The organism is Mycobacterium sp. MUNTM1 (genome assembly GCF_054660795.1).
In genome coordinates this window covers 55809-161075 of record NZ_BAAGDE010000005.1, presented here as the reverse complement: position 1 = coordinate 161075, position 105267 = coordinate 55809, and the positions used below count along the sequence as shown (strand labels likewise).

The 105267-nt window shown below is 65.8% G+C and carries 100 protein-coding genes, 1 tRNA gene and 1 pseudogene (1 of these 102 cut by a window edge); 43 read left to right on the top strand and 59 right to left on the bottom strand.

Annotated elements, in window-relative coordinates; genetic code table 11:
• Positions 1-314, top strand: a 314-nt coding sequence (locus ACYQ8K_RS04925) for an integrase core domain-containing protein (protein ID WP_459967284.1), incomplete at its 5' end; no start/stop codon positions are given.
• Here the strand turns inward: ACYQ8K_RS04925 and ACYQ8K_RS04920 are convergent.
• From ACYQ8K_RS04920 to ctaD, 8 genes are all read right to left on the bottom strand, one after another.
• On the bottom strand, positions 311-994 hold the full coding sequence (locus tag ACYQ8K_RS04920; protein ID WP_459967283.1) for an esterase: 684 nt from the start codon (positions 992-994) through the stop codon (positions 311-313). The two genes, ACYQ8K_RS04925 and ACYQ8K_RS04920, sit on opposite strands and share 4 nt — an antisense overlap.
• A gap of 70 nt (positions 995-1064) precedes the next feature.
• A complete protein-coding gene (locus ACYQ8K_RS04915) occupies positions 1065-2297 on the bottom strand; it encodes a THUMP-like domain-containing protein (RefSeq protein WP_459967304.1) in 1233 nt (410 codons plus the stop codon).
• The gene (locus tag ACYQ8K_RS04910; protein ID WP_459967281.1) at positions 2255-3226 is read right to left on the bottom strand and encodes a class I SAM-dependent methyltransferase; all 972 of its coding nucleotides are present in this window, start codon (positions 3224-3226) and stop codon (positions 2255-2257) included. Before ACYQ8K_RS04910 ends, ACYQ8K_RS04915 begins: the two co-directional genes overlap by 43 nt.
• Before the next feature lie 10 nt (positions 3227-3236).
• Positions 3237-4001, bottom strand: a complete 765-nt coding sequence (locus ACYQ8K_RS04905) for an enoyl-CoA hydratase (RefSeq protein WP_459967303.1) — start codon at positions 3999-4001, stop codon at positions 3237-3239.
• On the bottom strand, positions 3998-4828 hold the full coding sequence (locus ACYQ8K_RS04900) for an NUDIX hydrolase (protein ID WP_459967279.1): 831 nt from the start codon (positions 4826-4828) through the stop codon (positions 3998-4000). Before ACYQ8K_RS04900 ends, ACYQ8K_RS04905 begins: the two co-directional genes overlap by 4 nt.
• Entirely contained in the window at positions 4825-5667 is an 843-nt protein-coding gene (locus ACYQ8K_RS04895) for an ABC transporter ATP-binding protein (RefSeq protein ID WP_459967278.1), read from the bottom strand. The genes ACYQ8K_RS04900 and ACYQ8K_RS04895 overlap by 4 nt, the downstream gene beginning before the upstream one ends.
• Before the next feature lie 60 nt (positions 5668-5727).
• Positions 5728-6966: a phosphoserine phosphatase SerB gene (gene serB, locus ACYQ8K_RS04890; RefSeq protein ID WP_459967277.1), complete on the bottom strand. Its 1239-nt coding sequence runs from the start codon at positions 6964-6966 to the stop codon at positions 5728-5730.
• 24 nt (positions 6967-6990) lie between these two features.
• Positions 6991-8736 (bottom strand): aa3-type cytochrome oxidase subunit I, encoded by a 1746-nt coding sequence (gene ctaD / locus ACYQ8K_RS04885; protein WP_459967275.1) that lies wholly within the window; start codon positions 8734-8736, stop codon positions 6991-6993.
• A 119-nt stretch (positions 8737-8855) separates the two neighbouring features.
• Between ctaD and ACYQ8K_RS04880 the strand changes: the two genes are divergently transcribed.
• The 3 genes from ACYQ8K_RS04880 (at position 8856) to ACYQ8K_RS04870 (ending at position 11294) form a co-directional block, all read left to right on the top strand.
• A complete protein-coding gene (locus ACYQ8K_RS04880; RefSeq protein WP_459967274.1) occupies positions 8856-9017 on the top strand; it encodes a hypothetical protein in 162 nt (53 codons plus the stop codon).
• A gap of 10 nt (positions 9018-9027) precedes the next feature.
• Positions 9028-10134 (top strand): iron-siderophore ABC transporter substrate-binding protein, encoded by a 1107-nt coding sequence (locus ACYQ8K_RS04875; RefSeq protein WP_459967273.1) that lies wholly within the window; start codon positions 9028-9030, stop codon positions 10132-10134.
• 119 nt (positions 10135-10253) lie between these two features.
• The gene (locus tag ACYQ8K_RS04870; RefSeq protein WP_459967272.1) at positions 10254-11294 is read left to right on the top strand and encodes an NAD(P)-dependent alcohol dehydrogenase; all 1041 of its coding nucleotides are present in this window, start codon (positions 10254-10256) and stop codon (positions 11292-11294) included.
• A 12-nt stretch (positions 11295-11306) separates the two neighbouring features.
• Here the strand turns inward: ACYQ8K_RS04870 and ACYQ8K_RS04865 are convergent, their stop codons facing one another.
• The 3 genes from ACYQ8K_RS04865 to nrdF all read right to left on the bottom strand — a co-directional run bounded on the left by ACYQ8K_RS04865 (position 11307) and on the right by nrdF (position 13485).
• On the bottom strand, positions 11307-11732 hold the full coding sequence (locus ACYQ8K_RS04865) for a DUF3349 domain-containing protein (RefSeq protein ID WP_459967270.1): 426 nt from the start codon (positions 11730-11732) through the stop codon (positions 11307-11309).
• Between the two features lie 385 nt (positions 11733-12117).
• Positions 12118-12276, bottom strand: a complete 159-nt coding sequence (locus ACYQ8K_RS04860; RefSeq protein WP_459967268.1) for a hypothetical protein — start codon at positions 12274-12276, stop codon at positions 12118-12120.
• Positions 12277-12510: 234 nt separating this feature from the next.
• Positions 12511-13485 (bottom strand): class 1b ribonucleoside-diphosphate reductase subunit beta, encoded by a 975-nt coding sequence (gene nrdF / locus ACYQ8K_RS04855; protein ID WP_170879956.1) that lies wholly within the window; start codon positions 13483-13485, stop codon positions 12511-12513.
• Positions 13486-13664: 179 nt separating this feature from the next.
• On the opposite strand from nrdF, the gene ACYQ8K_RS04850 reads away from it, so the two are divergent.
• Entirely contained in the window at positions 13665-14111 is a 447-nt protein-coding gene (locus tag ACYQ8K_RS04850) for an SRPBCC family protein (protein ID WP_459967267.1), read from the top strand.
• Positions 14095-14640 (top strand): TetR/AcrR family transcriptional regulator, encoded by a 546-nt coding sequence (locus tag ACYQ8K_RS04845; protein ID WP_459967265.1) that lies wholly within the window; start codon positions 14095-14097, stop codon positions 14638-14640. The genes ACYQ8K_RS04850 and ACYQ8K_RS04845 overlap by 17 nt, the downstream gene beginning before the upstream one ends.
• Here the strand turns inward: ACYQ8K_RS04845 and ACYQ8K_RS04840 are convergent.
• The 7 genes from ACYQ8K_RS04840 to ACYQ8K_RS04810 all read right to left on the bottom strand — a co-directional run bounded on the left by ACYQ8K_RS04840 (position 14612) and on the right by ACYQ8K_RS04810 (position 21239).
• Positions 14612-14761, bottom strand: coding sequence for a hypothetical protein (locus tag ACYQ8K_RS04840; protein ID WP_459967264.1), 150 nt, complete (start codon positions 14759-14761; stop codon positions 14612-14614). The two genes, ACYQ8K_RS04845 and ACYQ8K_RS04840, sit on opposite strands and share 29 nt — an antisense overlap.
• A gap of 21 nt (positions 14762-14782) precedes the next feature.
• Positions 14783-16321, bottom strand: coding sequence for a flavin-containing monooxygenase (locus tag ACYQ8K_RS04835; RefSeq protein ID WP_459967263.1), 1539 nt, complete (start codon positions 16319-16321; stop codon positions 14783-14785).
• Between the two features lie 154 nt (positions 16322-16475).
• A complete protein-coding gene (locus ACYQ8K_RS04830) occupies positions 16476-17204 on the bottom strand; it encodes a TetR/AcrR family transcriptional regulator (RefSeq protein WP_459967261.1) in 729 nt (242 codons plus the stop codon).
• A 70-nt stretch (positions 17205-17274) separates the two neighbouring features.
• Positions 17275-19440, bottom strand: a complete 2166-nt coding sequence (gene nrdE, locus ACYQ8K_RS04825; RefSeq protein ID WP_459967260.1) for a class 1b ribonucleoside-diphosphate reductase subunit alpha — start codon at positions 19438-19440, stop codon at positions 17275-17277.
• Entirely contained in the window at positions 19410-19841 is a 432-nt protein-coding gene (gene nrdI / locus ACYQ8K_RS04820; RefSeq protein ID WP_065030292.1) for a class Ib ribonucleoside-diphosphate reductase assembly flavoprotein NrdI, read from the bottom strand. Before nrdI ends, nrdE begins: the two co-directional genes overlap by 31 nt.
• Positions 19842-19940: 99 nt before the next feature.
• Positions 19941-20180, bottom strand: coding sequence for a redoxin NrdH (locus tag ACYQ8K_RS04815; protein WP_221043926.1), 240 nt, complete (start codon positions 20178-20180; stop codon positions 19941-19943).
• A gap of 504 nt (positions 20181-20684) precedes the next feature.
• Positions 20685-21239 carry an NAD(P)H-dependent oxidoreductase gene (locus ACYQ8K_RS04810; RefSeq protein ID WP_459967258.1) on the bottom strand — a complete coding sequence of 185 codons (555 nt, stop codon included), beginning with the start codon at positions 21237-21239 and terminating at the stop codon, positions 20685-20687.
• A gap of 91 nt (positions 21240-21330) precedes the next feature.
• Between ACYQ8K_RS04810 and ACYQ8K_RS04805 the strand changes: the two genes are divergently transcribed.
• Positions 21331-21939 carry a TetR/AcrR family transcriptional regulator gene (locus ACYQ8K_RS04805; protein ID WP_459967256.1) on the top strand — a complete coding sequence of 203 codons (609 nt, stop codon included), beginning with the start codon at positions 21331-21333 and terminating at the stop codon, positions 21937-21939.
• Positions 21936-22988, top strand: a complete 1053-nt coding sequence (locus ACYQ8K_RS04800; RefSeq protein WP_459967255.1) for a DNA polymerase IV — start codon at positions 21936-21938, stop codon at positions 22986-22988. The genes ACYQ8K_RS04805 and ACYQ8K_RS04800 overlap by 4 nt, the downstream gene beginning before the upstream one ends.
• Here ACYQ8K_RS04800 and ACYQ8K_RS04795 read toward each other — a convergent pair.
• Together ACYQ8K_RS04795 and ACYQ8K_RS04790 are read right to left on the bottom strand one after the other, a co-directional pair.
• A complete protein-coding gene (locus ACYQ8K_RS04795; protein WP_459967254.1) occupies positions 22923-23912 on the bottom strand; it encodes an SDR family oxidoreductase in 990 nt (329 codons plus the stop codon). The genes ACYQ8K_RS04800 and ACYQ8K_RS04795 overlap by 66 nt on opposite strands.
• A 30-nt stretch (positions 23913-23942) precedes the next feature.
• Positions 23943-24578 (bottom strand): TetR/AcrR family transcriptional regulator, encoded by a 636-nt coding sequence (locus ACYQ8K_RS04790; RefSeq protein ID WP_459967253.1) that lies wholly within the window; start codon positions 24576-24578, stop codon positions 23943-23945.
• A 114-nt stretch (positions 24579-24692) separates the two neighbouring features.
• On the opposite strand from ACYQ8K_RS04790, the gene ACYQ8K_RS04785 reads away from it, so the two are divergent.
• Positions 24693-26171: a cytochrome P450 gene (locus ACYQ8K_RS04785; protein ID WP_459967252.1), complete on the top strand. Its 1479-nt coding sequence runs from the start codon at positions 24693-24695 to the stop codon at positions 26169-26171.
• Between the two features lie 87 nt (positions 26172-26258).
• On the opposite strand, the gene ACYQ8K_RS04780 is transcribed toward ACYQ8K_RS04785, so the two are convergent.
• The gene (locus ACYQ8K_RS04780) at positions 26259-26780 is read right to left on the bottom strand and encodes a homocitrate synthase (RefSeq protein WP_459967250.1); all 522 of its coding nucleotides are present in this window, start codon (positions 26778-26780) and stop codon (positions 26259-26261) included.
• Positions 26781-27111: 331 nt separating this feature from the next.
• Here ACYQ8K_RS04780 and ACYQ8K_RS04775 point away from each other — a divergent pair, with 331 nt between their 5' ends.
• Together ACYQ8K_RS04775 and ACYQ8K_RS04770 are read left to right on the top strand one after the other, a co-directional pair.
• Positions 27112-27300, top strand: a complete 189-nt coding sequence (locus ACYQ8K_RS04775) for a hypothetical protein (protein WP_459967249.1) — start codon at positions 27112-27114, stop codon at positions 27298-27300.
• Between the two features lie 414 nt (positions 27301-27714).
• Positions 27715-27936, top strand: coding sequence for a hypothetical protein (locus ACYQ8K_RS04770; protein WP_459967248.1), 222 nt, complete (start codon positions 27715-27717; stop codon positions 27934-27936).
• Between the two features lie 69 nt (positions 27937-28005).
• Here ACYQ8K_RS04770 and ACYQ8K_RS04765 read toward each other — a convergent pair whose 3' ends face one another.
• The 3 genes from ACYQ8K_RS04765 to ACYQ8K_RS04755 all read right to left on the bottom strand — a co-directional run bounded on the left by ACYQ8K_RS04765 (position 28006) and on the right by ACYQ8K_RS04755 (position 31804).
• Complete coding sequence (locus ACYQ8K_RS04765; RefSeq protein WP_459967246.1) at positions 28006-28998, bottom strand: anti-sigma factor RsbA family regulatory protein; 993 nt, start codon at positions 28996-28998, stop codon at positions 28006-28008.
• 141 nt (positions 28999-29139) lie between these two features.
• Positions 29140-30597: a FadR/GntR family transcriptional regulator gene (locus tag ACYQ8K_RS04760; RefSeq protein WP_459967244.1), complete on the bottom strand. Its 1458-nt coding sequence runs from the start codon at positions 30595-30597 to the stop codon at positions 29140-29142.
• Positions 30598-30613: 16 nt separating this feature from the next.
• On the bottom strand, positions 30614-31804 hold the full coding sequence (locus ACYQ8K_RS04755) for a thiolase family protein (protein ID WP_459967243.1): 1191 nt from the start codon (positions 31802-31804) through the stop codon (positions 30614-30616).
• A 64-nt stretch (positions 31805-31868) separates the two neighbouring features.
• Here ACYQ8K_RS04755 and ACYQ8K_RS04750 point away from each other — a divergent pair, with 64 nt between their 5' ends.
• Positions 31869-32204 (top strand): Zn-ribbon domain-containing OB-fold protein, encoded by a 336-nt coding sequence (locus ACYQ8K_RS04750; protein WP_459967302.1) that lies wholly within the window; start codon positions 31869-31871, stop codon positions 32202-32204.
• Between the two features lie 87 nt (positions 32205-32291).
• Here ACYQ8K_RS04750 and ACYQ8K_RS04745 read toward each other — a convergent pair whose 3' ends face one another.
• Both ACYQ8K_RS04745 and ACYQ8K_RS04740 read right to left on the bottom strand, forming a co-directional pair.
• On the bottom strand, positions 32292-34457 hold the full coding sequence (locus ACYQ8K_RS04745; RefSeq protein ID WP_459967242.1) for an acyl-CoA dehydrogenase: 2166 nt from the start codon (positions 34455-34457) through the stop codon (positions 32292-32294).
• A 175-nt stretch (positions 34458-34632) separates the two neighbouring features.
• A complete protein-coding gene (locus tag ACYQ8K_RS04740) occupies positions 34633-35391 on the bottom strand; it encodes an SDR family NAD(P)-dependent oxidoreductase (protein ID WP_459967241.1) in 759 nt (252 codons plus the stop codon).
• Positions 35392-35502: 111 nt separating this feature from the next.
• Here ACYQ8K_RS04740 and ACYQ8K_RS04735 point away from each other — a divergent pair, with 111 nt between their 5' ends.
• The 7 genes from ACYQ8K_RS04735 (at position 35503) to ACYQ8K_RS04705 (ending at position 43933) form a co-directional block, all read left to right on the top strand.
• Positions 35503-37032: an ATP-dependent DNA ligase gene (locus ACYQ8K_RS04735; protein ID WP_459967240.1), complete on the top strand. Its 1530-nt coding sequence runs from the start codon at positions 35503-35505 to the stop codon at positions 37030-37032.
• Between the two features lie 53 nt (positions 37033-37085).
• Entirely contained in the window at positions 37086-39365 is a 2280-nt protein-coding gene (locus ACYQ8K_RS04730; RefSeq protein ID WP_459967239.1) for a carbon starvation CstA family protein, read from the top strand.
• Between the two features lie 138 nt (positions 39366-39503).
• The gene (locus tag ACYQ8K_RS04725) at positions 39504-39797 is read left to right on the top strand and encodes a hypothetical protein (RefSeq protein ID WP_459967238.1); all 294 of its coding nucleotides are present in this window, start codon (positions 39504-39506) and stop codon (positions 39795-39797) included.
• A gap of 182 nt (positions 39798-39979) precedes the next feature.
• Positions 39980-41497 carry an Hsp70 family protein gene (locus tag ACYQ8K_RS04720; protein ID WP_459967237.1) on the top strand — a complete coding sequence of 506 codons (1518 nt, stop codon included), beginning with the start codon at positions 39980-39982 and terminating at the stop codon, positions 41495-41497.
• A gap of 14 nt (positions 41498-41511) precedes the next feature.
• The gene (locus tag ACYQ8K_RS04715; RefSeq protein ID WP_459967236.1) at positions 41512-42177 is read left to right on the top strand and encodes a nitroreductase family protein; all 666 of its coding nucleotides are present in this window, start codon (positions 41512-41514) and stop codon (positions 42175-42177) included.
• A gap of 29 nt (positions 42178-42206) precedes the next feature.
• Complete coding sequence (ppk2, locus tag ACYQ8K_RS04710) at positions 42207-43085, top strand: polyphosphate kinase 2 (RefSeq protein WP_459967235.1); 879 nt, start codon at positions 42207-42209, stop codon at positions 43083-43085.
• 17 nt (positions 43086-43102) lie between these two features.
• Positions 43103-43933: an oxidoreductase gene (locus ACYQ8K_RS04705; RefSeq protein ID WP_459967234.1), complete on the top strand. Its 831-nt coding sequence runs from the start codon at positions 43103-43105 to the stop codon at positions 43931-43933.
• A gap of 3 nt (positions 43934-43936) precedes the next feature.
• On the opposite strand, the gene ACYQ8K_RS04700 is transcribed toward ACYQ8K_RS04705, so the two are convergent.
• Positions 43937-44893: an LLM class F420-dependent oxidoreductase gene (locus ACYQ8K_RS04700; protein WP_459967232.1), complete on the bottom strand. Its 957-nt coding sequence runs from the start codon at positions 44891-44893 to the stop codon at positions 43937-43939.
• Positions 44894-45198: 305 nt separating this feature from the next.
• On the opposite strand from ACYQ8K_RS04700, the gene ACYQ8K_RS04695 reads away from it, so the two are divergent.
• The 4 genes from ACYQ8K_RS04695 to ACYQ8K_RS04680 are packed head-to-tail and all read left to right on the top strand — an operon-like array spanning position 45199 to position 49624.
• On the top strand, positions 45199-46407 hold the full coding sequence (locus tag ACYQ8K_RS04695) for an acetyl-CoA C-acetyltransferase (protein WP_459967301.1): 1209 nt from the start codon (positions 45199-45201) through the stop codon (positions 46405-46407).
• 2 nt (positions 46408-46409) lie between these two features.
• Positions 46410-47186, top strand: coding sequence for an enoyl-CoA hydratase/isomerase family protein (locus tag ACYQ8K_RS04690; protein WP_459967231.1), 777 nt, complete (start codon positions 46410-46412; stop codon positions 47184-47186).
• Positions 47183-48325, top strand: a complete 1143-nt coding sequence (locus ACYQ8K_RS04685) for a CaiB/BaiF CoA transferase family protein (protein WP_459967230.1) — start codon at positions 47183-47185, stop codon at positions 48323-48325. The genes ACYQ8K_RS04690 and ACYQ8K_RS04685 overlap by 4 nt, the downstream gene beginning before the upstream one ends.
• A 3-nt stretch (positions 48326-48328) precedes the next feature.
• Positions 48329-49624 (top strand): acyl-CoA dehydrogenase family protein, encoded by a 1296-nt coding sequence (locus ACYQ8K_RS04680; protein WP_459967229.1) that lies wholly within the window; start codon positions 48329-48331, stop codon positions 49622-49624.
• A 13-nt stretch (positions 49625-49637) separates the two neighbouring features.
• On the opposite strand, the gene ACYQ8K_RS04675 is transcribed toward ACYQ8K_RS04680, so the two are convergent.
• Positions 49638-50336, bottom strand: a complete 699-nt coding sequence (locus ACYQ8K_RS04675) for an MspA family porin (RefSeq protein WP_459967228.1) — start codon at positions 50334-50336, stop codon at positions 49638-49640.
• Positions 50337-50492: 156 nt separating this feature from the next.
• Here ACYQ8K_RS04675 and ACYQ8K_RS04670 point away from each other — a divergent pair, with 156 nt between their 5' ends.
• The gene (locus tag ACYQ8K_RS04670) at positions 50493-50738 is read left to right on the top strand and encodes a hypothetical protein (RefSeq protein ID WP_459967227.1); all 246 of its coding nucleotides are present in this window, start codon (positions 50493-50495) and stop codon (positions 50736-50738) included.
• A gap of 15 nt (positions 50739-50753) precedes the next feature.
• Here ACYQ8K_RS04670 and ACYQ8K_RS04665 read toward each other — a convergent pair whose 3' ends face one another.
• The 4 genes from ACYQ8K_RS04665 to ACYQ8K_RS04650 all read right to left on the bottom strand — a co-directional run bounded on the left by ACYQ8K_RS04665 (position 50754) and on the right by ACYQ8K_RS04650 (position 53943).
• A complete protein-coding gene (locus ACYQ8K_RS04665) occupies positions 50754-51713 on the bottom strand; it encodes a phosphotransferase family protein (RefSeq protein ID WP_459967225.1) in 960 nt (319 codons plus the stop codon).
• A complete protein-coding gene (locus ACYQ8K_RS04660; RefSeq protein ID WP_459967224.1) occupies positions 51714-52511 on the bottom strand; it encodes an SDR family NAD(P)-dependent oxidoreductase in 798 nt (265 codons plus the stop codon).
• An 83-nt stretch (positions 52512-52594) separates the two neighbouring features.
• The gene (locus ACYQ8K_RS04655) at positions 52595-53020 is read right to left on the bottom strand and encodes a DoxX family protein (RefSeq protein WP_459967300.1); all 426 of its coding nucleotides are present in this window, start codon (positions 53018-53020) and stop codon (positions 52595-52597) included.
• Positions 53020-53943, bottom strand: coding sequence for an alpha/beta hydrolase (locus ACYQ8K_RS04650; protein ID WP_459967222.1), 924 nt, complete (start codon positions 53941-53943; stop codon positions 53020-53022). The genes ACYQ8K_RS04655 and ACYQ8K_RS04650 overlap by 1 nt, the downstream gene beginning before the upstream one ends.
• A 94-nt stretch (positions 53944-54037) precedes the next feature.
• Between ACYQ8K_RS04650 and ACYQ8K_RS04645 the strand changes: the two genes are divergently transcribed.
• From ACYQ8K_RS04645 to ACYQ8K_RS04600, 10 genes are all read left to right on the top strand, one after another.
• Positions 54038-54361, top strand: coding sequence for a DMT family transporter (locus tag ACYQ8K_RS04645; RefSeq protein WP_459967221.1), 324 nt, complete (start codon positions 54038-54040; stop codon positions 54359-54361).
• A 71-nt stretch (positions 54362-54432) separates the two neighbouring features.
• Positions 54433-55374, top strand: a complete 942-nt coding sequence (locus ACYQ8K_RS04640; protein ID WP_459967219.1) for an SAM-dependent methyltransferase — start codon at positions 54433-54435, stop codon at positions 55372-55374.
• 280 nt (positions 55375-55654) lie between these two features.
• On the top strand, positions 55655-58090 hold the full coding sequence (locus tag ACYQ8K_RS04635; protein ID WP_459967299.1) for a glycogen/starch/alpha-glucan phosphorylase: 2436 nt from the start codon (positions 55655-55657) through the stop codon (positions 58088-58090).
• Positions 58091-58200: 110 nt separating this feature from the next.
• The gene (locus ACYQ8K_RS04630) at positions 58201-59694 is read left to right on the top strand and encodes a hypothetical protein (RefSeq protein ID WP_459967218.1); all 1494 of its coding nucleotides are present in this window, start codon (positions 58201-58203) and stop codon (positions 59692-59694) included.
• 37 nt (positions 59695-59731) lie between these two features.
• Complete coding sequence (locus ACYQ8K_RS04625) at positions 59732-59917, top strand: hypothetical protein (protein WP_459967217.1); 186 nt, start codon at positions 59732-59734, stop codon at positions 59915-59917.
• 65 nt (positions 59918-59982) lie between these two features.
• Positions 59983-60420, top strand: a complete 438-nt coding sequence (locus tag ACYQ8K_RS04620) for a hypothetical protein (RefSeq protein WP_459967215.1) — start codon at positions 59983-59985, stop codon at positions 60418-60420.
• A 250-nt stretch (positions 60421-60670) separates the two neighbouring features.
• Entirely contained in the window at positions 60671-61069 is a 399-nt protein-coding gene (locus tag ACYQ8K_RS04615; protein WP_459967298.1) for an MmpS family transport accessory protein, read from the top strand.
• Positions 61066-63909 carry an MMPL/RND family transporter gene (locus ACYQ8K_RS04610; protein WP_459967214.1) on the top strand — a complete coding sequence of 948 codons (2844 nt, stop codon included), beginning with the start codon at positions 61066-61068 and terminating at the stop codon, positions 63907-63909. The genes ACYQ8K_RS04615 and ACYQ8K_RS04610 overlap by 4 nt, the downstream gene beginning before the upstream one ends.
• Positions 63906-64733, top strand: coding sequence for a mycofactocin-coupled SDR family oxidoreductase (locus ACYQ8K_RS04605; protein ID WP_459967212.1), 828 nt, complete (start codon positions 63906-63908; stop codon positions 64731-64733). The genes ACYQ8K_RS04610 and ACYQ8K_RS04605 overlap by 4 nt, the downstream gene beginning before the upstream one ends.
• Before the next feature lie 45 nt (positions 64734-64778).
• Positions 64779-67661 carry an ATP-binding cassette domain-containing protein gene (locus ACYQ8K_RS04600; RefSeq protein ID WP_459967211.1) on the top strand — a complete coding sequence of 961 codons (2883 nt, stop codon included), beginning with the start codon at positions 64779-64781 and terminating at the stop codon, positions 67659-67661.
• Between the two features lie 12 nt (positions 67662-67673).
• Here the strand turns inward: ACYQ8K_RS04600 and eno are convergent, their stop codons facing one another.
• The gene (eno, locus tag ACYQ8K_RS04595) at positions 67674-68957 is read right to left on the bottom strand and encodes a phosphopyruvate hydratase (protein ID WP_459967210.1); all 1284 of its coding nucleotides are present in this window, start codon (positions 68955-68957) and stop codon (positions 67674-67676) included.
• Between the two features lie 164 nt (positions 68958-69121).
• On the opposite strand from eno, the gene ACYQ8K_RS04590 reads away from it, so the two are divergent.
• Positions 69122-69313, top strand: a complete 192-nt coding sequence (locus tag ACYQ8K_RS04590; protein WP_064952222.1) for a ferredoxin — start codon at positions 69122-69124, stop codon at positions 69311-69313.
• Between the two features lie 13 nt (positions 69314-69326).
• Here the strand turns inward: ACYQ8K_RS04590 and ACYQ8K_RS04585 are convergent, their stop codons facing one another.
• The 10 genes from ACYQ8K_RS04585 to ACYQ8K_RS04540 form a co-directional block, all read right to left on the bottom strand.
• On the bottom strand, positions 69327-69878 hold the full coding sequence (locus tag ACYQ8K_RS04585; RefSeq protein ID WP_459967208.1) for a carboxymuconolactone decarboxylase family protein: 552 nt from the start codon (positions 69876-69878) through the stop codon (positions 69327-69329).
• The gene (locus tag ACYQ8K_RS04580; RefSeq protein ID WP_459967207.1) at positions 69878-70723 is read right to left on the bottom strand and encodes a TauD/TfdA dioxygenase family protein; all 846 of its coding nucleotides are present in this window, start codon (positions 70721-70723) and stop codon (positions 69878-69880) included. The genes ACYQ8K_RS04585 and ACYQ8K_RS04580 overlap by 1 nt, the downstream gene beginning before the upstream one ends.
• Positions 70724-70737: 14 nt before the next feature.
• Complete coding sequence (locus tag ACYQ8K_RS04575) at positions 70738-71076, bottom strand: hypothetical protein (protein WP_459967206.1); 339 nt, start codon at positions 71074-71076, stop codon at positions 70738-70740.
• The gene (locus ACYQ8K_RS04570; protein ID WP_459967205.1) at positions 71073-72335 is read right to left on the bottom strand and encodes an aromatic ring-hydroxylating oxygenase subunit alpha; all 1263 of its coding nucleotides are present in this window, start codon (positions 72333-72335) and stop codon (positions 71073-71075) included. The genes ACYQ8K_RS04575 and ACYQ8K_RS04570 overlap by 4 nt, the downstream gene beginning before the upstream one ends.
• 13 nt (positions 72336-72348) lie before the next feature.
• On the bottom strand, positions 72349-73092 hold the full coding sequence (locus ACYQ8K_RS04565) for an SDR family NAD(P)-dependent oxidoreductase (RefSeq protein WP_459967204.1): 744 nt from the start codon (positions 73090-73092) through the stop codon (positions 72349-72351).
• 32 nt (positions 73093-73124) lie between these two features.
• Positions 73125-74138, bottom strand: a complete 1014-nt coding sequence (locus tag ACYQ8K_RS04560; RefSeq protein WP_459967297.1) for a 2Fe-2S iron-sulfur cluster-binding protein — start codon at positions 74136-74138, stop codon at positions 73125-73127.
• Positions 74139-74312: 174 nt separating this feature from the next.
• Positions 74313-74765: a MarR family winged helix-turn-helix transcriptional regulator gene (locus tag ACYQ8K_RS04555; RefSeq protein WP_459967202.1), complete on the bottom strand. Its 453-nt coding sequence runs from the start codon at positions 74763-74765 to the stop codon at positions 74313-74315.
• Between the two features lie 11 nt (positions 74766-74776).
• Positions 74777-76024, bottom strand: coding sequence for a metal-dependent hydrolase family protein (locus ACYQ8K_RS04550; RefSeq protein ID WP_459967201.1), 1248 nt, complete (start codon positions 76022-76024; stop codon positions 74777-74779).
• On the bottom strand, positions 76021-76356 hold the full coding sequence (locus ACYQ8K_RS04545) for a hypothetical protein (RefSeq protein WP_459967200.1): 336 nt from the start codon (positions 76354-76356) through the stop codon (positions 76021-76023). The genes ACYQ8K_RS04550 and ACYQ8K_RS04545 overlap by 4 nt, the downstream gene beginning before the upstream one ends.
• Entirely contained in the window at positions 76353-77621 is a 1269-nt protein-coding gene (locus tag ACYQ8K_RS04540) for an aromatic ring-hydroxylating oxygenase subunit alpha (protein WP_459967199.1), read from the bottom strand. The genes ACYQ8K_RS04545 and ACYQ8K_RS04540 overlap by 4 nt, the downstream gene beginning before the upstream one ends.
• 183 nt (positions 77622-77804) lie before the next feature.
• On the opposite strand from ACYQ8K_RS04540, the gene ACYQ8K_RS04535 reads away from it, so the two are divergent.
• Positions 77805-79208, top strand: a complete 1404-nt coding sequence (locus tag ACYQ8K_RS04535; protein WP_459967197.1) for an aldehyde dehydrogenase — start codon at positions 77805-77807, stop codon at positions 79206-79208.
• A gap of 4 nt (positions 79209-79212) precedes the next feature.
• On the opposite strand, the gene ACYQ8K_RS04530 is transcribed toward ACYQ8K_RS04535, so the two are convergent.
• On the bottom strand, positions 79213-79407 hold the full coding sequence (locus ACYQ8K_RS04530; protein ID WP_459967296.1) for a long chain fatty acid-CoA synthetase Faa4p: 195 nt from the start codon (positions 79405-79407) through the stop codon (positions 79213-79215).
• Positions 79408-79921: 514 nt separating this feature from the next.
• Here ACYQ8K_RS04530 and ACYQ8K_RS04525 point away from each other — a divergent pair.
• Positions 79922-80137 (top strand): hypothetical protein, encoded by a 216-nt coding sequence (locus ACYQ8K_RS04525; protein WP_065030662.1) that lies wholly within the window; start codon positions 79922-79924, stop codon positions 80135-80137.
• Positions 80138-80395: 258 nt separating this feature from the next.
• Here ACYQ8K_RS04525 and ACYQ8K_RS04520 read toward each other — a convergent pair whose 3' ends face one another.
• Complete coding sequence (locus ACYQ8K_RS04520; RefSeq protein WP_459967196.1) at positions 80396-80638, bottom strand: hypothetical protein; 243 nt, start codon at positions 80636-80638, stop codon at positions 80396-80398.
• 1036 nt (positions 80639-81674) lie between these two features.
• Between ACYQ8K_RS04520 and ACYQ8K_RS04515 the strand changes: the two genes are divergently transcribed.
• Positions 81675-82778 (top strand): hypothetical protein, encoded by a 1104-nt coding sequence (locus ACYQ8K_RS04515; protein WP_459967195.1) that lies wholly within the window; start codon positions 81675-81677, stop codon positions 82776-82778.
• Between the two features lie 353 nt (positions 82779-83131).
• Here ACYQ8K_RS04515 and ACYQ8K_RS04510 read toward each other — a convergent pair whose 3' ends face one another.
• The 5 genes from ACYQ8K_RS04510 to ACYQ8K_RS04490 form a co-directional block, all read right to left on the bottom strand.
• Positions 83132-83521 carry a hypothetical protein gene (locus tag ACYQ8K_RS04510; RefSeq protein WP_459967194.1) on the bottom strand — a complete coding sequence of 130 codons (390 nt, stop codon included), beginning with the start codon at positions 83519-83521 and terminating at the stop codon, positions 83132-83134.
• Between the two features lie 16 nt (positions 83522-83537).
• Entirely contained in the window at positions 83538-84053 is a 516-nt protein-coding gene (locus ACYQ8K_RS04505; protein WP_459967192.1) for a hypothetical protein, read from the bottom strand.
• Positions 84054-84102: 49 nt separating this feature from the next.
• The gene (locus ACYQ8K_RS04500) at positions 84103-84948 is read right to left on the bottom strand and encodes a DUF4185 domain-containing protein (protein WP_459967191.1); all 846 of its coding nucleotides are present in this window, start codon (positions 84946-84948) and stop codon (positions 84103-84105) included.
• A 35-nt stretch (positions 84949-84983) separates the two neighbouring features.
• The gene (locus tag ACYQ8K_RS04495) at positions 84984-85757 is read right to left on the bottom strand and encodes a hypothetical protein (RefSeq protein WP_459967189.1); all 774 of its coding nucleotides are present in this window, start codon (positions 85755-85757) and stop codon (positions 84984-84986) included.
• A 127-nt stretch (positions 85758-85884) separates the two neighbouring features.
• Entirely contained in the window at positions 85885-86070 is a 186-nt protein-coding gene (locus tag ACYQ8K_RS04490) for a hypothetical protein (protein ID WP_459967188.1), read from the bottom strand.
• A gap of 188 nt (positions 86071-86258) precedes the next feature.
• On the opposite strand from ACYQ8K_RS04490, the gene ACYQ8K_RS04485 reads away from it, so the two are divergent.
• The 3 genes from ACYQ8K_RS04485 to ACYQ8K_RS04475 all read left to right on the top strand — a co-directional run bounded on the left by ACYQ8K_RS04485 (position 86259) and on the right by ACYQ8K_RS04475 (position 89041).
• The gene (locus ACYQ8K_RS04485) at positions 86259-87029 is read left to right on the top strand and encodes a methyltransferase domain-containing protein (RefSeq protein ID WP_459967187.1); all 771 of its coding nucleotides are present in this window, start codon (positions 86259-86261) and stop codon (positions 87027-87029) included.
• Between the two features lie 146 nt (positions 87030-87175).
• Positions 87176-88831 carry a serine/threonine-protein kinase gene (locus ACYQ8K_RS04480; protein ID WP_459967294.1) on the top strand — a complete coding sequence of 552 codons (1656 nt, stop codon included), beginning with the start codon at positions 87176-87178 and terminating at the stop codon, positions 88829-88831.
• A gap of 3 nt (positions 88832-88834) precedes the next feature.
• Complete coding sequence (locus tag ACYQ8K_RS04475) at positions 88835-89041, top strand: YncE family protein (RefSeq protein ID WP_459967293.1); 207 nt, start codon at positions 88835-88837, stop codon at positions 89039-89041.
• Positions 89042-89187: 146 nt separating this feature from the next.
• On the opposite strand, the gene ACYQ8K_RS04470 is transcribed toward ACYQ8K_RS04475, so the two are convergent.
• The 4 genes from ACYQ8K_RS04470 to ACYQ8K_RS04455 form a co-directional block, all read right to left on the bottom strand.
• Positions 89188-89262, bottom strand: a tRNA-Ala gene (locus ACYQ8K_RS04470).
• Positions 89263-89519: 257 nt separating this feature from the next.
• Positions 89520-90896, bottom strand: a complete 1377-nt coding sequence (locus ACYQ8K_RS04465; RefSeq protein WP_459967185.1) for a restriction endonuclease subunit S — start codon at positions 90894-90896, stop codon at positions 89520-89522.
• A complete protein-coding gene (locus ACYQ8K_RS04460) occupies positions 90893-92323 on the bottom strand; it encodes a class I SAM-dependent DNA methyltransferase (protein ID WP_459967184.1) in 1431 nt (476 codons plus the stop codon). The genes ACYQ8K_RS04465 and ACYQ8K_RS04460 overlap by 4 nt, the downstream gene beginning before the upstream one ends.
• On the bottom strand, positions 92320-94929 hold the full coding sequence (locus ACYQ8K_RS04455) for a type I restriction endonuclease subunit R (RefSeq protein WP_459967292.1): 2610 nt from the start codon (positions 94927-94929) through the stop codon (positions 92320-92322). Before ACYQ8K_RS04455 ends, ACYQ8K_RS04460 begins: the two co-directional genes overlap by 4 nt.
• Positions 94930-95598: 669 nt before the next feature.
• Between ACYQ8K_RS04455 and ACYQ8K_RS04450 the strand changes: the two genes are divergently transcribed.
• On the top strand, positions 95599-98226 hold the full coding sequence (locus tag ACYQ8K_RS04450; protein ID WP_459967183.1) for a hypothetical protein: 2628 nt from the start codon (positions 95599-95601) through the stop codon (positions 98224-98226).
• On the top strand, positions 98216-100387 hold the full coding sequence (locus ACYQ8K_RS04445) for a hypothetical protein (protein ID WP_459967182.1): 2172 nt from the start codon (positions 98216-98218) through the stop codon (positions 100385-100387). The genes ACYQ8K_RS04450 and ACYQ8K_RS04445 overlap by 11 nt, the downstream gene beginning before the upstream one ends.
• A gap of 189 nt (positions 100388-100576) precedes the next feature.
• On the opposite strand, the pseudogene ACYQ8K_RS04440 reads toward ACYQ8K_RS04445, so the two are convergent.
• The 5 genes and pseudogenes from ACYQ8K_RS04440 to ACYQ8K_RS04420 form a co-directional block, all read right to left on the bottom strand.
• Positions 100577-102084 (bottom strand): annotated as a pseudogene (locus ACYQ8K_RS04440) (terminase large subunit domain-containing protein).
• Positions 102057-102347 carry a hypothetical protein gene (locus ACYQ8K_RS04435; protein WP_459967181.1) on the bottom strand — a complete coding sequence of 97 codons (291 nt, stop codon included), beginning with the start codon at positions 102345-102347 and terminating at the stop codon, positions 102057-102059. Before ACYQ8K_RS04435 ends, ACYQ8K_RS04440 begins: the two are co-directional and overlap by 28 nt.
• An 8-nt stretch (positions 102348-102355) precedes the next feature.
• Complete coding sequence (locus tag ACYQ8K_RS04430; protein ID WP_459967180.1) at positions 102356-102652, bottom strand: flagellar hook-length control protein; 297 nt, start codon at positions 102650-102652, stop codon at positions 102356-102358.
• Complete coding sequence (locus ACYQ8K_RS04425) at positions 102649-103131, bottom strand: hypothetical protein (RefSeq protein ID WP_459967179.1); 483 nt, start codon at positions 103129-103131, stop codon at positions 102649-102651. The genes ACYQ8K_RS04430 and ACYQ8K_RS04425 overlap by 4 nt, the downstream gene beginning before the upstream one ends.
• A 420-nt stretch (positions 103132-103551) precedes the next feature.
• A protein-coding gene (locus tag ACYQ8K_RS04420) for a DNA primase family protein (protein WP_459967178.1) crosses the window boundary here: on the bottom strand, positions 103552-105267 show its 3' portion. The gene runs 216 nt beyond the window's last position; 1716 of the gene's 1932 nt are visible here — the last part of the coding sequence; its start codon lies off the right edge, out of view; it ends in the stop codon at positions 103552-103554.

Here is a 105267-nt window from a genome sequence, read left to right as displayed (position 1 = left end):
CCGTCAGGCGTGTGTTGACTGACAACGGAAACTGTTATCGGTCAAAGGCTTTCGCCGATTCTCTCAGCGCGAAGATCGCCCACAAACGCACCCGCCCGTACCGTCCTCAGACCAACGGGAAAGTCGAGCGGTTCAACCGCACCCTGGCCAGCGAATGGGCCTACGCGCAGACTTACCTGTCTGATGCCGACCGCGCGGCGACCTATCAGGACTGGCTGCACTATTACAATCACCATCGACCCCACACCGGCATCGGCGGAAAAACACCCATCGACCGCCTACGCGTTCACAACCTGCCAGTGAAGAACAACTAGATCGCCAGCGGCGGGATGGCGTTGCGCGGCACCTGGGCCTGCAACGGCCCGCCGAACGCCGGCAGCATCTCGCCGGGGGCGAAGTAGAAGATCAGCTGGTCGTCGGTGATGGCGAAGTTCTGATAGTGCGTCGGGTCATGCCCCGTCGACGGCAGAATCGCGGCGCCCAAAGGGGTTTGGCGCTCCAGGTCACGCTGCACGATCGGGAAGATGGCGTCCAGCGGCGTAGCGCCCGGGGGGAACACGTTGTCGAACGTGATGGGCTGCTTGGTGCCCAGGTTGTAGTTGAACGCCTTGTACCAGATGGACGAGTGCGCTCCCCCGACGTCCTGGAAGAACTTGAGCACGACGCTGCGGGTGTTGTGCGGTGGCTGCCCGGCGAAGCGCTGCTCGGTGGTGGCCTCGAGCTGGTAGGGCTGGTCTCGTCCCCCGGAACTCTGCGCGACGGCGACGAAGCCGTCCCGGTTCTGGGTGACGTAGTCGATCAGCGCCTGCCCGTCCGGATAGTCGGCGGGAAAGGTCATGTTGAGCGTGTAGTTGGAGCCGGTGGCGTGCAGGCGGCACATCTGGCCGTCCTCGACGCTGCCGCCCAGGCTGGCGCACGACGGCGGGTCGGCCGCGGCCGGGCAGCCCACTAAGACCGCCGCCGCGAACAGCGCAGCGGCTACCAGGTAACGCATCGTGGAATTGTCCTCGCAAACTGACCAGGGCCGGTGACCCGGAGAAGTGACGCCGCCAGCGTACCCGGCGCTATCGGGAGGGTCGGCAAACGAACGCCATCGCCCGGCCGGCGCTGCGCGCACCGATGCGGGCGATCACCACCGACAGCGATCGGCTCCCGCGCAACCGCATCCGTTTGCGCAGCGCGTCCGGGTCCACCCGCACGCCGCGGACCAGGATCTCCAGCGAACCGCAGTCCAGCGCCGACAGGGCCTGGCGAAGCCGGCGTTCGTCGAAGACCAGCTGCTCGAGCACCTCGAACCCGCGGTCCGCCGCGGGCAGCCGATCACCGGACAGGTAGGCGATGTCGGGATCGAGCTGCCACAGCCCGTGCCGCGCGCCGTAGTGGCGCACCAGCCCGGCCCGTACCACCGCACCGTCCGGGTCGACGATCCAGCGCCCGACCGGCCGCACCGGGCAGTCGTCGGGATCGGCGTCGGTGAGCTGCTCACCGCGATCCAGCAGGCTCGCCCGCCGGCCCACGCCGGGCCGCGCCAGTCCGGCCGACCACAGGCAGGCTTCCCGCACTGAGCCGCGATGCGACGTCACCTCGATTTCCCCGTCGAAGCCCAGTCGTCGCACCTCCTCGAAATCGATTCCGGGAGCGCACTTTACGACGAATTCCCGGTCGCTGTAGGCGTCGAGCAGCGAGCCCAGGCCGGGCCGGTAGTCCTCGATGCGCGATCGCCGCCGGCCCTCCACCCGCCGGGCCGGGTCGACGACGAGCACGGCGTCGCGGGTGACCGGGCGCAGCGCGTCGGCGCGACAGATCCAGGCCGACTCCCCCACGTTGTGACGCGCCATCGCCAGCCGCACGGGATCGATATCGCTGCCCAGCGCCGCGATCCCGCAGGCGCTCAGCGCGGCGAGCTCGGTGCCGATCGAACAGGTCGCGTCGTGCACGGCGACGCCGCCGTCACCGGCCAGCCGCCTGGCCCGGTGCAGCGCCACCGGCGCCGCGGTGGCCTGCTGCAGCGCCTCGTCGGTGAAGAGCCAGTCCGACGCTCCCAGCTCGCCCAGTTTTTCGGAAGCGCGGCGGCGCAACAGCACCGTCTCCACCAGCACCGCGGCCCGGTCGCCGAATTGGGCACGCGCCGCGGCGACGTCGGCGACCAGGGTGGCGTCGGCCAGTTCGAGTTCGGTGACCGCCGCCAGCGCTGCGACACCCGCGTGCGACCGCAGATAGCCGACGTCCTTTGTGCCGAACCTGATTGCCCGGGTCAGGAGGGTTTGACCCCGGTCACCATCACGTTGTAGAACCAGCCCTTCGGGACCACGCGGCGCCACACGTTGGCGTCCACCCAGCTCAGCGTCTTCCAGCCGTTGAAGGCGAATTTCGCCCAGCCCCAGCCCAGACGCCCGGGCGGCACCGACGCCTCGAATGTCCGCACCGGCCAGCCGAACATCGCGGCGGTGAATTCTTCGCTGACGGTCCGCACCTCGGTGGCACCGGCGTTGGCGGCCATCCGCTCCAGGTCACCCGGGGTGAAGGTGTGCAGGTCGACGATGGCCTCGAGCGCGGCGGCCCGGGAGGATTCATCGAGCTCCGCCTGCGGGCGCCGCCAGCTGCCCAGGCCGGGCAGCTTGGTGACATTGGTGGCGATGCGCCACGTCAGGGTGGACAGCTCGCGGGCGTAAACGTCGCCGGCGCTGGTCGGCTCGCCGGCGAAGACGAACCGGCCGCCCGGCTTGAGCACCCGGATCACCTCGCGCAGTGACAGCTCCACGTCGGGGATGTGGTGCAGCACGGCGTGCCCGACGACCAGGTCGAAGCTGTTGTCCTCGTACGGGATGCCCTCGGCGTCGGCGACCCGGCCGTCGATGTCCAGGCCCAGCGACTGGCCGTTGCGGGTGGCGACCTTGACCATGCCCGGCGACAGGTCGGTCACCGATCCGCGCCGCGCGACCCCGGACTGGATCAGGTTGAGCAGGAAAAACCCTGTGCCGCAGCCCAACTCGAGGGCCCGGTCGTAGGGCAGCTCGCGCAGCACCTCCTCGGGCACGATGGCGTCGAAGCGGCCGCGGGCGTAGTCGATGCAGCGCTGGTCATAGGAGATCGACCACTTGTCGTCGTAAGTCTCGGCCTCCCAGTCGTGGTAGAGCACCTGGGCCAGCTTGCTGTCGTGCCTGGCGGCTTCCACCTGCTCGGCAGTGGCGTGGGGCGTCGGGACGGCGTCGGTCGAACTGGTCATGCAGGGCAGCCTAACGGCCGCCGGGATCCGCCCGATCGCCACCGCCCTGACCAGAGGTGAATACCTCGACATAGCGGCGGCGTTCGGCGGCGAGCCGCTCCGGGCGTTGCAGATCGAACACGTCGTTGATGCCGGCCTTGGCGGCGGCCAGCGCGTGGCGCGGCCCGCCGAGGAAGCGGCGCGCCCACGCGGCGGCGGCGTCGTACACGTCGTCGGGGGCCACCATGTCGTCGATGAGACCCAGCGCCAGGGCCTCCTCGGCGTCGAAGAAGCGGCCACTGAACACCAGCTCCTTGGCCTTGCTCGCGCCGGCCGCCCGGGTCAGGCGGGCCATCGCGTCGCCGCCGGGCACCAGGCAGGCCAGGATCTCGGTCGCGCCGAACTTCACGTTGTCGCCGCTGATCCGCCAGTCGGCGGCCAGTGCCAGGGTGAGCCCGGCGCCCAGCGCGTAGCCGGTGATCGCGGCGACGGTCGGCTTGGGGATCGCGGCCACGGCGTCGACGGCCTCCTGCCGGACCCGCGCCACGCTCTCGGCCTCGGGGCCCCGCAGCGTCCGCAGCTCGGGCATGTCGTCGCCCGCGGAGAAGATCTCGTGGCCGCCGAACAGGATCGCCACGGCGACGTCGTCGCGCCGGCCCAGTTCCTCGGCCGCCGCGATGACCTCCCGGTAAACCTGGCGGGTCATCGCGTTGGTCGGTGGGCGCGACAGCAGCAACATGGCCAGCCCGGCGTCCTGCGAGCCGTCGCTGACCACGACGCTGACGAACTCGCTCAATGCCGCCATCCCAGGCCGCCCGCTTCCCGCGCCCGGTGGTAGCGGTCGGAATCGAAGAACTCGAACACCCAGTTGTCGCCGTGGATCTCCAGGTGCGGCTGCACCGGCACGATCTGGCGTTCGACGGCCAGCACCTCCGCCACGGTCCGCCCGGCCAGCGAGTCCAGCTGCGTCCACGTCGGCGGCAGCAGGAAGCAGCGGCCGGCCTCGAACTCATCGATGGCGGCCCGGGGTGTCATCCAGCCGGCGAGGTCGGATTCGGTGTTCTCGCCGTCGGCGCGCTGCCCCCGCGGCAGCGCGCCCACGAAGAAGTAGGTGTCGTAGCGGCGGGTCCGCTCGGCCTCGGGGGTGACCCAGTTGGCCCACGGCCGCAGCAGATCGGACCGCAGCACGAGGTTTTCCTGGCGCAGAAAGTCGGCGAAGGACAGCGACCGCTCGGCCAGCGCCCGGCGTGCCTCGCCGTACACCGAGGCGTCGCCGACGATACTGTCCGGCGCCGTACGGCCCCTGCCCGCCGGCCCGGCGAACAGCACCCCCGACTCCTCGAACGTCTCGCGGGCGGCGGCGCACACCAGCGCCTCGGCCAGGTCGGGTTCGATGCCGAACCGCTGCGCCCACCACTGCGGCGGCGGGCCGGCCCACGCGATGTCGGCGTTACGGTCGCGGTCGTCGACACCTCCGCCGGGAAACACCACGGTGCCCGCGGCGAACTCCATGTGCGCGTGCCTACGCATCAGGAAGACCGCGATGCCATCGGAGGCCTCGCGGACCAGCATCACGGTCGCGGCCGGCCGTGCGACCAGCGGCGGTTCGTCGGGTGACGTCATAACGGCCTCCGGTGGGCTGCGCGGGTGCGGACACGCCGCGCGAAATAACGCCCGTCGACGACGTCGAGGGCGATCGCTTGGCCGAACGCGGTGGACAGGTTCTCGGCGGTCAGCACGTCGGTCAGCAACCCCGCGGCGACCACCTCGGCCTCCGAGAGCAGCATGCAGTGGCTGAACCCGGGCGGAATCTCCTCGACGTGGTGGGTGACCAGCACCAGGGCCGGCGCGTCGGGGTCGGCGGCCAGGTCGGCCAGCCGGGCGACCAGTTCCTCCCGGCCGCCCAGATCCAGGCCGGCGGCGGGCTCGTCGAGCAGCAGCAGCTCGGGGTCGGTCATCAGCGCGCGGGCGATCAGCACCCGTTTGCGCTCGCCCTCGGACAGCGTGCCGTAGGTGCGGTCCGCGAGGTGCTCGGCGCCCAGGCTCTCCAGCATGTCGATGGCCCGTTGGTAGTCGACGTCCTCGTAGCGCTCCCGCCATCGGCCCAGCACCGCGTAGCCGGCCGAGACGACGAGATCGCGCACCACCTCGTCGGTGGGAATCCGCTGCGCCAACGCCGAGGAGCTGAGCCCGATCCGGGCCCGCAACTCGGTCACGTCGACGCGGCCCAGCCGCTCGCCGAGCACGAAAGCCACGCCGGACGAGGGATGTTCGGCTGCCGCGGCGATCCTCAGCAGCGAGGTTTTGCCTGCGCCGTTGGGCCCGACGATCACCCAGCGTTCGTCGAGCTCGACCGCCCAATCCACGGGCCCGACCAAGACGTTGCCGCCGCGCCGCAGCGACACCTGCCTGAAATCGAGCAGCAGATCGGGGTCGGCTGACTCGCTTCCGTTTTCGGGCACCCGACCATCGTGCCGTACCGCGGCGCTCGAATACCTGCCGGGTCGCCGGGCTTGCGATCGCTACGGGTTGGGCGGAATCTCGACCCGCCGGACCTCGCCGTCGACCGCGTCGGCGGCCTCGATTTCGCCGCGGGTCACACCCAGCAGGAACAGCACGGTGTCCAGATAGGGGTGGCTCAGCGACGCGTCGGCGACCTCGCGCAGCGCCGGCTTGGCGTTGAACGCGATGCCCAATCCGGCCGCGGCCAGCATGTCGATGTCGTTGGCGCCGTCGCCCACGGCGACGGTCTGCGCCATCGGCACCCCGACCTGGTTCGCGAATTCCCTTAGCGCCGTGGCCTTTCCGGCGCGGTCGACGATGGGGCCGATGACGCGCCCGGTGAGCGTGCCGTCGACGATCTCCAGCTCGTTGGCCGCGACATAGTCCAGCATCAGCTCCTCGGCCAGCGGCTCGATGATCCGGCGGAAGCCCCCGGACACGACGCCGCAGGCGTAACCCAGGCGCCGCAGGGTCCGCAGCGTGGTGCGGGCGCCCGGCATCAGTTCCAGCTGGTCGGCGACCTCGTCGAGCACGCTGGCGGGCAGGCCCGCCAGCGTCGCCACCCGCTGCTTGAGCGACTGCGCGAAGTCCAGCTCGCCGCGCATCGCGGCGTCGGTGATCGCGGCGACTTTGCCCTCGGCGCCGGCCCGGGCCGCCAGCATCTCGATGACCTCGCCCTGCACCAGCGTCGAGTCGACGTCGAACACGATGAGCCGCTTGGCCCGTCGTTCCAGGCTGTAGTCCTCGACCGCGACGTCGACCTGTTCCTCGCTGGACACCCGGTTCAGGGCGGTCCGCAGCGCGCCTTCCGCGCCCGGCGGCACCGACACGCGCAGCTCCAGGCCGATCACCGGATAGTCGGAGACGCCGCGGATCAGGTCGATGTTGACGCCCAGGCCCGCGACCTCGCGGGCCACCGCGCCGAACGCGCCGGCGGTGATCGGCCGGCCCAGCACGAAAATCGTGTGGGTCGAGGGCTCGCGCATGATCGGCACGTCGTCGCTGCGCTCGATGCTGACGTCGAGACCCACCTTGTGGATGGCCGACTCGACGTCGTCACGCAACTGCGCGCTGTCGGCGACGTCGGCCGGGCAGCACACCAACACGCCCAGCGTCAGGCGGTGCCGGATCACCACCTGTTCGACGTTGAGCAGCTCGACCCCGTGCCGCGACAGCGCCTCGAACAGGGTCGCCGTCACGCCCGGTTGATCCACGCCGGTGACAGTGATCAGCACCGACACCTTGGGTGGTGGGTTCACGCCCGACAGCCGCCCGTCAGGCCATCAGCTGCGAACCTGGACGTCGTCGAGTCTGGTGACGTCCTTGTCCGCGGGCCCGTGCGCGCGACCCACATGCGCCTCGGCGCGGAGCCGCTCCACCATGTGCGGGTAGTGCAGCTCGAATGCCGGGCGCTCCGAACGGATTCGGGGCAGCTCGGTGAAGTTGTGCCGCGGCGGCGGGCAGCTGGTGGCCCACTCCAGGGAGTTGCCGTAGCCCCACGGGTCGTCGACCGTGACGACCTCGCCGTAACGCCAGCTCTTGAAGACGTTCCAGACGAACGGGAACATCGACGCGCCCAGGATGAACGCGCCGACCGTGGAGGCGACGTTGTAGGGCTGGAAGCCGTCGCTGGGCAGGTAGTCCGCGTAGCGGCGCGGCATGCCCAGGTCGCCCAGCCAGTGCTGCACCAGGAAGGTGGTGTGGAACCCGATGAATGTCAGCCAGAAGTGCAGCTTGCCCAGCCGCTCGTCGAGCAGCCGGCCGGTCATCTTCGGGAACCAGAAGTACACCCCGGCGAAGGTGGCGAACACGATGGTGCCGAACAGCACGTAGTGGAAGTGCGCGACCACGAAGTAGGTGTCGGTGACGTGGAAGTCCAGCGGCGGGCTGGCGAGCATCACACCGGTCAGACCACCGAGCAGGAAGGTGATCAGGAAGCCGACACAGAACAGCATCGGCGTCTCAAAGGTGATCTGCCCCTTCCACATCGTGCCGATCCAGTTGAAGAACTTGATCCCGGTCGGCACCGCGATCAGATACGTCATGAACGAAAAGAACGGCAGCAGAACGGCTCCGGTGGCGAACATGTGGTGCGCCCACACCGCGACCGACAGCGCGGCGATCGACAGGGTGGCGTACACCAGCGTGGTGTAGCCGAAGACCGGCTTGCGCGAGAAGACCGGGATGATCTCGGTGATGATGCCGAAGAACGGCAACGCGATGATGTACACCTCGGGATGGCCGAAGAACCAGAACAGGTGTTGCCACAACAACACTCCGCCGTTGGCGGCGTCGTAGACGTGGGCGCCCAGATGTCGGTCGGCGGCCAGGCCGAACAGCGCGGCGGTCAGGATCGGGAACGCGATCAGGATCAGGATCGAGGTCACCAGGATGTTCCAGGTGAAGATCGGCATCCGGAACATGGTCATGCCGGGCGCGCGCATGCACACCACGGTGGTGATCATGTTGACCGCACCCAGGATGGTGCCCAGACCGGCGACGATCAGGCCGGTGATCCACAGGTCTCCCCCGGCGCCGGGCGAGTGCACGGCGTCAGACAGCGGCGTGTAGGCGGTCCAGCCGAAGTCGGCGGCGCCGCCCGGGACGATGAAGCCGGACGCCGCGATCAGCCCGCCGAATAGGAACAGCCAGTACGAGAAGGCGTTCAGCCGCGGGAACGCGACGTCGGGGGCGCCGATCTGCAGCGGCAGCACCAGGTTGGCGAAGCCGAACACCACCGGGGTGGCGTACAGCAGCAGCATGATCGTGCCGTGCATGGTGAACAGCTGGTTGAACTGCTCGTTCGACAGGAACTGCAGCCCCGGAGCGGCCAGCTCGGTGCGCATCAGCAACGCCATCAGCCCGCCTATGAAGAAGAAGGCGAAGCAGGTGACGGTGTACATGATGCCGATCATCTTGTGATCGGTGGTGGTGATCAGTTTGTAGACGAGGTTCCCTTTGGGGCCCATGCGGTCCGGGTACGGACGAACGGCCTCGAGTTGTCCCAAGGGGGGCGCTTCGGCTGTCAACAGCTTCTCCAAACATCCAGATCGGACACTGGCCCAAAAATCGGTATTGAGACGAATCTTAGCCGTCGATCATGGCGACGTCAGGGCTGGTCCTACAAACTGTCGTAAATGGCTCACCGGTGCGGCGTGTCCGTCCGCGCGGCGGCGCCACGCTGGCCGAATGGTGGCGACCCGCTTCGCCCGGCTCCACCGCGCTCGCGATCGCCACGCTGGCCGAATGGTGGCGACCCGCTTCGCCCGGCTCCACCGCGCTCGCGATCGCCACGCTGGCCGAATGTTAGCGTCTGACGCGTGTTGTTCGGCGTGCTCAGACCCGCCCGGCTGGCCGCGGCGACCGCGGTGACGGCGACGCTCGTCCTGGCATCCAGCGGCTGCGGATCCGACAAGCCCGCCGGCCAGACGCCAGCCCGCTCCCTGGTCACCCCGACCACCCAGATCGCGGGCGCCGGCGTCCTCGGAAACGACCGTCGTCCCGACGAGTCGTGCGCGCGCGACGCCGCCGAGGCCGATGCGGGTTCGGCGAAACGGCAGGTCCACAACGCGGCGGGCGTGGAACCGGGCGTCGTGCAGGTGCCCGCCGACCCCCAGCGCATCGTGGTGCTCTCCGGCGACCAGCTCGACACGCTGTGCGCGCTGGGTCTGCAGTCGCGGGTGGTCGGCGCGGCGTTGCCGGACGGGTCCACGAGTCAGCCCGCCTACCTGGGCGGCGCCGTGCACGGCCTGCCCGGGGTCGGCGCCCGCTCGCACCCCGACCTAAACGCGATCGCGAGCGCCCACCCCGACCTGATCCTGGGGTCGCAGGGCGTGACCCCGACGCTGTATCCGCAGCTGACCGCGATCGCCCCGACGGTGTTCACCGCCGCACCGGGCGCGGCGTGGCAGGACAACCTTCGCGCGGTCGGCGCCGCCACCGGCCGCACCGCCGCGGTGGACGGGCTGCTCAGCGGCTTTTCCCAGCGAACGACCGACATCGGCGCGCGGCATGACGCCTCGCACTACCAGGCGTCGATCGTGCAGCTCACGACCGGCACCATCCGGGTGTTCGGCGCCAACAATTTCCCCGCCAGCGTGCTCGGTGCGGTCGGCGTGGACCGGCCGGCGTCCCAGCGATTCACCGACAAGCCCTACATCGAGATCGGCAGCAGCGACGCGGACCTGGCCAAGAATCCGGACCTGTCGATCGCCGACGCCGACGTGGTGTACGTGTCCTGCGCCTCCCCGGCCGCCGCCGACCGGGCCGCCACGATCCTGGACAGCAACCCGTGGCGCAAGCTGTCCGCCAACCGGGACAACCGGGTCTACGTCGTCAACGACGAGATCTGGCAAACCGGCGAGGGCCTGATCGCGGCCCGCGGCATCGTCGACGACCTGCGCCTGGTGAACGCCCCGATCAACTGACGGCGATCCGGCAAAACCGCATCCGCCCTCGTAACGTGATGTTCGCCCCGTCCGATGGCGAAAGAACTTTTACCTTAGCTAAACTTCTTGACGACGCATCGAATCGAAGAGGGATCCTTATGAGCACAGTTTCCGCGTACGCGGCCACCTCGCCGACGGCACCGCTGACGAAGACCACCATCGAGCGGCGCGAGCCGGGTCCGCGCGACGTGGCGATCGACATCAAGTTCGCCGGAATCTGCCACTCCGACATCCACACCGCCAAAGGCGAATGGGGCACACCGCATTACCCGCTGGTCGTGGGCCACGAGATCGCGGGCGTCGTGACCGCCGTCGGCTCCGAGGTCACCAAGCACAAGGTCGGCGACCACGTCGGCGTGGGCTGCATGGTGAACTCCTGCGGTGAGTGCAGCAGCTGCAAGGCCGGCCTGGAGAATTACTGCAAGCGGGGCGCGACCTTCACATACAACGCCATCGACAAGGACGGCACGGTGACCCACGGCGGCTACAGCCAGGCGATCGTCGTCGACGAGAACTTCGTCCTGCGCATCCCCGACTCGCTGCCGCTGGACAAGGCGGCGCCGCTGCTGTGCGCCGGTATCACGCTGTTCTCGCCGCTGCGGCACTGGAAAGCCGGCAAGGGCACCCGCCTGGCCATCATCGGCCTGGGCGGCCTGGGACACATGGGCGTCAAGCTCGGCGCGGCGATGGGCGCCGAGGTGAGCGTGCTCTCGCAGTCGCTGAAGAAGATGGAGGACGGCCTGCGGCTGGGCGCCAAGAATTACTACGCCACCGCCGACCGCGACACCTTCAAGACGCTGCGCAACAGCTTCGACCTGATCCTCAACACCGTCTCGGCGAACCTGCCGCTCAACGACTACGTGAACCTGCTTGACGTCGACGGCACACTTGTCGAGCTGGGCATCCCCGAGCACCCGATGGAGGTCGGGGCCTTCCCGCTGGCGCTGGCACGCCGCAGCCTGTCCGGGTCGAACATCGGCGGCATCGCCGAGACCCAGGAGATGCTGGACTTCTGCGCCGAGCACAACGTGACGCCGGAGATCGAGCTCATCGAGCCCGGCTACGTCAACGAGGCCTATGAGCGCGTCCTGGCCAGCGACGTGCGCTACCGCTTCGTCATGGACATCTCGAAGCTGTAGCGCGCCAACGCCTTACAGCGCTGCGCCCGGAGCGCTTCCGGATACCGCGCTGCGCGCGGCGATCTCGGCGGCCTCGCCCCACTCGTCGCCGGGGATGACCTCGCTGACGTCGATTCCGGCCAACGGCCATCCGACGGCGGCCAGCGTCGCGGCCACCCGGATGATGTTCTCCGGCCCGGCGTCGTAGTGCGTCATGTCGGAGATGAAATGGGCGATCTCGTCTCGGTCGATCACGCCGTCGGCGATCGCCGGGGATCCGTCCGCGGTGATGTTGCGCACCACCTCGGCGATCTGCTCTTCGGTCAGCGGGGTGCTGCGCAGCAGCGCCAGGAGCGGCACGCGGTCGGGGCCGGGCACGCCCTCGGGATAGCCGGCGCGCAGCCAGCGCAGCACCGAGCGGCAGAAGTTCGTGGTGGCAGAGGCGGCGGTATTCGTCACCCCACCAGTGTCAGGGCACCCGCATCACCCACGCCAGCGGGTGAAAAGCGCCATACCGACAATTCATGCGTCGTTCACGGACCGCTCAGAAGTCGCAGTCGTCTAAGCATCGCTGTCCGCACGCGCACGGCCGCCGCTCAGGGCCAGTGCGGTGAGGAACGCCGGCAGTAGAGGCATCAGTATGTTCTTCACGAGATCACGCTCTTATGGCGGCGATAAACCTAGTATCTTCCGCGGATTCGCGAATCCGCCTCCGATTTATTGGCGGTCGAGTCAATAATTGGGATGGCATCAGAATCGTGGGAAAAACAGCTCGCGCGATGCACATTTGTGCGTTTGCCTGTCGCTCGAACGTGCGCCAAAAGGGCAACATCGATCGGCCGAGCTAGCTAACACCTTCCGAACGCTGTTCCTGGGCGCAGTGGACCATCCGCTCACTGAGGTGGATGAGCGGATCCTCGTACCCGCCAGGCATCGTATAGGCCAACCGGCGCAATTCGACGGCAAACTCGTACAGTTGCTGGGACAGCAACGCAGCGGTCATGAGACCTTAGTGACCACGTTTGCGGTGACCCTAGCTGCACGGAACAACATACTTCCCAAACCTTCCCCACTGACGACCCTGAAATTTGGTGACATGTCCCGATTCGTCGATGGCAGCGTAATAGCTTCCACGCCTAGTTACAAACAGGATTTGTAAAAACTTAGGCGCCGCTTATAGAGCAGCCCGGTGAGCCGCTCACACGTGCATTTGCTCTATGAGAACTCTGACGCGCGGCTAGAAGTCCCAGTCCTCGTCCTCGGTGACGACGGCCTTGCCGATCACGTAGGACGAGCCCGAGCCGGAGAAGAAGTCGTGGTTCTCGTCGGCGTTGGGTGAGAGCGCGGACAGGATGGCCGGGTTCACGTCGGTCTCGTCGCGCGGGAACAGCGCCTCGTAGCCGAGATTCATCAGCGCCTTGTTCGCGTTGTAGCGCAGGAACTTCTTGACGTCTTCGGTCAGCCCGACCTCGTCGTAGAGGTCCTGGGTGTACTCCACCTCGTTGTCGTAGAGCTCGAAGAGCAGCTCGTAGGTGTAGTCCTTGAGCTCCTGCTTGCGCGCGTCGTCGACCAGCGCCAGGCCGCGCTGGTATTTGTAGCCGATGTAGTAGCCGTGCACGGCCTCGTCGCGGATGATCAGCCGGATCATGTCGGCGGTGTTGGTCAGCTTGGCGCGGCTCGACCAGTACATCGGCAGGTAGAAGCCGGAGTAGAACAGGAAGCTCTCCAGCAGCGTGGAGGCGACCTTGCGCTTCAGCGGCTCGTCGCCCTTGTAGTACTGCATGACGATCTCGGCCTTGCGCTGCAGGTTGGGGTTCTCCTCCGACCAGCGGAAGGCGTCGTCGATCTCGGCTGTCGAGCACAACGTGGAGAAGATGTTGCTGTAGCTGCGCGCGTGCACCGATTCCATGAACGCGATGTTGGTGTAGACGGCCTCTTCGTGCGGCGTCAGCGCGTCGGGTATCAGGCTGACCGCCCCGACGGTGCCCTGGATGGTGTCCAGCAGTGTCAGGCCGGTGAAGACCCGCATGGTCATCTGCTTCTCGTGTGCGGTCAGGGTGCCCCAGGACGGCAGGTCGTTGGACACCGGAACCTTCTCGGGCAGCCAGAAGTTGCCGGTCAGGCGGTCCCAGACCTCGGCGTCCTTTTCGTCTTGCAGCCGGTTCCAGTTGATCGCCGAAACGCGGTCGATCAGCTTCATGTTTTCGCTCACCAGAACCCCACTTCACACACCGTTTTGCCGGATGAATCCCAGGCTCCAGACACTACCCCTGGGGTGTGACAAGCAACGGCAACACAACAACTTGTGTTTGCGTGTCGCGGACATGTCCGGCGGCCACCGGATTCGATCCGGCCTCTAGTATGGCGCGCCGTTGATGTACCATATGGTACATGTTTACCGAGGACGGCGTCGAGATCGACGCACCACCCCAACTCGTCTGGGAGGTCTTTACCGACGTCGAGCGCTGGCCCGAGTGGACCGCGTCGGTGACTTCCCTTGTCGGCCTTGATGGTTCGGGCCTTGCCGCGGGCAGGCGGTTCGCGATCAAGCAGCCGGGCATGTCGAAGCTGGTCTGGACGGTCACCGAGATCGACCCCGGAAGGTCGTGGACCTGGGCGCAGAGCTCTCCCGGGGTGCGGGTGACCGCCCGACACGACGTCATCGCCCAACCCGGCGGCCGCACGCTGGTGCGCCAGCAACTCGACCAGCGCGGCGCACTGGGCGCCCTCGTCGGGCGGCTGATGGCTAAGAAGACCAGGCGCTTCCTACAACTCGAGGCCCGAGGCCTCAAGGCTCGATCAGAGCAGCACACCCGCGCCGATGGCGCGCACTCCTGACACCGAGCGGCGCCGGCAGCTCCTCGACGCACTGGTAACCGAGTTCGCCACCGGCGGCATCGGCGACCGGTCGCTGCGCGAGGTGGCCGCCGCGGTCGGCACCAGTCACCGGATGCTGTTGCACCACTTCGGTTCTCGCGAAGGCTTGCTGGTGGCGCTCGTCGAGGAGGTCGAGCGACGCCAGATGGGGCTGCTGCCCGAATTGCCGGGCGACCCAGCCGAGGGCTTTGCGGCGATGTGGGCCGACCTGCGCCGTCCCGAACTGCGCGAATCCGAGCGCCTGTTCTTCGAGTGCTATGCTCGCGCAGCTGCGGGCGAAAAGCCTTTTGCCCGAATGGTTCCCGGCGCCGTCGAGAGCTGGCTCGCCGAGGTCGAGGCAGTCGCCGAGAGTCCGGTGGACCCCGCGCTCGCCCGACTGGGGCTGGCGGTCAGTCGTGGCCTGCTGCTGGATCTCGTCGCGACCGACGACGAGGCCGGCGTGGACGCGGCCGCGCAGGCTTTCATCCGGCTTTTGGCAACACCGAGATGAGGGTGTCGACGAATTCCTCGGCGCTGGTGTGCCACTTGTCCAGATCCATGTGGCCACTGAGGTCCAGGCCCGTGATGCCGTGCGCGCTCGTCAAAATCAGCGCGGGCGAAAACCGCAGCACCGCAACGGCTTCGCTCGGCAGTTAGGCCGTGGCGCGGCTGCCCATGTTCACGCCGTAGAACTGGTATTCGTCCGGCTTGACCGAACGGGTCGCCCGCCAGTACTCCCAGGTGTAGCCGCCCCAGAGCACGGTGTTCTTGCCGTGCTCGTCCAGATACCAGCTGCTGCAGCCGCCGCTGTTCCACACCGACGGGCCGAGCCTGCGCTGTAACTCGTCGTTGAACTTGTCCTGGGCGGCGCGCGTCGGCGCCAGCGCCTGTGCGCCCAGCTTGTCACAGGTCGCGATCGCGTCTGCGACGTAACGGATCTGGGATTCGATCATGAACACGACCGAGTTGTGCCCCAGCCCGGTGTTGGGTCCCAGCAGGAAGAAGAGGTTGGGCACGTCGGCGACGGTGATTCCGCGGTGCGCGCCGATGCCCTCGCGGTTCCACCGGTCCACCAGGTCCTCGCCGTGCAAGCCCTTGATCTGGACGTAGGTGTAGGAGTCGGTGACGTGGAAGCCGGTGGCGTACACGATCACGTCGGCCTGCCGGTGGGTGCCGTCGACGGTGACGATGCCGTCGGGCGTGATCCGCGAGATGTGGTCGGTGACCAGTTCGGTTTTCGGGTCGGCGACTGCCTTGTAATAGGTGGTGGAGTTCAGGATTCGCTTGCACCCGATGCGGTAGTTCGGGGTCAGCTTGCGCCGCAACTCCTTGTCCTTGACCGACCGGCGAATGTTGTACTTGCTGTAGGCCTCGATGAACTTGAGCAGGTTCGGCCGCTTGGTCATGCCGATCGCCAGCGCCTCCTGCCCCCAGTAGATCGCGAGGCGGACCAGCGCGCGCAGGCCGGGCACGTTCTCCATGGCGCGGCGCACCGCCGGCGGGATCTCGGGGTTGGAGCGCGGCACCACCCAAGGGGGGGTGCGCTGGTAGAGCTGAAGTTCGGCGACCTGTTCGACGATCTCCGGGACGATCTGAATCGCGCTCGCGCCGGTCCCGATCACCGCCACCCGCTTGCCGGTCAGGTCGACGCTGTGGTCCCACTCCGCGGAATGGAAAGCGGCGCCGCTGAATTCGTCGCGTCCCTCGATGTCGGGCATGGACGGGATGTGCAGCGCGCCGGCACCCGAGATCAGGAACTGCGCGACGTATTCGCGCCCGTCGGAGGTGAACACGTGCCAGCGGTTCTCGTCGTCGTCCCAGTGCGCACGATCCACCAGCGAGTTGAACTCGATGTAGCGGCGCAGGCCGTACTTCTCGGTGACCCCTTTGAGGTAGTCCCAGATCTCGGGCTGATAGGAGAAGGGGTTCTTCCAGTCGGGCTTGGGCTCGAAGGAGAACGAGTACAGGTGCGACGGGATGTCGCAGGCGCACCCGGGGTAGCTGTTGTCCCGCCAGGTCCCGCCGATGTCGCCGGCCTTTTCCAGGATGACGAAGCCGGTGCCCTGCTTCTGCAGCGCAATCGCCATGCCCAGCCCGGAGAATCCGGTCCCGATGATGACGGCGCGCGTGTGCACGGGCTTGTGGGCGCCGGCCCCCGGCAGTGTCTCGGTGTGTGTCACGACGTCGGTCACGGTCGATCGGTCCTTCTATCCAGGCCTGTCTCGGGTCGGCGTTAGCTGGCGCCTTCGGCGGCGGCCCCCGGCTGACGCAGATACCCAGTACCCAGGGTATCGGTTTGGACGAGTGTTATCGATGGCCGCGGCGATTGTCAACGCCGAACCGCGCTCAGCCCGCAGCCGGCTTGACGATCACCATGTCGTGAACCGGCAGGTCAGGGTCCATCGTGATGCCCAGAGCCTCGGCGGTGCCCACGATCACCCCCATCATGATGGTCGTCAGGTGCGCGACGAACTGCTCACGCGACATCAGGCGCGGGCTTTCCGGCTCGGGGCCCAACCACCATTCGGTGGCCGTCGCGGCACAGCCGAAGGCCGCGTGCCCGGCCAGTTCGACCGCCGCGTGGTCGAGATCCATCTCGCGCAACTCGTTGTCGAACATGTCGGCCACGGCCAAGGTGATGCCGCGTCCCTCGTCCCAGATTTGGGGGCTGGCGGGCGTGCGGCCCTGGATGAACACGCGCAGCACGTTGGGATGCTTGTCGACCAGGATCACGTACTCCTCGACGCTGCGCCGGATCACCTCGCGGGCCGAGTCGGTTTTCAGGTCGATGGACGCGAAGATCGCCGCCCACAGCATGTCGCGCAGCCGCTCCCCGATCGCCTGGAACAGGTCGGACTTGTCGTGAAAATGCCGGTAGATCTTCGGTTTGGCGGTGCCGGCCTCCTCGGCGATCTCCCGCACGGACAACTCGGGCCCGAGGCGGTCGATGGCGCGGAAGGCCGCGTCGACGATTTCGCTGCGCACTTTCTTGCGATGCTCGCGCCAGCGTTCGCTGCGCGCGTCGACCTTGGCCCCAGGCTTGACAGCCGGGTGGGGCCTAGAAGGTCGAGGCATTCTCACCACGTCAAGCACTTTACCTCGTCGCGGCTCCTGACCTGGGCAGACTGCCCGATCGGCGCGAGGTTTAGAGCATGCAGGACACGCAGCCCTCGACCTCTGTTCCCTCCAAAGCCATCTGGCGCAACCGGATGTAGTACAGCGTCTTGATGCCCTTGCGCCAGGCGTAGATCTGCGCCTTGTTGACGTCGCGCGTGGTGGCGGTGTCCTTGAAGAACAGCGTCAGCGACAGCCCCTGGTCCACGTGCTGGGTGGCCGCGGCGTAGGTGTCGATGATCTTCTCGTAACCGATCTCGTAGGCGTCCTGGTAGTACTCCAGGTTGTCGTTGGTCAGATACGGCGCCGGGTAATAGACGCGGCCGATCTTGCCTTCCTTGCGGATCTCGATCTTGCTCGCCACCGGGTGGATCGAGCTGGTCGAGTGGTTGATGTAGCTGATCGACCCGGTCGGCGGGACGGCCTGCAGGTTCTGGTTGTAGATGCCGTGCTGCTGTACCGACTCCTTGAGCCGCTGCCAATCCTCTTGCGTCGGAATGCGAATGCCCGCCTCGGCGAAGATCTCCCGCACCCGCGGCGTGGCGGGCTCCCACACCTGCTCGGTGTACTTGTCGAAGAACTCACCCGAGGCGTACTTCGACTTCTCGAAGCCGCCGAACTTCGTTCCCCGCTCGATCGCGATGCGATTCGACGCGCGCAGCGCGTGGTAGAGCACGGTGTAGAAGTACATGTTGGTGAAATCGACGCCCTCCTCGGAACCGTAGAGGATGCGCTCGCGGGCCAGGTAGCCGTGCAGGTTCATCTGACCGAGCCCGATCGCGTGGGACTCGTTGTTGCCCTGCTCGATCGAGGGCACCGACCAGATGTGGGTCTGATCGCTGACCGCCGTCAGCGCGCGGATCGCGACCTCGATGGTCTGCGCGAAGTCGGGCGAGTCCATCGTCTTGGCGATGTTCAGCGAGCCCAGGTTGCACGAAATGTCCTTGCCCACTTTGGCATACGACAAGTCATCGTTGAACACCGACGGCGTGGACACCTGCAGGATCTCCGAGCACAGGTTCGAGTGGGTGATCTTGCCGTCGATCGGGTTGGCCCGGTTCACCGTGTCCTCGAACATGATGTAGGGGTAACCGGATTCGAACTGCAGCTCGGCCAGCGTCTGGAAGAACTCACGCGCCTTGATCTTCGTCTTGCGGATCCGGGCGTCGTCGACCATCTCGTAGTACTTCTCGGTCACCGAGATGTCGGCGAACGGCAGTCCGTAGACCCGCTCGACGTCGTACGGCGAGAACAGGTACATGTCCTCGTTCTTCTTGGCCAGCTCGAAGGTGATGTCGGGAATCACCACGCCCAGGCTCAGCGTCTTGATGCGGATCTTCTCATCAGCGTTCTCGCGCTTGGTGTCCAGGAACCGGTAGATGTCCGGGTGGTGCGCGTGCAGGTACACCGCGCCCGCGCCCTGCCGGGCGCCGAGCTGATTGGCGTAGGAGAACGAGTCCTCGAGCAGCTTCATGATCGGGATGACGCCCGAGCTCTGGTTCTCGATGTTCTTGATCGGGGCGCCGTGCTCGCGAATGTTGCTGAGCAGCAAGGCGACTCCCCCGCCACGCTTGGACAGCTGCAGCGCGGAGTTGATCGATCGCCCGATCGACTCCATGTTGTCCTCGATGCGCAACAGAAAGCAGCTCACCGGTTCACCGCGCTGCTTCTTGCCCGAGTTCAAAAACGTCGGGGTGGCCGGCTGGAACCGGCCGTCGATGATCTCGTCGACCAGCTTCTCGGCCAGGACGGTGTCACCGGCGGCCAGCGTCAGCGCGACCATGACCACGCGGTCCTCGAAGCGCTCCAGGTAACGCTTCCCGTCGAACGTCTTCAGCGTGTAGGAGGTGTAGTACTTGAAGGCGCCCAGGAAGGTCGGGAACCGGAACTTCTTGGCGTACGCGCGGTCCAGCAGCGTCTTGACGAAATTGCGGCTGTACTGGTCGAGAACCTCACGCTCGTAATAGTTCTCCTTGATCAGGTAGTCGAGCTTCTCGTCCTGATTGTGGAAGAACACCGTGTTCTGGTTGACGTGCTGCAGGAAGTACTGATGCGCGGCCTCGCGGTCCTTGTCAAACTGAATCTTGCCGTCCGCGTCGTACAGATTCAGCATCGCGTTGAGCGCGTGGTAATCCGTCTCCCCCGGCAACGCGTGGGCTCCGGTGGTTACAGGCTCTGCAGCGACGGTTGGTGACACGTCTGTTCCTTCCAAAAATTGGCTAAGCCCGCGCGGACGGCATCGACGTCGTCCTGGGTTCCCATCAGTTCGAAGCGGTAGAGGTACGGAACGCCGCACTTGCGCGATATCACGTTGCCCGCGTAGGCGAATTCGGCGCCGAAGTTGTTGTTGCCCGCGGCGATGACGCCGCGGATCAACGACCGGTTGTGCTCATTGTTCAAGAAGGCGATGACCTGCTTGGGGACGTAACCGCCGGCGTTGAGGTCGGGGGTGGCCCGACCTCCGCCGTAGGTCGGCAGGACGAGGACGTAGGGCTGGTCTACCTCGATGCGGCCATGCAGTGGGATCCGCGTGGCGGGAATCCCCAGTTTCTCGACGAAGCGGTGGGTGTTCTCCGACACCGAAGAGAAATAGACCAGTGACGATCGCGAGCGCGGCGCAGCCGGGCGAAGCGGGTCGCCACTCGTCCAACCTGGGTTGCGCGACTGCACCGCAACCTCCTTACCTAACGTCTTGCCTTACGCGCTGAGTTCCGCCGTGGAGAGCGCCTTGATGCGGTCGGGCCGAAAACCCGACCAGTGGTCGTTGCCCGCCACCACCACCGGAGCCTGCAGGTATCCCAGGGCCATCACGTAGTCGCGCGCCTCGGCGTCCAGCGAGATGTCGACCTTCTCGTAGGCGAGGCCTTGCTTGTCGAGCGCCTTGTAGGTCGCGCTGCACTGCACGCACGCCGGCTTGGTGTACACGGTGATGCTCATAGAATGCCGCTCCTTTGCGGAAGAGGGGGACCCAACGGACTGGCAACTACTTGTGGACTGCGTCTTGCTATGTTCAGCGATCCGTCAGGCCCCCTGATTCCCGTCCTGCGGCGGTCGAGGTCGAGCGACCTGTGAGTGCCGATTTCGGGGGGTTCACCGAGTCTGGCTTGCTTGGTGGTCCTGGGATCTGCCGGTGCTCGAAACACTACACCTAGTGGCTGACAAGATGTCGAGATACAAGATGTTCTGAATAACAATTTTGAAATTCCCTGGTCGTGAGCCCCGTTGCGGAAAAATCTGACCGCCCGCTCGGCGTGTCGCAGATCACACGCCGAGGCGTGGCCGCCTCTATATAGGGGTATAGCAGCGACCACCGACATCGCCGCCGACGGCGACCGCGACCCCCGCAGCTAGCAAAGCCGCCAGCCAGAGCTGGCGGCTTCTGCCATTCGGTTGTGCCAACCGCGCTGGTCGCCCGGCGAGCGGCTTGTTGACTTCTGCCAATCAGCCGACTTCGGCGGCCAGCTTGCCCACCACATCACGCACGTTCGCGGACAGCTCGTCATGGTCGGCGGGCGCCTTGCCCTCCAGGGTCTTGAACGGCACCGACAGTTTGATCGCCTCCACGACCCGCGCGCCGGCGATGCCGAAGGACTTGCGGGTGTCGTCGTGCGCCCATACCCCGCCGTACTGGCCGAACGAACCGCCGATGACCGCCAGCGGCTTGCCCTTCAGCGCGCCGTCGCCGAACGGCCGGGACAGCCAGTCGATGGCGTTCTTGATGACGGCCGGGTAGCTGCCGTTGTATTCGGGAGTCACCACCAGGGCGGCGTCCGCGTCGGCCGCCGCGGCGCGCAGCGCGGCCACCGGGGCCAGCGGCGGCGCATCGGCGTTCATCACGTCGTCGATCTCCTCGTTATAGAACGGCAGCTCACCGAGCCCCTCGAAGATCGTGACCGTCACGTCGCCGGCGGCGACCGCCCGCGCCAACTCGGCGATCTGGCGGTTGATCGACGCCGCCCGCAGGCTTCCCACTAACGCCAAGATTTTGGTTGCCACTATCGGAGTTTCCCTTCGGTCGTTGTGTACATCCTCGCACGGTTGAAACGGACTCTAGTCCGTTTTATTCCGGCAGCGCTAAAGTGCAGGAGTGAGCGAGCGGTCGGGTGAGTTACGTGTGCTCGCCCCCCAAGTGGTGCAGCACGAACGCGGCGACGCGGCGCGCAACCGCGCTCTGCTCCTCCAGGCTGCCCGAAACCTGGTCGCCGAGCGCGGCGCCGACGCCGTCACCACCGACGACATCGCCGCCGCCGCCGGGGTCGGCAAAGGCACGCTGTTCCGCCGCTTCGGCAGCCGGGCCGGGCTGATGATGGTGCTGCTGGACGAGGACGAACAGGCCGTTCAGCAGGCGTTTCTGTTCGGCCCGCCACCCCTGGGGCCCGGCGCCCCGCCGGCCGACCGGCTGGTGGCGTTCGGCCGGGAGCGGATCCGATTCGCTCACGACCATTGCGAACTGCTGGCGGCGGCCAACCGCCACCCGCAGAACCGGCACAACGCGCCGGCCATGGTGCTGCGCACGCACGTGCGGGTGCTGCTCAAGGCCGCCGACTCCACCGGCGACCTCGATGCCCAGACCGACGCGCTGCTCGCGCTGCTGGACGTGGACTATGTCGAGCACCAACTGGCCGAGGGCGGTCACACGCTGGCGACGCTGGGCGACGCGTGGGAAAGCCTGGCGCGCAAGCTCTGCGGGCGATGAGCCCCGCGCCCGCGGCGGCACCGGATTGGGTCCTGCACGTGGACCTCGACCAGTTCCTGGCGTCGGTCGAGTTGCGCCGACATCCCGAATTGGCCGGGCTGCCGGTGATTGTCGGCGGCAGCGGTGATCCGAACGAACCGCGCAAGGTCGTCACCTGTGCCTCGTATGAGGCCCGCAAGTTCGGCGTGCGGGCGGGCATGCCACTGCGGGCCGCCGCCCGTCGCTGCCCCGAGGCGACCTTCCTGCCCTCGGACCCCGCCGCGTACGACGCCGCTTCCGATCAGGTGATGGGCGCGCTGCGCGACCTGGGGCATCCGGTCGAAGTCTGGGGCTGGGACGAGGCCTATGTCGCGGTGACCGCACCGGACCCGGTCGAGGTCGCACAGCAGATCCGCAGCGTCATCTCCTCGCAAACCGGACTGTCCTGCTCGGTCGGCATCAGCGACAACAAGCAGCGCGCCAAGGTCGCCACCGGCCTCGCCAAACCGGCCGGCATTTTCGTGCTCACCGACGCGAACTGGATGCCGCTGATGGCCGACCGCTCGGTGGACGCGCTCTGGGGTGTCGGCCCGAAGACGGCGAAAAAGCTTGCCGATCTTGAGATTACGACGGTATGGCAGCTGGCCCACTGTGACGCGGAGGTGCTGACGGCCACGTTCGGCCCGCGCACCGGGCTGTGGCTGCTGCTCTTGGCCAAGGGCGGCGGGGACAGCCAGGTCAGCGCGGAGCCCTGGGTGCCGCGCTCGCGCAGCCACATGGTCACCTTTCCGCGCGATCTCACCGATCGATCCGAAATCGACGCGGCCGTAACGGATTTGGCCGATCGGGCGCTGACGGATGTGCTGGCGGAGGGCCGAGTCGTGACCCGCGTGGCCGTCACCGTGCGAACGGCTACCTTCTACACGCGCACCAAGATCCGCAAGCTCGATGCGCCCAGCATCGATCGCGGCGTCATCGGGGCCGCGGCCCTGCGCGTTCTCGACCTATTCGAGCTCGACCGGCCGGTCCGCCTGCTCGGCGTGCGCCTTGAACTGGTCATGCCGGACTAGCGGCGCCGGGCTGGGCTGATTGCCCGCCTCCTCCTCAGGCCGCTTTGCGGCCTGCATCGTCGCCGGGCTGGGCCGCAACGCGCGGGTGAAGATGACGTTCACCTGGCGCATGGCCACGCTATAGGGCCACCACGCAAGCCTTTTGAAGGCGTACAGCGCCCGGATGTCGGCCGAGGTGTAGATCAGGTACCGGTTCCTGGCGACCCCGGCCAGGATCTTGTCGGCGGCCCTTTCCGGCGAGACGGCGTGGCCGGCGAATCGCCGGATCCACCGCGCGACGTTGGGGTCTTCGCGGTCCACGCCGGCGATCTCCACGGTGCCGACCAGCGGGGTGTTCACCGCGCCCGGCACCACGACCGACACACCGATGCGGTGGCGCGCCAGGTCGAAGCGCAGCACCTCCGACAGGCCGCGCAGGCCGTATTTGCTGGCGCTGTAGGCGGCGTGCCACGGTAGGGCCACCAGCCCGGCCGCCGAGGACACGTTCACCAGATGCCCGCCGCGCCCGGCCGCCACCATCGGCGGGACGAAGGTCTCGATGACGTGGATCGGGCCCATCAGGTTGATGGCGATCATCTTGCTCCACTGCTCATGGGTCAGCCGGTCGACGGTGCCCCATGCCGATACGCCGGCGATGTTGAGCACGAGGTCCATGCTCGGATGGGCGGCGTGGACGTCGGCGGCGAAGGCGGCCACCTGGTCGAAGTCGGCGATGTCCAGCGCGCGATGCTCGGGGACCTGCGCGCCCAGGGCGCGCGCGTCGGCCACGGTCTGTTCGAGCCCGTCGCGGTCGCGGTCGGTCAGGTAGAGCTCGGCGCCGTGCGTGGCCAGCCGCAATGCCGTCGCGCGGCCGATCCCGCTCGCCGCTCCGGTGACAAGGCACCGCTTCCCCGCGAAAGACCGCCCGGATTCCCTCTGCGCCATGGCCGTGACGATACCGGCGGTACCACAGTCCTAGGGACGGCCCGCCCACAGCGCGTGCAGCCACAACTGCTCGAGGACCCGCACCCGTCGGTCACGGTCGCTGTCGCGCCCGGTCAGGATCGGGTCGCCGGTCAGCACCAGCGCGGTGGTGCCGGCCAGGGTGCGGATCAGCGTCGGCAGGTCGTCGCTGATCGGCCTGGCCGTCCCCGCCTTCATCTCGGCCTCGACGATCCCGACGATCTGGCCCAGCACCACCTCGAACTGCTGGTCGAGCAGATCGCGGATCTCGACGTCGGTGTTGCGGGCCTCATTGCAGGCGGTCACGACGGGGTCGTTGTGCGCGTAGACGGCCGCGGCGCTGCCGACCATCCGCTTGGCGAACTCTTCGGGCGACTCGCCGGCCTGCCGGGGGGCGAAGTACTCGGTGAGTTCCTCGAGCTCCTCGGCCGCCTCGGCCATGAGTTGGGCCAGCACCGCGTACTTGGAGTCGAAATAGAAATAGAAGCCGGATCGCGCCACCCCGGCTCGCAGGCTGATGGTGCTGACCGACAACTCGGCAAATGGCTTTTCCTGCAGGAGTTCCCGCACCGCCTGCACGATCGCCTGGCGTTGCTTGTCGCCACGTCGTCGTGCGCCCGGCTCTGGAGTGGCGGGTTGGCTGGTCACTCCCTGACCTTGCACCACGCCGCGCAAAAAGCAAACTTGACAGCCGTCAAGTTTTTCAGCGAAGGTTATAAATCAGTGACGGCCGTCACCGGGAGGGCACGCAAAGGAGCGTTTATGACCGCCACCATCAGCACCCCGCACTACCTGCTGGATCAGGCGCGGCGCCGGTTCACCCCGACGCTGCAGACCATCCCGGGAATGGGTGCGATCGAGAAGCGCCTGCTGGCCCACGAGTGGCAGACCAAGGTCCTGGCGGAACCGCCGGCCGGCAGCGACCTCAAGCCAGTGCTGGGCGACGCCGGGCTCCCGATCCTCGGCCACATCATCGAGCTGTTCCGCGGCGGCCCGGACTACGCGTTGCACCTCTACCGAAACCACGGCCCGCTGATCTATCTGGACTCGCCGATCATGCCGGCGGTCACCGCGCTGGGGCCCGACGCCACCCAGGCCGTGTTCTCCAACCGGAACAAGGACTTCTCGCAGAAGGGTTGGCACCCGGTGATCGGGCCGTTCTTCAACCGCGGCCTGATGATGCTCGACTTCGACGAGCACATGTATCACCGCCGGATCATGCAGGAGGCCTTCACCCGCAGCCGCCTCACCGGCTACGTCGAGCACATCGATCGGGTCGCCACCGACATCGTCGCCAACTGGCCGACCAACGACGCGCGGTTCCTGTTCCACCCGGCGATGAAGGAGCTCACCCTCGACATCGCATCGCTGGTGTTCATGGGTCACGAGCCGGGTTCCGACCATGACCTGGTCACCAAGGTCAACCAGGCGTTCACCACGACGACGCGCGCCGGCGGGGCCATCATCCGGCAGCCGATTCCGCCGTTCAAGTGGTGGCGCGGCCTGAAGGCCCGCAAGTTGCTCGAGGACTACTTCGTCGAGCGGGTCAAGGACCGCCGCAACGCCAGCGGCAACGACATGCTGACCGTGCTGTGCCACACCGAGGACGACGACGGCAACAGCTTCACCGACTCCGACATCGTCAACCACATGATCTTCCTGATGATGGCCGCCCACGACACGTCCACCTCGACGACCACCACGATGGTCTACAACATGGCCGCCAACCCGGAGTGGCAGGAGCGGGCGCGCGAGGAGTCGGCCCGCCTCGGCGACGGGCCGCTGGACATCGAGTCGCTGGAGAAGCTGGAGACGCTCGAGCTCATCATGAACGAGTCGCTGCGCATGGTGACGCCGCTGCCGTTCAACATGCGGATGGCGGTGCGCGACACCGAGCTGCTGGGCCATTACATCCCGGCCGGAACCAACATCACCATCTGGCCCGGCATGAATCACCGGCTGTCCGAATTGTGGACGGAGCCAGACAAATTCGACCCGGAGCGGTTCGCCGAACCGCGCTCGGAGCACAAAAAGCACCGGTACGCGTTCGCGCCGTTCGGCGGTGGTGCGCACAAGTGCATCGGCATGGTGTTCGGTCAGCTGGAGGTCAAGACCGTGGTGCACCGGCTACTGCGGCGCTACCGCCTCGAGCTGGCCCGGCCGGGCTACCAGCCGCACTGGGACTACGGTGGCATGCCGATTCCGATGGACGGCATGCCGATCGTGCTCCGGCCGCTGTAAACATCCGCGACGGCAGCCCCGGCCGCCGCCGTCGCGGCAGGGGCCGAGTTTCATGTGCGCTATCACTGGCGCTGGCGCACATGAAACTCACCTATCGGTCCCTTGCTCGGCGGCGAATAGCCGGTTGGCGCAGGCGATCACGGCGCGCAGCGCCGAGTGCGTCGGATCGTCCGCCCAGCCCATCGCCCACTCGGTGCGGACGCCGTCGCTGCCGCGGATGAAAGTCGCGCTGCCGGTCGCCGATCGCATCTGATGGAACTTCACCACCTCGACCGCGATCCCGCGCTCATGCAGCATCGCGGTCAGGGCCGCGATCGGTCCTGACGCGGCGGCGGTGACGGTGCTGATCCGATCGCCCTCGGCGATGACGGCCCGGTAGTCGCGGGGCTGCGGGCCCAGCCGGGTCGCGGCGCGGCCGTCCTCGGCGCACTGCCAGTCGCCCAGCCGCAGCGGGCCGGCGTTGCGCCCATAGGTCGCGACGAAGCCTTCCCAGGACATGGCTTGGGCCTGTTCACGCAGACCGCGGGGCAACGCGACGCCGAAGCGTTCGCCGAACCACCCGTGGGCGGATTCGAATCTTGGGAGCTGATCACGCTCGGGGAAGGTCATGGTGCCGGTCTTCTCTGGTCAGCAGGAGCGACCGACGACAGTAGCTTCCGACCCACAGCGGGGGGTCGGTCAGGTTCAGACCCCGCCGCGGGTGCTAGCTACTACGACACGCTCGAAAAGACGCACGAGCGTTGACATTAGACGTCCGGTCAAGGTTCCTGCAACTTCTTCCGCGGGCGAAAGCCTGGTTGGGCGGCACAAACGGACCGTACAAAAAAATATTGAAAATAGTCCTAAAAGTTTGGTTTACGCGTGTTTAACAGGGGGTATGTCGCCGGACAGCAGTCAATTAGACGGCTGTTCAACTACCCCTCACCTGGAAGGCGCGATCATGAAGGCGAAGAGCACCAAGAAAACCCTCAAAGCTGCCGTAGCGGCCGTCGGGGTTGCCGCGGTGTTAGCAGTACCGGGCTGTGCGACGACGGTCACCGGCGGCGCCGGCGGCTCGGGCCTCATCGGCGGTGCCGGTGGCTCCGGCGTCGGCGGGATTGGTGGGATCTTGGGCAGCATCGGCCTTTAATCCGATTGACAGACGCCCCGCCGGGACACGGTCTCGGCGGGACGCCATTTCCCCTCACTCGCTCCGTCATCCGGTGGTTCCGGATGACGGAGAATTCCACACCCGACCTCGGCCGGGATTGAGCGCGCAATAGCACCGTAACAATGGCATTGATGCGCTGCGAATCGCCCTTTATTGGCGCAGCCGCGCCGAGACATACTTTGATTATCCTGCTGGCCCAAGCGCGATCACCCGTCGGCGCTTGTCTCCGAATGATGCTGCCGCAGTGGCTAATTCACGCGCAGACGACACCGAAACAAAACCCGAAAGCCAAACTAAAATAGGCCTTTACGTGTGTCTAATAGCCGTTGTAGCATCCGTTAAATCGGACGGTTTACCCGCGGGGCTATGCCCTCCATGTGAAAGGATGTGATGATGAATTCACCGAGGACAAGGAAGGTCCTTAAAGCCACCGCGGCCGCCGCGGGATTCGTCGTGGTGTTGTTCGCGCCGACCGGATGCCTGGTGAGCGGGACCACCGCCGGCACCACCACCGGGGGCACGCTGGGCGGCACCACCGGCGGCACGGTCGGTGGCACTGTCGGCGGCACGGTCGGCGGGATCGTCGGCGGGATCACCGGCGCCCTCGGCCTCTGACCGACAAAGACAAGCGACCCGCCGGGACCATGGGCTTGGCGGGTCGCTGTTTTCGTGGACCGTTTCGTCCTACCCAGCCGGGCCGGCGGCGGGCTCGAACCGCAGATACGCCTGAATCGTCGTACCGGTCCTGGTGGTGTGGGTCCGCACCAGGTCCGAGATGGCGTTGACCAGATACAGGCCGCGACTCGCCGGACCACAGGGCCCCGGATCCAGGCGGCCCACCATCGGGTCGTCGAATCGCCCGGTGTCGCGTGCCTCGCAGACCAGGTGCCCGTCGTCCTGCCAGAACGCCAGCCGGCAGGCGCCTCCGGTGTACATCAGGCTGTTGGTGGCCAATTCGGTGGCGACCAACTGCAGATCCTCGATGCTGTCCTGGGACAGCCCCATCCAGCCCGCGTAGTCCACGGCGAAGGACCGGGCCGGCCGAAGGTCAGCCGACTTGCGGACCATGTATGTGACCGCCCCGGGACCGGCGGCCAGCGGTTGATTGCAGCGTTCCAGCACGTCCCTGGGCGCGAAATTCGGGCTGCGCTGCAGCACGCCGCATTCCCACAGCAGCGGATGCGTCGCGCGCGCGTTCGACAGCACGTCCTCGTGCAGCCGGCTCGCGTCGTAGAGGCACAGGCTCGTCGCCGGGTACCCGTCCATCGCCTCGTTGACCAGCGCTTCATGCTCGATGCAGGAGACGAATTCCTCGTCGGTACGGCCGGGCCACGCCAGCTGGCTGACGATCCGGACTCGCTGGTCCGGGTGTTCGTCGATAAACGCACCCTCCATCGCCATGAACCGGCTCGGGTTGCGGGCCACCTCGGTAATGTCGACCATGCGCACGTCGGCCGGCAACGCGCCGCCGCCATACAACTCGTCGTGCAGCAGGGCCAGGGTCTCGGGCGGCGCCGCAAGCAAAACCGCCTCGCCCATAGCCAGACCGTCGCCGACGAAGCGGCCTACCAAATCCAAAAATTCCCGCTGAGAGTGATAAATCGATGCGGAGTGGACGAAACCGTATTGTCTGGCTTCGCTGCCCGCCGTCACTTCAGCGCTCTCGCTTTCGATCACTTACGCCAACCCCCTGCTGAGTCGGCTCACGCCGTCCCTCCCTTCCAGTACCCCAGACGGGCCTTCGCTATACCGCGCAACAGATCACATTTACGTTCGCCTCATCGGAGCGGCCGCCTCGACGGTCGGTGATCGCGCTTTCTACAGCCACCACGAGGCGGCCGCGTCGAGATGACGGCGCAGGCGATAGGCGGCCACGCTCTCGTCGGCCACCTCGACCGCCTCGACGATCCGCAGGTGAGCGTGGTGCACGGCCAGGACGTCCGACCAGGTCGGCAGCGCCTGCCCGGTGCTCGACCAGTGCCGGCGGAACAGCTCGACGATGATCCGGAGGAACAGGCCAAGCAGCGCATTGCTGGCGAGCTGCGCCAGACCGACGTGGAAGTTGAACTCCTCCGCGATCGCCTGCCGCACGTCGTCTGCGGTCTGGCGTGCGTTGTCCGGCAGTCCGGACCGATGGCCGGCCAGGAACGCCGCCACCTCGGGTTCGCTCAGCCGCTTGACCACCTTGGCGACGTTGTCGATCTCGATGGCGTCGCGGACGCATCGCAGGTCTTCGCGGCTGGGGTTGCGGTACTGCAGGTACAGCGCGATCGTGTCGATGCTGGCCTGTGCCGCGGGCTGGGCGATGACCAGCCCGCCACCGGGCCCGCGGCGCATGTGGGCTATCGAGTGGTATTCGAGCAACCGCACCGCCTCGCGGAGCACCGAACGGCTCACCCGGTAGCGCTCCAGCAGAGCCGTCTCAGTGCCGAAGACCGAACCCACGTGCCAGCCGCTCGCGGCGATGTCGTCACCGATGGTGACGGCCAGCATCTCGGCCAGTTTGCCCTTGGGGGCCTCGGCATCGAGCCGCCGGCGCCTCGTGCGGCCCCGGCTCGCGTCGCCCGCGTGATGCTGTTCCAGCCAGCCGGTGACGGCCTCGACGTGTCGCTCGGACAGCGTCTTGGCGCGCGCCGGATCGCCGGCCGTGACGGCCGCGACAATCGCGGAATGGTGCGCGTGCAGGTGGTCGACCGCCTCGATCGCCTCGGTCGCCGAATCCGCTCGCGACGCCAACGCGTAGCGGGTGGTGAGCCGCATCAGGACGTTGATAAACAGTTGCAGCACCGGGTTTTTGGATTGCTCGGCCAGCGCCATGTGGAACTCGTCGCGCGGCGCCGGTAAACCGGGCTTCCATTGCTGTTCGGCCTGCAGCACCGCCCGCAGCCGCTCGATGCCGGCCTCGTCGATCCGCTCGGCGGCGAGCGAGGCCGCCAGCGGCTCGAGCACCAGGCGGGCGTTGAGCAAGTCGCCCAGCGTCGTGCCCAGGTATTCGAGATAAATGACGACCGCGCGGGTGGCGGGCCCCGCGTCGGGCTCGCAGATGTACAACCCGCCGTTGGGCCCGCGGCGCATCCGCGCTACCTGATGGTGTTCGACCAGGCGGACCGCCTCCCGCAGCACCGACCGGCTCACCCCGAAGCGCTGCTGCAGGGCCTGCTCGGAGCCCAGCGACTCGCCCACCGTCCAGCCACGGCGGACGATATCGGCTTCGATGTCGCGGGCGAGGATCGAAGCGAGTTTGTCGGCCTGGCCGGTCCTTGGCTCCTCAGTCATCCGATCGCGCTGTCGCTCAACAGGTCAGCAGCATGCACCCCGCGACGGGCCCACCGCCGACGGAGACGACGCCCACCTCGGGGCGGCGCGACACCTGCCGCTCCCCCGCGTCGCCACGCAGCTGCAGGCACCCTTCGTGCAGCGCCCAATAGCCGTGCATGCGCCCCGCCGAGAGCTGGCCGCCGTAGGTGTTCAGCGGCAGCTGACCGTCGCGGGCGATCCGTTGCCCGCCCTCGACGAACGGGCCACCCTGGCCGTCGCCGCAGACCCCCAGCGCTTCCAGCCACGCCAGGGTCAGATAGGTGAATCCGTCGTAGAGCTGGGCCACCTGGAGGTCGGCGGGCTTCAACGTCGTGCGCGACCACATCTGCGCCGTCGCATCCGACATCGCCATCTTCGGGTAGTCCGCGCGGTGGAACCAGCCGCCGGCGCCGTCGGACCCGCCGATCGCCTCGACCTTCACCGCGCGGTGGGGACAGTCGGCGGCGTACTCCGCGTGCGAGACCACCACCGCGACCGAGCCGTCGATCGGGACGTCGCAGTCCAACAGCCCCAGCGGGGTGGACACCAGCCGAGCGCCCAGGTAGTCGGCCATCGTCATCGGATCCCGGTAGACCGCACGGGGATTCAACGCCGCGTTGCGCCTGCCGTTGAGCGCTATCCAGCCCAGCTGTTCCTTGGTCGTCCCGTACAGGTCCATGTGGCGACGGCAGTTGAGCGCCAGCCAGTTGGCGGCGGAATAGGCGTGCGCCGCAACCAGGTCGTTGACATCATCCATCGCCCCGACGGCGGGCTTCGGCTCGCCTTCGGGCGTCTCGAACATGCGCGCCAGCGGCGGGGCCGGTGCGTTCTCCTGCTTGACCGGGACCGTTCCGCCGAGCATCTGGATCGTCCGGTAGACCACCACGTGGCGGGCGCGGCGTTCGGCGACCGCGCGGCAGGCCGACATCACCGGCGAAAGCAGGCCGCCGGTGCCGAAGCCCGATCCGCAGTCCGCGGCATCGATGCGCAGCTGGGCGTTGACGTCCGCCGCCGGTGTGTCACCCAGCGTGGCGATGCCGTCGATGTCGCCGGCGGCCAGGCCCGCGTCCTCAATGGCGGCGCGCACCGCCTCCAGGGTCAGCTCCAGGCCCGGGATGCCGGTGCGGCGGCCGATTCGTGAGATCCCGATGCCGGACAAGATCGCGTCCTTTTCGAAATGCGTCATGTACACCGCCCGTCAGAACCACACCCGCCGCCGCATCGAATCAATTGAGTGTACTGTATTCGTCGTGTCGGACGGGCCGCTGCTCATCGAGTATTGCGAGGACTGCGCGCGCTGGGTGCATCCGGCGAGCGGCGAATGCCGCGAGTGCGGGGGCGCGCTGGAGGCGCGAGAAGTCTCCGGGCGTGGCACCGTGTTCACCTACACGGTCAACCATCACCCGTACAACCCGGAGATCCCCACCCCGTACGTCATCGCGATCGTCGAGCTCGCCGAACAGAGCGGCCTGCGGGTCGCCGCCAATATCGTTGGCTGCCAAGCTGATTCGGTGAGCTGCGGCATGCCCGTGGCCCTGCGGCCGGAGCGCGGCAGCGGCGGGGCGGCGCAATTCGCGCCGGCCTAGTGGCCCACACGCCGCGAGCGTGCGCAAAATGCCAGCCCGCGCGGCGTGTCATCGTACAAACACTCACGCTCGCGCACAGCACGAAAGCTAGTTGATCAGCGGGTCGCGCGGCATGCCGAGGATCCGCTCGGCGATCTGATTGCGCGTCACCTCCGACGTGCCGCCGGCGATCGCCATCCCGCGGGCACCCATCATCAGCCGGCCGGCCAGGGCACCGGCACCGTCGGTCAGCGCGACCTCGGGGCCCAGCAGCGCCGCCATGATCGCGGCGCCCTCCACCATGTGCTCGGCCAGTTTGAGCTTGGTGACGTTGCCTTCCGGGCCGGGGCCCGCGCCCTCGACGCTGCGCGCGGCGCGCCGCAGGTTCAGCAGTCGCAGCGCGGTTTCCTCGGCGAGATACGACCCGACTCGAATTCGCCCGCCCGCCAACCGATCCGGGCGTTGCTCGGTGAGCTGCACCAGTTGGTCGGCCAGCCCCTCGTAGAACGATCCGCTGCCGCCGATGCTGACCCGTTCGTTACCCAGCGTCGCGCGCGCGACGGTCCACCCGGAGTTGGGCGTGCCGACGACGTCCTCGTCGGGGACGAACAGGTCGTTGAAGAAGACCTCGTTGAAGTCCGAGCCGCCGGTGATCTGCCGCAGTGGGCGCACCTCGACCTCGGGTGCCTTCATGTCGACGATCACCGTGGTGATGCCGGCGTGCTTCGGGGCATCGGGGTCAGTGCGCACGGTGGCCAGGCCGCGCGCGCAGTAGTGCGCCCCGCTGGTCCAGACCTTCTGGCCGTTGATCTTCCAGCCGCCGTCCACCCGGGTGGCGCGCGTCTTGATGGACGCGGCGTCCGAGCCGGCGTCGGGCTCGGAGAACAGCTGGCACCAGATCTCGTCCTTGCGCAGCGCCTTCTCCACGAATCGTTCGATCTGCCAAGGCGTTCCGTGCTGGATCAGGGTCAGGATGACCCAGCCGGTGATGCCGTAGTCCGGCCGCTTGATGCCCGCGGCGCGGAACTCCTCCTCGATCACCAGCTGCTCGACGGCGTCGGCCGCGCGTCCCCACGGCTTGGGCCAGTGCGGCATGACATAGCCGGTCTCGATGAGCTTGTCGCGCTGGGCCTCTTTGGCCAGGGCGGCGATCTCGGTGGCGTCGGCGCGGATGCTGGTGCGCAGTTGCTCGGCTTCCGGCGGCAGGTCCAGGCTGTTCTCCCGGACGGCCCCGGCGGCGGTGCGCTCGAAGACGTCGGCGGCCGGCGCGTCACCGCCGAACAGTGCGGCGCTCACCACCGCCCGGCGCAGGTGCAGGTGCGCGTCGTGCTCCCAGGTGAAGCCGATTCCGCCGTGCACCTGGATGTTCAGTTCGGCGTTGCGGACGTAGGCCGGGAAGGCCAGGGCCGCGGCCACCGCGGCGATCAACCGGAATTGCTCCTCGTCCTCGGACGCCGCGCGGGCGGCGTCCCAGACGGCGGCGATTCCGGACTCCGCGCCCACCAGCATGTTCGCGCAGTGATGCTTGACCGCCTGGAAAGTGGCGATGGTCCGGCCGAATTGCTGGCGCACCTTGGCGTAATCGACGGCGGTGTCGACGCAGTCCGATGCCCCGCCCACGGCTTCGGCGGCCAGCACGGTGCGGGCGCGGGCCAGCGCCGACTGCCTCGCCCCCGTCAGGACGTCGTCGTCGGAGACGCGCACGTTGTGCAGGCGAACGCGTCCGGATCGCCGCGTCGGATCGAAGTTCTCCGGCACCTCGACCGAGACGCCGTCGCGGCCTCGTTCGAGCACCAGCACGTCATCGCCCGCGGCGATCAGCAACAGTTCGGCCAGCCCGGCACCCAGCACGATTCCGGCTTCACCCTCGGCCGTGCCGTCACTGACCCGCACCTGGCTGTCGAGCCCGATGCCAGCGGTGACCGTGCCATCGATCAGGCCGGGCAGCAGCCGTGACTTCTGTTCGGCGGTACCGTCTTTGGCGATCACGGCGGACGCGATGACGGTGGGCACGAACGGCCCCGGCGCCACCGCCCGACCGAGTTCTTCGATCACCACGACCAATTCGGGCAGCCCGAAGCCCGAGCCGCCGTACTCCTCGTCGACGTGCAGGCCGAGCCAGCCGAGCTCGACCAGGTTCGGCCAGAACCCGGGGCGCGGCTCGTCCGTGGCGTCGAGCAGCGATCGCGCGGCCCACCGCGCCTTCTGCGAGGTCAAGAACCCGCGAGCCACCTCGGCGAGTTCACGATGATCGTCGGTTATTGCGATACCCATGAGGGGCCCTCCTCGCGCCGCATGCCAGCCGGGTGTGATCGTCGCGCTCCCGCTCGGACCGCCGCGCGGTCCGCTTCGCCGGAGCTGAAGCTGGGTGGCCTGCCCCGCTTCGAGGGGAAGCGGGGCGGCTGCCTAAAGAGTGTACTTAATGCGGGGAGGGCCCCAACGGGGGCGTCTACTTCGGCGCGAACCGCTGCCCGGCGTCCAGGCGCAGGCACTGCCCGTTGAGCATCGGGTTGTCGACGATGGCCGCCGCCAGCTTCGCGTACTCCTCCGGACGGCCGAGGCGCTTGGGGAACGCCGCGTCCTTGGTGAGCGCCGCGGCGAACTCGTCCGGAATGCCCTGGGTCAGTCCGGTGGCGAACAGGCTGGGCGCGATGGCCAGCACCCGGATGCCCAGCGAGCCCAGGTCACGCGCCATGGTCAGGCACATGCCGGCGATGCCGGCCTTGGCTGCGGTGTAGGCGACCTGCCCGATCTGGCCCTCGAACGCCGCGATCGACGCGGTGTTGATGATGACGCCGCGCTCCTCGTCCTCGGGCTCGTTCTTGGCCATGTGCGCGGCGGCGAGCCGGCTGATGTTGAAGCTGGCGATCAGGTTGAGGTCGATCACGGACTGGAAGGACTCGAGGTCGTGCGGACCGCTCTTGGTCATCGTGCGCTTGGCGATGCCACCACCGGCGGTGGTGATGATGACGTGCAGACCGCCGAGCTTGTCGACCGCCGTCTGCAGGGTCTCCTCGGTGCCGGTGAAGTCGGTGACGTCAACCGGGTAGAAGGTGCCCCCGACACCCTCGGCGACGGTCTTACCGTCGGAACCCTCGCGGTCGAGAATCGCGACATCCGCGCCGCGTTCGTGCAGCAGCTCGGCGCTGGCACGACCCATTCCCGAGGCGCCGCCGATGACGACGACCTTCTTCCCACTGATCTCCATCCGGACGTCTCCTTTGTGGTTGTCAGAATCACTGCGATCTGTAACGTTACGTAGGCACGCTAGCGTGTCCGCCCTTCAGGGCTGTCACCGAGCCATGCCAAGCTGGCAACCGTGCTCCTCATCGACGTGGCGACGACGTCTGCCGACGTCGGGAGCACGTCGTCACGGCTGACCAAAGTCACCCACATCGCCGGCCTGCTGAACCGCGCCGCGCCCGACGCCGCGGAGGTCGCCGTCATCGTGTCGTGGCTGTCCGGTGAGTTGCGGCAACGCCAGATCGGGGTGGGCTGGGCGGCGCTGCGCTCGCGCCCGCCGCCCGCTTCGCACGCCACGCTGACCGTCGCGGATGTCGACGCCACCTTTTCCGAGATCGGCGCCGTGTCGGGTAAGGGTGCGCAGGCGCGCCGCGCCGCGCTGCTGGACGCCCTGTTCGCCGCCGCCACCGACATCGAACAGACCTTTGTGCTGCGACTCCTCGGGGGCGAACTGCGCCAGGGCGCGCTGGCCGGAATCATGGCCGACGCCGTGGCCAAGGCCGCCGGCATCCCGGCCGCCGCGGTGCAGCGCGCCGCCATGCTGGGCGGCGACCTGCCGGCGGTGGCCGCGGCCGCGCTGTCCGGTGCGGCCTCGGCGCTGGACGCGTTCACCCTGCGGGTCGGTCGGCCGGTCGGCCCGATGCTGGCGCAGTCCGCGACGGGCGTGGCCGACGCGATCGAACGCCACGGCGGCTCAACGATTTTCGAAGCCAAGCTGGACGGCGCGCGGGTGCAGATTCACCGCGCCGGTGACGAGGTCACCGTCTACACCCGAAGCCTCGACGATGTCACCGCCCGGCTGCCCGAGGTGGTGGAGGCGACGCAGGCGCTGCCGGTCGACAACCTGATCGCCGACGGTGAGGCCATCGCGCTGCGGCCCGACAACCGTCCCCACCGGTTCCAGGTCACCGCCTCACGGTTCGGCCGTTCCGTCGACATCGCCGCAGCCGTTGCCGCGCAGCGACTTTCAGTGTTCTTCTTCGACATCCTGCATCGCGACGGTGTCGACCTGCTCGACGCCCCGACCACCGAGAGGCTGGCCGCCTTGGACGCGTTGGTGCCGCCGGCACAGCGAGTCGACCGGCTGCTGACCGCCGACCCCGCGGAGGCGGGCGCCTTCCTGGACGCGACGCTGGCCGCCGGCCACGAGGGCGTGATGGCCAAGGCGCCCGACACACCGTATGCGGCGGGACGCCGCGGCGCGGGCTGGCTGAAGGTCAAGCCGGTGCACACGCTGGATCTGGTGGTGCTCGCCGTCGAGTGGGGATCGGGGCGCCGCCGCGGCAAACTCTCCAACATCCACCTCGGCGCGCGTGATCCCGCCGGCGGCGAATTCGTCATGGTGGGAAAGACTTTCAAGGGCATGACCGACGCCATGCTGGAGTGGCAGACCGCCCGGTTCAGCGAACTCGCGGTCGGCGGGACCGACGACTACGTCGTCCACGTCCGGCCCGAGCAGGTGGTCGAAATCGCGCTGGACGGCGTGCAGAAATCGTCGCGCTACCCCGGTGGGCTGGCGCTGCGGTTCGCCCGCGTGGTGCGCTATCGCGACGACAAGGGCCCCGCCGAGGCCGACACCATCGACGCCGTGCGCGCGCTGTACTGAAACCAGAGCTTTTGGACAGGCGCCGTTAGTGCGGCGCGCGTAGGGTTTCCGCCGTGGCAGTCACAGAGCGCGACACCGACGTCAGCTACATCCACACCGACGATGACCTGCCACCCGTCGCGGTCGTCGACCGCTCCCCCATCACCGCGCGGCACAAGATCGTGTTCGCGATCGTTGCCGTGCTCGGCGCCGTCGCCTGGGCGATCGTCGCGTTCGCCCGCGGCGAGACGGTGAACGCGGTCTGGATCGTCGTCGCGGCGATCTGCACCTACCTGATCGGATTCCGGTTCTACGCCCGGCTGATCGAATGGAAAATCGTCCGGCCGCGCGACGACCATGCCACGCCCGCCGAGGTTCTCGACGACGGCTCCGACTACGTGCCGACCGACCGTCGGGTGCTGTTCGGCCATCACTTCGCCGCCATCGCCGGGGCCGGACCGCTCGTCGGACCGGTGCTGGCCACCCAGATGGGCTATCTGCCGTGCAGCATCTGGATCATCCTCGGCGCGGTATTCGCCGGCGCGGTGCAGGACTACCTGGTGCTGTGGATCTCCACCCGGCGGCGGGGTCGTTCGCTGGGCCAGATGGCGCGCGACGAGCTGGGCGCCATCGGCGGGGCCGCCGCGATGGTCGGCGTCCTCGTCATCATGGTGATGATCATCGCGGTGCTCGCCCTGGTGGTGGTGCGCGGACTGGCCCAGAGCCCGTGGGGCGTGTTCTCCATCGCCATGACCATCCCCATCGCCCTCTTCATGGGCTGCTACCTGCGGTTCCTGCGGCCCGGGCGAGTCGGCGAGGTCTCCCTCATCGGTTTCGCGTTGCTGATGCTCGCCGTGGTCTCCGGCAACTGGGTCAGCGAAACCTCCTGGGGCGCATCGTGGTTGAACCTGTCGCCGGTCGCCGTGTCCTGGCTGATCATCAGCTACGGCTTCGTGGCGTCGGCGCTGCCGGTGTGGCTGCTGCTGGCGCCGCGCGACTACCTCTCGACGTTCATGAAGATCGGCGCCATCGCGTTGCTCGCGCTCGGCATCTTCCTCGCGCATCCGCTCATCCAGGCGCCGGCGGTCTCGCGGTTCGCCCACCGGGGCGACGGACCGGTGTTCGCCGGGTCGCTGTTTCCGTTCCTGTTCATCACCATCGCGTGCGGCGCGCTATCCGGATTCCACGCCCTGATCTCGTCGGGGACGACGCCCAAGCTGCTGGAGAAGGAAAGCCAGATGCGCTTCATCGGCTATGGCGGCATGCTGACCGAATCGTTCGTCGCCGTGATGGCGCTCATCAGCGCGGGCGTCCTCGACCAGCACGTGTACTTCGCGCTCAACGCCCCGGCCGCGCAGACCGGCGGCACCGCGGCCACCGCGGCGCACTACGTCAACGGCCTCGGGTTGTCGGGCGGCCCGGCGACCGCTGACCAGCTGAACCAGGCCGCCACCGGCGTCGGCGAGAAGTCGATCGTGTCACGCACCGGCGGTGCCCCGACGCTGGCGGTGGGCATGTCCGAGGTGTTGAACCGCGCGTTCGGCGGCGCCGGGCTCAAAGCGTTCTGGTACCACTTCGCGATCATGTTCGAGGCGCTGTTCATCCTGACCGCCGTCGACGCGGGCACCCGGGTCGCGCGGTTCATGCTCTCCGATGCGCTGGGCAACCTGGGCGGGCCGCTGGCCAAGCTGCAAAACCCGAGTTGGCGCCCGGGGGTCTGGGGTTGCAGCCTGGCGGTGGTCGCCGCGTGGGGCGGCATCCTGCTGATGGGCGTGACCGATCCACTGGGCGGCATCAACACGCTGTTCCCGCTGTTCGGCATCGCCAACCAGCTGCTCGCGGCGATCGCACTGACCGTCGTCACGGTCATCGTCATCAAGAAGGGCTTGCTGAAATGGGCGTGGATGCCCGGGGTGCCGCTGCTGTGGGATCTGGTGGTCACGCTGACCGCGTCGTGGCAGAAGGTCTTCTCCGCGGATCCCGCCGTCGGCTACTGGACGCAGCACTTCCGGTACCTGGCCGCCCGCAGCGCCGGTAAGACGTCGTTCGGATCGGCCAAGAACGCCCATCAGCTCGACGAGGTCATCCGCAACACCTTCATCCAGGGCACGCTGTCCATCCTGTTCGCGGTGGCCGTCGTCATCGTGCTGATCGCCGGGGTCCTGGCCGCACTCGGGGCACTTCGCGGTCCCGGCAGCACGTTGAGCCGGCCTCTGACCGAGGACGAGCCGGTGCCCTCGAGGTTCTTCGCGCCCTCGGGTCTGATCCCCACCGCCGCCGAACGCGAGGTGCAACGCCGGTGGGACGCGCTGCCGGCGCCGGCTCCCGGGGTGGTCGGCGCTCAGCAGCGTTGACCGCCCGCTGACCGGTACCTGCCGGGGCGCGGTAGCGAGCCGCGCACAAACAGGTAGTCGACTACGCGTGCCTGATGGTGATCGCCGACCTTACGTTAACCGCATCACCGGCAGACCAACGCGAAGAAGGTGGACGAAATGCTGGTCACGCCAACGGGACTCCGGCCCGCACCCGTCAACGAGCCCATTCCGCAACCGCCCGCGGCGAGGCCGTCGGTCGAGGCGGCACCCGCAGAGGTCCTGATCAGCACACAGCAGGTGCTCTTCGGCACCGCCGCCGTCCAGGGGACGCGCCGCGCCCCCCTCGCCAGCCGGGTCGCCACCGCGCTGCGCCGGATGGCCGCGGACGCAAATCAGCCGCGGCATCCTTACCTGAGGCATTACGCGTACCTCGAGGACGCCCGCATGGCACGCGAAATGGAAAGGCTGTGAACGCCATCGTCAGCGTCGCCTGCGCCGTGCTGATGATGCTGCTCGCGGTGGGGACCTACAACCTGCAGTGGTGGCTCGAGCGCAACGACTACGAACGCCATTTCGAGGACTGACCGAATTCGGTGGGCACGCCGCGCGGAAAGGTCGTGCCGAAGTCAGCGGCGCGGTCCTAAACTTGCGCGATGAGAGTCGGTATCGACTTTGGCACCACCCACACCGTCGTCGCGGCCGTCGACCGAGGCAACTATCCCGTCGTCTCCTTCGAGGGGGTGGATGCGTGGCCGTCGCTCATCGCTGCCAATGCCGCCGGGGAGTTGCGCTTCGGCGCGGACGCGGCCGCCGTCCGCCACGAACCGGGTTGGTCGGTGCTGCGTTCGTTCAAACGCCTGCTCAACGACGCCGGACCGCAGACCGAAGTCACCCTCGCGGGCCGTGCCTATCGCCTGGCTGACCTCCTCGCCGGCTTCCTGGCCCAGCTGAAGACCGATCTGCAGCGGCACTCGAACGCCACCCTGGAGCCGGGCGAAGACATCGAAGCCGCGATCAGCGTGCCGGCGAACGCCTCGAGCGCCCAGCGCCTGCTGACCCTGGATGCCTACGTGGCCGCCGGATTTCACGTCGTCGCGCTGCTCAACGAGCCGTCCGCCGCGAGCCTGGAATACGCCCACCGGTATCGATCCACCATCACCGCCAAGCGCGAATACGTCCTCATCTACGACCTGGGCGGCGGCACATTCGACGCGTCGCTGCTGAAGATGACCGGGCACGCGAACGAGGTCGTCCTCAGCGAGGGCATTCAGCGCCTCGGCGGTGACGATTTCGACGAGGCGATCGTGGGGCTGGTACTGGCCGGCGCCAACCTGCCCGGCCTCGACGCCGCCGGGCGCGCTCTGCTCGCCGAGGAGTGCGCCGCCCGCAAGGAGGCCGTCGGGCCGCAGACACGCCGCTTCCTGGTGGACCTGTCCGCGGTCGATCGGCCCCCGTTCTCCTGCCCCATCGACGACGTCTACGCGGTGTGCGCGCCGCTGGTCGACCAGACGACGGAGTTGCTCAACCGGGTCCTGCACGATCCGGCGCGCGGCCGCAAGGACGTGGACTGGTCGGAGGTGGCCGGAATCTACGTCGTCGGCGGGGCCGGCGGCTTCCCGCTGGTGTCCCGGATGCTGCGCAGTACGTTCGGCGAGAAGCGGGTGAAACGCTCGCCGCACCCGTTCGCCGCCACCGCCATCGGACTCGCCGTCTTTTTGGACAAGGAGTCCGGTTTTGCTCTGTCCGAACGCTTCTCGAGGAATTTCGGAGTATTCCGCGAGGCCGAGGCCGGCGCCGGCGTCGTCTTCGACCCGATCGTGTGCAAGGACGTTTCGCTTCCGTCCGACGGGCAATCCCCGCTGGTGGTGAAGCGAAAATATCGAGCGGCACACAACATCGGGCACTTCCGGTTCGTGGAATGCAGCCGCCTGGTCAACGGGCGGCCCGACGGCGACGTCACGCCCTATGACCCGGTGCTGTTCCCGTTCGATCCGGCCCTCTACGACCGCGACGACCTCGGGCGCCAGCCCGTCGGCCGCTGGACGGAAGGGCCCGACGTCGAGGAGCGCTACGTGATCGCCCCCAGCGGTGCGGTGGAAGTGACGCTGACGACGAAGCCCGCCGGGTTCGAACGCACCTTCCGGCTGGAGCGGTGCGCGTCCGCGAGTTGATGAGCCATCCCGCCATGCAGTTATACGACGTGATGCGAACAACTTTCGCGGCACGGGAATTCACCGACGATCCATTGCCCGACGAGGTGCTGGGGCGCATCTTCGACAACGCCCGGTTCGCTCCCAGCGGCGGCAACAGGCAGGGCGCCCACGTCACCGTGGTGCGCGACGAAACGGCCCGCCGCCGGCTGGCCGAACTCGGCAAGCCCGCCGCTCGCCGCTACTTCGCCCAGTTGCAGGCGGATGAAAACCCTTGGAATTCAGTTGATCCCAGCGGGGTGCCACAAGGCGTCATCGACGCGACCGAGATCCCCGACACGTTCGTGGCGCCGATCGCCAAAGCGCCTGTGGTCCTAGTGGTTTCGGTCGACCTGACGGTGGTCGCCGCCGTCGACCAGAATCTGGACCGCGTCGGCATCGCCGGCGGGGCGTCGGTTTACCCGCTGATCTGGAACATCCTGCTCGCCGCACGCAGCGAGGGCTACGGCGGAACCATCACCACGATGGCGATCGCGGCCGAGGAACGCGTCCGCGAACTGCTGGGCATTCCCGACCGGCACGCGGTGGCCGCCGTCGTGCCGCTCGGAAAGCCGGTGCGGCAGCTGACCAAACTGCGCCGCCGGCCGGTCGCCGAGTTCATCACGCGAGATCGATTCGACGGCCCGGCGTTCGGCGGCTAAGGGGTCGACAGGGCCGATAGCGTCGAACTATGACCGAAATCGATCTGGACGCCTTGTCGACCCCCGAACACGGATACACCGTGGACGACCACGACGACGACGACCCGGTCCTGCTCGACCGCGACGGCAAGCACATCGACACCTGGCGCGAGCGGTACCCGTACGACCAGCGAATGTCGCGCGACGAGTACGAGCGACTCAAGCGACGGCTCCAAATTGAGCTGCTGAAACTGCAGAGGCACTGCAAGCGGGTCGGCGGCAGGCACGTGATCGTGTTCGAGGGGCGCGACGCGGCCGGCAAGGGCGGGACCATCCAGCGGTTCATGGAGCATCTCAACCCACGCAGCGCACGGGTGGTGGCGCTCGAGAAGCCGACCGAGCAAGAGCAGACGCAGTGGTATTTCCAGCGCTACATCAGCCACCTGCCGTCCGGCGGCGAGATGGTGCTGTTCGATCGTTCGTGGTACAACCGCGCCGGGGTGGAGAGGGTGATGGGGTTCTGCACCCCGGAGCAGTACGCCGAATTCATGGACCAGGCACCGCTTTTCGAGCAGATGCTGGTGGACAACGGGATCAACTTGACCAAGTTCTGGTTCTCGGTGTCACCGGCCGAGCAGCGCACCCGGTTTGCCATCCGGTTGGTCGACCCGGTGCGGCAGTGGAAGTTCTCGCCGATGGACATGGCGTCGGTGCGGAAATGGGATGAGTACACCACGGCCAAAGAAAGGATGTTCGAGGCGACCGACACCGACGATGCTCCGTGGATCGTGGTCCGGAGCAACGACAAGAAGCGGGCCCGGATCAACGCCATGCGGTACCTGCTTTCCAGGGTCGACTACGACGACAAGGACGATGAAGTGGTGGGTGAACCCGATCCGTTGATCGTGGGCCGGGCGCTGACCGACTGAGACGAAGGGAAACGACCATGTCCACCTGGCTCATCACCGGGTGCTCGACCGGGCTCGGTCGCGCGCTCGCCGAAGCCGTCATCGGCGCCGGCCACAACGCCGTCGTCACTGCGCGGGACGCAGCCGCGGTCGCCGACCTTGTCGAGGACGCACCCGAGCGGGTGCTCGCCGCCACCCTGGATGTCACCGACCCGGCGCAGGTCGCCTCGGCGGTGCGGCAGGCGCACGAGCGGTTCGGCCAGATCGACGTGCTGGTCAACAACGCCGGCTACGGCTATCGCGCCGCGGTCGAGGAGGGCGACGACGCCGACGTCCGCGCGTTGTTCGAGACGCATTTCTTCGGCACCGTCGCCATGATCAAGGCGGTACTGCCCGGCATGCGGGCGCGCCGCAGCGGCGCCATCGTGAACATCTCCTCGATCGGCGCCCAGCTGACCCCGGTGGGGTCCGGCTACTACTCGGCGGCGAAGGCCGCGATCGAAGGCGTCAGCGGAGCCCTTCGCGGTGAGCTTGTCCCGCTGGGCATTTCGGTGACCATCGTCGAACCGGGCGCCTTCCGCACCGACTTCGCCGGCCGTTCGCTGGCCCAGTCGGCCACCGTCATCGACGACTACGCCGCCACCGCGGGGCAGCGTCGCAAGGAAAACGACACCATGCACGGCAATCAGCCCGGCGACCCCGCCAAGGCCGGCAACGCCATCATCGCGGCCGTCGAATCGCCTGAGCCGCCGGCGTTTTTGTTGCTCGGGCCCGACTCGCTGGCCGCCTACCGCTACACAGCGGAGGCGCGCGCCGCCGAGATCGAAAAATGGGAAGAGCTCACCCGCGGCACCGATTTCGAGGGCTGAGCGCTAGGCGCGCACTTCCGGCAGCACGGCCTGCTCCCACGCCGCGAAGAACCCGTCCATGTCGGGCCCGATCTGCTGCACGTAGATCTCGTCGACGCCGGCGTCGATGTACTCGCGCACCTGCGCGATGTGCTTTTCAGGATCCGGGCCGCACGCGACGCTCTCGGCCACCGTCTGCGGCGGCACGAGCGACTGCAGGGCCGCGAAATCCTTGGGCCGCGGCAGGATTTGCGACGTCTGGCCGGGCAGGCCCTCGTTGGCCCACAACCGGTGTGCGGTCTTCAGGGCGGCGTCGGCGTCGGCGTCCCAGCAGACCTTGGTGCCGCCCTGCACCGGTTTGTCACCACCGCCGGCCTCTCGGAATTGCTTGACCAGGTCGCCGTCGGGCATGGCGATGCTGTAGCCGTCGCCGATGCGGGCCGCCAGCTCGACGGCCTGCGGGCCGAACGCGGACACGTAGATCGGCACCGGTTGCTCCGGCCGGGTATAGACCTGCGCCTCCTGCACCTCGTAATGCTTGCCGTGGTGACTCACCTCACCACCCTCGTGCAGCTTGCGAATGACCTCAATCGACTCCTCCAGCATCTCGAGGCGCACCCCGGCGGACGGCCAGGGATCGCCCAGGATGTGTTCGTTGAGGGCCTCGCCGCTGCCCACCCCGAGCACGAAGCGTCCGTCGAGTTGCACGGCCGCGGTGGCCGAGGCCTGCGCGATGATCGCCGGGTGGATCCGGACGGTCGGGCAGGTGACGGCGGTGCTGACCGGCAGCGACGTCGCCTCCGACAGCGCACCGATCACCCCCCACACGAACGGGCTTTGGCCCTGCTCGTCGTTCCAGGGGTGATAGTGGTCTGAGATCCACAGCGCCTCGAATCCGGCGTCCTCCGCGCGCTTGGCCTGGTCGATCAGTTCCTTGGGGCCGAATTGCTCGCAGGTGAGAAAGTATCCGATCTTGGTCATGGCGCCGGGCTACCCGCTGAGCACCCGGTTATGCGCCGTGCGGACACGGCGATCCCGTTGCGCACCGGACGCATCGCTTTCCACTCCCGCGGCACGCGCGAGGACGAGCACGAATCGCTTCATGGCTTATGCGAGCCGCAACCCGCGCCGCCCGCACCGCCGCGCGAGAACAGGTTCGCTTGTTTTGGAGAAGGTAGTTCTCCGCAGTCGAGAGACGGATTACGATCGCGGGTGACCTGTGCCGGTCCCGGCCGACCTTGGTCACGAACGACCCATGACGATCGGAGTCCATCATCGACGCCTGGATTCTCGACGCGGTCCGCACGCCCCGCGGGCGTGGCCGCCCCAACGGCGGACTGCACGGCGTGCACCCGCAAGCCCTGCTCGCCCGGTGCCTCGCCGCGCTGGCGGAGCGGGTCGGCTTCGAACCGGCCGACGTCGACGACGTGATCGCCGGCAACGGCATCCTGTCCGGAGACCACGGCGACGACATCGCCCGCCTGTCGGTGCTGCTGGCCGGCTGGCCCGAGAGCGTGCCCGGGATGACGCTGAGCCGATTCTGCGGTTCGGGACAGCAAGCGGTGACCGTCGCGGCCTCCGGCATCGCCGCCGGCAGCGAGGATCTGGTGATCGCCGGCGGCGTCGAGTCGATGTCGCGCTGGGATGTCACCGCCGGCGTCCCGACCATCGACGGCAACAATCCCGACCTTCGTGCGCTGTATCCGACTGTTCCGCAGGGTATTTCGGCTGACCTCATCGCCACCCTGGAGGGATTCAGCCGCGAGACCGTCGACGCCTACGCCGCGCAGAGCCAGAGCCGCGCCGCCGTGGCCATCGAGCAGGGACGCTTCGCGCGTTCGCTGGTCGACGTGCCGACGCCGGACGGAAGCATCGAGCGTGACGAGCACCCCCGCGCCGGCACCACCACCGAGTCGCTGGCCCGCCTCGAGCCGGCCTTCGCCGCGATGGGCGCCGCGTGCGCCGACGGCGAGCAGCACACGTTCGACGAGATCTGCCTGCAGCGCTATCCGGGCATCGACCGCATCGATCACGTGCATCATGCGGGCAATTCCTCCGGGGTCGTCGACGGCGCCGCCGCGGTGGCGCTGGCCTCCTCGAACTGGATGCACACCCATCGGGTGACGCCGCGGGCGCAGATCCGGGCCACCGCGGCCATCGGCAGCGAACCGGTCATCATGCTCACCGCGCCCGGACCGGCGGCTCAGCGATGTCTGGAACGTGCGGGCATGACCGTCGCCGATATCGATCTCTGGGAGATCAACGAGGCCTTCGCCGCCGTCCCGCTCAAGACCATGCGCGACCTCGACATCGACCCCGAGACGGTCAACGTCAACGGCGGCGCGATCGCGCTCGGGCACCCCATCGGCGCCACCGGCGCGATGCTGATCGGCACCGTGCTCGACGAGCTCGAACGCCGCGATCTGACAACGGGACTGGTGACCATGTGCACCGGGGGCGGGATGGGCACGGCGACGATCATCGAGCGGGTGTGAGCATGGCGGACACCGTGGAGCTCGAACGGCCCGCCGATGGGGTCGTCATCCTGCGGCTGAACCGCCCGCGACGGCTCAACGCCATCGACGAGGAGATGCAAACCGAATTGCGGCGGGCCTTGGGCGATTTGACCGTCGACCGCTCGGTGCGCGCCGTCGTGCTGACCGGCGCCGGGCGCGGGTTCTGCGCGGGTATCGACATGCGCGACTTCGGCCCCTCCATGCTGCAGGCGAGCGCGCCCGCGCTGGACCGGATGCGTTTTCAGGAGCGGATGGCCGCCCTCGCCGCAGCGGTGCACGCGCTGCCGCAGCCCATCATCGCCGCGGTCAACGGCCCGTGCGTGGGCGCGGGACTGGCGCTGTGCCTGGCCGCTGACATCCGAATCTGCTCGGCCGCAGCGTCTTTCGGCAACGCCGCCATTCTGCTCGGGCTGTCGGGCGCGGAGATGGGCATGAGCTACCACTTGCCGCGCATCGTCGGCACCAGCGTGGCCGCCGACTGGATGCTCACCGGGCGCACCGTGTCGGCCACCGAGGCCGACCGACGGGGTCTGGTCAGTGAGGTCGTCGAGGCGGGCCGGCTGGCCGACCGCGCCGTGGAATTGGCATCGCTGATCGCGAGCCATGCCCCGCTCGGAGCCCAGCTGACCAAGCGCGCCCTTCAGGTCAACACCGACGCCACCAGCCTGGCGTCGGCCATGGAACTGGAGAACCGCAATCAGGTGATTTCGCACGCGACCGACGAGGCGGCCGACCGCCGCAAGAAGTGGTCTTCATGACCGGTCCCCTGCGCGGCGTGCGCATCGTCATGATGGGCGGATTAGGGCCCGCGCCGTTTTGCGGAATGCTGTTAGGAGACTTGGGCGCCGACGTCATCCGCGTCGACGCTCTGTCCGGCGTTGACGGCCCGCTGCCCGTCGACCACACCGTCCGCCGCAGCCAGCGGTCACTGGCCGTCGACGTGAAGGTTCCGCGCGGCCGCGACCTCGTCCATCGGCTGGCCGCCGGCGCCGACGCCTTCGTCGACGTCTACCGGCCCGGGGTGGCCGAACGCCTCGGCATCGGTCCGGATGCGCTGCGGGAACGCAATCCCCGCCTGGTCTATGCCCGCATGACCGGCTACGGGCAGGACGGGCCGCTGGCCGGTCACGCCGGTCACGACATCAACTACCTGGCGCTGACGGGCGCCCTGCACGCCATCGGCACCGCCGAATCACCGGTCCCACCGCTGAATCTCGTCGGCGACTATGGCGGCGGCGGAATGCTGCTGGCGGTCGGGCTGCTCAGCGCGATCCTCGAGGCCCGCGAGTCGGGTACCGGTCAGGTCCTCGACGTGGCGATGGTCGACGGCGTCGCCGCCCTGCTGGCACCGTATTTCGGCATGCTTCCCGCCGGCACGTGGCGCGACCGTCGGCAGGACAATCTGCTCGACGGCGCCGCCCACTTCTACGGCGCCTACGCCACGGCCGACGGGCGCCACATCGCCGTCGGCGCCATGGAACCGAAGTTTTACGCCGAACTGTGCGACCGGCTCGGCGTGGACGTGCCCCACGACGATGGCGACCCCTCGGCCTGGGCCGCCCACCGGGCGGCGCTGGCCGCTCGTTTCGGCGAGAAGACCCGCGACGAGTGGCAGCGCCTCCTCGACACACCGGGATGCTGTGCGACACCGGTGCTTTCGCTGGCCGAGGCGCCGCGGCACCCGCACAACACCGCGCGGCAGACGTTCATCGAGCTCGACGGCATCACGCAACCCGCACCGGCGCCGCGCTTTTCGCGGACCTGCCCGGGCGCGCCGGCTTCTCCGTCGTTGCCGGGTGATCACACCCGCGCGCTGCTGGGCGAACTGGGATTGGACACAAGGGCCATCACCGAGCTGGAAGACGCCGGCGTGGTGGCGCAGAGCGAGAAGGGGTAGCAGATGTCGTGGGACTTCTCCACCGACCCGGAGTGGGCTGAACAACTGCGGTGGGTCGAAGGCTTCGTGCGCGAGGAGTGCGAGCCGATCGATTTGATCGTCAAGGAATCTCACGACCTCAACGATCCGGTGCGTCAAGCGCTCATCCCGCCGCTGCAGGAGGTGGTGAAAAAGCGCGGACTGTGGGCGACTCACCTGGGCCCACATCTGGGCGGCCCGGGCTACGGGCAGGTGAAGTTGGCGCTGCTCAACGAGATCCTGGGCCGCTCGGAATGCGCACCGATCGTCTTCGGCTCGCAGGCGCCCGATTCCGGCAACAGCGAAATCCTGGCGCACTACGGCACACCCGAGCTCAAGGAGCGCTACCTGGAGCCACTGCTGGACAACCGCATCATCTCGTGTTTCTCGATGACCGAGCCGCAGGGCGGGGCCGACCCGAAGGTGTTTCGCACCACCGCGGTGCAGGACGGCGATCACTGGGTCATCAACGGGGAGAAGTGGTTTTCGTCATTCGCCTCGATGGCGTCGTTCATCATCGTGATGGCGATGACCGATCCCGAGGCGCCGCCCTATCAGCGCTACTCGATGTTCGTCGTTCCCGGCGACACCCCCGGCATCAACGTGCTGCGCGACGTCGGGCTGGGTTACCAGCCGACCGGTGGTGGCCGCGAGGGCTATGTCCGTTACGAAAACGTCCGCGTGCCGGCCGATCACATGTTGGGCCCGCGCGGCGGTGCGTTCGTCGTCGCGCAGACTCGCTTGGGCGGTGGGAGGATTCATCACGCGATGCGCACCGTGGGCCTGGTGCGCCGAATCTACGACATGATCTGCGAGCGCGCGGTGTCGCGCTACACCCAGGGCGAGGCGCTGGCCAACAAGCAGCTCGTGCAGGAGATGGTCGCCGACTCGTGGATGGAGATCGAGGCGTTCCGGCTGCTGACTCTTCAAACCGCCTGGAAGATCGACCAATTCAATGATTACAAGGCCGTGCGGGCCGACATCTCGGCGGTGAAGGCGATGATGCAGAAGGTCCTGCACGACGTGTCGTCGCGGGCCCTTCAGGTGCACGGGTCGTTGGGCACCACCCACGAGATGCCGTTCGTGCAGTACCTGGTCGAGTCGTTCGTGCTCGGGCTGGCCGATGGCCCGACCGAGGTGCACAAGGTCACGCTGGCCAGGCTGTTGCTGAAAGACCGTGAACCCGCGCCCGATCTGTTTCCCTCCGAACATCTGCTGCGGTTGCGCGCGGCCGCAGAGGCCAAGTTCGCCGACCAGCTGGCGGGCATCCCCCGCGGCTGAGCGCGTACCCTCCTCAGACGGTCTTGGTGACGCCCACGTAGGACAGCACCACATCGGAATCGTCGGTCACCCGATTGAGCACCGCATAGGAGCGGATGAACGACTGGCCCACACACCCGTCGATCTTGACGTGAAAGTTGCTGACCATGACCCAGGGATTCGGGCCCCGGAACTGTTTTTTTACCACGGGCACCACGATCACGAGGCCGGGCTTGAGCCCGACGTTGAGCACGCCCGCGATCGGAGCAACGACCAATGGCAGCACGTCTCCGGGCACGCCGGTCACCGGTCCCGTCACACCCGGGGTGATGCCCGCGGTGCCGCCGATCGTGACGCCGTCGGACGTGCTCATGTCGATTCCGCAGCCGATTTCGTAACCCACCTCGAGCACCCCCTGGGGCCGCCCAGGCCCCGCCAGCGAGCCGACGAATATCCCGCTGGCGAGGTACTCACGGGACGAGGTCGCTGTGGTCAACGGCGCCACCGGCACCTGCGCCTCATCTCTGGCGCCGAGGCCCAGGGTCCAGCCGTCGGGGGTGTTGAGGACGACCGGAGGGTTGGAGGGCAACGCTCCGTCGGCCACCGGCGCCGCTTCCGGAGGGGGCGGGGCGGCATCGGGATCCGCGCCCGTCGTCGGCGCCGTGGGCAAAGAAACTGCCAGGCATACGGCGGCCACCAGGGCGCGACGAACGACCGCGACTATGGGCCTCACGGGCGAAACCGTACGCACCCGGCAATTCGGGTAGCGAAATTTGCTGGGTGGCCCTTCGAAGTTGTTGTGTGTTTGTAACTGTTACGCGATGTGGGGGCACGGGTAGACTTGGCCCTCGAAAAGCCAACAATCCCGGCACAAACCGAGGAGGCGGCGATGACGCTTCGCACCCGCGCTCGCGGACTGCTCGTCTGCGCGACGGCGGCCGTCGCCTTGGCGAGCGGCGCCGGCATCGCGCATGCGGACCCGAACGTCGATCCGCGCCCCCAGCCGCCTGGGATCGACGACGTGTGGAGCCCGTTCCCGACCACCTGGACCAACCCGTCCAATGAGGGCCAGCCCGTGAACGACACGGGTGACGTCGGAATGATCTGCGAGAATCTTCTGGTCCGCTGCCAGTAGAGCGTAACCCCGACGCTACGCGAGCGTCGATCGGGCGCGGTCGAGCAGCCTCGGCAAAACCGTTGCCATGGCTTCCAATTCGGCTCGCGGCGCGGCCCGGCGGCGATTGTGCTTGACGATCAGCGACCAGGTCGCCGCCGACTTGAAGCACGCCAGCGCGGTGAACCAGCCCAAATCTCCTATGCCGCAAGCTAACTCAGACCCATACAGCTCGGCGAGCTCGGCGACCGGTGGCACCATGCCGTCGGGCGCGCCAACCCGCCGGTACGTGTCCGGGTCGCAATTGATCAAAAACCAGCCCGCATCGATGCGCGGATCGCCTATCGACCAGATCTCCCAGTCGATGACGGCGTTGACACGCGATCCGGACGCGAGCAGGTTGCCCAGCCGGAAGTCACCGTGCACCACGCGGGGCGCCATCGCGTTCGGCGCGCAATCCAGCAGCGCATCGCGCACTTTCGGCCAGCCCGGCACCAGCGCCGGGTCGACGGTCGTCAGCGTGTCGGACCACCGGTGGACTTCGGCGACCGGGTCGACCACCGGCTGCCGGCCCAGCCCGAGGGCCGCTGGGGCGAGTCCGTGCAGCGCGGCCATGGTGCGGCACGCATTCCGGTACCGATCGCCCAGATGGGACGCGGGCGGGCAATCGTCGAATAACGGCTCCACACACTCGCCGTCGATGTGCGACATCACATACAGCGGCGGCGTGCCAGGCGGGTCACCCGCGTCCTCCCACAGCACCTTCGGCACCGGAACACTGGTCGCGCCAAGGGCTTTGATGATGCGGGCCTGTCGCAGCACGTCGCGATGCGCGACCGGTTCGACGCCCGGCGGCGCGACCTTGATCACCACGCGTTGGCCGTCCCTGCTGCCCGCGAAGGTCAGGCTGGAGGCTCCCCCGGTCAGCGGGACGACCCCGGTGACGCCGGCGCGGTCGAGTCGCCGGCGCAGCGCGGCAGGGTCCAGCTCGGCCATTCAGACCGCCGGCGCGGTCCAGCCGACCTCGGCGAGGAAAGGCTGGGTGTGTGCGACGCGCCCGGTCAGCGTCTTGGGATCGCCGGTGCACAACCGGAACGCCGTCTCGGTGATCAACGCGATGTCCTCGGTGTCGGCCTTGGCCAGATCGAGGGTGCCGGCGCCGGGCGTGGCCACCGGATTGGACGGGGCGGCGGCGTTGACCGCGATGCCATCGTCGTAGAGTTCGGCCGCAAGGCTTTTCGTCAACCGATTGAGCGCGGCCTTGGCCGTGCCGTAGATGCCGAATCCGGCGGTCCGATCGAACTCCGAGAACGGCGGACCGGGGGGCAGGTCGCCGCCCACCGAGGTCAGGTTCAGGATCCAGCCGCGTCCACGCTCGCGCATCGCGGGTATCGCCAGCTGACACAGGTGCAGGGGCCCCAGCACGTGCATCTCCATCATCAGCCGGGCACGGCGCTCGGGAAACCCGTCGAGGGACCGCAGGAACGTCACCGCGGCGTTGTTGACCAGGATGTCGGGCGCCCCGACGGCACCGGTCACCTCGGCGAAAAGCCGCTCCCTGTCTTCGGATTGGGATAGATCTGCTTGGACCGCAATGGCTTTGGCGCCCGCGGCGACGATCTCGTCGCGCGTCTGGCTCAGCGACCCCTGGTACTTCGGATCGGGGTCCATCGTGCGGGCGGTCAGCGCCACCGTCGCGCCTTCCGAAGCCAGCCGCACGGCGATCGCCTTGCCCAGCCCCCGGCTGCTTCCGGTGACCAGAGCCACCATCCCGTCGCATCGTTGTGCGCCCATCGTCGACCTCTCCGAACCCGTCCGTCGCTGGAAACAGCTTCTCCGTATCAGAGAATGCCATTATCGCCGGTCGAGGGGAAGCCTCAGCTGCCCGCCTTGCGGCGTAGCGCGTCGAGCGAGTAGGCGCCGCCGCCGGAGAAGACCAGCAGGAAGAAGGCGAAGCAGAACAGGACCGACAAGGCTCCACCGTTGCCGGCGGGCGGATCGGCGACGGGCCACAGCGCCTTGGGTTGATGAATCGAGAAGTAAGCGACCGCCATCTCCCCCGAGGCGACGAACGCGGCGGCGCGGGTGAACAACCCGCTTGCGATCAGCAGACCCGTGACGATCTCGATCAGTCCGGCATACCACTCCGGCCAGAGGGCGAACCCGATGTGAACGGGCGAGCGGACCGGCCAGTCAAAGACGCTTCGCGATCCGTATGCGGCGAAGAGCAAACCGTAGACGCATCGAAACAGGCTGAGCACGGCAGGGGCGTAACGGGCCAGTCTCTGGTCGAGCCCATTCATCACGCTGGCAAGGTTACGGTGGCGGCCCAGGCGAGCAGGCGACGCCACAGCCGATGCCGGCTCGACGCCATGTTGTGGCAGTGCGCGCTGTCGGCCAGCACGATCGTGGTGATGTCGGGGCTGCTGCGGTACAGGGCTGCCTCGGCGCGCGGATCCGGCGAGACGTCGACCACGCCGTAACCGACGAGCACCGGGACGTCGATCCGCGCCGCGTGCTCGGCGACGACGCCGGGGACCATCGCCGTGCCGAACACCCGGGGAACGACCGACTTGGCGGTGACGGAGTCGGCCGCGACGACGTCGGCGGGCACGTCGGCGAGGTGAAACCAACTCTGCAGCTGCTCGCGCGGCCCCTCGAAATACGGCTGCGGAAGGGCGGACAGAATTTCGGCGGCCAGCTCGGTGCGGCCTTGCGGGGTGGCGCAGCGCGCGACGATCGCGGCATCCAGGTTCAGTGGCGCGACGTGTTGATTGGTGCAACCCAGCACCGCCAGCCCCGCATAACCGGCAAACAACGCTTGCTGGGTGATGGCGAGATAGCCGCCCAGCGAATGCGCCATGGCGACCGGCGACGCGTGGACGCCGATCGTTTCCGGCAGGGCGGAGACGGCACACGCCAGCGTCGCGGCGATATCGCCGAAGTCGAAATCGCGTGCGGGCTGCGAGCTTTCACCGGTTCCCAAGGGATCGATCGTCACGACGGGGTAGCCGTTCTCGGTGGCGAAGCCGGCGAAGCTGTACCCGTGGTGGCCGGGGATGTCGAGGTCCCAGTATTCGCGGCTGTAGGTACCGCCCGGTAGGCAGACCAACACTGCAGGGGCCGGTTCGTGGCCGCGGGCGGGATAGTACGTCGCGGCCAGTGACGCGCGTTCCCCGATCACCTCGCTGACATCGAACTCCAGTGGATGCCCGGCAAGCGTCATACGGCGCAACCCTTCGTCGGCGAGCGGAAGGCGACGTTCATTGCCTCCCTGTGATGTAAATACGTACGTGTATCTGGGTATGCAAGGAGGCGTTTTGACCTATCTCTTTCTCCTCGGCGCGATATTCGCGGAGGTGATAGCGACCAGCCTGCTCAAGAGCACCGACGGCTTCAGCCGGTTGTGGCCGACCGTGGTGTGCCTGATCGGTTATGCCGTCTCCTTCGCGCTGCTCGCGGTGTCGATTTCGCGCGGCATGCAGACCGACGTCGCCTACGCGTTGTGGTCCGCGATCGGTACCGCCCTGATCGTCCTGATCGCCGTGCTATTCCTAGGCTCGTCGATATCCGTGGCGAAGGTGCTCGGTGTCGGGCTGATCATCGCCGGGGTGGTGACACTGAATCTGACCGGCGCGCACTGAGCGGGGTGCCATCCCCCAGAGCGGTGTTCCGCCGTTTTGTACTGTGTCCAGTTATCTTTCGGAGGTTCACGATGACGGTACCCAACGACGACAGCTGGGGTCCGGCCACCGGTGTGGGAACCACGGCCACGATGGCGGCTGCGGCGAGGGCCATCGCCACCAGGGATGGGGTCATCAGCGATCCATTCGCCGAGCCGCTGGTGCGGGCGGTCGGTGTGAACTTTCTGACCCGCTGGGCTACCGGTGAGCTGGTCGCCTCGGATGTCGACGTCGAGGGCAGCCCATGGGGCCTGGCCCAGATGCCTGCATCGATTGCGGCCCGCACGCGGTACTTCGACGAGTTCTGTGCCGATGCCGCAGCGGCGGGCATTCGTCAAACCGTCATCCTCGCCTCGGGCCTCGACGCCCGCGCCTATCGACTGGACTGGCCGACAGGAATGAAGGTGTTCGAGATCGATCAGCCGGCCGTCATCGAGTTCAAAACCACGACGCTGTCGCGGCTCGGTGCCGAACCAAAAGTCGACCTGTGCACGGTTGCGATCGACCTGCGCGACGACTGGCCGTCGGCACTGGCGACGGCGGGTTTGGACACCGGTAAACCCACGGCGTGGATCGCCGAAGGCCTGTTCGGCTATCTGGCACCAGCGGCTCAGGATGGGCTGCTCGATACGGTCACTGCGCTGAGCGCGCCAGGCAGCCGACTCGGGAGCGAGGCTGTGCCGAATACCGCCGACATGGACCCCAACGCAGCGCGCGAACGTATGCGCGAGGCGACGGCCAAGTGGCGCGACCACGGCTTCGAACTCGACTTCGCCGTGATCGGGTTTGAGGGTGAGCGCCACGACGTCGGTGCGTACCTGAAGGCGCACGGCTGGACGTCGGTCGCAACGCCGATGGCCAAGCTGCTCGCCCGCCACGGGTTGAGGGCGATCGCGCGGGCCGACGATAATCGACAGACTATGAATGGCGTCACCTACTACGCGTCCACGTTGGGCACAGCGCGTAAGCGTTAGCGGAGCTGCCCTGCACAGGTTTTGACAATTGCTCGCGTTTCGTTGCCGGCCGGTGAGCGCTTGTTCACGTTTCGGACTGCCGTTGCGCGTCTGATGTGCAAATATCGCTGCAAGACTGACGGTCTGTCGCCACCGGGCGTCGCAGCGGCCCGGGGCGGTGCTGCCCGCCACCCCCTAGCGAGTAGGACCCACCATGACCGATGTCGATTCGACGCCCTCCGACGGACTCTCCCCCGGCAACCCCACCCGGGCCGACTTGGTCGAGCATTCTCGCACCGGGATGGGCGCGGCGGCACTACAGCGCGCGATCAACGACCACCTGCGCTACTCGATCGGGCGCCCGGCGGCGGCCCGGCGCCCCGAGCACTACTACCGCGCGCTCGCCCTCGCGGTGCGGGACCGCATGCAGGATCGCCGGGTGGCCTCGACGCAGACCTCACTGGACCTCGGGCGCAAGGTGACCTGCTACCTGTCGGCCGAGTTCCTGATGGGCCCGCAGCTGGGCAGCAATCTGCTGAACCTGCAGATGGAGCGGGCCGCGCGCGAGGCGCTGGCGGCGATGGGCCAGAACCTCGACACGGTGCTGGCCTGCGAGGAGGAGCCCGGGCTGGGCAACGGCGGCCTCGGCAGGCTCGCCGCGTGCTACCTGGACTCGCTGGCCACCCTGGAGCGTCCGGCGATCGGCTACGGCATCCGCTACGAGTTCGGCATTTTCGATCAGGAGATCCACGATGGCTGGCAGGTCGAGCAGACCGACAACTGGCTGGACAACGGAAACCCCTGGGAGATCGCCAAACCCGACGTCAGCTTCTTGGTCAAGTGGGGCGGCTACGCCGAGCACTACACCGATGAGGCCGGCCACGACCGCGTCCGCTGGGTGCCCGGACGACTGCTGAAGGGCACCGCCTACGACACGCCAATCCAGGGCTACGGTGTCAACACGTGCAACGTGCTGACGTTGTGGAGCGCGCGCGCCGTCAAATCGTTTGCGTTGGAGGCCTTCAACACCGGTGACTACTACAAGGCGGTCGAGGACGAGGTCACGTCCGAGACCGTAACCAAGGTGCTGTATCCCAATGACGAGCCCGAGGCCGGCAAGCGGCTGCGCCTGCTGCAGCAGTACTTCTTCGTGTCCTGCTCGCTGCAGCACGTGTTGCACATCATGGACGACCTCGCCGACGTGTCCGTCAAGGAACTACCGCAGCGGTTTGCCTTGCAGCTCAACGACACCCATCCCTCGATCGGGGTCGCCGAGCTGATGCGGCTGCTGGTCGACGAGCGCGAACTGGACTGGGACGAGGCGTGGGACATCACCGTCGCAACGTTCGGCTACACCAACCACACCCTGCTGCCCGAGGCGCTCGAGACCTGGCCGCTGGAGATGTTCGCCGAGTCGCTGCCCCGCCACCTCGAGATCATCTACGAAATCAACCGCCGGTTCCTCGACGAGGTGCGCAGCCGCTTTCCCGGTGACGAGGAGCGCATCGCCCGGATGTCGCTGATCGGTGAGAACGGCGGCAAGAATGTCCGGATGGCGCACCTGGCCACCGTCGGCAGCCACGCCGTCAACGGTGTCGCCGCACTTCACTCGGAGCTGCTGAAAAGCAGTGTGCTCAAAGACTTTTACGAGATGTGGCCGGAACGTTTCAGCAACAAGACCAACGGTGTGACGCCGCGCCGCTTCCTCGCGCTGGCCAACCCCGGGCTGCGCGAACTGCTGGACCGCACCGTCGGTGACGGCTGGTTGACCGACCTGGGCCGCTTACGCGGGCTCGAGCCGTTCGTCGACGACGCCGCGTTCCGGCGCGAGTGGCGCGACATCAAGCGCAACAACAAGTCACGCCTGGCCAGATACATCCACTCGGTCGCCGGCGTCGAACTGAACCCGGACTGGATGTTCGACGTCCAGGTCAAGCGCATCCACGAATACAAGCGCCAGCATCTCAACGTCCTGCACGTCGTTGCGCTCTACCACCGGCTCAAGCAGAATCCCGGCCTGTCGATCCCGCAGCGCGCCTTCGTCTTTGGCGGCAAGGCCGCCCCCGGGTATTTCCTGGCCAAGCGAATCATCAAGCTGATCAACGCTGTCGGGGAAACGGTGAACGCGGACCCGGACGTGAACCGATTCCTGAAGGTGGCATTCGTGCCGAACTTCAACGTGCAGAACGCCCATATGATCTACCCGGCCGCCGATCTGTCCGAGCAGATCTCCACCGCCGGCAAGGAAGCCTCGGGCACCGGGAACATGAAGTTCATGATCAACGGCGCGCTGACCATCGGCACCCTGGACGGGGCGAACGTCGAGATGCGCGACGAGGTCGGGCCGGAGAACTTCTTCCGCTTCGGCCTGACGGAGGAGCAGGTCGCGGCGGTCAAGGCCGACGGGTATCGTCCGGCCGATTACGTCGACGGCAACGACGAGCTGCGCGCGGTGCTGGATCTCATTGCCGGCGGGACGTTCTCGCGTGGGGACGCCGAAGTATTCCGGCCCCTGGTGGACAACCTGCGCTACGACGACCCCTTCCTGGTGTGCGCCGACTACGCGTCCTACGCGGACTGCCAGGACCGGGTCAGCGCGGCCTGGCAGGACCGGGAGTCGTGGACGAAGATGTCGATCCTCAACACCGCGCGAAGCGGCAAGTTCTCGTCGGATCGCGCCATTGCCGAGTACTGCGACGAGATCTGGAACGTCTGGCCACTGACGATCAAGATCTAGCCCTGACCGGGCAAATCCGGCGCCGCGCCCGCGGTTGGCCGCCCGCCCCGGCGGCGGATCCGTCGGAAACGGGCTAGGGTGGGCGCTCACGCCACGACGGCAGGAGAGATGTGACTTCACGCTTCCGCGGCCTTGCACTGGCCGCGTTGACCATGGTGCTCGCACTGCTGCTCGCTCCGTCCGCCTCGGCTGACACCTACACGGACCAGCTGGTGAACAGATTCGACGCCCAGACGCACGTGGTGGTCGACCCGGGTGCCAGGCCGCCGCTGCAGAACCCCGACAAGCTGAACCAGCAGATCCTCACCAGCTCGTGGACGTGGAGTTCGGGGCCTCCGGTCTGGGTCGCGGCGGTATCGCCCGCCCAGAGCGGTGTGACCACGGCCGACGCCGTCCATGACGCCATGCTGGCCCGCAATGCCGAATTCAGCGGCGTCATTCTGGTGATCGATTCCCGCGGCTACCACGTCCGCGCGTACAACGTGCCCAAGGCCGTCGCGGACGATGTCGATCGATTGATGAATCAGTCGGCGAAGGACCACCGCAACGACCCCTACGGCGCGACGAGCGCCTTTGTCGGCAAGCTGGCGAGCGTCAACGCGGCCTCCCACGGTCCGGTGACCACCTCTCCCGTCGCGCACGAAAAGCACGACGACTGGGCCTGGCTGAAGGTTACGCTGGTGATCGTCGGCATCGGGCTGGCCATGGCCGGCCTGCTCTTGTTCGCGGTGGACCGAAATCGTAAGCACCGCAAGAACTCCGAGGCGCGTGAGGAAATCAAGCAGGGGTTGATCGCGGCCACGTCGAGCGTCAGCGACCTCGACAACGCGGTGCTGGCCGGAGACGGCGCCGATGTCAGCGCCGAGTCGTTGAAAGCCAATTCCAGCCTGCATGACGCCCGAAAGGCTTATGACAAAGGCGATTACGGTGCAGCGCGGGCGCATCTTCGGGTGGTGGAGGCCACGGTCGCCAAAGCCAACCGCAAGCTCGACCCCCGGCAACCCAGGCCCGACGTTGCCGCCGTGACGTCGGTGCCCGCCGACGATCGCAAGCAGGCGAGCGTGCGCACCACGAACCCCGACACCGGCGAATCGGTGACGATCAACAACAACAACTACAGCACCACCGCGCAGCCCGGCTACCCGTACTACTACGGCGGTGGCTACCACAACGGAATGTTCTTCTATCCCGGCTATTACCCGTACGCGTTCTGGGGTCCGGGCTGGACGTGGGCGCTGACCGACGTGCTGCTGATGGATGCGCTGCTCGACGACCATTGGGGCGGCAGCTACGAGCGCGGCTTCGAGGCCGGCCGCGACTCGGCCTTCGCCGATGCCAACAGCTACGCCGATGACGGCGGCCAGGGCGTGGGGTACGACAGCGCACCCGCCGATGGGGGATTCACCGGCGGCTACCAGGACTCGGGCGGCGCAGGCATCGGATTCGCTGGCGGTGACGCCGCATACTCTGGCGGCGGTGACGTGGGCTTTGGCGGCGGCTGGGACTCCGGTGGCGGCTGGGATTCCAGCGGCTCAGATTTCGGCGGCGGTTCGGACTTCGGCGGCGGCGGGTCCGATTCCGGTGGCGGCGACTTCGGGTTTTGACGCGGCGCCGGGCAGGTCGAGAAGTTAGGTTCCTTCGATGAGTACGGACAAGATCAATCGCGCCATCCTGCTCGTCATGGTAGTGATCGGCGCGATCGCGTACGGCGTGCTGTACAGCCACGCGTCAATCGTCTTCAGGCTGTTGGTGCCGCTCGCCCTGATCATCCTGGTCGTATTGATCGTCCGGGACGTCATCAAGGACCAGGACTCCGGAAAGCGCTGAGGCCCGCCGCGACGGCTACTGAGGTAGCGTTCTGAGGAGTCTTCGATGGTTCGGCAGGAGAGCAGATGACCGCAATGCTGGAGTCGGGCCTATTCGGTTTTCTCACGGTAGTAAGCCTTGCGCTCGCGTTGACATTCGTTGCTCTCGCCGCTGTATACGTGAAACGGTTGGGAGACCGAACACCTCTTCCAATAAGCGACGACATTGGCAGTGCCAAAGCCGTTACGCGTAAAGTGCGCAAAGGCGAACCGATGTCGCAGGAAGAGTTGGATTATGCGCGGGAGATCGTGGGCCGTCGCAGCTCCGTGATGACGTTCTCCATCCCCGCTGCGTTATTCAGTGCGGGATGCTTTTATGTGTTCGGCAGCCTTTACCACTTGCACGGTGCGACGCCCTCCGAACGGACATTTCTCGGGGTGTTCCCGATGTTGGCCGCCATGAACTTCACGACTCAGATTCTGCGCAGCAGACGTTTGAGAAGGCGGCTGCGGAAATTGTCCTGACGCCACACCGGACCGGGCGTCTCATGCGGCCACGGGCAGATCGGTACGCCGCCGGCAGCTCGGGTCGCGTTGCGGTTGCGTTGTCGCTAATCTTTGCACGATCATATGTCCATTGGATACATGAACGTCTACTATCCGCATGTGCACGAGCGCGGGAGCGGGGGCGAGAACACGATGTGCGGACCGGATTCCGAAGGGTGATGGCGTGAGCCCCCGTTCAGCCGGCAGGACCGTCTTGGCCCGGGCCTGGATGCCTCTGGTTGCGGTCGTTGCGGTCGGGGTGGGGGCGGTGGCCATGTGGAAGGTGCACCAGTTCTCCGAACCCCCGCCAGTCGTCACTGTCAACGAACCGGCGGCGCCGCCGGAGTTCAGTATCAAACGAATCGACTACGAGGTTTTCGGCTCCGTCGGGCAAGGGGGGACGCTCGTCTGGGTGGACTACGACGGGCATCCGCACACGGTCGACCTGACGAGCTTGCCGTGGTCGCACACCGAGTCGACCACGCTCACCGTGGTGTCCGGCAGCATCTCGGCGCAGGTCCATGGTGGTTCAGTCGGCTGCCGGCTGCGGGTGAATGGCGTTGTCCGCGCTGAACAGTCCGATACCCACCAGGATGCGCACGTCTTTTGTCTGGTGAAGTCCGCATGAGCGAGCATCCAGCCGAGCACCGCGTGAAACGACCTTTCGTCCCCAGAATGGTCCGCATCTTCGCGATACCGATCATTGCCTTCTGGGCCCTTCTCGCTATTTCGACGAACACCTTCATGCCGCAGGTAGAGCGGGTCGCTGAAGAACTCGCGGGGCCGGTGGTCCCGCACTATGCGCCGTCGCAGCGGTCGTTGCTGGCCATCGGTGCGAAATTCCAGGAGTCCAATTCGACCAGCTTGGCCATGGTCGTGCTGGAAGCCAACCGGCAGCTGGGCGACGGCGACCATCAGTACTACGACGAGTTGATGCGCCGGCTGTTGCGGGACACCAAGCATGTGCAGTCCGCCATTGATCTGTGGGGGAAGCCGATCACCGCGGCAGGCGCGCAGAGTCTCGACGGCAAATGCACGTACGTGCTGTTGCGTCTCGCGGGTGATATCGGCCAAATGCAAGCGAACGAGTCCGTTGCCGCCGTACGGGATATCGTCGCCAAGGACACTCCGCCGCCTGGGCTCAAGGTCTACGTCAGCGGCGCGGCCCCGCTCGCCAAAGACACGGTGGCTATTGCGAATAACAGCTTGAACAACATCACGATCGTGACGATCTTCCTCATTCTCGGGATGTTGCTGCTGGTGTACCGCTCCATCGTCACCCTGTTTGTGCCCTTGGCCGGGGTTCTGTTCGAGCTGCTGGTCGCGAAGGGGGTCACCGCAACCCTCGGGCATCTCGGGTACATCGAGCTCTCGTCATTCGCGGTGAACATCGTCGTCGCACTGACCCTGGGAGCGGGGACCGATTACGGCATCTTCCTGATCGGCCGCTATCACGAGGCGCGACACGACGGCGAAAGCAGGGAGGAGGCGTTTTACACCGCATACAAGAGTGTCGTGCCGGTCATCCTCGGCTCCGGGCTGACGATCGCGGGGGCGTGTTACTGCTTGACGTTCGCGCGACTCAACTACTTCCACACCATGGGCCCGGCCGTCGCTATCTCCATGCTGTTCACCATCTCGGCAGCCCTGACGCTCGGCCCGGCCTTCTTGACCGTGGGCAGCCTGTTCGGGCTCTTCGACCCGAAAAGCAAGGCCAAGGCGCACCTGTATCGGCGCATCGGGACGAGTGTGGTCCGGTGGCCGGTGCCGATCCTGTTCGCCAGCTCCGCTGCGGTGTTACTCGGCGCGATCTTCGTGCCTACGTACCGGCAGAACTATGACGACCGGCAATACCAGCCGATCAAGGGTCTCGCCAATCAGGGTTTCGCGGCGGCGGATCGGCACTTCCCGAAGAGCAAGCTGTTCTCCGAGATGCTGATGATCGAGTCCGATCACGACCTGCGAAACTCGGCTGACTTCATCTCACTGGACCGCGCGGCCAAGGCGCTCGAACGCCTTCCCGGCGTGGCGATGGTGCAAAGCATCACCAGGCCCATGGGCCGAGCTTTGGAACATGCCACGATTCCCTACTTGTTCACCACACAAGGCAGCGGGAACGGTCAACAGCTTCCGTTCAACCAGCAGCAAAACGCCAACACCAGCCAGCAGGCACAGATCACGACGCATACCGTCGCGGTCTTGCGCAAGGAAATCGGCTTCTTTCAGCGGGTGTCCGACGAACTGCATCAGACGGTGCTCACCGTTGAGGACCTGGAACGGGTCAGCAACGAAATGAACGAGGAAGTCTCCAACCTTGACGACTTCTTCCGCCCGGTCAAGAGCTACTTCTATTGGGAGAAGCACTGTTTCGACATCCCCATCTGCTGGGCATTCAGATCGTTGTGGGACACGATCGACCACATCGACCACCTGGCCGAAGACATCAAGTTCGCGAGAGTCTCTCTCGTGGAGGTGGATCAGGCGTTCCCGCAGATCATCGCGCAACTGAAACTCACGGCCGACGACTCGGAGTCTTTGGCGGCTCTGTTGGTCAACACCTACGGTTCCTCGTCTCTGCAGACCACCCAGACCGACCAGACATACTTCGACCAGGTCAATGTGGGGCTCGACTTCGACCAGTCCCGTAGCGACGACTTCTTTTACATCCCGCACGAGGGCTTCGACAACGAAGACGTCAAGACCGGCATGAAGCTGCTGATGTCGCCGGACGGCAAAGCTGCTCGTTTCATCGTCACCCACACGGGGGACGCCAATGGCCCGGAAGGCGTGCAGCACGTCGAACAATTCCCCAACGCGATAACCGCCGCGCTCAAAGAGACCTCGCTGGCCGGCGCGAAAGTTTATATCGGCGGTTCGGGATCAACCAATAAGGACATCAAGCAATACGCCGCCTCCGATCTGCTCATCGTGGCGATCGCGGCATTCGTGCTGATCTTCTTGATCATGTTGTTCCTGACGCGAAGTCTGATGGCCGCCATCGTCATCCCCGCCACGGTGGCCTTCTCCTACGCCGGTGCGTTCGGGCTCTCGATACTCGTCTGGCAGCACCTCATCGGCCTACCGCTGTACTGGCTGATCCTGCCGTTGACGTTCATCATCCTGGTGGCGGTGGGTTCCGACTACAACTTGCTGTTGATCCTGCGTGTCAAAGAGGAACTGCACGCCGGAATTCACACCGGCCTCATCCGCGCGCTCGGGAGTACGGGTGGCGTGGTGACATCGGCGGGTCTGGTGTTCGCGTTCACCATGCTCGCGATGCTGAGCAGCCAGCTTCGAACCGTCGGCCAGGTGGGTTCGACCGTGTGTATCGGCCTGCTGCTCGACACGCTGATCGTGCGTTCGTTCGTCGTGCCGTGCATCCTGCGGATCATGGGACCCTGGTTCTGGTGGCCCACACTGGTGCGTACGCGTCCGCTGCCGCAGCAACGAAAGGCCCAGATCGCATGAGCGACAACGACAAACCCCTGGCCGGCCGGGTCGCGTTCGTCACCGGCGCCGCACGCGGACAGGGCCGTTCGCATTGCGTGAGGCTGGCCCGAGCCGGAGCCGACGTCGTCGCCATCGACGCCTGCGGCCCGGTGGCCGCGAACAACGGCTACCCGGCGTCGACGCCGGAGGACCTGGCCGAAACCACCAGCCTGGTGGAAAGCGAAGGCCGCAAGATGCTGGCCGCGCACGTCGACGTGCGCGACGCCGCCGGGCAGCAGCGCATCGTCGACGAGGCGATCACCCAGTTCGGCCGCCTCGACATCGTCGTCGCCAACGCCGGCGTGCTGAATTGGGGCCGGCTGTGGGAGATTTCGGCACAGCAATGGCAGGACGTCCTCGACACCAACCTGACCGGCGTCTGGAACACCATCAAAGCCGCTGTGCCCGCGATGATTCGGGCGGGCAACGGCGGCTCGATCATCACCATCAGCTCGGCCGCGGGCGTGAAGGCCGTACCCGGTTGCGGTCACTACTGCGCCAGCAAGTTCGGTGTGGTCGGGCTGACGAACTCGCTGGCGGTCGAACTCGGCGGATACGGCATCCGGGTGAACTCGGTACACCCGTACGGCACCGACACCCCGATGGGCAACGACCCCTCGATGTGGCAGCTGTTCGCCGACAACCAGACCTACATTCACAGCTTCTCCCCCGGCGCGTTGCCCACCGACTCGCTCGCCGACCCGAACCTGGTCTCCGACATCGTCCTGTGGCTTGCCAGCGACGCGTCGTCACTGGTGACGGCCGCGCAAATTCCCGCGGACAAGGGCTACCTGAAGATCTGATGAGAGAGCCGCCGGGCGCGCCGCCGACGACGGCATAATCGTGTCGTGAAGGCACCCGGCGCCGCGACGCCGAAAGCGCGCGCCGGATCGCTGCGACCCGGCGAACTGGCGCAAGCATCGGTGATGGGCGCCCTGTGCGCGGCGATCGCCATCATCGCGGTCGTCCTTCCGCACGGCGGGGGGCTCGGCCTGCTCGGCAGCGTGCCGACCGGGCTGCTGGCCTATCGCTACCGGATCCGCGTTCTGATCACCGCGACGGTCGCCGCCGGCGTGATCGGCTTCCTGGTCGTCGGCCTGAGCGGCCTGGGCGCGATCGGGCTCTGTGCCTATGTCGGGGGCCTGGCCGGAACCGTCAAGCGGCACGGCCGCGGCACGCCCACCGTCACCGTGGTGTCCTGCGGCGCGGGCGTCGTCGTCGGCGCCGGCATGGTCGTCGCGCTGACCGTGCTGACCCGGTTCCGGCAACTCGCCTTCCACGCCGCGAGCGCCAGCGTGGACGGCGCCTCGACGGTCGTGTCGCGGGTGCCGCAGCTGCGTCCGGCCGCGCAAGAGTTCAAGGCGTTCTTCGCCGAGGCGCTGCATTACTGGCAGTGGCTGGTGCTCGGGTACGCCGTCTTCGCCATCGTGGGCGCCTCGCTGGTCGGCTGGTGGGCGTTGTCGCGGGTACTGGAGCGGCTGCGCGGGATTCCCGACGTGCACAAGCTGGACGCCCCCGCCGGCGACGGGCCGATCCGGCCCGTCCCGGTCCGGCTGGACCGGGTGCGCCTGCGCTACCCGCACGCCGACCACGACGCGCTGCGTGCGGTCGACCTGGACGTGCGAACTGGGGAGCACATCGCGGTCACCGGCGCCAACGGCTCCGGAAAGACGACGCTGATGTTGATCCTGGCCGGCCGCGAACCGACCTCGGGCACCGTCGACCGCCCGGGGGCGGTCGGGCTCGGCGAACCCGGCGGCACCGCGGTCATCATGCAGCACCCGGAGAGCCAGGTGCTGGGCACGCGGGTCGCCGACGACGTGGTCTGGGGACTGCCGCCCGGCAAGACCACCGACATCCCCCGGCTACTCGGCGAGGTCGGTTTGGCCGCGCTGGCCGACCGCGACACCGGCAGCCTGTCCGGCGGAGAGCTGCAGCGCCTGGCCGTGGCCGCGGCGCTGGCGCGCGAGCCGGCGTTGCTGATCGCCGACGAGGTCACAAGCATGGTCGATCGGCAGGGCCGGGAGAAACTGCTCGCCGTGCTGTCCGGCCTGACCGAACGCCACCAAACCGCGCTGGTGCACATCACCCATTACAACGACGAGGCCGAATACGCCGACCGCGCAATCACACTCGGCGACGCATCGGTCGAGACCGATCTGGTGCAGAGCGCGACCGCCCCGGCGCCGACGGTGACAACCGATCTCGCCTCCGACGCACCGGTGCTCGAACTCGTCCACGTCGGACACGAATACGCCGGCGGCACGCCGTGGGCTCAGACCGCGCTGCGCGATGTCAGCTTCGCGGTGCACCAGGGTGACGGGCTGCTGATCCACGGCGGAAACGGTTCCGGCAAGTCGACACTGGCGTGGATCATGGCCGGATTGACCACGCCGGCCACCGGCGCCTGCCTGCTCGACGGGCGCCCGACCGCCGACCAGGTGGGCTCGGTCGCGCTGCAGTTCCAGGCGGCGCGGCTGCAGTTGATGCGCAGCCGGGTCGACCTGGAAGTGGCGTCGGCGGCCGGGTTTTCACCCTCCGATCACGCCCGGGTGACCGCGGCCCTGGCCGCCGTCGGCCTGGATGCCGGGCTGGCAAAGCGGCGCATCGACCAGCTCAGCGGTGGCCAGATGCGTCGCGTCGTGCTGGCCGGGCTGCTCGCGCGCTCGCCACGGGTGTTGATCCTCGACGAGCCGCTGGCGGGGCTGGATGCCGCCAGCCAGCGCGGGCTCGTCCAGTTGCTCACCGAGCGGCGGCGCGACACCGGCCTGACCGTGGTGGTCATTTCGCATGACTTCGCCGGGCTTCAGGAGCTGTGTCCGCGCACCCTGCACCTGCAGGACGGTTCGCTGCAGCCGGCACCGGCTGCGGCCCAGCATAGTTCGGTCGCTACCGCCGCCGCGGCCAAGCGCGCGTCCGGTCGCCGGCGCCCGGTCGTGCTGCTACGGCCGGTGCCGGGCAGCTCGCCCATACACGAGCTGTGGGCCGGAACCAAACTGCTTGTGGTGTTCGGCATTTCGTTGCTGCTGACACTTTTCCCGGGCTGGGTCGCGATCGGGCTCACCGGCGCGCTGGCGGTAACGGGACTACGGCTGGCGCGCATCCCGCGGGGCGTGCTGCCGTCGGTGCCGCGCTGGCTGTGGATCGTGCTGGTAATCGTCGGCATCAACGCGGCGTTCGCCGGCGGCAGCCCGAGGGTGCACCTGGGCACGATGTCGCTGGGCTTCGGCGGCCTGCTGGACTTTCTGCGCCTTACCGCGCTGTCGGTGGTGTTGCTCGCCCTGGGCGCACTGGTGTCGTGGACGACCAACGTCGCCCAGGTCGCCCCGGCGGTCGCGACTTTGGGTCGCTTCCTGCGCCCGCTGCGGATCCCCATCGACGACTGGTCCGTCGCACTGGCGCTCGCGCTGCGCACCTTCCCGATGCTCATCGACGAATTTCGGGTGCTCTTCGCCGCCCGCCGGTTACGGCCCAAGCGGCCGCCGCAGACCCGCTGGGCCAGGCTGCGACGCCCGGCGACCGACGTGATCGACGTGGTCGTCGCGGTCATCACCGTGACACTGCGCCGCGCTGACGAAATGGGCGACGCCATCACCGCCCGCGGCGGCACCGGTCAGATCTCCGCCGCCCCGTCGCGACCGAAACCGGCCGATTGGCTGGCACTTTCGATCGTGCTGGCGGTGTGCGGTGCGGCCGTTGCCGCCGAGCTCGCGTTGTACGCCGGCCACTGACCCGAAACGCGCTCAGAACCGCGCCAGTGCGGCGACGTCGGCCAGCGCACAGTCCGGGATACCCTCGGCCGCGCGCAGCAGGAAGTTGAGTTTCGCGATGCGCTCTCCCGACCGCGGTGCGCCGTTCTTCTGAAACGGTGCACCCAGGCCCACCGCCAAGTCCATCACCACATCGTCGATCACGCCGCCCGAGCGGCCCGATGGGATCGCCAAAACGTCGTTGCGCGTGGCGTATTCGAAGCAGTCCAGGGCTTCGGCGATGGTTCCGACCTGGTTGGGCTTCAGAATGAAACCGTCCACGGCCGACGTCTCGACGGCCCGCTGCAAGCGGGCGCGGTTGGTGACGATCAGGTCGTCTCCGAGAATGATCGAACGGTCCACCGCCTGCACCGCTTTGGCGAACCCGGGCCAGTCATCGCCGTCCAGCAGGTCTTCGATGAACAGCATCGGGAACTGCTGCGACAGCCCCCGGGCATAGTCGATCAAAGCCTCCGCCGTCACCCGTTCGCCGTTGAAAGCGTATGTCGCAGAGTCGGTGTCGTACACCTCACTGGACGCGCAGTCCAGGGCGAACGCCATGATGTCGGCGCAGCCGGCGCGCTCGACGGCCTCGGCCAGCACCTCCAGGACGGCGTGCGGATCGCCGGAGGGCGCGATGTATCCATACGACGACGCGAGCATCGGTGTGCGGCCCAGCCGCTCGGTGAGCACCTCGCCGAGCGTCTCGAACAGGCTCACCCCGTGTTCGACCGCGGATTCGATCGAGTCCGCTCGATAGGGCACGACGAGGAACTCACTGAACGTCTGGCAGACATCGCCGTAGTGACCCCCGTTGATCATGTTGAAGCTGGGCACCGGGACGGTGGCCGGCGGCTCGAGCCCGAGCAGTGCGCCGATATAGCTGTAGGTGGGTGCGCCGGCCGCGGCGGCCGCCGCCCGCAGCAGCGCGATCGACGTGGAGTAGACCGCGTTGCCGCCGAGCCGCCGCTTGTCGGGCGTGCCGTCGAGATCGATCATCACCCGGTCCAGGGACCGCGGATCGTCGAGCTCCGCGCCGATGAGGGCAGGGGCGATTTCGTCGGTCACCGCGGCGATGGCGCGGTGCACGCTCAGCCCGTTGTAGTGGGTTCGGTCACCGTCGCGCAGCACGAACGCCTCATGTGAACCCACCGAGCTGCCCGTCGGTGAGGCGCCGCGGCCGACAACGCCGCTGTCGGTGGTGATTTCGACCTCGAGCAGGGGCCGGGCTTTGCAGTCCAGCAGTTGGCGTGCGATGACGGATGCGATCTTCATCATCGACCTCCCGGACCCAGGATTTCAGCGTAAGACCACGCCACTGAGAGGTCACTGAGAAGTCACCACCCGTCATTTCCCGCCCGGCCGCGCTAGGCTAGCGTTTACACAAGTAGTACTGTAAAAACTCCGAGTGTCGGACAGCGAGATCCCGAAGGAGGATCTTCATGCGGCCGGTTGTGAACCTTGATCGGTGCGAAGGCAATGCCTACTGCGTGAACATCGCGCCGAATGTTTTCCAGCTCGACGATGACGACTACGCGGTGGTCATCGCCGATCCGGTTCCCGTCGAGCAGGAGGCGCTGGTCGAGCAGGCCATCGCCGAGTGCCCGCGCGCCGCCCTGTCGCGCGAGGACTAAGGGCGCCACGGGTCTACTCGTGCTCTTCCTGGACGCCGAAAGTGTTGACGGCCAACGCCAGCAAGAGGTAGCCGCCGATGGTGAACATCAGATCCATGCACTGCTGCTGCGTGAACAGCCCGCCCAGTAAGTCCCAGGTCGGTTGGCCGATCGTGCTGTCAGCGGTCAGTTCATCGACGGCCCGGACCACGGCCTGATCGGTCCGGTCGGCGCAACGACCGGAGCGGATGTCGTCGATCTCGGATTCGGTCAGGCCGGCACGCAGGGCGATCGGAATATGGTGCGACCACAGGTAGCCGCAATTGCTGCGGTGCACCACCCGCAGCAACGCGACTTCGCGCACCCGGGGCGACAGCGTCGACCGCATGAGCAGGTAGGCGTTGAACGGTAGGTAGGCCGCGGTCAGGTCGGGGTGGCGGACCATGGTCGACAAAACATTGCCCGCGCCAATGGGATTCGCCCGCTCGGCCGGGATCAGCGATGCCAGCGCCGCACGGGAGGTCTCGTCCCACTCGTCGGCGGGCAACGGGGCCAGGCGCAACGGGTGCCGGTCGGGCGTGGGCATCACTGGATCGGCTCGTCGCCGAGCACCGTGGTGCGCAGCATTTCGCGTTGTGAATCGGGGTCGTACGGTGCCGCGCGGTGCAGCACCCCGCGGTTGTCCCAGATGACGGTGTCGCCGACCGACCAGTTGTGGCTGTAGACCCTGTCGGGCACCGTCGCGCGCTCAAGGAGGCTGTCGAGCAGGGCGCGTCCCTCGTCGGGATCCATGCCGACCACGTAATCCGCGGAGGCACCCAGCACCAGCGACTTGCGGCCGCTGCGGTGTGTCCACACCAGCGGGTGCTCGTGGGTGCGACGAGATCGCCAGCGCTGCACCAGGTCCGGTGACGGGTCGGGGTAGACGCGGCGCTGGGAGGCCTCCAGCGAGTGCACTACCCGCACGGTGCCGAACCGCTCCTTCTCCTCGTCGCTCAGGGCGTCGTAGGCGGCGTACGAGTTGGCGAATTCGGTTTCGCCGCCCCATTCGGAGACCTGCACCGCCGACAAGACGGTGGCCTTCTGCGGGCATTCGTCGCCCAGCGGTGTGCAGCCGTCGATGTGCCAGTCGAAGGTGGCCTTGAGGTAGGCTGCCGACGCGTTCTTCGACTTGTCCAGCGTGATCGGGTAGATGCCTGCCACCGGGTGGTGGCCGTCGGACGAGTGGTCGATCTCGCCGAGGCGGCGGCAGAAGTCGACCTGGGCCGCCGGGTCGAGCCGCAGGCCGCGAAAGACCAGAACTCCGTTGTCTTCCAACGCATCCAGCACCGCCTCACCGACCGAGTCGTCGCTTGCCAGTGCGGCCGGCTCCAGACCCGCGACTTCGGCCCCGACGGAGTCGGTGAGTTTGGTGATGGTGAGCAGACTCATGGTCGCTCCTTTCGTCAGGGCACCGGTCCGCCGGTGCGGATCATGACCGCGTCGGCGGCGTCGACCGGGGCGGGTTGGTGCATGATCTCCACCGCCATGGCGACCATGATCAGCGAATAGATCAGGTGCAGCAGGTTCAGTGCATCGTCGGGCACGTTGTCGAGGGGAAACTTGTCGCAGTAGTCGATCGCCTCTTCGAGGCGGGGGAAGAACGCGTCGTAAAAGGCGCGCAGCTCCGGCATCGACGCGTTCACCCGGGCGTTCCAGCGCTCGGTTTCCGTTGCCAAGCACCAGGTTTGGGCGTACTCCTCCAGCTCGGCGAACGCGCTGGGCAGCATTGGAGGCATCCTCACACCCCCACCGAATCGCGCTCGCGGCGATAGGCTTCGACCCAGTCCACGGCAACCTTGTGCAGATGGCGCACCAGGATCTCCTGGTCGTTGAGGGGGAACTCGTCGACGATGCCGTACTCCAGCGCCGCCTGCGTCCCGCCGAGCATCCCGGCGTCTTGCAGCGCAAACTCTTTCAGCACCACCGAGGCGACTTCGTGCTCGATACGCTCCCGCACGGTGCGCGCCGGATGGAAGTAGGTATACGCCTCGAACCGGTGCGTGTTGTGCGAGGTCGGCCAGTACCGGTACAGCAGGTACCAGCCGCCATAGATCAGGATCTCGATGTTGGGGAAGATCTGGAAGTTGCTGATGCCCCAGGGCTCGATGCCGCCCGGGTTGAGGCCTGCCGGCAGTTCGCCGATGTCGGGGGTTCGCCACGGTCCCACCAGCCCGCTGCGGGTGGCCCGCTCGATCGGATACATGTATTCCGGTGGCAGCAGCCAGCGGCGCCGCCCGGCCGTGGAGACCAGCCGGTGCGGGCCGTCGAGTTGGAAATGCCCGCAGGTGAATCCGGCGTTGGGGTCGCGCACCTCGGCAGGCACTTGCTGTGAGTGCAGCGAGGGCACGTGGTAGTACTCCTGGAAGGCGTCGGCGAAGATCTTCCAGTTGCTGTTGTTGTGGGCCACCCACTCGTAGCGTTCGGTCAGCTTGCCGAACGGATAGTCGTCGAGCCCGGTGATCATCGGGCCGAGGAATTCACGCAGGCCCTGGCGCGGTTCGGTGTCGAAGTTGATGAAGACGAAGCCGTTCCACACGTCGCAGTGCACCGAACGCAACCCGTACCGCGCGAGATCGAGGTCGAAGAACTCCGACTCCTGCTGGACGAATTTCAGCGCCCCCTGCAGGTCGTAGCGCCAGCCGTGGTACTTGCAGGTGAACTGCCGGCACGTCCCGCGGGTCTCCTCGCCGGGAAAGTCGTTCCACACCAGCTTGTTTCCGCGGTGACGGCACACGTTGTAGAACGCGCGGATCTGCTCGTCCCTGCCCTTGACCAGGATCACCGAGACGCCGACGACCTCGATCTCCTTGGTCAGGTAGCTGCCTACGCGCGGTAGCTCCTCCACGCGGGCGACGTTCAGCCACGCCCGTTTGAAGATCGCCTCCCGCTCGAGTTCGTAGAACTCCCGCGACGTCGAGTCCTTGAAAGACACTGGGCCGGTGCCTAATTCGGGATAGTGCTCGGTCCAGGAGCCCTCCGGGGGCCTGCCCGCTCTGGTCATCGAATCCTCACAATCACATCACCGCTCCGCCGTTGACGCCCAACACCTGGCCGGTGATGTACCTGGCTTCTTCCGAACATAAAAACCCCACGGCCGCGGCGATGTCGGCCCCGGTGCCGAGGTAGCCCAACGGGATATTGCTGGCGATCTGCTCGTTGGACGGCAGATACCCGGCGGCCTGGCCCTGGTGCTGCATCGGTGTCTCGATGCCCGAGGGCGGAATGTTGTTCACCGTGATCCCGTGCGGCGCATACTCCCGGGCCAGTGACTTGGTCAAGGTGATGACACCGCCTTTGGACGCCGCGTAGTGCGCGGCGAACGGCGAGCCGCGCTGGGCGCTCGACGACGAGATCATCACGATCCTCCCCCAATTCGCCTCCACCATGTCCGGCAGCGCGACCTGACAGCAGTGAAAGGTGCCGGTGAGATTGACGTCGATGATCCGCGACCAGGTTTCGGCGCTGATCTCCAGGAACGGCGAAAAGTCGAACATGCCGGCGCTGGTCACCAGGACCGTCACCGGGCCCAGCTCGCTGCGCACCTTCGCGAAGGCCTGCTCCACGGCGGACCGATCGGTGACGTCAGCGCCCGCACCGAGCGCGGTCACGCCGTTGGCGCGCAGGTCGTCGGTGACACGTTGCGCGGCATGCTCATTGACGTCGAGGACCGCGACTTTGAGCCCGCGCCGGCCCAATTCATGGCAGGTCGCCTCGCCCATGCCCGAGGCGCCACCGGTCACCACCGCCACCCTGCTCATCGAGTCCGCTCCACGATCGACCGCCTTTTCGCTCACTCGTAGACCACCCGCACCGTGGGACTGGTGGGCAGGGCCTGACACGTCAGCACCCAGCCCTCCTCGACCTCATCCGGCTCGAGCGCGTCGTTGTTGATCATCCGGGCACTGCCCTGCGTCAGGCGCGCCATACACGTTCCGCACGAACCGATCTCACACGAGGACGGGGCCCGCAAACCGGCCATCCGGGCCGTCTGCAGCAGCGTGTTGCCCGGATCGTAGGACACGGTGGTCATGCCGCCGTCCAGCACGATGGTGACCTCGTCGGTCACCACCTCGCCCACCGGCGGCGCCGCCGCCGCGATGTCGTTCACGTCGAAGTGCTCCACGTGCATGCGATCGGCCGGCATGCCCGACGCGGACAAAGCGGTTCGCACGGTCTCCATGAATTCGTTGGGGCCGCAGAGGTACACGTCGGCGTCGCCGGCGTCGCGGACGAACGCCTCGATGTCCGCCGGGGCGGCGAAGCCACTGTGGTCATCGAGATGGTGGTGCAGCACGAAGCGGTCGGCGTGCCGCGCGTTGAGCGTGGCCAACGCCTCGTCGAAGATCACCGCGTCACGGCTTCGGTTGGCGTAGAACAGTCGCGCTTTGCGGTTGCCGGACGCCAGCGCGGTGCGCAGCAGCGAAAAGACCGGCGTGATACCGCTTCCGCCGGCGAAGGCGATCAGCTCCCGATCGGTGTCGTGCAGCACGAAGCGGCCCTGCGGCGGCAGGGCGGGCAGCTGGTCGCCGGGCGCGGCCCTGTCGTTGAGCCAATTCGACACCAGACCGTCGCGGTCGCGTTTGACGGTGATCTGCAGGTCCTCACCCAGAGCGGGTGAGGACGACATCGAGTAGCACCGCCGGTGCTCGCTGCCGTCGACGCTGACCAGCAGCGTCAGGAACTGTCCGGCTTGGTAACCAAACTGTTGCACGCTGCCCGGCGGGACATCGAGAACGATCGACACGGCGTCGCGGGTTTCGGGAATCACGCGCTTGACCCGCAGTGGCACAAAGCCATCCGGCAGGGCAGCGACGTCGACACCGCCCGCAGCGGCCTCGGCGACCACCGCCGAACCGATGTCCGCAGTCACGTGCTCGTCACCCATCCCGGCCAGAGTATCAACTACTTGTGATTAGTCTCAAGTACTAGATACTGGTGCCGCGCGACGACGCCCAAGCTCACCCCGCCGTGGGCGACGTCAGCCGTCGACGTGATCGTTGAACAGCTCATGCCCAGTACCCTTTTCGACCACACGGCCCAGCAATTCCCGCAGGGTGCGTTGCTCTTGCTCGTTCAGCACACCGAACACCTCCTGGTGAGCGGCGATCGCATCGTTGACGACCGTTTCGGCGACCTTGCGGCCCTCACCGGTCAGGTAGGCGCGCAGGATGCGGGCGTGCTGGGGGTCCTGCTTTCTTTCCACCAGGCCGCGGCGTTGCAGCGCGGTGAGCGCGAGCTGGACGCCCTGCGGGCTGATCAGCAGGCGCCGCGCCAATTCGGCGCCCGACAAGCCGGGTTCGTTGGCCAATTGGCGCAGCACGCCGATCTGGGCGGTGCTCACCCCGTGTTCGCGCATCGCCTCGTTGATGGTGGTCAGCGAGTAGTAGAAGGCCTGCTTGAGCAGCCACAGGATGTTGTCGGTGAGTTCCATGCCCGCCTCCATCACGCCGCGGGGGCTTTGTAGATCTGCCCGTTCTTCATGACAAAGCGAACGTCGAGGGTTGCGGCGATGTCGTCGAATGGATCTCCGGGAACGGCGATGATGTCGGCCAGGTAGCCGGGCGCCAGCCTGCCCAACTCATCGTCCGCCTCGATCAGCTCGGCGGCCACCACGGTGGCCGCGCGGATGGCTTGTGCGGGAGTCATGCCCCGTTCCACCAGCGCGCCGAGTTCCTTGGCGTTTTGGCCGTGCGGGATGGCCGGCGCATCGGTGCCACACGCGATGCGCACGCCGGCCTCAATCGCCTTGGGCAGCATCGACTTTGCCCGCGGGAACACCTCGAGCGCCTTCTTGCGCAGCTCCGGTGCGATGCGGTCGATGGCCATGGCGTCGGTCAGATACGTAGTCGAGACCAGGAATGTGCCGTGGTCGACCATCATCTGAATCGTCTCGTCGCTGGCCAGGAAGCCGTGTTCGATGCAGTCGATCCCGGCGCGAATGCACGCCTGTATCGCGCTGTCCCCCACGGCGTGTGCGGCGACCCGGACCCCGGCCCGGTGGGCCTCGTCGGCGATCGCGGCGAACTCGGCGTCGGAGTACTGCTGCGCGCCGGGCGCGGTGCTGTGTGACATCACGCCGCCCGACGCGGAGACCTTGATCAGCTTGGCGCCGTGCCGGATCTGGTAACGCACGCAGGCGATCACGTCGGGCACACCGTTGGCGATGCCCTCGGCCACCGACAGCGGCATGATCCCGGGCGCCAACCGCTGGAACACCGTTGGGTCCAGATGCCCGCCGTACGGGGTGACGGCGTGGCCGGCGGGATACACCCGCGGCCCGATGTGCCAGCCCTGGTCGATGGCGCGCTGCAGTGCCACGTCGAGCAGGTATCCCCCGGTTTTGACCATCAGCCCGAGATTGCGCACCGTGGTGAACCCGGCCTCCAGCGTCGTGCGCGCATTGACCGCGCCGCGCAGCGTGCGATACGCGGGGTCGTCCTGCACGCCGTGCATGGGCGCCGGTAGACCCTCGGGGCCGCCGGGGCCGCCGATGAGCAGGTTGAGTTCCATGTCCATCAGGCCCGGGAGCAGCGTCACGTCGCCGAGGTCGATGATGCTCGCCGAATCCGGCAGTGGCTCTTGGGGATTGACCGCGGTGATGCGTTCGCCGTCGACCACCACTACCGCCGGTGTGTGGATCTGGCCGGTCACGACGTCGGCCCATCGGGCCGCCCGCAACACGTAGGTCATGGAACCGGCTCGGACACGCAGTCCAATGTCGACGCCCCCGAATCGGGAACGCGGGGCTGTTTCCAGCACTCCACCGGGAACGACACCATGATCATGGAATACAGCAGGTGCATCAGGTTCTGGACGTCGTCGGGCAGGTCGTCGAGAGAGAACTTGTCGCAGAACGCCAGCGCCTCTTCGGCCCGCGGGGTGATCGCGTCGTAAAAGGCCTTCATTTCCGTCATCGAGCTGGCGAGTCTCTTGGCGTAGCGTTCCGGTTCGCTGGGCAGACACCAGTCGGAGAACCGTTCGAGGTCGGCGAACTCGGCGGGCAGCATCGGCATCGTATTCACACTCCTGCCGTCGAGGTGCGGCGATAGTCGTCGATCCAGGCCGCGGTCTCCTTGTGCAGGTGACGGATCAAAACCTCCTGATCGCAGAGCAAGAAGTCGTCGATCACCTGGGATTCGAGCATCGTCTGGGTCGCCTCCAGCGTGTTGGCGTCCTGCAAGCCGTATTCCTTGAACGACACCGCCGCCAGTTCCTGGGCCACCCGCTCGCGCGGGGTGCGCGGCGCCGGGAAGTACAGCGTGCCTTCGAACAGGTGGCTGTTGTAGGACGTCGGCCAGTAGTGGTAGGTCAAATACCAACCCTGGCCCCAGAACAGGATGACGAAGTTGGGGAACAGCTGGAACGAATCCAGGCCCCACGGATCGCATTTCGCGGGATTGAGCCCGGCGGGCATCGGCCCCAGATCCGGCTTGTCCCAGGGGCCGAAGAGCCCACTCTGGCAGATGTCCTCCATCGGCTTACGCATCTCGTCCGCCATTTCCCAGGCCCGCACCCCGGAGGTGCTGACCAGCCGGTGCGGCCCGTCCAGCCGGTAGTGCGGGGCTTCAAAACCCGCCTCGGCGGCCGCCTTTGAGTACGCGGTCGGCGACTGGTTCGCATGCAGCACGGGCGCGTGATAGAACTCCTGGAACGCGTCCATGTAGAGCTTCCAGTTCGCCTTGACCTCCGAGCGGTAGTACCAGCGCGATGTCATCTTGTCGAAGGGGTAACCCTCCAGCCCGGTGATCATGGGCCCCAAGAACTCTCGCAGCGACTGTTCGGGCTTCTTGGCGAAGTTGACGAAGATGAAGCCCTCCCACACGTCGCAGTGCACCGGCACCAGGCCGTAGCGACTCTTGTCGAGGTTGAAGAACTCCTCCTCCTGCTGCACGAAGGTGAGGTTGCCGTCCAGGTCGTAGCGCCAGGCGTGGTATTTGCAGGTGAACTGGCGGCACACCCCGCGCGTCTCTTCCTGCGGCATGTCGTTCCACACCAGCTTGTTGCCGCGGTGCCGGCACACGTTGTGGTAGGCCTTGATATCACCAGATGTCGTGCGCACCAGAATGATTGAGGTGTTAACGACCTTCAGCTCACGGGTGAGGTAACTGCCCTTGCGTGGAAGTTGTTCAACGCGACCGACATTGAGCCAGGCCCGCTGGAAGATGGCCTTGCGTTCCAGCTCGTAGATCTCGGGGCTGATGGAGTCCTGGTACGACACCGGGCCGGTGCCCAATTCGGGATAGTGCTCGGTCCAGCTGCCCTCCGGCGGTTTGGGGAATCGAGCCATGTTCGCTCCTTATGCAGTCCAACGTGGGAAACCCTGCGTGCCCAGCCGCTCACTTCTGCACTGCCCGCGCGAAACAACCACCTGCGCACCGGTTTCACCGATCCCTGAGAGCTCCGTCACGGCCGACGGTATATCCTCGACCCATCAATAGCAAGTAGTTGATACTGACCCCGGGAGGCGTGGATGGATCACCAGGTCGTGCAAGTCATCTCACCACATACCGAGGAACCCATCGCAGAGGTCAACGCGGCCGGACCCGACGACGTCGACGCCGCGGTCGCCGCCGCACGCGCGGCCTTGACCTCGGCGCCCTGGGCGCACAGCGAGCCGTCGGAGCGGATCGCGGCCGTCCGGCGCCTGGCCGACATCTACGATCGGCGCCGCCCCGAGATGGCCGGCATCATCACCGCCGAGATCGGCGCCCCAACCAGCTTCGCGCAGCGCGCGCAGGTCGGCCTGCCCGCATTCATGATCCGCGCGTTCTGCGACCTGGCCGAGCGCCACCAGTGGCAGGAGACCAGGCCCGGGTTCTTCGGCAGCGACGTCCTGGTCCGCAAAGAGCCCGTCGGCGTCGTCGCGGCGGTCGTGCCCTGGAACATGCCCCAGTTCCTCATCGTCACCAAGCTGGTGCCGGCGCTGCTGGCCGGCTGTACCGTCGTGCTCAAGCCTGCACCCGAAAGCCCTTTGGATGCACTGCTTTTGGGTGAGATGCTCGACCAGGCCGGCCTGCCACCCGGCGTGGTCAGCGTGCTCCCGGGCGACGCCGCGCTCGGCGCCTACCTCGTCGCCCACCGGGGGATCGACAAGGTGTCCTTCACCGGCTCCACCAATGCAGGCCGCGCCGTCGCCGCGGCCTGCGCCGCCAACCTCACCAAGGTCAGCCTCGAACTCGGCGGCAAGTCGGCGGCGCTGGTTCTCGACGACGCGGCGCCGGACAAGGTCGCCGCCGGGGTGCGATCGGCCAGCCTGTCCAACAGCGGGCAGATCTGCAACGCGCTGACGCGCGTGCTGGTGCCCCAAGCGCGCCACGACGAATACGTCGATGCGCTCGCCGTCGAGATGAGCGGCCTTCGCGTCGGCGACCCCAGCGACCCCGGGACCCAGCTCGGTCCCCTGGTGTCTCGGCGCCAGCAACAGCGGGTGCGCGACTACATCCGGGTCGGCCAGGACGAGGGGGCGCGACTGGTCATCGGCGGCGCCGACATGCCCGACGGGCTCGACCGCGGCTGGTACGTCCAACCCACCCTCTTCGCGGCCGCCGACAACGGCATGCGCATCGCGCGCGAAGAGATCTTCGGCCCCGTCATCACGGTCATCCCCTACCGCGACGAGGAGCAGGCAGTCGAGATCGCCAACGATTCCGACTACGGCCTGGCCGGATCGGTCTGGGGCCACGACACCGACCGGGCCCTGGCATTGGCCACCCGGATCCACACCGGCACCCTCGGCATCAATCAGGGCTACACGATGGATCCGTTTGCGCCCTTCGGCGGCGTCAAGGCGAGCGGTTACGGTCGGGAGCTCGGGCCCGAAGGGCTCGACGGCTACCTCGAGACGAAATCGATCGCGATCGCGCCGGGCGGCTAGGTAACTAGTTGGTCTCGCTGGCGACGTAGACGGCGACGTACCCGATCGGGATGCCCGTCCAGGTCGCGATGCATTCGCGTGCCGCCAGCTCCACCGTGGCCCGGCTGCCGGCGCGGGTGGCCCTGCCGATCTCGGGGATCCGGATCATCCATCCGTCGGCGTCGCGGCTGATTTCGACATCGAAGCACTGGCCGACCATCGGACACTTCACGCGGGGAGCGACCCGCTGACGGCGGGCGCTGCGCAACGATTGGCGGCGCAGCAGAGTGGGCTGAACAGACATGGCTGCTTTCCTGAGTCGCGAACGAACCGCGGGCAAGAGTAATCCGCATCGGGGCGAAAACCTAATCGGCGGTCTCAGCCGGATAACGGCGGATCGTCGCCCTCCGGGGGTGGCGCCTCGCTACCCGCCGCAGGGCTCTACTGCCTTGTCGCGCCGCACCGTTCGGCGCCGCGAAGGCGTGGAGGCGGCCGGGTCGATCGTGAACGGGGCCCGTCGAAACCGCCGAACCGCCGTGCGCCTTTTCATGCAGCCGCGCGTCTTGCCGGACGATGTCGATGACCGCGATCGGAAGCATCGGACGGACGCCGCAGCATCGTCAAGACCGCCACGACGTTGCGGTGCGATAACAGGTGGCACCCATCCGGCTATCATGTGACGTAGACCACACCTGGTCTTGGTATGTTGCGGGCGTCACACCTAAGGAGATTTCATGGTTGGCGTGGATCGCTCTCGAAAGTCCGTCATCGCCCCCCGTGCCGGCGCGGCGGTCAATTCACACCGTCTGCTCGTCGCCTTTCTGACCGTCACGGTTCTCATCTGCGCGATCGTGGGCGCCATCGCGGCCGCGGCAATGGGACAAACCACCGCCGCGCTTCTCATCGCGCTGGTGGCCGGTGGGTGGTTCTCGGCCGCTGTCCTCTGCTAGCCATTGGCGGCGCGGGCCACGAACCAAAAAACCCGCCCGACCGATAGGTCGCAGCGGGTTTCCCAGTGGAGCTAAGGGGACTCGAACCCCTGCCTTGACCAGGCAATATGCGTCTGAACTGCCGATTCGTTGCGCCTCCGTCCGGTTCAGTCCCGTTCGTTACCTGCGGATTCAGTTTCGCGTCTTGACGCCGTCAAAGAAGCCGTGAGCGGGAAGCTGGCACCGCGTCGGTTGTCGTCGCCGGGGTGGTCGAACCTGTTACACCTTGGCTCCCAACAATCCAAGCAAGGCACCAAGCGTGGACTTCACCACGAAGTCGAGAACGCCGAGGACGTTCAGCTGTGTGCCGGTCGGGTGGGCGACCACTATCCCCAGTGTGACGTAGCCGCAGAGAGAGACTACAAAGATCACGATGACGGTGATTAGCAGCAGTCTGTAATTGGGGCCCAGGAACATTTGTGCGCACGGTTCATCGCCTTCCGCGATGAACCTGGTCCCCACCGGGTTCTGGCCTCGGACATTGCGTCCAGGATCGGCGTCCCGACTCGCACCGGGTGCTGGCCTCAACTAACTAGATGCGGTGCTAGTACACCGCTCGATGATGGGCGGAATACCGCAGCTAGGACGGTGTGTCGCGTCCGTAGCGCTCGGCGAGGCGTCGCTCCAGTTCGTCGACCGTCATGACATCGAATGGCAGCAACCGTCTCTCGCTCTGCATCGTCGGCTTAGAAGGCCCGATGGCCCGCGTAGGCGGTCGGTATTCCAGGTCACGCTGCGTTAGAAGGACTTTCTTGATTATCGGCTTGCATGCTGCCTGGCGGATCCAGCCAAGTACTTCGTCGCGGTCTAACACCTGATCACCATGTTTCAGCAGCGCACCAGCAAGTCGGGGTAGCCGACCAAACCGGGCGTGAGCAGTGCGCGAACACCGTGGCGGATGGGTGCGCCAAGCGGCTTCCCGCTACTGCCGAGCAGCTGCTCGTGCTCGTCCGCCCAACGGCTCGCAGCCTTGTCCGAGAGGACACGTCCATCAACGGTGATTACCGTGGACAGCGGCGGGTTGACTAGCCAAGAAGTGGTGAACAGGGCCCGTGCGCAGTATCACCGCCCCGGCCGAGCTGCGCCCCGCATCGCTGGCATGCCACTCGCAGCGGCGGATCGGATAATTCCCGCGCGTCATGCAGTGCGAATCCGGTCAACGCCAGCACCTCGGGGTCATCGGCCTCAAGCCGCAACAGTGTCACGGTTCAGCTTCCCCACGCGCAGCGGCCAAGTGGCGCGACCTTACGCAGGCCAAGATACATGCGACCTCCCCATGGCGTTGATAGCTCCGGGGTATGACACGCGACGCAAGAGGTCTTGGACCCGCAGTTTGGCTGCAACGAATTCGAAGTCGAGGCCACGGGCCAGCCCCAGAAAGACCACAATGAAGGCGTTGATCACACGGCCTACACGCAATCTTGGCCGAGCCGCTCATTCTTGGACCCGGCAGCCCTTGCTTCGAGGGTTTGTCGGCGGACCGCGCTATTTTGTGGCAATGCGCTGGTATGCCCGTCCCGAGAACGACGCCCTGCAGTTGAGAGTCGCGCCTCGGCTGGCGTCGTGGAACAAGGCCGACCACCCCGACCAGGTTCGGCTGCGGGCGTATCTGGATGACACCGAAGCGCTCCTTGCCACTTCGCGGATCGATGGCCCATGGGCGCTCCGACTTGACGTCGGGCTTCCCGCTGCGCGTGATCTTCTTGACGCAGCCGATCTCGACAACTATGCCTATCCACTCGCCTACCGATTACGAAATCTCGACCTGGTGTCGGTGTGGTGCACGAAGCAGCACCGCGAGCGGTCGTTGGTGCGAATCGACGCCGCCCGGGACGTATCGCCACCGTCCACGGACGTGCTGATCGTGAAGACAACTGGATCGGCATCGACTGCCGCTTTTAAAGAGCAGATCCGTGCCTCCGTCGTAGACTCAACAGAGCTTCCGGCTGGACCCGTTAGGCTGGAACTCTCTTTCACCGTTGGTACACGCAGAAACTGGCTGAACCTGTGGAAGCCGACAATCGACTCACTCGACCCAATCCTGGGGCGCACCTACCCAGATCACGCATGGCATCCACGAGACGGCAGGATCACCGAACTCGGCATGCACGTCAATGTTGACCCCACCGCAGGCAATGAGATCGTAGTAGGCATCGCTGCCGCTCAGGGCCGAACCGACGTAATTCCCCCGCACCGCCTGAACGATCCAGCGGTCAGCCAGGACTCGATGTCCGATGCTGCGCGGTCGCCCGCCGGAGAACCCGTCGGTCAAGAATCGTTGCGGGAACCCGGGATTGGCGTCCAGAGCCCTACGCCCGTTGAGTTCCGTGACGACGATACGGGCTATCTGACGTGGCTCATCGGCCACCCCCATGGCTACGTGATCAACATCGCGCGCAACTACAGCGCAAGCGCGGCACGTGTGCACCACGCCGGTTGCAGAACGATCAGCGGCCAGAATCCACATAAGGGGGTGTGGACCGGACCATACGTGAAAATTTGCGCGGCACAATTGGCCGACCTGGACCGCTGGGCCACTAACACCGTGCGTGAGCCGATCCCGCCGTGCGGGACCTGCCGTCCGAAGCGCCGAGATCGTTGAGATGGTTGCGAGATGCGGGTTCATTAACCCGCTGAGAGACGGTGTTCTGAGACACCTTGCATGAGACGGACTTTTGAGACATAGCGACCAGGCAGAACGAGAGGTGGACCACCGCTCTTCTGCCCGTCTCACATGTGCTCTAATTTGAGACAACTATTCTCGGCCGCGTTCGAGACACATTGGTGGTGACCTGCAGAGCGCCAACGCCGCCGTCGCGTTCAAGCAACATGCGCCACGGCGCGCGATAAGGTTCACCTGCTCCGAACCCGGCCTGCTGCAGAACATCTGATTTCTTGGAAGGTTTCAGGTCGGTCGTGCTCACCGGTTGGGCCGGAACTGCGCGAAGCTTGTCGCTAGGTGTCTTGCTCCTCGGTTAGCCGTTTCTGGCGCATTCTCCATTCGTGCTGTATTTGGCGCTCGCAGTAGGTCTCGATGCGCTGCCGCTCATCTGGCGGGATGCTGTTGCCAGCATGCGGGTTGTCGTCGTACCACTCGGCGATCATGTCGTCGACCAACTGGCGGTACTTCTGCCGGAACCGCTCCTCCTCCTCCTCCTGGTCGTGCTTCTCAGGTTCGGGACTGTCGACTCGTGAGTCCGTTGGCTCAGTTTCGAGGCGCTCGCGTAAACGGCGGATGCTACTGGGGTTTTCGCCAATGGCGCGGGCGATCTCGTCGTCGCTGGGAAGCTTGCCGGTGCGCAGAGCCTCCTGCATGAAGGGATGGAAGTCGGAAATATCGTTCATGTCAGGGGCTTACGCATCACACGTGCGGCAGCCAAATGGAGCCGTGCGGTGAAAGCACGAACCCTCGGCCCTGGGGATCCTTACACGCAGTCATGCCCGAGTCGTCGACTCCGCAGATCACGCCGTTGACGGTGATGGAGTGAAAGGGTGGGAGGGTTTTCAGGGTGTGTCCTTCGGTGTTCGGTCCTTCGGTCGTTGGGTGCGGCCCTGCGCCGGTGCTTATCGCGTTCACGCGTGGGGAGCCGCTGGAAGATGGTGAGGCTGGTGGTATTCCAGGTAGGTTGTTGCCCGTGCATCCTGCTGAAGGAGGGTTTCCGAAGGCGCAGACTACACCGTCGGGAGTAAGGAAAGAGGTAACGTCCAGGGTGGTCGGCCGTCCGGAATTGGGGTACGTGACGGCGTAGTCAGCGGGGTTGACGGGCGCGTAGCTGCTGAGGTCGGGGAATTTGAGAGGGTCGGCATGGCTGGCGCATGAAGTGCTCACGGCTACGCTGATGATGCCGGTCGCCAGGGCAAGTGTTTTGGAAATCATTGTCTTCCTATCGGCTGCGCGTCGGGATACTTTCTGGGAGACGGCCAGGTCATCTGTTTGGGTTGACTTGGATTTGTTGAGTGTCGTAGGGCGCGCCGAATGGCACTCCGCGCGGGTCCAGGCCGGTGTTCCATTGGCTGACAAAAAGATTGAGGTTACTCAACGTCGATCCGGGAAGTATGTAGCCGCCGTATGGCTGGTACACCGATGTAGGCGTGGTTCCCGCATCGTTGTGAGCGATGGTGGTAGGCGTACTGTTGGTAAAGATTTCGGTAGGAGCTCCAGCGCCGACGTGGACCTCCACGGCTCCGGGGCCCGCAGTCACGTTGAAGCCGGTAAGAACTGGTTTCCCGTCGATCTCGCGAAAGCTGATCTCACCAAAGCGGGTATTGGGCTCGGTTAAAGGTGCGGCTTGTTGTCCATGGCTGCCCCAGCCATCGCCGGTCCACGGTTGCCAGGCCCCTCGGTCGGTGACGTGTTCGGGGTCGACACGGTACATCGAGATGCCCTGGCTCCGATCGAAAGAGTCGGCTGCGATGTAGACCATGCCGTCGGCTTTGCTTTGGTAGCCGCTGATCTGCGTGACCGGTGAGTAGTCAGGGTTGGGTGTCTTGCCGTCGGGCAGCGTGGGATTGTTCGAGCGCCACGAGTTGTCGATGGGCTTCCAACCGGCGGCGGGATTGTCAGTGACCTTGGCAAGCCACGATCCGCCTGTGGGTATCAGATCCTTGGTGCCTGCCACCATCATGTAGGTCGTGCCGTCGTTCATCCGAATACTGCCGGCGGGCAGCGTGTTGCCCGATGCCTTGTCAGGCAGAGGGAACAGCACGTTTTTGCCTTCGGGTCCGCTTAAGGGCGCTCCGAAGTGTGCACGGCCTTGCGGGTCGAAGGTCACCGGAACTGCCATCGACGGGTAGTGGGTGCCCGCCCCTACCTTGTCGCCAGTAACGAATCGCCGAACACCGCAAATTTGTGACCTTGACCATCTTCGACAACTTCGCCCAGGTCCGCGGCTCCAATACCGGGGATGCCTGGATTGGCGCCGGTACCCGCGACGGGTCCAAGGTTGCGGACAGCTCCGGGCGGCAGGGGCGGCGGGGTGTCGTCCACCAACACGATCTGAGGTCCGTTGGGATTGGTGGTGTCGCTTAGCAGGTGTTTGGCGTCGTTGATCGCTTTGGCGGTCTCGGCGTCGGCGGCGCCCAGCTGATCAGCCAGCGCCTGTAAATTCGTGGTTTCGGTGGCGGCCTCGTTGCTGCGCTGTGTTTGCAGCTGGTCCACTTGGGATTGCAGGCCCGCAGTGCCGTCGGGGTCCATCAGTTTGGCCAACGTGCGTGCTGTTGCGTAGTCGTAGGTGTCAGTGACTGCCCAGTCCTCGGACACGGCGAAGTGATCACCTTCGAGCCCTTGGGCTTTGGTCTTGAGCGACTCGATCATCGGCTGCATCGCCTTGGCGCCGTTTTCGTAGGCGTCGGCGAGTTTGTCGTAGGCGACGGCCACGGCCCGGTCTTGCATGTATTCGCGGTCGGCCCGCTCATCGAGGGCGTCTTTGGTGTGGCCTTGCCAGTCAAACCCAAAGATTTGCTCGTGGACGCGCCCGGCGGATTCCAGCACCTTGTCCGCGGCGGTGCGCAGCGGCGCGGCGAGGTCACCGAGCGCCATGGCGTTGGCTTTAATGACGTCGCTCTTTTGGGGGCGACCCATGGCGTGGTCCTCGAATCAGCTTGCGGCCGCGATGGTCCTCACCGAACGACGACCACTTGGTTGAGATCACCCATGCTGCCCAAACCGTCGCTGAGCATGCTCGACAGCGACATCTGCCCGGGCATCATCAGGTCGGCCAGCTGAGCACGCGGTCGTGGGCGTCTGCCAGCGTCGCGGCAGTGGCAAATCCGGGCAGGGCGGCCATCGCGGCGGTCGCATCTGGCACCGAAATCCCAGTCACCACACCGTTCTCCGCGCCGATCCGCTCGGCTCCGGCAAGCACGTTCGCCGGGGTGATGCTGAATCCACCCACGTCAAACCTCTTTCAACTGCGTGTGGTACTCACCAAACAAGCCATGAGTAGTTACGATTTTAGACCCTGATCAACGCCGCTTCTGCACAAGTGATCGGCGCCCATGCAAGCGCGTGATGGTGGCGAAATTCGCTGAGACGGCCGTTCTCGGAGTTTGAGGTTGCGCCTTGCGTGGGATGATCGGCGGCGTGACGCGTTCGTTCGATGAGCTGGTGGCCGAGGCTTGTTCGGTATCTGTTGAGGGCTGGGATTTTTCGTGGCTGGCGGGTAGAGCTACCGAGGAGCGGCCATCGTGGGGGTATCAGCGATTGTTGGCTGCTCGGCTGCCGCGGGTGGCGTCGGCGTTGGACATCTACACCGGTGGGGGCGAGGTGTTGGCTGGGGCTGGTCCTGTTTTCCCGCCGACGATGGCGGCCACCGAGAACTGGCCGCCTAACATCGCTCCGGCTACTCGGCTGCTGCATCCGTTGGGTGTGGTCGTGGTGGCCACCAAGGATGATGAGCCGCCGCTGCCGTTCGCTGAGGCAGCGTTCGATTTGGTGTGCAGTCGCCATCCCTCGGCTATTTGGTGGGACGAAATCGCTCGGTTACTTAAACCGGGCGGCACGTATTTTGCCCAGCATGTGGGTGTCATTTATTTGCGTGCGCTAATCGAGTACTTTGTTGGCGCGCAGCCGCAACGGCGGATTCGGGGACAGCTGGACCCGGAGACGGTCAGCGGTGAAGTCGCTGCCGGCGGCCTGGAGGTGGTTGATCTGCGGCATGAGCAGATCCGGCTGGAATTTTTCGACGTCGGGGCGGTGATTTATTTCCTGCGCAAGTTGGCCTGGGTGGTGCCCGATTTCACCGTCGCGAAGTATCGGGACAGGTTAATGGAGCTGCACCGGCAGATCCAAGCCAATGGGTCGTTTGTCACTTACACCTCGCGGGTGCTGATTGAGGCTCACAAGCCGGGTTAAGCCCATTTGGGTCACCCCTAGGTGGGATTGGTGCATAAACTCCGAAGCATTGCGATCCCGTGGGGGTGGTGGTGGTAGAGGAGCCGCCTGGTGGCGATACGACAGCGGAGTGGCGGGCCGAAAACGAGTTCGGCCATTACCGGCTCATGCGTCTGTTGGGTCACGGCGGGTTTGGCGAGGTGTTCGCGGCGGTGGACACCAAGAAGAACCGCACTGTTGCGCTCAAACTGTTGCCGCCCTCGTTTTCGGCAAACCCGGTGTTTCGAGCGCGATTGTTTCGGGAGGCCAGCACCGCAGGGCGGCTCAATGAGCCGCATGTCGTTCCGATCCATGACTACGGAGAAATCGACGGCCAGCTCTACATCGACATGCGGCTGGTCCCGGGCTCCGATTTGCGAGCTGTGCTGGAAGCCAACGGACCGATGGATCCGGTGCGGGCGGTCTCGATCGTCTCCCAGATCGCCGCGGCCCTGGATGCTGCGCATGCCGAGCAGATCGTGCACCGTGACGTCAAACCGGCCAACGTTCTTCTGGCGCCTGGTGACTTCGCCTGCTTGGTCGATTTCGGGCTGGCGAACGCCGCGAACGACGCCAAACTCACTAGCGCCGGCAATACCATCGGCACCTTCGCCTACATGGCGCCCGAGAGAATCACCGGTGACGAGATCGATTACCGCGTCGATATTTACGCGTTGGCCTGTGTGCTCTATGAATGCCTGACCGGTGCGTGCCCGTATCCGAGCGGCGATATGGCTGCGCTGATCGCAGCGCACCTGACCTCTCCCATACCGGCCCCCAGTCAAAAACGATCAGGCATTCCCGCCGGGCTCGACGAGGTCGTGGCCCGCGGCATGGCCAAGGCCCCCCAAGACCGCTACCCGAGTGCCGGCCAACTGGCCGCTGCGGCCCACCGGGCGCTCGCCCCGTCACCGGGCCAGGGACAAGCCACGGCCGCCCCGGTAGCTTCGGGCGGCGCCACCACAGCGCCGCGGCGTTTAGTCACGCGTCCGCACACGATCGCGTTGCTCGCTGCGCTCGCCGTTGTCGTCGTCGCGGCGACCACGATTGCTTACGGGATCAGCCACCGACACCACAAGCCCGTAATCACCCCGCCCAGCACCGTTTTCGCCAATCTCACCGCCACCATCCCGGTCGGCAAACATCCGGAAGGAGTCGCGGTCGACCCAGCCAGTCACACCGCCTACACGGCGAATTACGGAGACAACAGCGTGTCGGTGATCGACACCGCCAGCCACGCCGTTAAGGCCAGCATTCCCGTCGGGCGCGGACCGCTTGGGGTGACCGTCGACCCCACCTCGCGTTTTGCCTACACCGCCAACAACCGGGATGACTCGGTGTCGGTGATCAACACCACCAGCGGCACCGTCACCGCCACCATCAAAGTGGGGACCAACCCATGGGGTATCGCCGTCGACCCTGCCACCCACACGGCCTATGTGGCCAACAATTGGGACAACACGGTATCGGTGATCGACACCAGCAGGCGCGCCGTTTCCGCCACCATTAATGTCGGCAAACACCCAGAGTGGGTCGCCGTCGACCCCACCACCCACACCGCCTACGTCACCAATAACAGTGATGGCACCGTATCGGTGATCGACACCGCCAACCACACCGTCACATCCACGACTATTAACGTCGGTAACGGCCCGCTGGGAGTAACGGTCGACCCTTCTGCCCATGCCGCCTACACCGCAAACTACGGCGACAACAGTGTGTCGGTGATCGACACCAACAGCCACATCGTCGGCGCCACAATCAAAGTCGGTACCAATCCCTAGGGCATCGCCGTCGACCCCGCCACGCACACCGCCTACGCCACCAACAGCACCGATGGCACCGTGGGAGTGATTGACACCAACAGCCACACCGTCACCACAACGATCAACGTCGGCAACCGCTTATGGGGCATCGCCGTTGACCCTGCTACCCACGCCGCCTACGTCACCGACAGCAACGACACCGTGTCGGTAATCGCACCAACTCGTTGATGTGTGAACATCCCCTGCCAATTACAGGCCCCAGGCCCAGCGAGTGCGGAATCATCACGCCGCCCGCGGTAGCGCATACTCGCGCCCCAATCTTGACGGAGATCTGCGCCAGTGAAGTCCGCTGGCCATAACCTGCCGTTTCCCAGTGGAGCTAAGGGGACTCGAACCCCTGACCCCCACACTGCCAGTGTGAAACAGGTTGTGCTGGGCTGTGTCACAGCGTCTAGTGCATGTCGATATGTGCACGTCGTCGGACCGGTTCGGTGCTTACATGTCCAGAGCGTGTTTGCGCGTGATCGAGCGTCTTAGGACACCGCTAGGACACGCCGAACGGGTGTTCGGCGTGTCCTAAGCCCGCGCGAGGTTCGTAAGCGGCAGTGTGAAGCACGCGGACGCCGAGGGCCGAAACCGCCTAAGTGGATTGGGCTGCTACGGCAGGTCGAGCGCTACACGCAACACGTCGGTAATTTCTTGGGGCCTATTTGGTCAATAGTTCGCCGCGGAACGCTTTCGCGAGAACAGCTTGCGAGATGCGGTCCACCCGCTTGCTTACAGTGTCAAGACGAGTCGTGAGTCTTCCGGCGCCTGCGAATAGGTCCTCCACCCTCCGGACGATCTCATGTTGCTCATCGGGCGGCGGGACTGGTACCGGACACTCTCGAACGTCCTTTTGGTTGATGCTCGCTTGGTTTACCGCCCACTTTGCGTTTCGAGTTAGCCGTCGCCTGCCGTTGAGGGATGAGAGATACAGGTTCACATAACGGGCGGACATCGGAGCTTTGAGGCGCACCCGCATCATGTTGCTCTCGAACACGGCTGGCACATGACGCGTTTCGACGTAGAGACTTTTGCCCAGGTGGGATGGGCTGTTCACACGGTTGACAACGAGGTCACCAAAATTGAGCGCAAATCTGCGCTGCTCGTCAGGGGTCGCCGACACGAGCTTTAGCTCGTCTCGTGACCGGCTAGCTCCCAATTGAAAATCCTCTATACGGAGTATCGGGACGCCAGTTCCGTACCGTGTCGCAGGCAGGTAAAGCCCATTCTGGATGGAATCGATAGTCAGCTGGTCGATGGTCATCCACTTCCAGTCCACTGGGATCTCGGATAGCTCTACAGAGTCGTCGATCGTAAGAGGTTTGCGAAGCTTCGGCGAGAGTGACGTTCGAGCGAGCTCGACTTCCCGCTCGAAGCAATCGAAATCGAAGGTGGACGAGACATCATCCGTTAGGCGGCCAGAGCAGGCAGCAGCGAGGACGGATTGGCGGAAACGCTCAACCACGCGTTGCGATGTCTCTATGTGCGGGCGCGCACTCGATTGCTTCTCAATTGCGCGCTCGATTGTGTCGATAATTGGTTTCCGCACAGTAACCGGCGGTATAGGCAACAGTGTGTCTTTGAGTAAGGCGTACTGGACGCTCTGCACTGTGGTGCCGTCACGACGGCTGCTCTGTAGCAATGCCTGAGCGCTAGCTCGCAGAAACAAGGCGAGCCACTCGTTGAGCAATGGCTCCTCAGAGTAAAAGGCCTTCATATCTTGGTTGATGGTGACGGGAGAATCTGCGATCGCCACCGGCAACGAGTGAGCGAGGATGCCACTACGCACCACGACGAGAACACACCCAATGGGGCATACTTTCAATCCCGTTTCGTCGACGGCCTTTCGTGTTACTGAGTGAGTACTGGAGCTGAGGCGAGCCGCCTTCACCTCGCCAGAGGACACCCACGGTATGCCGTGGCCCCAGTAATCGGCGTTGGATTTCGACGGCGTGTGACCGCCCCACGAGGCAAACCGATCGCCGATCCTCGAAAGCTCCCATCCTTCAGGCAGGACTTGAGGAGGCGATAAGCTCACAGGTCGACTCCGTTACCGCAACCCTCTATCAGCTTCTGCAAGTCGGAAAGATCGTCAAGGGCGAGCTGCAGCTCCTCCATTGCCTCGGTGATGAGTTCCTCGGGCTCAGCCAGAGCATCGGGATCGTCGAGATCTTCATCGCGGATCCACTTGAACGCGTCGAGCTTGTAGTGGGCTGCTTTGATGTCATCGATTGTGAAGCTGCGCCAGCGTCCTTCGATGGATTGCTTCTCAGATCGCTTGCTTGAGCCGTTGGGCTCATCGCCGTAGCATTTTTCGAACTCCGCGAAGTGCTTTGGGCTGAGCGGTCGACTTTTCTTGGTGATCTTGGGAACGTTGGATCGGGCGTCATAGATCCAGGTGCGCTCGGTTGGCCTGCCCTTGGTAAAGAAGATGACGTTGGTCTTTGTGCCTTCGGTGTACGGGCTGAATGTGCCTCGCGGGCAACGTAACACGGTATGAAGGTCGCAGTCTTCCATTAAAACCTGGAACACTTCACCCGCCTGCTGGGCGAACAGAACGTTGTCCGGTACGACGACAGCCGCTCTGCCCCCCTTCTTAAGAATCGTCAAGACATGCTGTAGAAAATTGAGCTGTTTGTTACTGGTCTGGACGACGAAGTCCTCACGGTCAGGCGCCTGGTTGGCCCCTCTAGTGCCAAACGGCGGGTTCATCAGAATGACGTCGAAGCGTTGACTGCTCGGGGCCTCGTAGATCGAATCGCCAAATGCGATGTGCGGCTGAACCTTGTGGAGGTACAGGTTCATTAGCGCCAGACGTCGCGGTCGGGGCACAAGTTCCTTGCCAAAGTAGGTCTTTGCCTGAACGCGCTTCGCTGTATCTCGGTCAAGCGCGCCGCCTTCAGTCCGATCTTTCAACCACTCATACGCGACGACAAGGAACCCGCCAGTACCGACAGCGGGGTCGCAGATCGTGAAATCCTTACTTGTACGAGGGTCCGGCTTCATACAGCGCACGATCGACCGAATGAGTATGCGGGGCGTGAAGTACTGTCCTGCGCCTTTCTTGCCCTCACTCGCAGCCTTTTCCAGCAATCCCTCGAAAGCAGCGGCCTTGACATCAGTGTCTATGGCAGTCCACTGGGTCTCGTCGATCAGACCGATCAGCTTTTTGAGGTTAACGGGGTCGTTGAAACGATTCTGAGAGCTCGAGTAAATGTCGCCGAGTATCCCGCGCTCCTTGCCCAAAACGCGCAGCGCTTCGGTGTAGGCGTCGAGAAGACCACTGCCAGACTGCTTGCGTATGTAAGGCCAATCAGCGTGCTCGGGCACTTCCACACCCTGCTCGTCCGCCATCTTGAGGAATAGTAGGTAGGTCAGTTGCTCGATATAGTCGCCATAGTCAATGCCGTCGTGGCGAAGGATGTGGCAAAAGCCCCAGAGTTTGTTAACGACATCTACGCTCATGCGGCAACTAGCTCTCTATTGAGATCGTTGACTAGTTCTTCGAGTTGGCCATCGAACACCCGGTTAGCTCGACCCCAGCCACCACGATCCGACAGAATCGGTATCACTTCGAAGTCCTCCCTGTCGATGCTGAGATTCATCACCAAGTGTTGCCGGATGTACTCCATCCACTTTTTCTGCTCGTCAGTCAGCTGCCGATGACCGACTGCCTCAGCGACAGCAGCGTTTACCCGCTCCTCCGCGGTCAAAAGGGGCGCTTCATCTTGCGCCGCGCGTTTGACCATAGAGATGATGTCGACCAAAGCCTTCTGGTGAGTGGCCTTGAACGCCTTCTGAAGGTTGTCGACCGTGAAGTGCTCGGGTGCTTGGCTCAAAGCGTCTCGCAGGTCTCGCAGAGCATCGGGGCTCCAGTCGTTAGGACGCCCAAGCAGGATCTGCAGTGCCTCAATCTCTTCCTTATGATCCTCGACAAATCCAGTGAAATGATGCAGGTAATCCTCGGGCTTGTACTCGATGCCGACGCCGGCCTTGATGAGCCACTCCGACTCGACTACATCGATCACTCCGGGGGCGACGACGAAAGGCGATCGCGCCCTCGGGTACTCGTTGCAGAGTAAAAGAAACTCGGGGTCACGAAGGATCTTCATCGTTCCGATGAAGTCGCTAAAGAGTTTTGCGGGTAGCTCCACGGCGAACCCGGCAACGTCGCCGTCGGGAATGAAGCGGGCGAATAAGTCGCGAGCATCGCCGCTCATGTCTTTATCGATCCGCTGCAGCCGCTTAACGAGCCGTTTGATGTTGTGTTCGCGGTCGCGGTTCTGCCAAATATCGTCGACTATCTGCTGAATCGTTTTGCTGTCCGTCTTGGGTGGTTCAACCGTCATACCGGTCGCCTTACGGAAGTACTCAAGCAACGTGCCGTCAAAACAGTCGAAAACTGTGAAGTGTGTCTTGGCGGGCGTCAGGTCAGTCGAGCGGCGGGTACCGCGACCCAGCATCTGCTCGAACAAGATGCGCGACTTTACCCGTCGCAGCAAAACCAGGAATTCAAGATCCGGGATGTCAACGCCGGTCGTCAGAAGGTCAACTGTTACAACTATTTTCGGATTCGGGCGGTTACGAAACAAGCGAATCTTCTTCAACGGCCGGTCAACTCGTCCAGTAATCTTGACTACGAAGTCCTCCCCTTGACCGAACACGTCCTTGACCAGTTCAACCAATTGGTCGGCGTGTGACACGTTCGGCAGGTCGTTGGCGGCGAAAATCAATGTCTTTGGAAAGCGGCCAGTCTCGGCGTGATGAGCTTCAGCGTACTTCTTCAGTTCGGCGAGCACTTTACGGTTACTGTCCGGCGCCGTAACCTCACGCTCTACCTTCGATGGCTCATATTCACGCTCGTCGTCAAGCAGATCCAGCTGGCGGGCACCTGTGTCCGGATCGACCAAATCGACTTGCTCGCCTTCCTGGAGGAATACGCCCTTCATTTTGACGTCACTACGCACCCGCACAACGTCATAGTCCACCAACCAGCCTTCGCGCACGGCCCGCTCGTACTCGTAGCGACCAACTACATTCTCGAAGTACGCCATCGTGTGCGCGGCCGGCGTGGCTGTCAGCCCGACTTTGATGGCATCAAACCAATCCAGCGTGTCCCTCCACGCTGATACCTCACGCGCCGAGTACCCACGGTGGCACTCATCGGCCACGATCAGGTCGAAGGCATGGATTGGAATGTCTAGCTTGCTCGCGTCGTCGTCATCACCATCGTCATCGTCGCGGTGGATTCCAGCATCACGGCCAAAGAGGTTTATATTCATCCGCTGTATGGTGCTGACGTATACAAACGCGTCGCCGAGTTTGGGATTAGTCAGCAGTGAGTTCGGCATCACGTTGGGATCGAACTTCTCGTCATCGAAGTCGTCGCGCTGGAAACGCTGCGAGTACACCTCGTAGAGCTTGTCGAACTTGAATCCTGGCTCTGCTTCAAAGCTGGCGAACGCTCGCACCGCTTGAGCTGCTAACGCCCTGCGATCGACTAGAAATAGGACCCGGCGCGCAACTCCTGACTTCATCAGGCGATAGATCTCGTTGACCATCATCAATGTCTTGCCAGTGCCCGTCGCCATCGGCACCAGCATCTTGCGCTTGCCATCGGCGATGGTCTGCTCCATCGCGGTGTTTGCCTCCACCTGATACGGGCGAAGGCCCGGATTTAGTGGGATCGTGCGGAGGTCGGCGAGTTCACCGTCAGTATCACGTTCGAGCAACTCACGTAGTGCCATTGGCGTGTGGAAGGTCGCCACCTCACGTGAACGGTTCTGTGGACGCCGCACATCACTGAACCACGTCTGCTCACCGTTGGTCGAGTACAGGAAGGGAACGCCGAACTTGTCTTGGTACTTGGGCTGCTGATGGATCGCCTCGGAGTAACGCTCAGCCTGCGGCAGTACGCCCTGCGCGCCGAACGCAGCTTTTTTTGCCTCGACCACCCCCCGTATAACACCCTCATCGCATAGCGCATAGTCGGCGCGCTCTGGTCGCTCGACACTGCCGACCACGATTCGCCATTCTTCGACAGCCTTCTCGGACGGAACGGCGCTGAGCATTGAGGTCTTGAACGGCGTCACGCCCCACCCCGAAGCCTCCAGACGGGGGTCGATAAGTTTTTTGCGCGTGGCCCACTCGCTCTCCATCGGTGCTGCGAGCACCCTCCCTCCCCATGTCGAGCAAGCGCAGAGCAAATCCGCAGCTCTTCCCGCAGAATGTGCGGGTTCAGCCTAAGCCACATAAAACCGACAGGGGCGGAAATCTGGGTGCGGGCAACTAGGCCGCGACCGCTGCCTGTTCGGCGAGTGCTTGACCGGTCGCTACGCCCGACCCGATCAGGGCTTATGACGAGGGTCTGTAGTCACGCAGTGCAGCCGATGTGTCGGCCCCGTCTGCCATCATCAAACTAGGGCTGCCTCCGCGTATGGAACTGCCCCGCTGCCCGACCAGTTGAGGACATGAATGAACCCGAGGTCGACCCACGAGCAGGCATTAACGTGGACGGGGGCGTGTTCACCGCTATGCATCCAAACTGAGGGGCTTCGGCCGTGACGTCAGGCGGACCCGGGCGCAGAGGCGGTCCGGGCACAGCGTCGGGTATCGACTATCAAGCCCGTCTGGCGGCGTGGTTCGGGTGCGCAATACTTGCCGAGCAGCATGCGGCACCCTTGTGGGAGTGGTCGGAGGTGGATACATATGAGACTGTCCGTGCGGAGACTGGCCATGCTGTGGACGATCTCTACGTCACCAACTCCGCAGGATGCCGCGCGTACATTCAGGCGAAATCCATTCTGAATTTGAGCCGGGCTGAGGACTCTCCGCTTGCATCGGCACTCGGGCAATTTGCCCGGCAGTACCTCGACCCTAACTGGTCAAAGCAAGGTTGCGATCGACTCGTCCTGGCCACAAGTTCTCAGTCAAGCTCACGTATTCGTGTGCAGCTCCGGAGGATCCTAAAGCGCGTCAGGGATCTTCCTCCGGGCAGCAGTCTGTTTGATGCCGCGCAGGGTGCCCAGGAAGCCGAGGTTCTGCAGATAGTGATCGCGCATCTCTCCCGGGAGTGGCAGTCGGTATCGGGCTCGGCGCCCGGGGACGAAGACCTTCGCGCAATCCTGACCTTCATGCGCGTGTCGATACATGATGTAGACGACGAGGGTTCTCAGGCGCAACAAGCAGTTGGATGGCTCCGTACGTCGGTTCTAGAGAATCCAAGTGCGGCCGGCGGCGTGTGGCGGCAGTTGATTTCGCTGGGTGTGGATTTCAGCGTCTTTCAGGTCGGCACAAACCGGCAAAGACTCCAAGAGCGCCTCAGCCAGCTCGGGGTCGAGCTCGTAGCCGCTCCCAGTTTCCAGAATGACATAGGGAAGCTGCTGGCGTACTCGCGCAGCAACATCGAGCGCCTAAAGCGATTCTCAGTGATTCCTGGCGCAAACGGGGAAATGGTCAAGCTAGACCGTAGTACCCCGGATGCGTTGCGGCGCAGCCTTGATGCTGGATCCGTAATCGTGACAGGCGACCCAGGAACAGGCAAGTCGGCGTCCTTCTACGAACTCGCGATGCTAACAGGTGGTACACGAGACGTCGTTCTCCTAACCTCGGATACCTTGGCTGTAAGTTCACTTGGCCAGCTACGGGTCGAACTAGGGCTAGAACACGACGTTGTAGCCGTGCTACAAAACTGGCCCGGCACCCAAAGCGGGTATTTGATCATCGACGCGCTCGACGCGGCGCGCGGCGAACGCACTCAACAGACGCTGCTCGATCTGATCGGCTCTGCGGCGAATACTGCCGAAAGATGGAGGATAGCAGCTTCCGTCCGACGGTTCGATCTTCGTTACAACCTCAACCTGCAGTCACTGTTCGCGACAACCGGCACCGCGACCCAACCAGAGTTTCAATCCTTAGAGTTCGCGCACATTCGTCATTTCAACGTGCCACTGCTGTCGGACGCTGAACTAGAGCAACTTGAGGCATTGGCTCCGCGCCTTCATGCGACCCTCGCGGTCGCACCGGATGAGCTAAGAGAACTCGTTCGCAATCCCTTCAACCTTCGACTCCTGGCCGAATTGGTAAGTCTCAATGTTCAGGCGGCCGAAATTGAGCCGATCACGACTCAACTGCAGTTGTTGGACAAGTATTGGCAGCATCGGGTGCTCGTCGACACTGGTGGTGATGCCTTGGAAGCGGTGCTTCGAACCGCTTGCGAGCAAATGTTGGCAACTCGGTCCATGCGCATCGATCGATCGACGCTTCAACGGGATCCAACGTACGGTGACCCTATCCACGAGCTGCTAAGTCGCCGCGTCCTAATGGAACAGGAGCAGGGCGAGGGCGTTGAGCGAGAAGTGCTGACTTTTTCGCACCACGTCCTCTTCGACTATGCAGTCTCTCGCCTGCTCTTCCGCGGAGTTGAATCGACGATCGTCGATAAGACTCTGGAGACACCCGAGTTACTGCTGATCGTAAGGCCCAGTTACGAACTGCACTTCCGGCACCTCTGGGCATTAGCGGAGGACCGAAGTACTTTCTGGGCCTTGGTGATTGAACTTGCCCGTGCAGCCGAGCTGCCGGAGATCGGTAAGATAATTGGACCAGGAGTCGCGGCGCTTCAAATCGAGCGGCGCGCAGACTTTGAGCCACTTTTACATTCGTTGCAGCGTCAAGAAGACCGACGTCCCGCTGAATTGGCTTTGCAGCATATGATTGGCGCACGGCTGGCCGAGGGGTCGGCGGGCGACGCGATCCCCGACGATCGTTGTAGCGTCTGGTCTGAACTGGCTCTTGCTCTGACCAACGATCTACGTGCTGAAACTGTCTATCCAGTCGCGAGACTGCTGCAGGAATTGTGTGCCAGGTCAGAGCGGTTGACAGCTGAACAGTTAAGTAACTTGGGCTCAGCGGCGAGAAATTTCTCAAAATGGTTGCGAGACAGCCAAATCAAAGACTCGCGCATGCTTCGATTTGCCATCGAGGCGCTAGCCCGAACGTTCGCGAGCGAACCGACCGAATCTGAGCAACTTCTGCGCGACACACTCGCTCCAGATCGGATCCACGAATACGGTTTCATCGAAATTCCCCAGCTGGCAGACGAGGCACGCCGATTGATGGACATGAGCCCAGCCCTTGCGCGAGACATCTATATAGCCGCGTTCGGTTTCAACGAGCAATCCGAAGAGCGGACACAGATCTCCGGCGGGGTATTGGCTCTCTCGTCTACCAAGCGACAGGACTACAACAGAGCACACCGGACGCTCGTCGACGCCTTCCCGGAGTTCATGCGGAACGCCCCCGATGAAGCGATCGATGCACTTAGCGCCATCCAACGAGCAAGCACTCGAGGCAACAATGGGTTTTGACTCGTCGTCAGACAAGGAACCGCCCACCATCGTTTTCGACTGGCTGGGCGAAGCCGTCAATATCGAACCCGACGCGAGTTGCGTCTCCGACGCCTTCAAAGGTGAACTTGAAGAGGCCAGCCCCCTCGACGAATTCGAGCAATGGATCACCGAGCGAGTAGAAGCTCAACCAGAGACAGCAGCCGCCGAAATCGTTGAGATGGTGCGCCTGAAATCTCGTCCGGCAGCGATCTGGCGTCGAGTTCTGGTCGTAGCAGCACGGTTGCCCCAATCATTCAATGCGGTACTGCAGCCACTGACCTGGGCACCCGATGTGCTTGCATGCCTTGATCTGTCGAGCCTAATCGGCGATTTTCTGAAAAGCTCATTCGCGTTGTTTCCCGAAGAGAGTCGACGACGCACGGAGGAAGCGATCCTCAGCTTGCCTGAGGTCCTTGCTTCCGCAGCTGACGATCCAGAAGCGGCGCGTGGTCGGGGTGAGCGCGCCCGCGATCGTCTGCTTGGATGTCTGCCGGAAGATTCCCTGACAACGGATGCCGCACGCGCTCGTCTATCCGATCTTCGCAGTCAAAACGCGGTGCCCGAGAACGTGCCTCCCGTCGGATCGTTCGAGTCTTCATTTGAGAGTTGGACTGAGACGGATCGGCTCGAATCGCACGGAGTGGATACCAGCAGCCCCGCAAACCAGCGAATCAATGACGCGCGCCAACCGGTGACCGCATTCGCCGGCGACTGGGCCAACAGGTCGCCGACAGCCGCGGCCTCAGCGGCGGTTGAATCACGGTTGCGCGAGCTCTTGGCTGTACTGGAAAGCGCGGACCAAGGCGGTGCGGCTCCAGAGCTAGTCGACCTTGGCTGGGGTGACGCCACTCGGGCAGCGGAGACGATTGTTCGCACCGACGGCCTCGCGCTAGACAGCTCCGCGCTTCAGCTTGCTCGGAGTATTTTGCTCGCCGCAGTCCACCATCGGTTGCCAGAGCCCACCAGCGACAGTTCGCAGTTCGACCGGGCTCGGGGGTGGGGCGTACCGGCGCCGCGACTCGAGGCCGCAGACGGACTGTTAAGACTTGCGTGTCTCGAGGAACCCCCTAGTGCTGACGTCCTCCAAGCCCTCGAGCCTCTCGCGGCGGATGGCGCTCCGGAAGTACGCTTCTGCCTGGCAAGGGGTTTTCCACTGTTGCGCCGCTGTGCGGCAGATGTTATGTGGCGAATAGTGGACCACTTGGTGCGGGAAGATGTTTCCACCGCGGTGCTCTCGGCGGTCGCCATCTCGCTTTCCCGTGTAATTTCTCCAGAGGCCGAAAATCGGATACAGGACGGGCTTGAAACACTTTTCGAACGCGGTAAGTCGGATCGACCCGGCGCAGAGGAGCTACGACGCGCGTCGGTAGAAGTTTCGGCAGGCATGTACATCTGGCGCGGCACGAGGAAGGCAGGACAGTTCGTACGTGATGATGTTATCGCGGCGCTCGAATCTGACCCACAGGCTGCTGAAGCCATCGTGCGTGTGCTTCGGCAGCCGCTAATCCATGGGGATGATCCGAGCCTCCCTGAGGATGCAGCCGTTAGGTGCCGCGCCATAGAGCTTGCGAAGCTTACGCTGGAGGCGGCCAACACCGCGTTTAGTCATCAAATGGAACAGCTGCGTGGGATCGAGCAGCCGCCCGACGGCCATCCCCTGATTTTGAATGCTGTTGCTACAGGCCACCTTATTGAGGGCATTTCGTGGGAGATCTACTTTGCCTCGGGGGCGCGCGATCGGGACCGGCAATCCGCATCGGACGTTTCGGAAGCAGTTCGCCAGCGGTTCTATTGGGAAGCAGCCGAGCTTTTCGATGTGCTAGGCGGGGTGCCCATTGCTGCTGTCACGCATCACGTCCTAGAAGCACTTGAAGTTTGTATTCCGTTTGACCCGCGCGGCGTCTTTCTTCGCATCCGTGCAGCCGTAATGGCCGGCCGCGGAGGCGCATACGAACTCGATTCCATGGGGGCGCAGTTGGTGGTCAAGCTAGTTGAGCGCTACCTGGCGGAACACCGGACTCTGTTGCAGGAAGACGAAGTGTGTCGGGCAGCACTCGTAGAAGTCTTAGATATCTTCGTTGGGGTCGGCTGGCCCGCGGCGCGACAACTAACGTACGGATTGCACGAGATCTACCGTTAGGACACAGACAGGCAACTGCGTTGTCACGGCCCGGCACTGACTCTACGATTTCTCGAACAAGATCTCGTCGACTCATGGACGCAGCGTATTTGCCGCCGCCAGAGAATGCACGGATTGCCTCGTGGAGCGCAGCCGTTTCAACGGTTGACAATACGACCGTTCGGAGCCCGCCGATATCACCCCCCTCTATTACCTCCCAATCTTTCGGCGCATCCATACAGGCGGTGGCGGGATCTTGCCGTCGCGGGCGCGGCGCGCAGTGTCCAGCGGCGATACGAACGTCCATTGCTGCCCGATGGAATGGACCAACACGTCATGAGCGACCACCAGCGCCGCCAGCACATCAGGTTGATGCTGCCCGGCCTGCCAGGTCACCGCCGCCCCTTCCAGCGCCGGTAGGTGCCCGGCGATGCGGGTAGTACCAGTTTCGAGGCCCTGGAGGAGCGCCGCCGACCGGGCGATTGCGTCGCCGCCGCCCCGACCGCTCCCCTTCGGTGGCCAGGTGGTCACCTTGATTGGGCGGGATGTGTTTGTCCGCCGCAGTGCTTCCGTAACCACCCGTTGATACGTCTCGCGGGCGGCGAAGCCTTCGACCGCTATCTCAGACGCCCCGGCGTCGACAGCCAGATCGACCGCCGCCCTGGCCCATTGGTCACTCGTCATCGGTGCGGACACGTCGGCGATCACCGCCACGACGCCCTCGCGCGTCAAGCTAGCCGCGACGACGCCGCAGCTGTCACCGGCGCCGGAGTCGGACGGGTCGACGCCCACGACGGTCTTGATCGGTCCCAGCGGCGCGGTGGGCAGCCGCCAGTCATCGAGCCACTCGCGTTTGATCAGGCCGCCCTCGGGGGCCGATGGCACGCCTTCGTAAAGGGCGTACCAGGCTCGCTCGCCGGAGGTCCGCCGGGCGGCGGCGAAGTGATCGGCGGTGTATCCCAGCGCCGAGGTCATTACCGTCCCAGGCGCACGGCCCAGGGCATCGGGTATTCCAGTCTCGGCCACCGCGGGGACATTGGTGTGGCTCCAGATATCACGCTCGGCGTCGAGCAATTCGCCCGCCAGATCGTGTTCATGCCAGCGGGTCATTACCACTAGCGTGCTACCGCCGGGGTGAACACGAGTTGCCAGCGTCGAGCGGTATTCGCTGATGACGCGACGGCGGTGGGCGGCGCTGTCAGCCTCGGCAGCGTCCTTCACCGGGTCGTCGATCACCATGAGGTCGGCACCGAAGCGGTCACGCCGGAGTTGATGCCGGTCGCGAGTAGCCCGCCCGCGCGCCCGTCGACCCGCCACCGCCCCACAGCGGTCTTGTCCGCCGACAGTCGGATGCCGAGGTAGTCGGCGTGCTCGTTGATGAGCTGGCGCGCCTCGCGGCTGTGAGTCTGAGCCAGTTCATCGCTGTAGCTCACCAGCACGATCTGCAGGTCGGGATCGTGCATCAGCGCCCACACCACGGTCCAGATCGCCAGCAGCCGCGACTTGCCCGTCCTCGGCGGGGTGGTCACGATGTCGCGCTGGTCGGGCTGGGTCACCGAGCGCAGTGCCACGTCCGACAGCAGTCGGATGGTGGGCGTCACCACGAACCGCGGGTCCAGCCGGCGCGCCAGTTCGGCGGGCGTGGAGGGCCGCTGCCGCTCTCGAGCCGCACCGACGGCGCGGGCGGCGGTCAGCGCGGCGAGGGGTGCGGCCAACATGGTCGCCCTGCCCTCCGTTCCTTGGGATCGAACCCGGCCTCCTTGGCGGTCCACAGGTCGGCCCGCCGCCATTCGTGCCCGCAATCATCGCAGTAGTAATCACAAATCACACGCTTGCCGCCGGGCCAGGTGACCGAGGTCGGGTCGGTCAGCGAGGCCAGGCGAATCCGGCTGTCGGCATGATGTCCGAACGGATTGCAGTGGGGGCAGTAGTCCGGCAGGAATTCAATGCTGCCGCTAACGATGATGGCGGTTACAGACACGGTTCTCCTCAGGATGGTGCAGTCGTTAGCGTGGTTGTCGCTGGTGTTTCAGCCACCACCCGGCGCGCCACGGCCAGCCACTCGGCCAGTTCATCGCTAGGCACTCCGTCGAGCGCGAGCACCTGGCGGGCGATGTCGACGTGTAGCGGCCACAGCGGGTCATCTGGCCCGGCGACGGTGCCGAAAAGCGCGCGGCACTCCATCGCGGCCTGGTGCTCCAGGTCCGCAGGGCTCAGCCGGTCCTCGGCGGCGTCGCGGGCAATGGACGCCGCCGCCTTGATCACATCATCAACGGTGATGGTCATCCGATCACTTCTCCTTCGATCACATTGCCGCCGAGGGCGTTCGGCGCTCGCCGCTGAGCAACCAGCGCCAGCAGCTCGGACTCCATGCGGTCGATGATCGCCGCCGGGGTCTGGGTGACGTTGACGTCGACCTCGGCGCGCTGAGGCGCGTACGCGCCCGACAGCTTTGAGCGTTCGGCGACAGTGGCCCTGATCTCCTTGGCGTACCGGAGGGCGGTGTCGTCGTCGCCCCGCTCCAACGCGGTCGTGTAACGGGTAAAACTGTTGCGCTGCAAAAGTTGGAGGGCGGCGTCGTGCTTGGCGCGTGCCTGTTCGACAGTCTCCACGGGCGCGCTCTCCCGCAGCCGTTTTACCGCCTGGTGCGCGGCCTGACGGCTGCGGTACCCGAGAGCGGTCGCGACATCTTGCCACGTCGCTCCGGTGGCGCTCATACGCTCTGCCTGCTCTGCACGCTGGCGGGCATCGAGTCGGCTGGTCACGTCAACATCTTGTCAACGAACGGTGCAGACGCCGGGGCGCGGCGCGGCAAGCAGGCGCGCGGCGGTGGCTCCCCGACGTCATAACCGCCACAACATCGCCGTATGAACGAAACCTTCTTCCCTATATAGATTTTTCATTTCCCCATCTCATCTCCAGTTCATACCGTTATGTCGGTTATGTTGGTTATGCATTTAGGTTTCCGTCACCGAAAAGACCTCACCGCCTTTACATTTGGCTCGCCGCGCCCGCTTTCGGGGTTGCGCACCTCGCACCGCGTTGTGTGCCGGTTATGCCAGCCGTATAACTCGGCTGCGGCGGTCGCTGGATGTTCGCGTGCAGCGCAGCCCGGGGCCATAACCGCATCGTTGCGCCGGCTATAACCGACGCCTCGACCAAGATGACGTGTCCGCGAGGCACGATCACGCCACCCCGTCTCGGCAATAGGGATCGCCGGGGGCGTCGGTTGAGACGGTGCGCATCACTGTAGGGTTGCCGAATCGGTCGCGGTCGAGGTAGCTCATCTCCGCGCGCTTGATGCCCCAGACGACACGTGGCCCCTTGTACTTCTGGCCGGGCTTGATAGGCCCCTCTGCCAGAGATTTGAGCGCCCGCCGGAACGCGGCCTTGCTCATCCGCTCGCCCGACTTGTTCTCCATAGCCCACCGACCCCAGACGCGGAACAGGGCGTCCTGGTCGACGGCATCGTCGTCGGTGCCAATGTCGCAGCAATCCGCCACGAACTGGCGCACGTTCGACGTTGCGGTAGCGGCGTCACTGGCCAGTTCACCGGCGTCCTTGCTGAGCGTGAACCGACCGCCAGCGGCGTTGAGCTGGGCCAGGCCCTCGACGGCCCAGCGCAACACTATCCCCAGCTCATTGGCAATGATGCGGTCCTTGAGGCCGGTGTCGGTGCCCTCGGCCCCACGCTTGAACGCCCGGGACGTCTCCAGAATCAGCAGCCGGTCGACCAGTGCACCAGCGTGGTCGGACAGCTTGGGCATCTCGTTGGCGGTGCCGTGGAACCGAAGCGGAAGGCGTTCTTTCAATGAGGTCTTGTACTTGCGCGGGACGTCCACTCGGTCACCGCCGGTGATCGCCAGCAGTCGACTCACCGCCAGGCTCGAGTCGCGCGAGCCGAACCGCATATCCGACATGACTGCCAGTGTCGCGCCGGTCTCATAGGGCTGTTGCAGGCCGAACGGGGTGTTGAGCGCGTCGAGCCCAAGCTCGGTCACGGTACCCACCAGCGCCTCCAGCACGGTGGCGATGAGCGACTTCGCGCTCCCCGGAGGGCCGAACAACCACATAAGCTTGTGCAGATCGGTGCGCCCCGACAGGACGTAGCCGAACCATTGCTGGAGGCAGGCCACCGCACCGGGATCATCGGGCCACTGGTCGTCGAGCACACGCAGCCAATCCCGCGCGGCGTGAGGGTCGGCGGCATGGTGGTAGTCCGCCTCAATCCTCGTCAGGCTGAACCACAATGGGGTATTGGGTCGCATTTCGCCGGTCACGACGTCCAGCACTCCATTGCGCACCAGAACCCGCGTGCTGCCGGAATACACCCCGCGCCTCTGGCCGTAGACGTCGGGCAACTCGCGGGCGTGGGTGCCGGACCCGGCGGCGAGTTCGTCGGCCAAGGCGTCCTCGACCATCGCGAGCGTGCGTGTGTCGGGATTCCACCACTTGAGCGAGTAGGTGTGAGCCTCCACTCCGCCCGACGTGCTCGTCTTGACCTTTACGTACCAGAGGTCGCCGAGCACGGTCCGCAGACGCGCGCGCATCCACTCGGGGTCGGTGCGCGCGATCCAGCGCGCCGGGTCTCCGGCGGCGCTGGCCTCGTAGCAATACCAGGTGTTGTCGACGCGGATCAGCGTTCGCATCCACGTTTTGCGTCGTCGACGGCTGCCGTCGGGCACCGGTAGTCGGAGCCGGACCGAGAATTGATGGCGAGCCAGCCAGCGAGCGACCGCGGTGGGCGACTGCGGCGGCGCGATCACTCGGCCCGCACTTACCTTCGCCTGCTCGGCGGCAGTGAGCGCGCCGTAGATCGACTCGGGCACACCACAGATGCGCCTCTCTGCAGCACCGGCGGCGGCGTCCAGATCGGGGTCGGTGACGTGCCGAGCCCGCAG

What these genes read in the sequence shown, in the direction of transcription:
- ACYQ8K_RS04745 (WP_459967242.1), bottom strand. Translation starts at nt 34,457, where the DNA reads ATGGGTATCGCAATAACCGACGATCATCGTGAACTCGCCGAGGTGGCT.
- ACYQ8K_RS04705 (WP_459967234.1), top strand. Translation starts at nt 43,103, where the DNA reads ATGTCCACCTGGCTCATCACCGGGTGCTCGACCGGGCTCGGTCGCGCG.
- ACYQ8K_RS04530 (WP_459967296.1), bottom strand. Translation starts at nt 79,407, where the DNA reads ATGGTCGGCCAGTGCTTCGATGTCGAAATCAGCCGCGACGCCGACGGA.
- ACYQ8K_RS04650 (WP_459967222.1), bottom strand. Translation starts at nt 53,943, where the DNA reads ATGACGCTTGCCGGGCATCCACTGGAGTTCGATGTCAGCGAGGTGATC.
- ACYQ8K_RS04760 (WP_459967244.1), bottom strand. Translation starts at nt 30,597, where the DNA reads ATGACTGAGGAGCCAAGGACCGGCCAGGCCGACAAACTCGCTTCGATC.
- ACYQ8K_RS04685 (WP_459967230.1), top strand. Translation starts at nt 47,183, where the DNA reads ATGACCGGTCCCCTGCGCGGCGTGCGCATCGTCATGATGGGCGGATTA.
- ACYQ8K_RS04460 (WP_459967184.1), bottom strand. Translation starts at nt 92,323, where the DNA reads ATGAGCGTAGATGTCGTTAACAAACTCTGGGGCTTTTGCCACATCCTT.
- ACYQ8K_RS04555 (WP_459967202.1), bottom strand. Translation starts at nt 74,765, where the DNA reads ATGGAACTCACCGACAACATCCTGTGGCTGCTCAAGCAGGCCTTCTAC.
- ACYQ8K_RS04610 (WP_459967214.1), top strand. Translation starts at nt 61,066, where the DNA reads ATGAGCGAGCATCCAGCCGAGCACCGCGTGAAACGACCTTTCGTCCCC.
- ACYQ8K_RS04920 (WP_459967283.1), bottom strand. Translation starts at nt 994, where the DNA reads ATGCGTTACCTGGTAGCCGCTGCGCTGTTCGCGGCGGCGGTCTTAGTG.
- ACYQ8K_RS04665 (WP_459967225.1), bottom strand. Translation starts at nt 51,713, where the DNA reads ATGGCCGAGCTGGACCCTGCCGCGCTGCGCCGGCGACTCGACCGCGCC.
- ACYQ8K_RS04515 (WP_459967195.1), top strand. Translation starts at nt 81,675, where the DNA reads ATGCGCTGGTATGCCCGTCCCGAGAACGACGCCCTGCAGTTGAGAGTC.
- ACYQ8K_RS04585 (WP_459967208.1), bottom strand. Translation starts at nt 69,878, where the DNA reads ATGCCCACGCCCGACCGGCACCCGTTGCGCCTGGCCCCGTTGCCCGCC.
- ACYQ8K_RS04525 (WP_065030662.1), top strand. Translation starts at nt 79,922, where the DNA reads ATGGTTGGCGTGGATCGCTCTCGAAAGTCCGTCATCGCCCCCCGTGCC.
- ACYQ8K_RS04860 (WP_459967268.1), bottom strand. Translation starts at nt 12,276, where the DNA reads ATGACCGCTGCGTTGCTGTCCCAGCAACTGTACGAGTTTGCCGTCGAA.
- ACYQ8K_RS04720 (WP_459967237.1), top strand. Translation starts at nt 39,980, where the DNA reads ATGAGAGTCGGTATCGACTTTGGCACCACCCACACCGTCGTCGCGGCC.
- ACYQ8K_RS04505 (WP_459967192.1), bottom strand. Translation starts at nt 84,053, where the DNA reads ATGATTTCCAAAACACTTGCCCTGGCGACCGGCATCATCAGCGTAGCC.
- ACYQ8K_RS04590 (WP_064952222.1), top strand. Translation starts at nt 69,122, where the DNA reads ATGCGGCCGGTTGTGAACCTTGATCGGTGCGAAGGCAATGCCTACTGC.
- ACYQ8K_RS04725 (WP_459967238.1), top strand. Translation starts at nt 39,504, where the DNA reads ATGCTGGTCACGCCAACGGGACTCCGGCCCGCACCCGTCAACGAGCCC.
- ACYQ8K_RS04850 (WP_459967267.1), top strand. Translation starts at nt 13,665, where the DNA reads ATGTTTACCGAGGACGGCGTCGAGATCGACGCACCACCCCAACTCGTC.
- ACYQ8K_RS04780 (WP_459967250.1), bottom strand. Translation starts at nt 26,780, where the DNA reads ATGACCTTCCCCGAGCGTGATCAGCTCCCAAGATTCGAATCCGCCCAC.
- ACYQ8K_RS04550 (WP_459967201.1), bottom strand. Translation starts at nt 76,024, where the DNA reads ATGACCTACGTGTTGCGGGCGGCCCGATGGGCCGACGTCGTGACCGGC.
- ACYQ8K_RS04635 (WP_459967299.1), top strand. Translation starts at nt 55,655, where the DNA reads ATGGGCGCGGCGGCACTACAGCGCGCGATCAACGACCACCTGCGCTAC.
- ACYQ8K_RS04755 (WP_459967243.1), bottom strand. Translation starts at nt 31,804, where the DNA reads ATGACGCATTTCGAAAAGGACGCGATCTTGTCCGGCATCGGGATCTCA.
- eno (WP_459967210.1), bottom strand. Translation starts at nt 68,957, where the DNA reads ATGATGAAGATCGCATCCGTCATCGCACGCCAACTGCTGGACTGCAAA.
- ACYQ8K_RS04540 (WP_459967199.1), bottom strand. Translation starts at nt 77,621, where the DNA reads ATGGCTCGATTCCCCAAACCGCCGGAGGGCAGCTGGACCGAGCACTAT.
- ACYQ8K_RS04700 (WP_459967232.1), bottom strand. Translation starts at nt 44,893, where the DNA reads ATGACCAAGATCGGATACTTTCTCACCTGCGAGCAATTCGGCCCCAAG.
- ACYQ8K_RS04680 (WP_459967229.1), top strand. Translation starts at nt 48,329, where the DNA reads ATGTCGTGGGACTTCTCCACCGACCCGGAGTGGGCTGAACAACTGCGG.
- ACYQ8K_RS04655 (WP_459967300.1), bottom strand. Translation starts at nt 53,020, where the DNA reads ATGAATGGGCTCGACCAGAGACTGGCCCGTTACGCCCCTGCCGTGCTC.
- ACYQ8K_RS04480 (WP_459967294.1), top strand. Translation starts at nt 87,176, where the DNA reads ATGCGTCTGTTGGGTCACGGCGGGTTTGGCGAGGTGTTCGCGGCGGTG.
- ACYQ8K_RS04625 (WP_459967217.1), top strand. Translation starts at nt 59,732, where the DNA reads ATGAGTACGGACAAGATCAATCGCGCCATCCTGCTCGTCATGGTAGTG.
- ACYQ8K_RS04580 (WP_459967207.1), bottom strand. Translation starts at nt 70,723, where the DNA reads ATGAGTCTGCTCACCATCACCAAACTCACCGACTCCGTCGGGGCCGAA.
- ACYQ8K_RS04785 (WP_459967252.1), top strand. Translation starts at nt 24,693, where the DNA reads ATGACCGCCACCATCAGCACCCCGCACTACCTGCTGGATCAGGCGCGG.
- ACYQ8K_RS04800 (WP_459967255.1), top strand. Translation starts at nt 21,936, where the DNA reads ATGAGCCCCGCGCCCGCGGCGGCACCGGATTGGGTCCTGCACGTGGAC.
- ACYQ8K_RS04510 (WP_459967194.1), bottom strand. Translation starts at nt 83,521, where the DNA reads ATGAACGATATTTCCGACTTCCATCCCTTCATGCAGGAGGCTCTGCGC.
- ACYQ8K_RS04615 (WP_459967298.1), top strand. Translation starts at nt 60,671, where the DNA reads ATGCCTCTGGTTGCGGTCGTTGCGGTCGGGGTGGGGGCGGTGGCCATG.
- ppk2 (WP_459967235.1), top strand. Translation starts at nt 42,207, where the DNA reads ATGACCGAAATCGATCTGGACGCCTTGTCGACCCCCGAACACGGATAC.
- ACYQ8K_RS04910 (WP_459967281.1), bottom strand. Translation starts at nt 3,226, where the DNA reads ATGACCAGTTCGACCGACGCCGTCCCGACGCCCCACGCCACTGCCGAG.
- ACYQ8K_RS04900 (WP_459967279.1), bottom strand. Translation starts at nt 4,828, where the DNA reads ATGACGTCACCCGACGAACCGCCGCTGGTCGCACGGCCGGCCGCGACC.
- ACYQ8K_RS04495 (WP_459967189.1), bottom strand. Translation starts at nt 85,757, where the DNA reads ATGGGTCGCCCCCAAAAGAGCGACGTCATTAAAGCCAACGCCATGGCG.
- ACYQ8K_RS04770 (WP_459967248.1), top strand. Translation starts at nt 27,715, where the DNA reads ATGAATTCACCGAGGACAAGGAAGGTCCTTAAAGCCACCGCGGCCGCC.
- ACYQ8K_RS04690 (WP_459967231.1), top strand. Translation starts at nt 46,410, where the DNA reads ATGGCGGACACCGTGGAGCTCGAACGGCCCGCCGATGGGGTCGTCATC.
- ACYQ8K_RS04845 (WP_459967265.1), top strand. Translation starts at nt 14,095, where the DNA reads ATGGCGCGCACTCCTGACACCGAGCGGCGCCGGCAGCTCCTCGACGCA.
- ACYQ8K_RS04815 (WP_221043926.1), bottom strand. Translation starts at nt 20,180, where the DNA reads ATGAGCATCACCGTGTACACCAAGCCGGCGTGCGTGCAGTGCAGCGCG.
- ACYQ8K_RS04455 (WP_459967292.1), bottom strand. Translation starts at nt 94,929, where the DNA reads ATGCTCAGCGCCGTTCCGTCCGAGAAGGCTGTCGAAGAATGGCGAATC.
- ACYQ8K_RS04605 (WP_459967212.1), top strand. Translation starts at nt 63,906, where the DNA reads ATGAGCGACAACGACAAACCCCTGGCCGGCCGGGTCGCGTTCGTCACC.
- ACYQ8K_RS04670 (WP_459967227.1), top strand. Translation starts at nt 50,493, where the DNA reads ATGACGCTTCGCACCCGCGCTCGCGGACTGCTCGTCTGCGCGACGGCG.
- ACYQ8K_RS04660 (WP_459967224.1), bottom strand. Translation starts at nt 52,511, where the DNA reads ATGGGCGCACAACGATGCGACGGGATGGTGGCTCTGGTCACCGGAAGC.
- ACYQ8K_RS04640 (WP_459967219.1), top strand. Translation starts at nt 54,433, where the DNA reads ATGACGGTACCCAACGACGACAGCTGGGGTCCGGCCACCGGTGTGGGA.
- ACYQ8K_RS04795 (WP_459967254.1), bottom strand. Translation starts at nt 23,912, where the DNA reads ATGGCGCAGAGGGAATCCGGGCGGTCTTTCGCGGGGAAGCGGTGCCTT.
- ACYQ8K_RS04620 (WP_459967215.1), top strand. Translation starts at nt 59,983, where the DNA reads ATGACCGCAATGCTGGAGTCGGGCCTATTCGGTTTTCTCACGGTAGTA.
- ACYQ8K_RS04830 (WP_459967261.1), bottom strand. Translation starts at nt 17,204, where the DNA reads ATGCCTCGACCTTCTAGGCCCCACCCGGCTGTCAAGCCTGGGGCCAAG.
- ACYQ8K_RS04740 (WP_459967241.1), bottom strand. Translation starts at nt 35,391, where the DNA reads ATGGAGATCAGTGGGAAGAAGGTCGTCGTCATCGGCGGCGCCTCGGGA.
- ACYQ8K_RS04775 (WP_459967249.1), top strand. Translation starts at nt 27,112, where the DNA reads ATGAAGGCGAAGAGCACCAAGAAAACCCTCAAAGCTGCCGTAGCGGCC.
- ACYQ8K_RS04445 (WP_459967182.1), top strand. Translation starts at nt 98,216, where the DNA reads ATGGGTTTTGACTCGTCGTCAGACAAGGAACCGCCCACCATCGTTTTC.
- ACYQ8K_RS04870 (WP_459967272.1), top strand. Translation starts at nt 10,254, where the DNA reads ATGAGCACAGTTTCCGCGTACGCGGCCACCTCGCCGACGGCACCGCTG.
- ACYQ8K_RS04715 (WP_459967236.1), top strand. Translation starts at nt 41,512, where the DNA reads ATGCAGTTATACGACGTGATGCGAACAACTTTCGCGGCACGGGAATTC.
- ACYQ8K_RS04430 (WP_459967180.1), bottom strand. Translation starts at nt 102,652, where the DNA reads ATGACCATCACCGTTGATGATGTGATCAAGGCGGCGGCGTCCATTGCC.
- ACYQ8K_RS04565 (WP_459967204.1), bottom strand. Translation starts at nt 73,092, where the DNA reads ATGAGCAGGGTGGCGGTGGTGACCGGTGGCGCCTCGGGCATGGGCGAG.
- ACYQ8K_RS04570 (WP_459967205.1), bottom strand. Translation starts at nt 72,335, where the DNA reads ATGACCAGAGCGGGCAGGCCCCCGGAGGGCTCCTGGACCGAGCACTAT.
- ACYQ8K_RS04535 (WP_459967197.1), top strand. Translation starts at nt 77,805, where the DNA reads ATGGATCACCAGGTCGTGCAAGTCATCTCACCACATACCGAGGAACCC.